This is a genomic window from Pseudomonas fragariae (ex Marin et al. 2024) (assembly GCF_059621105.1).
The window spans coordinates 1,311,545-1,426,247 of sequence record NZ_CM184369.1; the positions used below are offsets into that span (position 1 = coordinate 1,311,545).

At 59.3% G+C, this 114,703-nt stretch carries 105 protein-coding genes and 1 pseudogene (1 of these 106 only partly in view); 56 read left to right on the plus strand and 50 right to left on the minus strand.

Annotated features, from left to right (window positions below):
• Positions 1–407: 407 nt before the first annotated feature.
• Complete coding sequence (gene yaaA / locus AC54XV_RS05935; protein ID WP_011266801.1) at positions 408–1,187, minus strand: peroxide stress protein YaaA; 780 nt, start codon at positions 1,185–1,187, stop codon at positions 408–410.
• A 202-nt stretch (positions 1,188–1,389) separates the two neighbouring features.
• Here yaaA and AC54XV_RS05940 point away from each other — a divergent pair, with 202 nt between their 5' ends.
• From AC54XV_RS05940 to moaE, 5 genes are all read left to right on the plus strand, one after another.
• Entirely contained in the window at positions 1,390–2,568 is a 1,179-nt protein-coding gene (locus tag AC54XV_RS05940) for a polysaccharide deacetylase family protein (protein ID WP_496718126.1), read from the plus strand.
• A gap of 294 nt (positions 2,569–2,862) precedes the next feature.
• Positions 2,863–4,257 (plus strand): PhoH family protein, encoded by a 1,395-nt coding sequence (locus AC54XV_RS05945; protein WP_003365383.1) that lies wholly within the window; start codon positions 2,863–2,865, stop codon positions 4,255–4,257.
• A 175-nt stretch (positions 4,258–4,432) separates the two neighbouring features.
• On the plus strand, positions 4,433–4,918 hold the full coding sequence (gene moaC / locus AC54XV_RS05950; RefSeq protein ID WP_003341741.1) for a cyclic pyranopterin monophosphate synthase MoaC: 486 nt from the start codon (positions 4,433–4,435) through the stop codon (positions 4,916–4,918).
• Positions 4,915–5,160, plus strand: a complete 246-nt coding sequence (gene moaD, locus AC54XV_RS05955) for a molybdopterin converting factor subunit 1 (RefSeq protein WP_004406746.1) — start codon at positions 4,915–4,917, stop codon at positions 5,158–5,160. Before moaC ends, moaD begins: the two co-directional genes overlap by 4 nt.
• A gap of 2 nt (positions 5,161–5,162) precedes the next feature.
• Positions 5,163–5,612, plus strand: a complete 450-nt coding sequence (gene moaE, locus AC54XV_RS05960) for a molybdopterin synthase catalytic subunit MoaE (protein ID WP_004406744.1) — start codon at positions 5,163–5,165, stop codon at positions 5,610–5,612.
• A 3-nt stretch (positions 5,613–5,615) separates the two neighbouring features.
• On the opposite strand, the gene rhlB is transcribed toward moaE, so the two are convergent.
• The gene (gene rhlB, locus AC54XV_RS05965; RefSeq protein ID WP_496718129.1) at positions 5,616–7,073 is read right to left on the minus strand and encodes an ATP-dependent RNA helicase RhlB; all 1,458 of its coding nucleotides are present in this window, start codon (positions 7,071–7,073) and stop codon (positions 5,616–5,618) included.
• Between the two features lie 115 nt (positions 7,074–7,188).
• Positions 7,189–7,848 (minus strand): alpha/beta hydrolase, encoded by a 660-nt coding sequence (locus AC54XV_RS05970; protein ID WP_011266805.1) that lies wholly within the window; start codon positions 7,846–7,848, stop codon positions 7,189–7,191.
• A 485-nt stretch (positions 7,849–8,333) separates the two neighbouring features.
• Between AC54XV_RS05970 and AC54XV_RS05975 the strand changes: the two genes are divergently transcribed.
• The 5 genes from AC54XV_RS05975 (at position 8,334) to AC54XV_RS05995 (ending at position 13,894) form a co-directional block, all read left to right on the plus strand.
• The gene (locus AC54XV_RS05975; RefSeq protein ID WP_024639989.1) at positions 8,334–9,362 is read left to right on the plus strand and encodes an amino acid ABC transporter substrate-binding protein; all 1,029 of its coding nucleotides are present in this window, start codon (positions 8,334–8,336) and stop codon (positions 9,360–9,362) included.
• 70 nt (positions 9,363–9,432) lie between these two features.
• Positions 9,433–10,614, plus strand: a complete 1,182-nt coding sequence (locus AC54XV_RS05980) for an amino acid ABC transporter permease (RefSeq protein WP_011266807.1) — start codon at positions 9,433–9,435, stop codon at positions 10,612–10,614.
• Between the two features lie 10 nt (positions 10,615–10,624).
• Positions 10,625–11,722: an amino acid ABC transporter permease gene (locus AC54XV_RS05985; protein WP_011266808.1), complete on the plus strand. Its 1,098-nt coding sequence runs from the start codon at positions 10,625–10,627 to the stop codon at positions 11,720–11,722.
• A 10-nt stretch (positions 11,723–11,732) separates the two neighbouring features.
• Positions 11,733–12,497, plus strand: coding sequence for an amino acid ABC transporter ATP-binding protein (locus AC54XV_RS05990; RefSeq protein ID WP_003408905.1), 765 nt, complete (start codon positions 11,733–11,735; stop codon positions 12,495–12,497).
• Positions 12,498–12,664: 167 nt separating this feature from the next.
• Positions 12,665–13,894, plus strand: coding sequence for a CynX/NimT family MFS transporter (locus tag AC54XV_RS05995; protein WP_024652199.1), 1,230 nt, complete (start codon positions 12,665–12,667; stop codon positions 13,892–13,894).
• A gap of 42 nt (positions 13,895–13,936) precedes the next feature.
• Here the strand turns inward: AC54XV_RS05995 and AC54XV_RS06000 are convergent, their stop codons facing one another.
• A complete protein-coding gene (locus tag AC54XV_RS06000; RefSeq protein WP_032656271.1) occupies positions 13,937–14,875 on the minus strand; it encodes an aromatic alcohol reductase in 939 nt (312 codons plus the stop codon).
• A 48-nt stretch (positions 14,876–14,923) separates the two neighbouring features.
• Between AC54XV_RS06000 and AC54XV_RS06005 the strand changes: the two genes are divergently transcribed.
• From AC54XV_RS06005 to AC54XV_RS06020, 4 genes are all read left to right on the plus strand, one after another.
• Positions 14,924–15,367, plus strand: a complete 444-nt coding sequence (locus tag AC54XV_RS06005) for a winged helix-turn-helix transcriptional regulator (RefSeq protein WP_011266811.1) — start codon at positions 14,924–14,926, stop codon at positions 15,365–15,367.
• An 88-nt stretch (positions 15,368–15,455) separates the two neighbouring features.
• Positions 15,456–15,947 (plus strand): nuclear transport factor 2 family protein, encoded by a 492-nt coding sequence (locus AC54XV_RS06010; protein WP_004406721.1) that lies wholly within the window; start codon positions 15,456–15,458, stop codon positions 15,945–15,947.
• Complete coding sequence (locus tag AC54XV_RS06015; protein ID WP_024652202.1) at positions 15,940–16,281, plus strand: GIY-YIG nuclease family protein; 342 nt, start codon at positions 15,940–15,942, stop codon at positions 16,279–16,281. The genes AC54XV_RS06010 and AC54XV_RS06015 overlap by 8 nt, the downstream gene beginning before the upstream one ends.
• Positions 16,282–16,345: 64 nt before the next feature.
• Entirely contained in the window at positions 16,346–17,278 is a 933-nt protein-coding gene (locus AC54XV_RS06020) for a glutathione S-transferase family protein (protein ID WP_024652203.1), read from the plus strand.
• 61 nt (positions 17,279–17,339) lie between these two features.
• On the opposite strand, the gene AC54XV_RS06025 is transcribed toward AC54XV_RS06020, so the two are convergent.
• Positions 17,340–17,690, minus strand: coding sequence for a glutaredoxin family protein (locus AC54XV_RS06025; protein ID WP_004406715.1), 351 nt, complete (start codon positions 17,688–17,690; stop codon positions 17,340–17,342).
• A gap of 5 nt (positions 17,691–17,695) precedes the next feature.
• Positions 17,696–18,697 carry a nucleoid-associated protein YejK gene (gene yejK / locus AC54XV_RS06030; RefSeq protein WP_011266815.1) on the minus strand — a complete coding sequence of 334 codons (1,002 nt, stop codon included), beginning with the start codon at positions 18,695–18,697 and terminating at the stop codon, positions 17,696–17,698.
• 393 nt (positions 18,698–19,090) lie between these two features.
• Between yejK and AC54XV_RS06035 the strand changes: the two genes are divergently transcribed.
• Positions 19,091–19,372: an HU family DNA-binding protein gene (locus AC54XV_RS06035; RefSeq protein ID WP_004406710.1), complete on the plus strand. Its 282-nt coding sequence runs from the start codon at positions 19,091–19,093 to the stop codon at positions 19,370–19,372.
• Positions 19,373–19,915: 543 nt separating this feature from the next.
• Here the strand turns inward: AC54XV_RS06035 and rlmF are convergent.
• Both rlmF and AC54XV_RS06045 read right to left on the minus strand, forming a co-directional pair.
• Entirely contained in the window at positions 19,916–20,902 is a 987-nt protein-coding gene (rlmF, locus tag AC54XV_RS06040) for a 23S rRNA (adenine(1618)-N(6))-methyltransferase RlmF (protein ID WP_011266817.1), read from the minus strand.
• 156 nt (positions 20,903–21,058) lie between these two features.
• Entirely contained in the window at positions 21,059–23,905 is a 2,847-nt protein-coding gene (locus AC54XV_RS06045; RefSeq protein WP_496718133.1) for a valine--tRNA ligase, read from the minus strand.
• Positions 23,906–24,092: 187 nt separating this feature from the next.
• On the opposite strand from AC54XV_RS06045, the pseudogene AC54XV_RS06050 reads away from it, so the two are divergent.
• Positions 24,093–25,036: pseudogene (locus tag AC54XV_RS06050) on the plus strand (RHS repeat-associated core domain-containing protein).
• A 43-nt stretch (positions 25,037–25,079) separates the two neighbouring features.
• On the opposite strand, the gene AC54XV_RS06055 reads toward AC54XV_RS06050, so the two are convergent.
• From AC54XV_RS06055 to AC54XV_RS06065, 3 genes are read right to left on the minus strand one after another with little or no spacing between them, the layout of a single operon-like run.
• Positions 25,080–25,514 (minus strand): hypothetical protein, encoded by a 435-nt coding sequence (locus AC54XV_RS06055; protein WP_024660495.1) that lies wholly within the window; start codon positions 25,512–25,514, stop codon positions 25,080–25,082.
• Positions 25,515–25,521: 7 nt separating this feature from the next.
• Entirely contained in the window at positions 25,522–25,950 is a 429-nt protein-coding gene (locus tag AC54XV_RS06060) for a DNA polymerase III subunit chi (RefSeq protein ID WP_002552284.1), read from the minus strand.
• 58 nt (positions 25,951–26,008) lie between these two features.
• Positions 26,009–27,499, minus strand: a complete 1,491-nt coding sequence (locus tag AC54XV_RS06065; RefSeq protein ID WP_032656277.1) for a leucyl aminopeptidase — start codon at positions 27,497–27,499, stop codon at positions 26,009–26,011.
• Between the two features lie 319 nt (positions 27,500–27,818).
• On the opposite strand from AC54XV_RS06065, the gene lptF reads away from it, so the two are divergent.
• Together lptF and lptG are read left to right on the plus strand one after the other, a co-directional pair.
• The gene (lptF, locus tag AC54XV_RS06070) at positions 27,819–28,946 is read left to right on the plus strand and encodes an LPS export ABC transporter permease LptF (RefSeq protein ID WP_003316899.1); all 1,128 of its coding nucleotides are present in this window, start codon (positions 27,819–27,821) and stop codon (positions 28,944–28,946) included.
• Positions 28,933–29,994, plus strand: a complete 1,062-nt coding sequence (lptG, locus tag AC54XV_RS06075; RefSeq protein WP_004406700.1) for an LPS export ABC transporter permease LptG — start codon at positions 28,933–28,935, stop codon at positions 29,992–29,994. Before lptF ends, lptG begins: the two co-directional genes overlap by 14 nt.
• A 128-nt stretch (positions 29,995–30,122) precedes the next feature.
• Here the strand turns inward: lptG and AC54XV_RS06080 are convergent, their stop codons facing one another.
• From AC54XV_RS06080 to gap, 15 genes are all read right to left on the minus strand, one after another.
• Positions 30,123–30,335 (minus strand): cold-shock protein, encoded by a 213-nt coding sequence (locus tag AC54XV_RS06080; RefSeq protein WP_003365337.1) that lies wholly within the window; start codon positions 30,333–30,335, stop codon positions 30,123–30,125.
• Between the two features lie 411 nt (positions 30,336–30,746).
• Positions 30,747–31,871: a glycine cleavage system aminomethyltransferase GcvT gene (gene gcvT / locus AC54XV_RS06085; RefSeq protein WP_496718136.1), complete on the minus strand. Its 1,125-nt coding sequence runs from the start codon at positions 31,869–31,871 to the stop codon at positions 30,747–30,749.
• Between the two features lie 81 nt (positions 31,872–31,952).
• Positions 31,953–34,817: an aminomethyl-transferring glycine dehydrogenase gene (gcvP, locus tag AC54XV_RS06090; RefSeq protein ID WP_032656281.1), complete on the minus strand. Its 2,865-nt coding sequence runs from the start codon at positions 34,815–34,817 to the stop codon at positions 31,953–31,955.
• Positions 34,818–34,827: 10 nt separating this feature from the next.
• Positions 34,828–35,211 (minus strand): glycine cleavage system protein GcvH, encoded by a 384-nt coding sequence (gcvH, locus tag AC54XV_RS06095; RefSeq protein ID WP_044309187.1) that lies wholly within the window; start codon positions 35,209–35,211, stop codon positions 34,828–34,830.
• A 325-nt stretch (positions 35,212–35,536) separates the two neighbouring features.
• Positions 35,537–37,654 (minus strand): putative bifunctional diguanylate cyclase/phosphodiesterase, encoded by a 2,118-nt coding sequence (locus AC54XV_RS06100; protein ID WP_004406686.1) that lies wholly within the window; start codon positions 37,652–37,654, stop codon positions 35,537–35,539.
• Between the two features lie 9 nt (positions 37,655–37,663).
• Complete coding sequence (locus AC54XV_RS06105) at positions 37,664–38,053, minus strand: response regulator (protein ID WP_004406684.1); 390 nt, start codon at positions 38,051–38,053, stop codon at positions 37,664–37,666.
• Entirely contained in the window at positions 38,038–39,768 is a 1,731-nt protein-coding gene (locus tag AC54XV_RS06110) for a PAS domain-containing sensor histidine kinase (RefSeq protein WP_011266825.1), read from the minus strand. The genes AC54XV_RS06105 and AC54XV_RS06110 overlap by 16 nt, the downstream gene beginning before the upstream one ends.
• A 170-nt stretch (positions 39,769–39,938) precedes the next feature.
• The gene (gene gcsR / locus AC54XV_RS06115; protein ID WP_004406678.1) at positions 39,939–41,447 is read right to left on the minus strand and encodes a transcriptional regulator GcsR; all 1,509 of its coding nucleotides are present in this window, start codon (positions 41,445–41,447) and stop codon (positions 39,939–39,941) included.
• A gap of 318 nt (positions 41,448–41,765) precedes the next feature.
• Entirely contained in the window at positions 41,766–42,122 is a 357-nt protein-coding gene (locus tag AC54XV_RS06120) for a DUF5064 family protein (protein WP_002552307.1), read from the minus strand.
• Between the two features lie 98 nt (positions 42,123–42,220).
• Entirely contained in the window at positions 42,221–42,679 is a 459-nt protein-coding gene (locus AC54XV_RS06125; RefSeq protein ID WP_004406667.1) for a YbaN family protein, read from the minus strand.
• Positions 42,676–43,290: a biliverdin-producing heme oxygenase gene (locus AC54XV_RS06130; protein ID WP_058398975.1), complete on the minus strand. Its 615-nt coding sequence runs from the start codon at positions 43,288–43,290 to the stop codon at positions 42,676–42,678. Before AC54XV_RS06130 ends, AC54XV_RS06125 begins: the two co-directional genes overlap by 4 nt.
• Positions 43,291–43,404: 114 nt before the next feature.
• Complete coding sequence (locus AC54XV_RS06135) at positions 43,405–45,984, minus strand: TonB-dependent receptor (protein ID WP_496718140.1); 2,580 nt, start codon at positions 45,982–45,984, stop codon at positions 43,405–43,407.
• Positions 45,985–46,105: 121 nt separating this feature from the next.
• Complete coding sequence (locus AC54XV_RS06140; protein WP_496718141.1) at positions 46,106–47,071, minus strand: FecR family protein; 966 nt, start codon at positions 47,069–47,071, stop codon at positions 46,106–46,108.
• A gap of 59 nt (positions 47,072–47,130) precedes the next feature.
• Positions 47,131–47,649, minus strand: coding sequence for an RNA polymerase sigma factor (locus AC54XV_RS06145; protein WP_003415260.1), 519 nt, complete (start codon positions 47,647–47,649; stop codon positions 47,131–47,133).
• A 182-nt stretch (positions 47,650–47,831) separates the two neighbouring features.
• Positions 47,832–48,833 (minus strand): type I glyceraldehyde-3-phosphate dehydrogenase, encoded by a 1,002-nt coding sequence (gap, locus tag AC54XV_RS06150; RefSeq protein WP_004406661.1) that lies wholly within the window; start codon positions 48,831–48,833, stop codon positions 47,832–47,834.
• Between the two features lie 219 nt (positions 48,834–49,052).
• Between gap and edd the strand changes: the two genes are divergently transcribed.
• The 10 genes from edd to AC54XV_RS06200 all read left to right on the plus strand — a co-directional run bounded on the left by edd (position 49,053) and on the right by AC54XV_RS06200 (position 61,048).
• Positions 49,053–50,879 carry a phosphogluconate dehydratase gene (gene edd, locus AC54XV_RS06155; protein WP_004406660.1) on the plus strand — a complete coding sequence of 609 codons (1,827 nt, stop codon included), beginning with the start codon at positions 49,053–49,055 and terminating at the stop codon, positions 50,877–50,879.
• A complete protein-coding gene (locus AC54XV_RS06160; RefSeq protein ID WP_011266830.1) occupies positions 50,876–51,841 on the plus strand; it encodes a glucokinase in 966 nt (321 codons plus the stop codon). Before edd ends, AC54XV_RS06160 begins: the two co-directional genes overlap by 4 nt.
• A 50-nt stretch (positions 51,842–51,891) precedes the next feature.
• On the plus strand, positions 51,892–52,629 hold the full coding sequence (locus AC54XV_RS06165) for a response regulator (protein WP_496718143.1): 738 nt from the start codon (positions 51,892–51,894) through the stop codon (positions 52,627–52,629).
• Positions 52,630–52,690: 61 nt separating this feature from the next.
• The gene (locus AC54XV_RS06170; RefSeq protein WP_116828978.1) at positions 52,691–54,097 is read left to right on the plus strand and encodes an ATP-binding protein; all 1,407 of its coding nucleotides are present in this window, start codon (positions 52,691–52,693) and stop codon (positions 54,095–54,097) included.
• 169 nt (positions 54,098–54,266) lie between these two features.
• A complete protein-coding gene (locus AC54XV_RS06175) occupies positions 54,267–55,553 on the plus strand; it encodes an ABC transporter substrate-binding protein (RefSeq protein ID WP_024652783.1) in 1,287 nt (428 codons plus the stop codon).
• 104 nt (positions 55,554–55,657) lie between these two features.
• Positions 55,658–56,566 carry a carbohydrate ABC transporter permease gene (locus AC54XV_RS06180; RefSeq protein ID WP_024640391.1) on the plus strand — a complete coding sequence of 303 codons (909 nt, stop codon included), beginning with the start codon at positions 55,658–55,660 and terminating at the stop codon, positions 56,564–56,566.
• Entirely contained in the window at positions 56,559–57,404 is an 846-nt protein-coding gene (locus tag AC54XV_RS06185; RefSeq protein WP_024640392.1) for a carbohydrate ABC transporter permease, read from the plus strand. Before AC54XV_RS06180 ends, AC54XV_RS06185 begins: the two co-directional genes overlap by 8 nt.
• Before the next feature lie 2 nt (positions 57,405–57,406).
• Positions 57,407–58,576: an ABC transporter ATP-binding protein gene (locus tag AC54XV_RS06190; RefSeq protein WP_024652784.1), complete on the plus strand. Its 1,170-nt coding sequence runs from the start codon at positions 57,407–57,409 to the stop codon at positions 58,574–58,576.
• 125 nt (positions 58,577–58,701) lie between these two features.
• A complete protein-coding gene (locus AC54XV_RS06195) occupies positions 58,702–60,063 on the plus strand; it encodes a carbohydrate porin (RefSeq protein WP_011266835.1) in 1,362 nt (453 codons plus the stop codon).
• 109 nt (positions 60,064–60,172) lie between these two features.
• Positions 60,173–61,048 carry a D-hexose-6-phosphate mutarotase gene (locus tag AC54XV_RS06200; protein ID WP_004406647.1) on the plus strand — a complete coding sequence of 292 codons (876 nt, stop codon included), beginning with the start codon at positions 60,173–60,175 and terminating at the stop codon, positions 61,046–61,048.
• A gap of 143 nt (positions 61,049–61,191) precedes the next feature.
• On the opposite strand, the gene AC54XV_RS06205 is transcribed toward AC54XV_RS06200, so the two are convergent.
• Entirely contained in the window at positions 61,192–62,058 is an 867-nt protein-coding gene (locus tag AC54XV_RS06205; protein ID WP_002552324.1) for a MurR/RpiR family transcriptional regulator, read from the minus strand.
• A 218-nt stretch (positions 62,059–62,276) separates the two neighbouring features.
• On the opposite strand from AC54XV_RS06205, the gene zwf reads away from it, so the two are divergent.
• Genes zwf through AC54XV_RS06220 form a run of 3 tightly spaced genes read left to right on the plus strand, consistent with a single transcriptional unit; the run spans position 62,277 to position 65,157 of the window.
• Positions 62,277–63,746, plus strand: a complete 1,470-nt coding sequence (gene zwf / locus AC54XV_RS06210) for a glucose-6-phosphate dehydrogenase (protein WP_011266836.1) — start codon at positions 62,277–62,279, stop codon at positions 63,744–63,746.
• The gene (gene pgl, locus AC54XV_RS06215; RefSeq protein WP_496718147.1) at positions 63,733–64,446 is read left to right on the plus strand and encodes a 6-phosphogluconolactonase; all 714 of its coding nucleotides are present in this window, start codon (positions 63,733–63,735) and stop codon (positions 64,444–64,446) included. Before zwf ends, pgl begins: the two co-directional genes overlap by 14 nt.
• A gap of 36 nt (positions 64,447–64,482) precedes the next feature.
• Positions 64,483–65,157 carry a bifunctional 4-hydroxy-2-oxoglutarate aldolase/2-dehydro-3-deoxy-phosphogluconate aldolase gene (locus tag AC54XV_RS06220; protein WP_011266838.1) on the plus strand — a complete coding sequence of 225 codons (675 nt, stop codon included), beginning with the start codon at positions 64,483–64,485 and terminating at the stop codon, positions 65,155–65,157.
• Positions 65,158–65,284: 127 nt separating this feature from the next.
• Here the strand turns inward: AC54XV_RS06220 and AC54XV_RS06225 are convergent, their stop codons facing one another.
• Positions 65,285–65,524 (minus strand): DUF3820 family protein, encoded by a 240-nt coding sequence (locus AC54XV_RS06225; RefSeq protein WP_003341842.1) that lies wholly within the window; start codon positions 65,522–65,524, stop codon positions 65,285–65,287.
• A gap of 218 nt (positions 65,525–65,742) precedes the next feature.
• On the opposite strand from AC54XV_RS06225, the gene AC54XV_RS06230 reads away from it, so the two are divergent.
• Entirely contained in the window at positions 65,743–66,213 is a 471-nt protein-coding gene (locus AC54XV_RS06230; RefSeq protein ID WP_003314059.1) for a PA2169 family four-helix-bundle protein, read from the plus strand.
• A gap of 69 nt (positions 66,214–66,282) precedes the next feature.
• On the opposite strand, the gene AC54XV_RS06235 is transcribed toward AC54XV_RS06230, so the two are convergent.
• The 5 genes from AC54XV_RS06235 to AC54XV_RS06255 form a co-directional block, all read right to left on the minus strand.
• The gene (locus AC54XV_RS06235) at positions 66,283–67,812 is read right to left on the minus strand and encodes a sensor domain-containing diguanylate cyclase (protein WP_004406640.1); all 1,530 of its coding nucleotides are present in this window, start codon (positions 67,810–67,812) and stop codon (positions 66,283–66,285) included.
• 206 nt (positions 67,813–68,018) lie between these two features.
• Complete coding sequence (locus AC54XV_RS06240) at positions 68,019–69,383, minus strand: heavy metal sensor histidine kinase (RefSeq protein WP_024651217.1); 1,365 nt, start codon at positions 69,381–69,383, stop codon at positions 68,019–68,021.
• Positions 69,373–70,050 carry a heavy metal response regulator transcription factor gene (locus AC54XV_RS06245; protein WP_003314062.1) on the minus strand — a complete coding sequence of 226 codons (678 nt, stop codon included), beginning with the start codon at positions 70,048–70,050 and terminating at the stop codon, positions 69,373–69,375. The genes AC54XV_RS06240 and AC54XV_RS06245 overlap by 11 nt, the downstream gene beginning before the upstream one ends.
• A gap of 10 nt (positions 70,051–70,060) precedes the next feature.
• The gene (locus AC54XV_RS06250) at positions 70,061–73,165 is read right to left on the minus strand and encodes a multidrug efflux RND transporter permease subunit (RefSeq protein WP_103754055.1); all 3,105 of its coding nucleotides are present in this window, start codon (positions 73,163–73,165) and stop codon (positions 70,061–70,063) included.
• Positions 73,162–74,328, minus strand: a complete 1,167-nt coding sequence (locus AC54XV_RS06255) for an efflux RND transporter periplasmic adaptor subunit (RefSeq protein ID WP_004406632.1) — start codon at positions 74,326–74,328, stop codon at positions 73,162–73,164. The genes AC54XV_RS06250 and AC54XV_RS06255 overlap by 4 nt, the downstream gene beginning before the upstream one ends.
• Positions 74,329–74,620: 292 nt before the next feature.
• On the opposite strand from AC54XV_RS06255, the gene AC54XV_RS06260 reads away from it, so the two are divergent.
• From AC54XV_RS06260 to AC54XV_RS06290, 7 genes are all read left to right on the plus strand, one after another.
• Positions 74,621–75,001, plus strand: coding sequence for a hypothetical protein (locus tag AC54XV_RS06260; RefSeq protein WP_011266842.1), 381 nt, complete (start codon positions 74,621–74,623; stop codon positions 74,999–75,001).
• 330 nt (positions 75,002–75,331) lie between these two features.
• Positions 75,332–75,916, plus strand: a complete 585-nt coding sequence (locus AC54XV_RS06265) for a fimbrial protein (protein WP_011266843.1) — start codon at positions 75,332–75,334, stop codon at positions 75,914–75,916.
• 63 nt (positions 75,917–75,979) lie between these two features.
• A complete protein-coding gene (locus tag AC54XV_RS06270) occupies positions 75,980–76,732 on the plus strand; it encodes a fimbrial biogenesis chaperone (protein WP_024642498.1) in 753 nt (250 codons plus the stop codon).
• Between the two features lie 131 nt (positions 76,733–76,863).
• Positions 76,864–79,398, plus strand: coding sequence for a fimbria/pilus outer membrane usher protein (locus AC54XV_RS06275; protein WP_080396048.1), 2,535 nt, complete (start codon positions 76,864–76,866; stop codon positions 79,396–79,398).
• The gene (locus AC54XV_RS06280) at positions 79,395–80,180 is read left to right on the plus strand and encodes a fimbrial biogenesis chaperone (RefSeq protein WP_058399015.1); all 786 of its coding nucleotides are present in this window, start codon (positions 79,395–79,397) and stop codon (positions 80,178–80,180) included. Before AC54XV_RS06275 ends, AC54XV_RS06280 begins: the two co-directional genes overlap by 4 nt.
• A 1-nt stretch (position 80,181) precedes the next feature.
• Positions 80,182–81,180 (plus strand): fimbrial protein, encoded by a 999-nt coding sequence (locus AC54XV_RS06285; protein WP_496718152.1) that lies wholly within the window; start codon positions 80,182–80,184, stop codon positions 81,178–81,180.
• Between the two features lie 93 nt (positions 81,181–81,273).
• Positions 81,274–81,498 (plus strand): hypothetical protein, encoded by a 225-nt coding sequence (locus AC54XV_RS06290; protein ID WP_058398984.1) that lies wholly within the window; start codon positions 81,274–81,276, stop codon positions 81,496–81,498.
• 17 nt (positions 81,499–81,515) lie between these two features.
• Here AC54XV_RS06290 and AC54XV_RS06295 read toward each other — a convergent pair whose 3' ends face one another.
• From AC54XV_RS06295 to AC54XV_RS06305, 3 genes are all read right to left on the minus strand, one after another.
• The gene (locus AC54XV_RS06295) at positions 81,516–82,271 is read right to left on the minus strand and encodes a YkgJ family cysteine cluster protein (protein ID WP_058398985.1); all 756 of its coding nucleotides are present in this window, start codon (positions 82,269–82,271) and stop codon (positions 81,516–81,518) included.
• Between the two features lie 116 nt (positions 82,272–82,387).
• A complete protein-coding gene (locus AC54XV_RS06300) occupies positions 82,388–82,849 on the minus strand; it encodes a GNAT family N-acetyltransferase (protein ID WP_032656317.1) in 462 nt (153 codons plus the stop codon).
• A gap of 65 nt (positions 82,850–82,914) precedes the next feature.
• The gene (locus tag AC54XV_RS06305; RefSeq protein WP_003408993.1) at positions 82,915–83,811 is read right to left on the minus strand and encodes a chemotaxis protein; all 897 of its coding nucleotides are present in this window, start codon (positions 83,809–83,811) and stop codon (positions 82,915–82,917) included.
• Positions 83,812–84,417: 606 nt separating this feature from the next.
• On the opposite strand from AC54XV_RS06305, the gene AC54XV_RS06310 reads away from it, so the two are divergent.
• From AC54XV_RS06310 to AC54XV_RS06355, 10 genes are all read left to right on the plus strand, one after another.
• Positions 84,418–84,927 carry a disulfide bond formation protein B gene (locus AC54XV_RS06310; RefSeq protein WP_024642500.1) on the plus strand — a complete coding sequence of 170 codons (510 nt, stop codon included), beginning with the start codon at positions 84,418–84,420 and terminating at the stop codon, positions 84,925–84,927.
• Positions 84,928–85,179: 252 nt separating this feature from the next.
• The gene (locus tag AC54XV_RS06315; protein ID WP_003314077.1) at positions 85,180–85,380 is read left to right on the plus strand and encodes a hypothetical protein; all 201 of its coding nucleotides are present in this window, start codon (positions 85,180–85,182) and stop codon (positions 85,378–85,380) included.
• A 10-nt stretch (positions 85,381–85,390) separates the two neighbouring features.
• Positions 85,391–86,332, plus strand: coding sequence for a ubiquinol oxidase subunit II (cyoA, locus tag AC54XV_RS06320; protein WP_011266850.1), 942 nt, complete (start codon positions 85,391–85,393; stop codon positions 86,330–86,332).
• Between the two features lie 3 nt (positions 86,333–86,335).
• The gene (gene cyoB, locus AC54XV_RS06325) at positions 86,336–88,348 is read left to right on the plus strand and encodes a cytochrome o ubiquinol oxidase subunit I (protein WP_011266851.1); all 2,013 of its coding nucleotides are present in this window, start codon (positions 86,336–86,338) and stop codon (positions 88,346–88,348) included.
• Positions 88,349–88,351: 3 nt separating this feature from the next.
• On the plus strand, positions 88,352–88,984 hold the full coding sequence (locus AC54XV_RS06330; RefSeq protein WP_011266852.1) for a cytochrome o ubiquinol oxidase subunit III: 633 nt from the start codon (positions 88,352–88,354) through the stop codon (positions 88,982–88,984).
• Positions 88,984–89,316 (plus strand): cytochrome o ubiquinol oxidase subunit IV, encoded by a 333-nt coding sequence (cyoD, locus tag AC54XV_RS06335; RefSeq protein ID WP_003409003.1) that lies wholly within the window; start codon positions 88,984–88,986, stop codon positions 89,314–89,316. The genes AC54XV_RS06330 and cyoD overlap by 1 nt, the downstream gene beginning before the upstream one ends.
• A 10-nt stretch (positions 89,317–89,326) precedes the next feature.
• Complete coding sequence (gene cyoE, locus AC54XV_RS06340) at positions 89,327–90,214, plus strand: heme o synthase (protein WP_003314082.1); 888 nt, start codon at positions 89,327–89,329, stop codon at positions 90,212–90,214.
• Positions 90,215–90,469: 255 nt separating this feature from the next.
• Positions 90,470–91,354, plus strand: a complete 885-nt coding sequence (locus AC54XV_RS06345; protein ID WP_024642501.1) for a glycosyltransferase family 2 protein — start codon at positions 90,470–90,472, stop codon at positions 91,352–91,354.
• Positions 91,355–91,391: 37 nt separating this feature from the next.
• Positions 91,392–92,033, plus strand: a complete 642-nt coding sequence (locus AC54XV_RS06350; RefSeq protein ID WP_004406614.1) for a CatB-related O-acetyltransferase — start codon at positions 91,392–91,394, stop codon at positions 92,031–92,033.
• Positions 92,034–92,184: 151 nt separating this feature from the next.
• On the plus strand, positions 92,185–93,204 hold the full coding sequence (locus AC54XV_RS06355) for a branched-chain amino acid aminotransferase (RefSeq protein ID WP_003314085.1): 1,020 nt from the start codon (positions 92,185–92,187) through the stop codon (positions 93,202–93,204).
• 56 nt (positions 93,205–93,260) lie between these two features.
• On the opposite strand, the gene AC54XV_RS06360 is transcribed toward AC54XV_RS06355, so the two are convergent.
• The 3 genes from AC54XV_RS06360 to AC54XV_RS06370 all read right to left on the minus strand — a co-directional run bounded on the left by AC54XV_RS06360 (position 93,261) and on the right by AC54XV_RS06370 (position 96,974).
• Positions 93,261–94,253 (minus strand): hypothetical protein, encoded by a 993-nt coding sequence (locus tag AC54XV_RS06360; protein ID WP_011266855.1) that lies wholly within the window; start codon positions 94,251–94,253, stop codon positions 93,261–93,263.
• Between the two features lie 166 nt (positions 94,254–94,419).
• The gene (locus AC54XV_RS06365) at positions 94,420–96,075 is read right to left on the minus strand and encodes a methyl-accepting chemotaxis protein (RefSeq protein ID WP_080377097.1); all 1,656 of its coding nucleotides are present in this window, start codon (positions 96,073–96,075) and stop codon (positions 94,420–94,422) included.
• 107 nt (positions 96,076–96,182) lie between these two features.
• Complete coding sequence (locus tag AC54XV_RS06370) at positions 96,183–96,974, minus strand: transporter substrate-binding domain-containing protein (RefSeq protein WP_011266856.1); 792 nt, start codon at positions 96,972–96,974, stop codon at positions 96,183–96,185.
• Positions 96,975–97,119: 145 nt separating this feature from the next.
• Between AC54XV_RS06370 and AC54XV_RS06375 the strand changes: the two genes are divergently transcribed.
• From AC54XV_RS06375 to sodC, 3 genes are all read left to right on the plus strand, one after another.
• Complete coding sequence (locus tag AC54XV_RS06375) at positions 97,120–97,428, plus strand: ArsR/SmtB family transcription factor (protein WP_004406609.1); 309 nt, start codon at positions 97,120–97,122, stop codon at positions 97,426–97,428.
• Between the two features lie 63 nt (positions 97,429–97,491).
• Complete coding sequence (locus tag AC54XV_RS06380) at positions 97,492–98,502, plus strand: zinc-dependent alcohol dehydrogenase family protein (protein WP_003365244.1); 1,011 nt, start codon at positions 97,492–97,494, stop codon at positions 98,500–98,502.
• A gap of 243 nt (positions 98,503–98,745) precedes the next feature.
• The gene (gene sodC, locus AC54XV_RS06385) at positions 98,746–99,264 is read left to right on the plus strand and encodes a superoxide dismutase family protein (protein ID WP_011266857.1); all 519 of its coding nucleotides are present in this window, start codon (positions 98,746–98,748) and stop codon (positions 99,262–99,264) included.
• A gap of 113 nt (positions 99,265–99,377) precedes the next feature.
• Here the strand turns inward: sodC and AC54XV_RS06390 are convergent, their stop codons facing one another.
• Positions 99,378–99,587, minus strand: coding sequence for a hypervirulence associated TUDOR domain-containing protein (locus tag AC54XV_RS06390; RefSeq protein WP_011266858.1), 210 nt, complete (start codon positions 99,585–99,587; stop codon positions 99,378–99,380).
• Between the two features lie 358 nt (positions 99,588–99,945).
• On the opposite strand from AC54XV_RS06390, the gene AC54XV_RS06395 reads away from it, so the two are divergent.
• Positions 99,946–101,685 carry a dipeptidase gene (locus AC54XV_RS06395; protein ID WP_011266859.1) on the plus strand — a complete coding sequence of 580 codons (1,740 nt, stop codon included), beginning with the start codon at positions 99,946–99,948 and terminating at the stop codon, positions 101,683–101,685.
• An 86-nt stretch (positions 101,686–101,771) separates the two neighbouring features.
• Here AC54XV_RS06395 and AC54XV_RS06400 read toward each other — a convergent pair whose 3' ends face one another.
• Positions 101,772–103,028, minus strand: a complete 1,257-nt coding sequence (locus AC54XV_RS06400) for a sensor domain-containing diguanylate cyclase (protein WP_024642478.1) — start codon at positions 103,026–103,028, stop codon at positions 101,772–101,774.
• Between the two features lie 319 nt (positions 103,029–103,347).
• Here AC54XV_RS06400 and AC54XV_RS06405 point away from each other — a divergent pair, with 319 nt between their 5' ends.
• Positions 103,348–104,718 (plus strand): GntT/GntP/DsdX family permease, encoded by a 1,371-nt coding sequence (locus AC54XV_RS06405; RefSeq protein ID WP_004406603.1) that lies wholly within the window; start codon positions 103,348–103,350, stop codon positions 104,716–104,718.
• Between the two features lie 51 nt (positions 104,719–104,769).
• On the opposite strand, the gene AC54XV_RS06410 is transcribed toward AC54XV_RS06405, so the two are convergent.
• Positions 104,770–107,016 (minus strand): putative bifunctional diguanylate cyclase/phosphodiesterase, encoded by a 2,247-nt coding sequence (locus AC54XV_RS06410; RefSeq protein WP_011266860.1) that lies wholly within the window; start codon positions 107,014–107,016, stop codon positions 104,770–104,772.
• Positions 107,017–107,568: 552 nt separating this feature from the next.
• On the opposite strand from AC54XV_RS06410, the gene AC54XV_RS06415 reads away from it, so the two are divergent.
• Both AC54XV_RS06415 and AC54XV_RS06420 read left to right on the plus strand, forming a co-directional pair.
• Positions 107,569–107,838, plus strand: coding sequence for a hypothetical protein (locus AC54XV_RS06415; protein WP_004406599.1), 270 nt, complete (start codon positions 107,569–107,571; stop codon positions 107,836–107,838).
• The gene (locus tag AC54XV_RS06420) at positions 107,825–108,571 is read left to right on the plus strand and encodes an ATPase (protein WP_058398986.1); all 747 of its coding nucleotides are present in this window, start codon (positions 107,825–107,827) and stop codon (positions 108,569–108,571) included. Before AC54XV_RS06415 ends, AC54XV_RS06420 begins: the two co-directional genes overlap by 14 nt.
• A 107-nt stretch (positions 108,572–108,678) precedes the next feature.
• On the opposite strand, the gene AC54XV_RS06425 is transcribed toward AC54XV_RS06420, so the two are convergent.
• The 8 genes in view from AC54XV_RS06425 to AC54XV_RS06460 are tightly spaced (at most 27 nt apart) and all read right to left on the minus strand, a layout consistent with a single transcriptional unit that may run on beyond the window.
• The gene (locus AC54XV_RS06425) at positions 108,679–109,365 is read right to left on the minus strand and encodes a GntR family transcriptional regulator (protein ID WP_054091527.1); all 687 of its coding nucleotides are present in this window, start codon (positions 109,363–109,365) and stop codon (positions 108,679–108,681) included.
• Positions 109,362–109,757: an oxalurate catabolism protein HpxZ gene (hpxZ, locus tag AC54XV_RS06430; protein WP_004406596.1), complete on the minus strand. Its 396-nt coding sequence runs from the start codon at positions 109,755–109,757 to the stop codon at positions 109,362–109,364. Before hpxZ ends, AC54XV_RS06425 begins: the two co-directional genes overlap by 4 nt.
• The gene (locus AC54XV_RS06435; RefSeq protein ID WP_004406595.1) at positions 109,757–110,434 is read right to left on the minus strand and encodes a cysteine hydrolase family protein; all 678 of its coding nucleotides are present in this window, start codon (positions 110,432–110,434) and stop codon (positions 109,757–109,759) included. The genes hpxZ and AC54XV_RS06435 overlap by 1 nt, the downstream gene beginning before the upstream one ends.
• Positions 110,431–111,972, minus strand: coding sequence for an ABC transporter ATP-binding protein (locus tag AC54XV_RS06440; protein ID WP_240845548.1), 1,542 nt, complete (start codon positions 111,970–111,972; stop codon positions 110,431–110,433). Before AC54XV_RS06440 ends, AC54XV_RS06435 begins: the two co-directional genes overlap by 4 nt.
• On the minus strand, positions 111,969–112,655 hold the full coding sequence (gene biuH / locus AC54XV_RS06445) for a biuret amidohydrolase (RefSeq protein ID WP_024639185.1): 687 nt from the start codon (positions 112,653–112,655) through the stop codon (positions 111,969–111,971). The genes AC54XV_RS06440 and biuH overlap by 4 nt, the downstream gene beginning before the upstream one ends.
• 4 nt (positions 112,656–112,659) lie before the next feature.
• Entirely contained in the window at positions 112,660–113,676 is a 1,017-nt protein-coding gene (locus AC54XV_RS06450) for a formamidase (protein WP_032656334.1), read from the minus strand.
• 27 nt (positions 113,677–113,703) lie between these two features.
• On the minus strand, positions 113,704–114,624 hold the full coding sequence (locus AC54XV_RS06455) for an ABC transporter permease (protein WP_496718159.1): 921 nt from the start codon (positions 114,622–114,624) through the stop codon (positions 113,704–113,706).
• Positions 114,617–114,703, minus strand: partial view of an ABC transporter permease gene (locus AC54XV_RS06460; protein ID WP_011266864.1) — the 3' portion only. The gene runs 1,023 nt beyond the window's last position; only the last 87 of its 1,110 coding nucleotides appear in the window; its start codon lies beyond the right edge, outside the window; it ends in the stop codon at positions 114,617–114,619. Before AC54XV_RS06460 ends, AC54XV_RS06455 begins: the two co-directional genes overlap by 8 nt.

A 114,703-nucleotide genomic window follows, 5' to 3' on the forward strand; every position in this document is an offset into this window, starting at 1 on the left:
CGGTAACTTCCCGTTTCCCAAGGCGACCTGTAAGTGATCTCTTACACGTCAGCCCAGAATTGTTACGGGATGTAGGAGCGTACGAATTCGCATTTAGTTCCTGGCCGCTCGTCCTGATTTGCGAATTTTGGTGTATCCGTTCTGTGACACACGCAGTATCGAGGTGATGGCTTTTTTCTTAAAAGCCTCGAATTATAAGGGGTTTGGAGGGGTGGTAGTTGAAGTGCCACTACTGCAAAAATCTGAAATGCCACTACTTAAAAAAGTGGAATTTTTTTTTGGAAAAAATTGCACGCCAGTTAAGAGTCGAAAACTTGACGTTTGTCTGGCGTCATGAAGTTGGCATTTGGTGTTGGATCGTAGGACAGGTCGTGTAACAGCGCTCCGTTACACGACGGTTACAGCCTCTAGTCTTCTGCGATGTTGCGCAAAAACACCAACTTGTCGGGGGTCGACTGTTCGCGGTTGTAACGGTAGCCCTGTACATCGAACGCTTGTAATGCTTCGGGATCGTTGATGCGCTCTTCTATAACGAAGCGGCTCATCATGCCGCGAGCCTTTTTCGCATAGAAGCTGATGATCTTGTACTGCCCGTTCTTGAAGTCCTTGAACTCGGTGTCGATGATTCGCGCCTTGAGCGACGAACGTTTGACGGCAGAGAAGTATTCGGTAGAGGCCAGGTTGAGCAGCAGGTCGTCGCCCTGGTCAGCCAGCGCCTCATTCAGCCATTCGCTGATTCGCGTGCCCCAGAAGGCGTAGAGGTCCTTGCCCCGAGCGTTGGCCAGTCGGGTGCCCATTTCCAGGCGGTAGGGCTGCATCAGGTCCAGCGGGCGCAACAGGCCGTACAGACCCGACAGCATGCGCAAGTGCCCCTGCGCGTAGTCGAGCTGCGCTTCGCTCAGCGTTTCCGCTTCCAGGCCCGTGTAGACATCACCCTTGAAGGCCAGCAGTGCCTGCTTGGCGTTGTCGAGGGTGAAGTCCGGGTTCCAGCTGCCAAAGCGCGCCGCGTTCAATCCGGCCAGCTTGTCGGACAGGTGCATCAGTTCGCTGATCTGCGCCGGCGTCAGTTCACGCAGCTGGTCGATCAGCTCTTGGGAATGGTCCAGGTACTGCGGCTGAGTGAAGCGGCCGGTCGTGGGCGGTGTCTCGAAATCGAGGGTTTTTGCCGGGGAAATCACCATCAGCATGAAGTCGTCTCCTTTTATCGTCCGTGGATTCTAGGGGCTGACAGCCTGCGACTCCAGCTATGGTGGCGATAGAGGTCGCTCCGCCGGAGATGGCAGCAGGACCTGCAGCTTTGTATGCGCGCCGACATAAGAAGCCAGGCACATATCAGCTATAGTGGCGCGCTGGTCATGACGTTAATGGTTGATCGAGAGGGCATCGGGTTTGCGTATCGTTTTAGCAGTGTGTGCAGGTCTGTTCTGGCTTCAGGCGCAGGCGGCAGCGCCGGTCATTGCCACCATTGACCGCAGCGTCTGGCCTGAGCGGCTCGAGACGCCGGGGTTGTTCGACGTCGCATCGCGTGCGGAGATCCTCGCCTTTGCCCACGAGCTGTACCTCAGCGAAAAGCTCGACGAGGAAGGCCTCAGGCAGCGCCTCGGCCTGCGCTTCGTCAACGTGCCGTCGTTGAACGTGGTTCGTCATCGGCTGTGGCTGCGTTTGCTGGAGAACTACCAGAACGCGCAAAAGAGCTGCGAGCAGGACGCCAATTTCTGTGTGCTGGTCGAGGACATGGACCAGTTGCGACAGCGCGCCGAGGAATATCAGGTATCCAACGATTCGTTCTATGCCAATTGGGCCAGACCCGGCGCCGCATTCCACCAGCGTTATCTGAACGAGCTGCTGTTCATGGCGGCCCTGTTTCCGCAGACCAGCAGCGAGATCGAGCGTTACAACTCCGATGAGATGAGTGGCGACGAGATGCCGGATCGCACGTTCATGCTCAACTTCGAAAGCGGCCCAAGCCCGGCCGACGGTGGCACCGACTGGCTGGCCGACTTCATGCGCCAGCAGAAAATGACCGCCACTTTCTTTGTGCTGGGCAAGAGCCTTCAGGAGCGTCTCGACAGCACGTCGGTTGCAGGTGTGCAGGCGCTGTATCGCCAGCAGTGTGTGGGCATTCAGGGCTGGGAGTACCGCTCGCACAGCCAGTGGCTGGACTGGCAGGACTCGGTGCGACGCAGCGCGGCATTGGTTCAGCAAGTGTTGCCGGACAACTTCGTGCCGCTGTTTCGCCCACCTTATGGCCATCGACGTGCCGACAGCGGCGACTTCTTCCGCACCGAGCATTTGCGCGTGTCATTGTGGAATATCGATGCTGAAGACGACACCGGACGGCTTTCTGCAGAGCAGGTGGGCGACCGTGTACTGACCCTCATGCTGCTCTGGCGCAAAGGGACGGTGGTATTCCACGACGTGGCCAACAAGGCGCAGTCGGCGCTGCCATTGCTGCTGGCCAATACCGCGCAAAGCGAGTTGATCTGGGACGATTGCCGGAATATCTCTGAAGCGCCCGAGGAACAAGGGCTGCAGAGCAGTGAAGAGGCTGCGCCGGAAGGGGAATGAAGGCAGATTCGGCGTGGGCGGACTTCCGACTTTAAACGTGCCGGGTACGTCCGCCAAGCCCTATTCGTCAGGCTGTGAAATAAACTTCAAAAAACTGTCAAAGAGCTTTTTTCTGTCATCCCTTTTGCTGTATTACGAATACAGACCGCCGAAACCTGCAACACAGGTGGCGTCTTCCAAGACCCACCTTGAGCGACATTTCTGCCCTGCCTGAAGGGGAGAATCCGGCGGCCTTTTCGTGGCGCAGTACTGTCGTGGTTCTGCGTCGCCCGGCTTCTACAAAGGTGAGCGAGTATGGATGACCACGGACGCACCCCTTCCACCAACCAGCCAATCCTTTACGTGCTCGATACCAACGTATTGATTCATGATCCAAACGCATTGCTGAACTTCGAAGAACACCACGTCGCCATCCCCATGACGGTTCTGGAGGAACTGGACAAACTCAAGGCCGGTAAACATTCGGTTGCTGCCGAATGCCGCCAGGCCATCCGCCTGATCGACAAGACCCTGGGCGAAGCTTCGCCGGAGGAAGTCGAGAAGGGCGTGCCCATCGACCGTGGTACAGGCGTGCTCAAGGGCTACCTGTCGATTTTGATGAGCAAACGCGAGGAACCCAACAGCCTGCTGCCCGAGCACCTGAACGACAACATCATCATCAACCAATTGATTGACCTGCACGCGCGCAACAAGGACTTGAGCGTCGTGCTGGTGACCAAAGACATCAACATGCGCCTCAAGGCGCGCGCTTGCGGCATTGCTGCCGAGGATTACAGCACCGACCAATTGGTCGATGACGTTTCACTGTTGTCGCGTGGCTACCATGACATGACCGGTTCGTTCTGGGACCGCGTCAGCAAGGTCGACACCCGTCAGGAGCGCGGCCGTACCTGGCACCGCGTGCAGCTCACTGAAATGCTGCCGGCGGTTCATATCAACGAGTTTATTGTCGATGAGCAGGGCTTCGTAGGCTGGATCAAGGGCGTCAAGAACGACGAACTGCTGATTCTCGACATGCACCAGGAGCCTTTGCTGCATCAGGAGGCCTGGGGGCTGAAGCCACGCGACATCTATCAGGGGCTGGCGCTGTTCGCGCTGCTCGACCCGGATATTCATCTGGTCAACCTGTCAGGCGCTGCTGGCTCGGGTAAAACCATTCTGGCCCTGGCCGCTGCCATCGAGCAGACCATGGTCACCAAGCGCTATCGGCGCATCATCGCCACCCGCAGCGTTCAGGGTCTGGATCAGGAAATCGGTTTCCTGCCCGGCACCGAGGCGGAGAAGATGGAGCCATGGCTTGGCGCGATCACCGATAACCTCGAAGCGTTGCACATGGATGACGAAAACACCCATGGCAGTGTCGACTACATCCTCAGCAAGGTGCCGTTGCAGTTCAAATCCCTCAACTACATTCGAGGTCGCAGCTTCCAGCAAAGCCTGATTCTGATCGATGAATGCCAGAACCTGACCCCGCACCAGATGAAAACCATCATCACCCGTGCCGGCGCCGGTTCCAAAGTGGTCTGCCTGGGCAACCTGGCGCAGATCGACACCCCTTACCTGTCGGCCACCAGTTCCGGGCTGACCTACCTGACGGAGCGCTTCAAGGACTTCCCGAACGGCGTGCACATCACCCTGCAAGGCGTGCCACGCTCGATACTGGCCGAATACGCGGAGAGTCATCTTTAGCTGAAAAGCAGCTTTAAGTGGCAAGCTGCAAGCTGCAAGTGGGGAACTACGGTGTAAGTGGGTCCCTCGCGTGTAGCTTGTAGCTTGTAGCTTGCAGCTTGCAGCTTGCAGCTTGCAGCTTGCAGCTTGCAGCTTGCAGCTGCCACACTTCTTGCTTCTGCCAAGGAGTAACGTTGTGCTCACTCATCTCGATTCCCAGGGTCGCGCCAATATGGTCGATGTCACGGATAAAGCCGTGACGTCCCGAGAGGCGGTGGCCGAAGCTTTCGTACGCATGCTGCCGACGACGCTGCAAATGATCGTCAGCGGTGGTCATCCCAAGGGTGACGTGTTTGCCGTCGCGCGAATCGCCGGCATTCAGGCGGCGAAGAAAACCAGCGATCTGATCCCGCTTTGCCATCCGTTGATGCTCACCAGCATCAAGGTGCACCTCGCCGCTGAGGGTGATGATGCCGTGCGCATCACTGCGAGCTGCAAGCTGGCCGGGCAGACCGGTGTGGAAATGGAAGCCCTGACGGCTGCCAGTGTTGCCGCGCTGACCATTTACGACATGTGCAAGGCGGTGGACCGCGGCATGGTCATCGAGTCGGTTCGGCTGCTGGAAAAGCTGGGCGGCAAGAGCGGTCACTTCATTGCCGACCAGGCACAGGTTTCCTCATGAAGGTTCAGGTTCAGTATTTTGCCCGTTACCGTGAAGTCCTGGGCCTGGACAGCGAGTCCGTTGAAGGCGAGTTCGCCACGCTGGACGCATTGCGCCAGACGCTGCTGCAGCGCGGCGAGGTCTGGCAAGTGCTTGCCGAACAGAACCTGATGTGTGCTCGCAACCAGGAGCTGTGCAAGCCGACCGAACCATTGGCCGATGGCGATGAAGTCGCGTTCTTTCCGCCCGTGACCGGAGGTTGATGATGAGCGTTCGTGTCCAGGCAGAGGCTTTCGACCCCGGCACTGAAGTCAACGCGCTGCATGCCGCGAATCTGGGCATCGGCGCGGTGGTCAGTTTTGTCGGCTATGTTCGGGATTTCAATGAAGGGCGTGAAGTGTGCGGCATGTTTCTCGAGCACTATCCGGGGATGACCGAAAAGGCACTGGCAAAAATCGTTACCGAGGCCGAACAGCGCTGGCCGTTGCTGCGCGTTGACGTACTGCATCGGGTTGGCGCGCTGGAGCCCGGCGAGCCGATCGTATTCGTCGGCGTTGCCAGCGCGCACCGTCAGGCGGCGTTCGAAGCCTGTGATTTCGTCATGGATTACCTCAAGACCCGCGCGCCGTTCTGGAAGCGTGAAAACACGTCAGAAGGCACGCGCTGGGTCGAAGGTCGTCACAGCGATCACCAAGCGGCTGATCGCTGGAAGTAAGCATCAGGCGTTGCTGCGCACCACAGCCCTGAGCAGATGAGTCGGCGGTGTCTCGCAACTGATCTTGCGGCCCAGTTTTTCCTCGATGGCGGGCAACTGGTAAGAGTCATCCTCACCGGCAAAGCTGATCGACACGCCATCGGCGCCAGCGCGACCGGTACGGCCGATGCGGTGCACGTAATCGTCCGGCACTTCGGGCAGGGTGAAGTTGATCACGTGACTGATGCCGTCGATGTGAATGCCGCGACCGGCCACATCGGTGGCGACCAGCACGCGGATCTTGCCTTCGCGGAAGCCTTCAAGGGTTTTGATGCGCTTGTGCTGAGGCACATCGCCTGACAGCTGCGCCGCGTTCACGCCATCGCGCACCAGGCGCTCTTCGATGCGTCGGACTTCGTCCTTGCGGTTGGCGAAGACCATGACCCGTTCCCAACCGTTGTCGGTCACCAGGTTGTAGAGCAGCTTGTACTTGTCGGCACCGGCGACGGCATAGATATGCTGTTCGACGTTGTCGCTGGCAACATTCAACGATTCGATCTCGACGATGGAAGGGTCCGTCGTCCACTGCTTGGCGAGGTTCATCACGTCTTCGGTGAAGGTCGCGGAGAACAGCAGGGTCTGGCGCTCACCCTTGTGCGGCGTCTGACGAATGATCTGGCGTACCTGCGGGATAAAGCCCATGTCCAGCATGCGATCGGCTTCGTCGAGGACCATCACTTCGACCATATCCAGATGCACTTCGCCGCGCTGGTTGAAGTCCAGCAGGCGGCCTGGCGTGGCGACCAGGATGTCGCAGTGGCGCGCTTCGAGTTGTTTGAGCTGCTTGTCGAAGTCCATGCCACCGACGAAGGTCATGACGTTCAGGTTGGTGTACTTGGTCAGGTCGGCGGCGTCTTTGGCGATCTGTACCACCAGCTCGCGGGTCGGAGCGATGATCAGCGCGCGCGGCTCACCCATGTAGCGTTCTGCAGGCGGCGGCGTCTGGGTCAGTTGCTCGATGATCGAGATCAGAAACGCCGCGGTCTTGCCGGTGCCGGTCTGGGCGCGTCCGATCGCATCCTTGCCCTTGAGGGTGAAGCCCAGTACGCCCGCCTGGATCGGTGTGCAGTACGGGAAGCCCAGGTCCTGAATCGCGTGCATCAGTTCAGGCGCGAGGTTGAAGTCATGGAAGCGGGTCTTGCCTTCCTGGGGTTCGACGACGAAATCCTCGAGTTTCCATTCCGGGACGGGCGGTTTGGCTACGCGTTCGCGGCGCGGGCGCTCGGCCCTTCGCTTGTCGGTGCGCGGCGCTCTGGCTTTGGAGGGCTCGCTGGTCGTGTCCAGAGCCTGAGTCTGGACAGCATGATCCGGTGTGTCGCCTGTGGCAGCGGGAGAGGCGGGAATAGAGGTTATCGGAGTAGGCGCAGGCTGCTCAGCCTCGCTCTTACCGAACATCTTTTTAAGTGCTTTGAGCACGGTCATCTCATCAATTGGTTAAGGAATGTACGCCGAGCAGTGTAAAGCAAGAACCGTGCTCGGCGTAGTGCCATCCATGGCGAGCTACAAAAGCGGTCCGTCGCAAGGGGTTCAGAGCGCTTCAGCGAAGCCTTTCAGCCAGCCAGACGCCGATGTCGCGAATTTCCTCCGGTAACACTTGATGCTCCATTGGGTATTCCTGCCATTCAACGGTTACACCCTGGGCGGTGAGATGGTCGTAGACGGCGCGACCCATCGGATAAGGCACCACCGCGTCGTGCTTGCCGTGCAGGCAGTAGGCCGGGATGCGTTGCTGACTCGCTGACAGGGTCATCTCGTTGCTGAATGTAGGGGCATAAGTGGACAGCGCGAGTACGCCGCCCAACGGACCCTGCCAGCGGCGGTAGCCGGCATGCAAGACCACCGCGCCACCCTGGGAAAAGCCGGCCAGGAAGATTCGTGCCGGGTCGATGCCGCTGTCGCGCTGCTGCTCGATCAGGTCCAGCACCTTCTGCGCCGAGGCTTCCATCTGATCATGGTCAATGGCCCTGGCCTCTGAACTCATGGACTTGATGTCATACCAGCTGGGTATTGCATAACCGCCATTGACGGTCACAGCACGTGTCGGTGCCTGAGGCAGTACGAAGCGGGTGGTGCGCAACGACTCCTGCAGCGCTTCGGCGACCGGCAGAAAATCATAGCGGTCGGCGCCCAATCCATGCAGCCAGATAACGCAGGCGTCGGCGGGGCTGGAAGGTTCAATGATCAAGGAATCGCTCATGACTGCTCCATTTGTGTGCGCGGGCTCTTTTTGAGCGCATTAATAAGGTGCGCAGGTAGATTAAAAATGAAAGAAGATGTCGCAAGGTTACAAGTTTTTGTCTTGACCTGTCGCTAATTCGACTTAGCCAGCATGCTGGTACGGGCTTTGCTACAGCAGCATTGGCGTCGAGTCGCTCACATCGTTCGGTAACACTATAAGGCTATTACTTATAGCGATCGAAAAGCAGCTCGGGAGTCCATGCGTCAGGATTCGCGGCACGATTCAACCTGTACCGCTCAGGTCCGGGAAAATCATGGGGTTTCAGTCCACGGGGCCGATTCTGAATCATGAAGACGAATGACGGGATGATCCTGCAGGCAATTCATGATTCAGGCCCAGCGTCGCATGACCCAAAAATAAGCCAGCACGGGTTATTAGCGCCTCACAAAGGTGCGACGCGACTGAAACACCTACACAACAAAGAGCAAACTGGAGGTTTTTGAATGAAGATGTTGAAATCCACCCTGGCTGTCGTCACTGCCTTGGCCGCATTTGGTGTGATCGGGGCTGCAAACGCCGGTACCACCCTTGACGCTATCAAGAAGAAAGGTTTTATCCAGTGCGGCGTCAGCGATGGCCTGCCAGGGTTTTCCGTTCCGGACTCTACCGGCAAGATCACCGGTATCGATGCTGACGTCTGCCGCGCAGTAGCCGCCGCAGTATTCGGCGACGCCACCAAGGTCAAGTTCAGCCAGTTGAACGCCAAGGAGCGCTTCACCGCACTGCAATCGGGCGAGATCGACATCCTTTCGCGTAACACCACCTGGACCAGCTCCCGCGACGCGGGCATGGGCCTGGTGTTCACCGGCGTGACTTACTACGACGGTATCGGCTTCCTGGTAAACAACAAGCTGGGCGTCAAGAGCGCCAAGGAACTGGACGGTGCAACCATCTGCATCCAGGCCGGTACCACTACCGAGCTGAACGTCTCCGACTACTTCCGCTCGAACGGCCTGAAATACACCCCGATCACCTTCGACACCTCCGACGAAAGCGCCAAGTCGCTGGAAGGCGGCCGTTGCGACGTGCTGACTTCCGACCAGTCGCAACTTTACGCGCAGCGCAGCAAGCTGGCCAAGCCGGACGATTACATCGTGCTGCCTGAAGTGATCTCCAAGGAGCCTCTGGGCCCTGTCGTGCGTAAAGGCGACGAAGACTGGTTCTCGATCGTGCGCTGGACCCTGTTCGCCATGCTCAATGCCGAGGAAGCCAAAATCACTTCCAAGAACGTTGAAGCTGAAGCCAAGTCGACCAAGAACCCTGACGTAGCCCGTATGCTCGGCGCAGACGGCACTTACGGCAAAGACCTGAAGCTCGAGAAAGACTGGGTCGTGCAGATCGTCAAGCAGGTCGGCAACTACGGCGAAGTGTTCGAACGCAACCTGGGCGAAGGCACCCCGCTGAAAATCAAGCGTGGCCAGAACGCTCTGTGGAATGCCGGTGGCATCCAGTACGCTCCACCTATTCGTTGATTGACCCGGCGCCCGACAGGCTTCCCAGCCTGTCGGGCGTTGTTCTGTTGGATTTTTCCTGGGGCATTTCATGGAAAAGCAAATCGTCGCACCCAAGCAAAAGCTCTCTCTGAGCGATCCGAAAGTGCGCGCGTGGTTATTTCAGATCATCACTGTCGTGGCGGTGATCGCGTTGGGCTGGTTCATTTTCGACAACACCCAGACCAACCTGCAACACCGTGGTATTACCTCGGGTTTCGGTTTTCTTGAGAACAGTGCCGGTTTCGGTATCGCTCAGCACCTGATCGACTACAGCGAAGCGGACAGCTATGCCCGTGTGTTCGTCATCGGCCTGCTGAATACCTTGCTGGTGTCGGTTATCGGTATTGTCCTGGCGACCTTGCTGGGCTTTGTCATTGGTGTCGCTCGCCTGTCTCCGAACTGGATGATCAGCAAGCTGGCCACCGTGTATGTCGAAGTCTTCCGCAACATTCCGCCATTGCTGCAGATCCTTTTCTGGTATACCGCCGTATTCCTCACGCTGCCTGGTCCGCGTCAGGCGCATGGCTATCTGGACATGTTCTTCGTCAGCAGCCGCGGGCTCAACATGCCCAGAGCATTGCCTGCCGAAGGCGCCTGGGCATTCCTGATCAGTCTGGTGGTTGCCGTGATCGCCATCGTGATGATGGTGCGCTGGGCCAACAAGCGCTTCGAAGCCACCGGCCAGCCGTTTCACAAGTTCTGGGTCGGCCTGGCGTTGTTGCTGGTTATCCCCGGTCTGAGCATGCTGATCTTCGGCAGCCCGGTGCATTGGGAGCTGCCGCAGCTGAAGGGCTTCAATTTCTCGGGCGGCTGGGTGCTGATCCCTGAACTGATCTCCCTGACCCTGGCACTGACTATCTATACGGCGGCGTTCATCGCTGAAATCGTGCGTTCCGGCATCAAGTCGGTCAGCCATGGCCAGACCGAAGCTGCTCGCTCATTGGGCCTGCGCCCTGGGCCGACGCTGCGCAAGGTGATCATCCCGCAGGCGCTGCGCGTGATCATTCCGCCGCTGACCAGTCAGTTCCTGAACCTGGCGAAGAACTCTTCGCTGGCAGCCGCCATCGGCTACCCGGAAATGGTTTCCCTGTTCGCCGGTACGGTGCTCAACCAGACCGGGCAGGCCATTGAAGTCATTGCCATCACCATGAGCGTGTACCTGGCGATCAGTATCAGCATTTCCCTGCTGATGAACTGGTACAACAAGCGCATTGCGCTGATCGAGCGGTGAGGAAAAGCGCATGACAACTCATACTTTCAAACCTGATATGCCACCACCGGGCAAAGTGTTCGGCCCGATGGCGTGGATGCGGCAGAACCTGTTCTCCAGCTGGATCAACACCCTGCTGACCCTGTTCTCGCTGTATCTGATCTATCTGGTCGTACCACCGATCATCAGTTGGGCCCTGCTGGACGCCAACTGGATCGGCACGACCAAGGCAGACTGCACCAAGGCGGGCGCCTGCTGGGTGTTCATCGAGCAGCGCTTCGGTCAGTTCATGTATGGCTACTTCCCCAATGAACTGCGCTGGAGGGTCGACCTGACCGCCATCCTGGCGATCGTCGGCGCTGCGCCGCTGTTCATCTCGAAGTTTCCGCGCAAGGCTGTCTACGGTATTGCCTTCCTGGTGATCTACCCGGTTGTCGCGTTCTACCTGCTGCATGGCGGCGCGTTCGGTCTGACCAACGTACCGACCAGCCAGTGGGGCGGTCTGATGCTGACCCTGGTGATCGCCACCGTGGGTATCGTCGGTGCCTTGCCGCTGGGTATCCTGCTGGCGCTCGGTCGTCGTTCCAACATGCCGGCCGTGCGTGTGGTGTGCGTGACCTTCATCGAGTTCTGGCGCGGCGTGCCGCTGATCACCGTGCTGTTCATGTCGTCGGTGATGCTGCCGCTGTTCATGCCAGAGGGCATGAACTTCGACAAGCTGCTGCGTGCGCTGATCGGCGTCATCCTGTTCCAGTCGGCGTACATCGCTGAAGTGGTGCGTGGCGGCATGCAGGCCATTCCCAAGGGCCAGTACGAAGCTGCCTCGGCGATGGGCCTGGGTTACTGGCGCAGCATGGGTCTGGTGATCCTGCCGCAGGCGTTGAAGATGGTCATTCCCGGCATCGTCAACACCTTCATTGCCTTGTTCAAGGACACCAGTCTGGTGATCATTATCGGTCTGTTCGACCTGCTCAACAGCGTCAAGCAGGCTACCGCCGACCCGGCATGGCTGGGTATGGCCACTGAAGGCTACGTCTTCGCGGCCCTGGTGTTCTGGATCTTCTGTTTCGGTATGTCCCGCTATTCCATGCATTTGGAACGTAAGCTGGACACAGGCCACAAGCGTTAGGAGTTTTGTGATGAGTGAAGTTATCAATAAGCCTCTGGGCGCTGAAGGCATGATCCGCATGGAGGGCGTACACAAGTGGTACGGCCAGTTCCATGTACTCAAGGACATCAACCTGAATGTGCGCCAGGGTGAACGTATCGTGCTGTGCGGCCCGTCGGGCTCGGGCAAGTCGACCACCATTCGCTGCCTCAACCGTCTGGAAGAGCACCAGCAGGGTCGCATCATTGTCGATGGCACCGAACTGACCTCGGACCTCAAGCAGATCGAGACCATCCGCCGCGAAGTGGGCATGGTGTTTCAGCACTTCAACCTGTTCCCGCACCTGACCATCCTGCAGAACTGCACCTTGGCACCGATGTGGGTGCGCAAGATGCCGAAGAAGAAAGCCGAAGAAATCGCCATGCACTATCTGGAGCGTGTGCGGATTCCGGAGCAGGCCCACAAGTTTCCGGGTCAGCTTTCCGGTGGTCAGCAGCAGCGTGTGGCGATTGCCCGTGCCTTGTGCATGAAGCCGAAAATCATGCTGTTCGATGAACCGACGTCGGCCCTTGACCCGGAAATGGTCAAGGAAGTGCTCGACACCATGGTCGGTCTGGCTGAAGAAGGCATGACCATGCTGTGCGTGACCCACGAAATGGGCTTTGCCCGTACCGTGGCAAACCGGGTGATCTTCATGGACAAGGGCGAAATCGTCGAACAGGCCGCGCCGAACGACTTCTTCGATAACCCGCAGAGCGACCGTACCAAGCTGTTCCTCAGTCAGATCATCCACTGAGTGGACTTCTGCTGAACAAGGAAACCGGGCCCTGTGCCCGGTTTTTTTATGCCTGTCGTTGCTGTGTGGGTTGTATGCAATTGATCTGAACCTTGTATTCGCGATGATTCTCCAACAGGATACCGCCCCCCTGAAAAGGGTCGACATACTTGATGACCGAGAAACTGATGACTGCCAAGGCTCAACTCAGCCCCCAACCGACTGCCGATCAACCTCATTCTGCCTTGAAGCGCCCCTGGCTGTTGCTGCTGGGTCTGGTGCTGGTCGCCCTCAACCTGCGCCCGGCGTTGTCCAGCATTGCGCCGCTGCTTGACACGGTGTCCGACAGCCTGGGCATGTCCGCTGCCGAGGCCGGACTGCTGACCACCTTGCCGGTTTTGTGCCTGGGCCTGTTCGCGCCGCTCGCACCGATCCTCGCCCGCCGGTTTGGCAGTGAGCGGGTGGTCATGGTGGTGCTTCTGACACTGGCTGCAGGCTTGGCAGTGCGCAGTCTGTTTGGTCAGGTCGGGCTGTTTGGCGGCAGCCTGCTGGCGGGTGCGAGCATCGGAATCATCGGCGTGTTGCTGCCGGGTATCGTCAAACGTGATTTTCCGCACAAGGCCGGAGCCATGACCGGTGTCTACACCATGGCCTTGTGCCTGGGCGCGGCCATTGCAGCCGGTTCGACGGTACCGCTCAGTCAGTACGTGGGTGGCAGTTGGCAGATTGGCCTGGGTTTCTGGCTGGTTCCGGCACTGATTGCCGCCGCATTATGGTTTCCGCAGGCGCGTGAAGTGCATGGCACGCATCGCGATGTTTACCGGGTCCGTGGTTTGTTGCGTGACCCGCTGGCCTGGCAGGTCACGCTGTACATGGGCCTGCAATCGTCGCTGTCGTACATCGTCTTCGGCTGGTTGCCGTCGATCCTCATCGGTCGCGGCCTGACGCCCACCCAGGCCGGCCTGCTGCTGTCCGGCTCGATCATTGCGCAGGTCATCAGCGCGCTGGCGGTGCCTTATCTGGCCACACGCGGCAAGGATCAGCGTCTGGCGATCATGCTGGTCATGTCGCTGACCCTGATCGGTCTGTTCGGCTGCCTGTATGCGCCGCTTGGCGGGCTGTGGGGCTGGGCGATCCTGCTGGGGATCGGGCAGGGCGGCACGTTCAGTCTGGCGCTGGCCTTGATCGTCCTGCGCTCGCGCGACTCACATGTCGCCGCCAACCTGTCGAGCATGGCGCAAGGCGTCGGCTACACCATCGCCTCGACCGGCCCGTTTGCCGTGGGCGTGGTGCATGACATGACCGGCAGCTGGAGCGCGATTGGCTGGATCTTCGCGGTACTCGGGCTGGGCGCCATCATCGCGGGCATGGGCGCCGGTCGGGCGCTGCAGGTGCAGGTCAGTAGCGAGAAGGTTTGATGTTCGATGATTGATGATCGTGCGACCCGGGCTTGAGTTGCTTCAGGTCTGGGTCAGATTGGCCCGTGCCCATTGTTCGGCACGGGTGACGCTCAGCCCTGATTTCGCGTTGTAGGTACTGGCGACGTCCCATGCCACGCCTCGGCCCATGGCAAAGACTGCCCGGTATTTGCGCAGATTGTCATCCGGCATTTCCGTCAGATCAGCTTGCAACTGCGCAACACTCCATACGTGCCGCTCGATGTCGCGCCCCGTGACACGCTCCACCAGATCGGCCAGCCCGGCGTACGTCAATGTGTCGCCAGCGGTGTACACCACCTGATTCACGATGCGCGGCTCGTGCATCACGATGGCAGCAGTCAGCCTGCCAATGTCCTCTGCGGTCGTGACTGTCACGGCAGTATCGAGGCTGCCCAGCGCATTGATCCGCCCGCCTTGCAGATCGACGACACCGAACGCGGGATCGAACAGGAAGCTTGTAAACATGCCGGTCGAAACGATCACCCATTCGGTGCGCTGCTGGGCGCGCAGCTTTTCTCGCACATCGAGTTGTTCATCGAACAGATCCTGAGGGCTGCCCCGGCCGATAAGGTCGTAGTCAACGCCGAACTGCCAGGGCAGGTAGCGTTTTATGCCGGCCTTGAGCGCTGCATCGGTCAGTTTGCGTTGAGTGCCCCGGCCAGCGGCAAACCCCGCACAGCTGATTACCGTGTCGTAGCGCGTCATGACAGTGGCAAGTTCGTCCACGCTGGCAACGGCCAGATCGGCTGTTTCGATGGCAATGTCCAGCGCGCGGATTTCTTCGATTTCCACACGCTTGGCAGGCGCCTGAGTGCTCAAGCTGCTCTGGCGTAGCAGCACGGCAATGCTCAAGCCATGTGCCCCGGCTTTCTCGACCAGCCCTCGCAACACCGCGAGCCCAAGCTCTCCTGCACCTATTACCAGAATGCGTTGTTTGACGTTTGCGTTATCGGCTTGCATGGTGATCCCTTTGGACAGCCTTTCAATTCAGGCGGGAGAGATGCTGGCATGCCTGTCGACATACAAAAAGTAGGCACATCGGTGATACCGGGCGGGCTGGACGCGCAGGAAGTGGTCAGACGCTCCGAAGCGGCCTGTGCTGCGCTCAGCGATGATGAGGATGGTCTCAAGCGTGACATTCTCGGCCACGCCGGTAATCGCTGGTCATTGGGCGTGGTCCATGCCCTTGGCGTCAGCAGCCCTTTGCGCCACGCCCAATTGCGCCGAAAACTGCACGGTGTCACCCAGCGCATGCTCACTCATACCTTGCGCCAGCTCGAACAGGACGGGTTGATCACCCGCCACGACTACCGCGAGAAGCCGCTCAGGGTGGAATATTCGTTGACCGACCTGGGCATGGGGCTGCTGGTACAGATGATTCCGCTGTGGACTTGGGTGATTGAAAATTCGGAGGCGTTCAGTGCGGCGCGAAATCGTTATCTGGACAGGTAAACGTGATGGCTGATGCGCCATCAACCCCTCGCCATTTTCTTCGGCGCCGCTTATCGTGCACGAATAATTCGCCAAGGGATGTGCACGCATGAACTACGAAGAACAAAGTCAGGCCAACAGCGCACTGATCACCCGGTTTTATGAGGCGTTTGCGCAGCTGGATGCCGAGGCGATGAGTGCCTGCTATACCGATGACGTGTTGTTCAGCGACCCTGCCTTTGGTGAATTGCGCGGTGCTCAGGTCGGTGACATGTGGCGCATGCTGACTTCCCGGGCAAAGAATTTTTCGGTGGTCTTCGATCAGGTGCGAGCCGATGACCAGACTGGCAGTGCGCACTGGGTGGCGACGTACCTGTTCAGTCAGACCGGGCGCACGGTGGTCAACGATATTCAGGCCCGTTTCGTGTTTCGTGATGGCAGGATCTGCGAGCATCGCGATCATTTCGATATGTGGCGCTGGTCGCGCCAGGCCCTGGGTTTGAAGGGCCTGTTGCTTGGCTGGACGCCTTTGGTGCGCAACGCCGTCAGGGCTCAGGCGCTCAAGGGCCTGAAGACCTTTTCAGAGAGCCGCCGTGCCTGAGGTCGCCTGCACCGCCAGTGCGTCGACTGCCGAACAGGCGGTCGGCAAACCCTGGTTTGTCTATCTGGTGCGCGCTGCCAACGGCTCGCTGTACTGTGGCATCAGCGATGATCCGCAGCGGCGGTTCGCTGCGCACCAGAGCGGCAAGGGCGCGCGCTTTTTCTCTTCGAGTCCGGCGATGGCGCTGGTCTACGTTGAACAATGGCCCAGCAAGGGCGAGGCGTTACGCCATGAGCGGCTGATCAAGAAGCTCAAAAAAAGCGCCAAAGAGGCGTTGGCTGCCAGCTACGTAATGTCACCGATCCATGCGCGTGATGGTGTCCCATCAGTTTGAGGTCGTGGGCGGCCAGGGTACTGCGGGTTAAGCTGTGTTTTTCCCATGTGCACAGAGGCTGAACATGTCCGAGTTGATCCTTCACCACTACCCCACCTCGCTGTTCGCCGAAAAAGCCCGTCTGATGCTGGGTTTCAAAGGCCTCACATGGCGTTCGGTGACTATCCCTTCGATCATGCCCAAGCCTGACCTGACTGCATTGACCGGCGGTTATCGCAGGACCCCGGTATTGCAGGCCGGAGCGGACATCTACTGTGATACGGCGCTGATGGCGCGGCGTCTGGAGCAGGAAAAAGCTTCGCCAGCGTTTTACCCGAAAGGGCAGGAGTTCACGGTTGCCGGCCTGGCCGCCTGGGCCGACTCGGTGCTGTTCATGCATGCCGTGAGTCTGGTATTTCAGCCTGAATCAATGGCTGTGCGCTTCGCCAAGGTGCCGCCAGACGCCGCCAAGGCCTTCGTCGCCGACCGTTCGACGCTGTTCAACGGCGGCACTGCGTCGCGCCCGCCTGTGGAGCAGGTCAAGCACCAATGGCCCACTCTGATGTCACGCCTGGAGCTGCAACTCTCGCACGGCGGTGACTTCCTGTTCGGCGTAGCGTCGATTGCCGATTTCTCGGTTGCCCATACGTTGTGGTTTCTCAAGCAGACGCCGGTGACCGCACCCTTTGTCGATGAGTATCCGAGTGTCAGGGCCTGGCTCGATCGTGTGCTGGGTTTTGGTCATGGCACGTTCAGCGACCTGAGCTCGGCAGATGCCATCGAAATCGCCAGAAACGCCACGCCTGCGCCATTGCCCGATGAAACTCTCGTCGATCCAAATGGCTTCAAGGCAGGTGAAAAGGTTGCGGTTTCTGCGGTCGACTATGGCGTCGAAGCGGTTGAGGGCGAGCTGGTATTTAACGGCCGCGAAGAGCTCATCCTGCGCCGCGAGGACGAGCGTGCCGGTGTCGTGCACGTACACTTCCCGAGAATGGGCTATCGGATCGAGAAGCGCTGAGGTTCAACGATGCTCTGCGTCGCAAAGAGGACGCGGAGCGTTGGCACGCTAGCCAGGCGGGTTACTTCAACGCCGCCAGTATCTGATCCGGGTCAAACCCCCGGATCAGTGTGCCGTTGACGTCGATCAGCGGGATGCCTCTGCCACCCAGCGCTTCATAGGCCTTGCGGCCTTCTTCCGACTTCTCGATGTCGAACTCCTGATACGCAATCCCCTTGCTGTCCAGAAAACGCCGGGTCTGCTTGCAGTAGCCGCACCAGTCAGTGGCGTACATCACCACTTTGGCCTGGCTGTAGCTCTGTGCGACGTCTGCCGGGGGCGGGTTGACGAAGTGCTCGATCCTGCCCCAGTTCTGGTAAATCACGACCACCAGCATGATCAGGGCAAACTTCTTGAGGGTACGCAGCAGCATCTCGGTTACCGTCGCTTCAACTGGTCGGTCAGTTGCGTCGGCAGCCCTTTGATGATCAGGGTACCGGCGCTTTCGTCGTATTCGATCTTGTCGCCCAGCAGGTGGGCTTCAAAACTGATCGACAGGCCCTCGGCGCGGCCGGTGAAGCGGCGGAACTGGTTGAGGGTGCGCTTATCCGCCGGTATTTCCGGGGACAGGCCGTAATCCTTGTTGCGAATGTGATCGTAGAAGGCACGCGGACGCTCTTCGTCGATCAGCTCTGACAGTTCCTCCAGGCCCATCGGTTCGCCCATCTTGCTCTGACTGCTGGCGTAGTCGACCAGAGTCTTGGTCTTCTCGCGGGCCGATTCTTCCGGCAGGTCTTCGCTTTCGACGAAATCGCTGAACGCCTTGAGCAGCGTGCGGGTTTCGCCGGGGCCATCCACGCCTTCCTGGCAACCGATGAAGTCGCGGAAGTACTCGGAAACCTTCTTGCCGTTCTTGCCCTTGATGAACGAAATGTATTGCTTGGACTGCTTGTTGTTCTGCCACTCGGAAATATTGATTCGGGCGGCGAGGTGCAACTGACCAAGGTCCAGGTGCCGGGACGGGGTCACGTCCAGTTCGGCATTCACTGCCACGCCTTCGCTGTGGTGCAGCAGGGCGATGGCCAGGTAGTCGGTCATGCCTTGCTGATAATGGGCGAACAGCACGTGGCCACCCACTGACAGATTGGATTCTTCCATGAGCTTTTGCAGATGCTCGACTGCCATTCGGGAGAACGCCGTGAAGTCGCTGCCGCCGTCGATGTATTCCTTCAGCCAGCCACTGAATGGATGTGCGCCGGACTCGGGATGGAACAGGCCCCATGCCTTGCCCTGTTTGGCGTTATAGCTTTCGTTGAGGTCGGCCAGCATGTTCTCGATGGCCTGGGACTCAGCGAGTTCGGAGTCGCGTGCATGGAGAACAGCGGGCGTACCGTCGGGTTTCTTCTCGATCAGGTGGACGATGCAGTGACGGATCGGCATGGGCTTCTCGGCTGAAAAAGGTGAAGAGCGTGCAGCTCGTTGCAAGATGCCCAGTGTAACGCACGCATGCGCCTGATGGCCCCGGACGGGCTGGTTTTCGCCAGCAGCGAGTGTTTGCTGGGTATTTTTTGTGCAATTAACATTAAAACCTGACCAAAAGGATAGGTAGAGGCGGATATTTGCCCGGCTCTGTGCTAGTTTTGCGCGGTCTTGCGCACTTAGCGCGTCAAGCGTGCAGTTAGCGCACACGTAGGTCGAACCATTACCCGGTTTCAGTATCTACACTTTCGCGATTAATCGTGGCTGCTAGCGGGTGGCCAGGTTCGTTGCCTGGCCACGGGCCGACGTTGCGCTCTGCAATCCAAATGAATTTGATAGGGAAGGAACACCACCATGGCTCTTACTAAAGACCAATTGATCGCCGATATCGCTGAATCTATCGAAGCGCCAAAAACCACCGCGCGTAATGCTCTTGAGCAATTGGGCCAAATTGTTGCCGACCAATTGGAAAACGGCGTGGAAATCACTTTGCCAGGTATCGGCAAACTGAAAGTTGCAGAGCGTCCAGCTCGCACTGGCCGCAACCCTTCGACTGGCGCTGCCATCGAAATCGCTGCCAAGAAAGTTATCAAGTTCGTACCAGCCAAAGTGCTGACCGACTCGATCAACAAGTAAGCAACCGCTTGCTGTGAAAAAGCCGTGCACCGGTTAACCGGGCACGGCTTTTTTGTGGGCGCCTGATTGGACACCTCCCGCAAAGTCGGACGCAGAGCGTCCAGAACGGTCCTCCAGACGCCTATCGTTCCTCACGCTCCACAGCGTGGGAATGCCTTGCGTGACGCTCCGCGTCACAGATCTGTGCCGCACTGCATACTCAAGAGAGGACGCAGAGCGTCCAGAACGGCATGCCGACGCGGAGCGTCGCACGATAGTCGAGATTACGGCCTGCCGACGCGGCGTCGCACGATAGTTGAGATTATCGTTCCTCACGCTCCAGCGTGGGAATGCCTTGCGTGACGCTCTGCGTCACAGATCTGTGCCGCACTGCATATTCAAGAGAGGACGCAGAGCGTCCAGAACGGCATGCCGACGCGGAGCGTCGCACGATAGTCGAGGTTAAGGCATGTCGCTGTGGAGTCGCACGATAGTCGAGATTACGGCCTGCCGACGCGGCGTCGCACGATAGTCGAGATTAGGCGCTTGTTCACGATAGTCGAGTCAGCCTGGTGCGCGCTGTGCCTTGTCGAGGAAGGTCCAGGCCACAAAACGGCTTTGCTTCTGGCCCTGGCCCATTTCCACGACCTTCACTTCCAGCGCGCCGGCTTTTTTCAGGGCGCTGTGGATCGGCGGCAGGTTGGAGGCCTTGGACACCAGTGTGCTGAACCACGCCACCTGGCTCGGCAGCAAGGCGCTTTCCTGGATCAACTGCGTTATGAAGCCGATCTCGCCGCCGTCGCACCACAACTCCTGCGACTGTCCACCGAAATTGAGCACCGGCAGCTTGCGCTTGGGATCAGCCTTGCCCAGCGCCCGCCACTTGCGCTGGCTGCCACGCTGCGCTTCTTCCAGCGAGGCATGGAAGGGCGGGTTGCAGAGGCTGACGTGGAAGCGTTCGCTGCTGTCGAGCAGCCCCAGCAGGATCTGCCTGCGATTGGCCTGCTGGCGCACGCTGATGGCCTTGCTGAGGCCGTTGGCCTTCACAATCGTGGTGGCTGCGGCGATGGCGGTGCTGTCGATGTCCGAACCCACGAACTGCCAGCCATAGTCGCTATGCCCCAGCAACGGGTAGATGCAATTGGCGCCGGTGCCGATGTCCAGCGCCTTGATGGATGCGCCGCGTGGTATCACGCCTTCATTGTCTTCGGCCAGCAGGTCGGCGAGGAAGTGCAGGTAGTCCGCACGTCCCGGAATCGGCGGGCACAGGTAATCCGCCGGAATGTCCCAATGGGCGATGCCATAGAACGCCTTGAGCAGCGCGCGGTTGAACACCCGTACCGCCTGCGGATTGGCGAAGTCGATGCTTTCCTTGCCGTAAGGATTGAGGATCACGAACGCTGCCAGTTCGGGGCTGGATTTGATCAGCTTCGCAAAGTCGTACTGGCCCTGATGCCGATTGCGCGGGTGCAAGGTGGCCTTTTCACGCGGCGCAGCAGGTTTGGCTGGCCGCTGAGGCTTCTTGCGCGGTGGTTTGCGGGTATCGGTCATGGATTCGATGTCAGCCGTGAGGTTGAGTTGCCTGGCTTATTCGCGAGCAAGCGCAGCGTCGCCTTTGGCGTAGTACGCGTTGCTCGCGAATAAGTCAGTACAGAAGTTCAGATAACAAAAAGCCAGCCCATGATCGGGCTGGCTTTTCTGGCCACCTTACAGGCTGGCGATGCGTGCGTGTTGCTCGGCCAGCTTGCCCAGCGCCTGTTCGGCTTCGGTCAGCTTGGCGCGTTCCTTGGCGATGACTTCAGGCGGTGCCTTGTCGACGAAGGCGGCGTTGGACAGCTTGCCGCCGACGCGTTGCACTTCGCCTTGCAGGCGCTGGATTTCCTTGTCCAGGCGCGCCAGCTCGGCCCCTTTGTCGATCAACCCGGCCATCGGCACCAGCACTTCCATGTCACCGACCAGGGCGGTGGCGGACAGCGGTGCTTCTGCGCCTTCGGTCAGTACGGTCATGGATTCGAGCTTGGCGAGCTTCTTGAGCAGGTAATCGTTTTCGCTCAAACGACGCTGATCTTCGGCGCTGACGTTCTTGAGGAACAGTTGCAGCGGCTTGCCCGGACCGATGTTCATCTCGCCACGGATGTTACGCACGGCGAGCATCAGGCCCTTGAGCCATTCGATGTCGTCTTCGGCCGCCTGATCGATGCGTGCTTCATTGGCCACCGGCCAGGGTTGCAGCATGATGGTCTTGCCTTGCGCACCGGCCAGCGGCGCGAGGCGCTGCCAGATTTCTTCGGTGATGAACGGCATGAACGGGTGCGCAAGACGCAACGCCACTTCCAGAACGCGAACCAGTGTTCGGCGTGTGCCGCGCTGACGCTCGACCGGCGCTGTCTCGTCCCACAGTACCGGCTTGGACAGTTCCAGATACCAGTCGCAATACTGGTTCCAGATGAACTCGTACAACGCCTGGGCGGCGAGGTCGAAGCGGAACTGATCCAGCTGGCGGGTCACTTCGGCTTCGGTGCGCTGCAACTGCGAGATGATCCAGCGATCAGCCAGCGACAGTTCGACCGCTTCGCCGTTCTGGCCGCAGTCTTCGCCCTTGTCCAGTACGTAGCGCGCCGCGTTCCAGATCTTGTTGCAGAAGTTGCGGTAGCCTTCGACGCGGCCCATGTCGAACTTGATGTCGCGACCGGTGGACGCCAGCGAGCAGAAGGTAAAGCGCAGGGCATCGGTGCCATAGCTGGCGATGCCGTCGGCGAATTCCTGGCGGGTCTGCTTCTCGATCTTTTTCGCCAGTTGCGGCTGCATCAGGCCACTGGTGCGTTTCTCTACCAGCGTTTCGAGGTCGATACCGTCGACGATGTCCAGCGGGTCAAGCACGTTGCCCTTGGACTTGGACATCTTCTGGCCCTGGCCATCGCGCACCAGACCATGCACATAGACAGTCTTGAACGGGACTTGCGGCGTGCCGTCCTCGTTCTTCACCAAGTGCATGGTGAGCATGATCATCCGGGCGACCCAGAAGAAAATGATATCGAAGCCGGTGACCAGCACGTCGGTGGAGTGGAAAGTTTCCAGTGCCTTGGTCTTTTCCGGCCAGCCGAGCGTGGAGAAGGTCCACAGGCCCGAGCTGAACCAGGTGTCGAGTACGTCGTTGTCCTGCTGCAGCGCGACTTCCGGCCCAAGGTTGTTCTTGGCACGGACTTCGGCTTCGTCGCGGCCGACGTAGACCTTGCCGGACTCGTCGTACCACGCCGGAATGCGGTGGCCCCACCAGAGCTGACGGCTGATGCACCAGTCCTGGATGTCGCGCATCCACGAGAAGTACATGTTTTCGTATTGCTTGGGCACGAACGCGATGCGGCCGTCTTCGACAGCGGCAATCGCAGGTTCGGCCAGCGGCTTGGTGGAGACGTACCACTGATCGGTCAGCCATGGCTCGATGATGGTGCCGGAGCGGTCGCCTTTCGGCACTTTCAGCGCGTGATCATCAACGCTGACCAGCAACCCGGCGGCGTCGAACGCGGCAACGATCTGTTTGCGCGCTTCGAAGCGATCCAGCCCGGCATAGGCTGCAGGCAGCCTGCCGTCGACGCTTTCGTTCAATGTGCCATCAAGGTTGAACACCTGAGCGGCGGGCAATACGTTGGCATTCTTGTCGAAAATGTTCAGCAGCGGCAGGTTGTGGCGCTTGCCGACTTCATAGTCGTTGAAATCGTGGGCCGGGGTGATTTTCACGCAGCCGGTGCCGAACTCGGGATCGCAGTAATCATCCGCGATGATCGGGATGCGGCGGCCTACCAGAGGCAATTCGACGAACTTGCCGATCAGCGCCTTGTAGCGCTCGTCCTGCGGGTTCACCGCAACGGCGGCATCACCGAGCATGGTTTCCGGGCGCGTGGTGGCCACGATCAGGTAATCCAGACCTTCGGCGGTCTTTGCGCCGTCAGCCAGTGGATAACGCAGGTTCCACAGATGACCTTTCTCGTCGTGGTTCTCCACTTCGAGGTCGGAAATGGCGGTGTGCAGCTTGGTGTCCCAGTTGACCAGGCGCTTGCCACGGTAGATCAGGCCGTCTTCATGCAGACGCACGAAAGCTTCCTTCACCGCTTCGGACAGGCCGTCGTCCATGGTGAAGCGCTCGCGGCTCCAGTCGACGGACGAGCCCAGGCGGCGGATCTGGCGGCTGATGTTGCCGCCGGACTCGGCTTTCCATTCCCAGATCTTGTCCAGAAACTTCTCGCGGCCAAGTTCATGACGGCTTACGCCTTGTGCTTCGAGACGACGCTCGACCAGCATCTGCGTGGCGATACCCGCATGGTCGGTGCCCGGTTGCCACAGCGTATTGCGGCCCTGCATGCGACGGAAACGGATCAGTGCATCCATGATCGCGTTATTGAAACCGTGGCCCATGTGCAGGCTGCCGGTGACGTTCGGCGGCGGAATCATGATGGTGTACGAGTCACCCACGCCTTGCGGAGCGAAGTAGTTCTCGGACTCCCAGGTCTGGTACCAGGAAGTTTCGATGGCGTGCGGCTGGTAAGTCTTGTCCATGCGCGGCGGGAACCTGTGGCATTGATTCGGAAACCGGTAAGTATAGACCTGACGGCCAGCGACAAGCCACAGCAGCAGCTGTGAGCTTCAAGCTTCAAGCTGCAAGCTGGTAGTTCTGTCAGTAGGCGGCGTGTCTTCCAGACGGCATGATCGGTATTCAGACTTTACTTGCAGGGCGGATGCTGCCATGGACGATACGCCTGAAGGCAGACGCGTGCTGTGTCGATATCGCTATGACGCGCTGGACCGGGTTGCGGTTGTCGATCCCGATGCACAGGAAGCAGTGTCGCGGTTCTATCAAAAGAAACGTTTGACGGTCGAGATACAGGGTGCAATGCGCCGTCGTGTGTTTCTCGGTGAAGACCGTTTTCCGGCTTCAACGGCGAGCGCGCGGACCCTGTGACCGGGCATTACCTGCTGGGTAACGGCTACCGCGCGTTCAACCCGGTGCTGATGCGTTTCAACCGACCAGACTCGCTGAGTCCATTTGGACGGGGAGGCCTGAATGCGTATGCCTACTGTCAGGGGGATCCGGTTAATCGGAGTGATCCGGGTGGGCACGTCGGGGTCCACATACTCTTTCTCGACAAGTTACCGGACCTGGCGCTTGGCAGAATATTCAGGCACTTGTCTTTCAAGGATATGGCCGCAGTGAGTGGAGCGTCTAATACATTGAATGAGAGAGGAGCCGGGCTGATAGCCTTGCAGTTAAATAAGCGTTTTGTAGACGCCAGTGACCCAGGCGTACTGTCGAACCTTCGCAGCGCTATAAAAAGCGAAACGGGTGTTTTGCCCAGTGTATTCAAGAGTGAAGACTTCAAAACACGATTTGATGAGGTCGTGGCGAACGCCAGCCAAAAAATGAGTGATCGAATCAAGGAGGCCAAGCATGCCGAGCAATCATTCTCTGATAAATTCACGGGTAAACCCAATACCAGTTACGACGATTTCAAGAAAGCATTGGTTAGTAAGCGCAAGGAGCACGAAGGGTCTCTCGAAATGCTGCTAAATATTAATAGAGATGTGGCTAGACGCACGACGCTCATGGGAGCCTGGTACACCCAAATTGGTCTCAAGGGGAAAATGGAGCGGCGCGTAGCAGATATCCGCTCCCTATTGAATACTCCCTGACAGCGTCTCTATGTGCGTGTATTCCAGACTCCTGATCACACGCTCACTTCTGCTGCTGCGCCAATAACCGCTCCAGCCTTGCCTCCAGCCGACGTTTGATTTCGTTTTCGATATGCGGGGCGAAGTCGTCGATGACGTCCTGCATGATCAATCGCGCGGCTGCGCGCAACTCGTTGTCCAGGTGCAGCAACGCATCAGGGTTGGGCAGCGCTTGCGGCTGGGCTGCCTGCTGCGCCTGCGGGGCGGGTGCTGTGTGCGCATCAGGTGTCAGCGTCGGGATGTCGTCTTCGTCGAAGTCCTGTTGATACGCCGCGTCGGGGCGAGCGCCGACAACATCGAACAACAGGGGAATCTGACCTTCGGGACGAGCTGTGTCGTTCGACTGGGGGGAATGTGCGGGGTCATCGCCGAGCAGTTGGCGGATCGACTCGAGGTCGTTCAGCAAGTGCGCGGATTCAGCTTTTTTTGAAGTATCCATCGTGTCCTCAAAGGCGCTGCAGTCGGTGATCTTGCGGAGGATAGCCCTGTTCGCGGTAGGAACGGAAACTCTCGCGTGCGGCAAGACGTATGGCCGGGTCTTCGACAACGACTTCGGCCACGCGGGCGAAACGTTTGAAGAAGGCCGGAATGCTCAGGTCGAGATTGACCAGCAGGTCGCTGTGTTCGCCCGAGTCGTCGCCCAGACCCAGTACCACGGCCGCATCGTGATCGCTCTCGGCGTCGCCATGGGGCAGGAACACTTCGCCTCTGAAACGCCAGAGCCGGGCATCGAGGTCCTCACGCTGCGCAGCATCGCTGCAATGCAGATAGACCTTGTGACCCAGGCGCCAGGCCTTTTCCGTCAGCTTGCAGGCAAAATCCAGGCGGGCCGCAGGATCGGCGCTGGGCAGGATGTAGAAGTCGACTTGAGTCATGTGGGTTCCAGAACCGGAGGCGTATCGACTGTGCAGCCGATACGCCAGGGTCTCTTTCTTATACGCCGGCGCGGTCGAGCAGGTATTGGGTCAGCAGCGGAACCGGACGCCCGGTGGCGCCTTTTTCCTTGCCGCCGCTCAGCCATGCAGTGCCGGCGATGTCCAGGTGAGCCCAGTGGTAGGCCTTGGTGAAGCGCGACAGGAAGCAGGCCGCGGTGATGGTGCCGCCTTTCGGGCCACCGATGTTGGCAATGTCGGCGAACGGGCTGTCGAGCTGCTCCTGGTACTCATCGAACAACGGCAGCTGCCAGGCACGGTCATCGGCCTGTCTGCCCGCGTCGAGCAACTGATTAATCAGCGCGTCGTTATTGCCCAGCAGGCCGGAGGTATGGCCACCCAGTGCAACGACGCAGGCGCCGGTCAGGGTTGCGATATCGATCACCGCCTGCGGCTTGAAACGCTCGGCGTAGGTCAGTGCATCGCACAGCACCAGACGGCCTTCGGCGTCGGTGTTGAGGATTTCGACGGTCTGGCCGCTCATGGTCGTGACGATGTCGCCCGGACGTGTCGCAGTGCCGCTCGGCATGTTTTCGGCACAGGCCAGAATGCACACCAGATTGATCGGCAGCTTCAATTCGAGCACCGCACGCAGGGTGCCGAACACGCTGGCTGCGCCGCACATGTCGAACTTCATCTCGTCCATGCCCGAAGCAGGCTTGATGCTGATACCGCCGGTATCGAAGGTGATGCCTTTACCGACCAGCACGAACGGCTGGTCGCCTTTTTTGCCACCCTGGTAGTTCATGACGATGAGGCGCGGCGGCTGGGCGCTGCCCTGTGCTACCGCGAGGAACGAACCCATGCCCAGATCGGCCAGTTTCTTCTCGTCGTGGACTTCCACTTTCAGGTTCTTGTGTGCCTTGCCCAGTGCCTTGGCTTCTTCGCCCAGGTAGGTCGGGTGGCAGATGTTCGGCGGCAGATTACCCAGGTCGCGGGTCAGCGCCATGCCAGTGGCGATTGCCTGAGCGTGAGTCGAAGCGCGTTCGACGTCGGCCGCCTTGACCTTGTCGGTCAACAGGGTGATTTTCTTCAGGGCACGAACTTCGGCTTTCTGGGTCTTGAAGCGGTCGAAGACGTATTCGCCGTCGGCCAGGGCTTCGACCAGCAGGCGAGCCATGCCATAGGTGTCGCGGTTTTTCACCGACAGGTCATCGAGCGCAATCGCTGCATCGGTGCCGCCCAGGCCCTTGAGGCAGGTGAGCGCTGCGCCGACGATCTTTTTCAACTGACGGTCCGACAGCTCGTCTTCCTTGCCGGTGCCGACCAGCAGAACGCGCTCGGCCTTGATGTTGGGCAGATTGTGCAACAGCAGGCTCTGGCCGACCTTGCCGGCCAGATCGCCGCGCTTGAGGATCAGCGAAACGGCTCCGCCGCTGAGAATATCCACAGTTCTGGCAGCACCGGCCAGTACACGGCTTTCACCGACGGTGACCACCAGCGTTGCGGTTTTCAAGGTTTCTGGGCTTACGCTTTTAACAACCAATTCCATGTGGGGTCCCCGAATAGACGATGAGAGTCGCAATATGAATGTCGTACGCAGCATGGCCCGAGTGTTTTCAGGGGCGATGCCTGCGCTAAGCCTTGCAGTTTGACCCCGCTGCACGACTGCTGACAACCCCGCAGAGCTGCCTGTCTGGCGTCTATGTGCGAACTATCCCCGGTGCGCAGTGACAGAAACACACAATCACAGGATAATGCCGCATATTTTTTGAGGCCCACGCTTTTTGTCGGCGTGAAGCTCTGGTTGCCGTGGCTCACAAATTTTCCCTGTTTGGCTGCCTGAGCCTGACAACTCTGGAGTGTCTGGTTTGATTGTCTTCCGTTATCTGTCCCGAGAAGTGCTGCTTACCTTGAGTGCGGTCAGCGCCGTACTGCTGGTGTTCATCATGAGCGGGCGCTTCATCAAGTACCTGGCGCAGGCCGCGTCCGGTGCGCTCGATCCTGGCGTACTGTTCCTGATCATGGGCTTCCGCCTGCCGGGCTTTCTGCAGGTCATCCTGCCGCTGGGCCTGTTCCTCGGCATCCTCATGGCGTACGGACGCCTGTATCTGGAAAGCGAGATGACCGTGCTGGCCGCAACCGGCATGAGTCAGCAGCGCCTGCTGGCTATCACCATGGGGCCGGCCACGCTGGTGGGTCTGCTGGTCGCCTGGCTGAGCTTCAGCCTGGCTCCGCAGGGTGCGACGCAATTTTCGTTGCTGATCAATCAGCAGGACGCCATGACCGAGTTCGACACGCTGGTGCCGGGCCGTTTTCAGGCGCTGCGTGACGGTACGCGTATCACCTACACCAAGGAGCTGTCGGAAGACCGCTCGCAACTGGCCGGCGTGTTCATCTCGGAAAAGCGCATGTCCAGCGACAAGAGCAAGGACAACGGCATCACCGTGCTGGTCGCGGAGAAGGGCCACCAGGAGGTACGGCCCAATGGCAGTCGCTTCCTGATCCTCGAGAACGGCTATCGCTATGACGGCAATCCGGGGGCTGCCGACTACCGCGTGATCAAGTACGACACCTACGGGGCGATGCTGCCCAAGCCGGAAATCAGTGAGGAAATCACCGACCGTGAAGCCATTCCGACCAGCGAGCTGATCGGCAACCCGGCACCGCGTTCCGTGGCCGAGCTGCAGTGGCGTATTTCGCTGCCGCTGTCGGTGTTCATCGTGACCTTGATGGCCATCCCGCTGTCACGGGTCAATCCGCGTCAAGGCCGTTACCTGAAACTGCTGCCGGCGATCCTTCTGTATATGTCTTACCTGGCCATTCTGATTTCGGTGCGCAGTTCGCTGGAGAAAGGCAAGCTGCCGCTCAGCCTGGGGATGTGGTGGGTGCATGCCATCTACCTGTCCATCGGACTGCTGTTGTTCTATTGGGAGCCTCTGCGCCTGAAGATGGCGAGTCGTCGCAGCGTCACGGAGGTGACTCGTGGTCAAGCTTGATCGATACATTGGCAAAAGCGTCCTGCTGGCGATTCTCGCGGTTCTGGGCATCATTCTGGGGCTGGTCTCGCTGTTCGCGTTCATCGACGAGATGGGCGATATCAGCGACACCTACACACTGGCGGATGCGCTCAGCTACGTCATGCTGACGGCGCCACGTCGCGTCTACGACACCTTGCCGATGGCCGCCCTGATCGGTTGCCTGATCGGTCTGGGTACGCTGGCCAGCAGCAGTGAGCTGACCATCATGCGTGCGGCGGGCGTGTCCATCGGGCGCATCGTCTGGGCGGTCATGAAGCCCATGCTGGTGCTGATGATCGCAGGCGTGCTGGTCGGCGAGTACGTGGCTCCCTATGCCGAGAACCAGGCTCAGGCCGCGCGCTCGCTGGCCCAGGGCTCAGGTGATGCGCAGAGCGCCCGCCATGGTCTGTGGCACCGCCAGGGTGACGAGTTCATCCATATCAACACGGTACAGCCCAATGGCCTGATGCTCGGTGTGACACGTTATCGTTTCGATGACCAGCGCCACATGCAGACCTCCAGCTTTGCCAAAGAAGCCAACTTCAAGACCGATTACTGGGAATTGAAGGACGTCACCACCACGCACTTCAATGACGGCCGCACCGAGGTCATCAACACCCCGGTCGAGCGTTGGGACGTGGCGTTGAGCCCGCAACTGCTGAGCACGGTAATCATGCCGCCCGAGTCGCTGTCCATCAGCGGCCTCTGGAGCTACGCGCATTACCTGGCTGATCAGGGTTTGAGCAATGGCCGCTACTGGCTGGCGTTCTGGACCAAGGTCCTGCAACCGGCGGTGACCGTCGCGCTGGTGTTGATGGCGATCTCGTTCATCTTCGGCCCGCTGCGCTCGGTTACCCTGGGGCAGCGCGTATTTACGGGTGTAGTGGTGGGCTTTACCTTCCGCATCATTCAGGACCTGCTCGGTCCATCGAGCCTGCTGTTCGGTTTCCCGCCGTTGCTGGCGGTGCTGCTGCCAGCTGCCGCCTGTGCGCTGGCCGGAGTACTTCTGTTACGCCGGGCCGGGTAATGCATCAGCCGGACTGAAAAAGCCGACCCCCGGGTCGGCTTTTTCATGGGCGCTTGCTAATCCCGCATGCAAAAAAGCCTCTGGCATCGCTGCCAGAGGCTTTCTTGTAAATGCGTGGTGCGTCGTTCTCAGCCTTCGGCTTGAACTTCGTCAGCCTGCATGCCTTTCTGGCCCTGAACTGCAACGAAGGTAACTTTCTGGCCTTCTTTCAGGCTCTTGAAGCCGTTACCCTGAATAGCGCGGAAGTGTACGAACAGATCCGGCCCGCTCTCAGGAGTGATAAAACCAAAACCTTTTTCGTCGTTGAACCACTTGACGGTACCGCTCTGACGTTCAGCCATTTTCTTATTTCCTTGACGCTTGACTTGAATTGGTTACAGCCTCTTTCGCATGAAAGAGCACTGGGGCTGGTTGCAGGAAGTAAGAAACGTAGAACGGGTTGTAGCAAACCTAGAGCTACTGCCCAGGTCCAGATTCGGCGACCCATGCAAACACAGTCCGGAAACTCTACGCCAACTCTCGTTGCAAATACAATCCCCTTGCCTGGCTCCCTGTTTTCGGGGCTTTGGCCTTATACCTGCAGTGTTTGCATGGTGTGCACGGTGTTTGATCCGTCATAACATTTTGCACTTTATAGGTGCATTTTTTGCATATATGACAGGCTGTTCACGCGGCTGAAATACTCACGAAACACTGCAGGGGAACAGTGCCCCAGCAACACCGAAGTGTTGCTGTTTTTTTGACGCCGCTATTTAACCGCGGAAGTAACGTTGCGCAACGAAAGGCATTTTTGCAACGAGCATGGGGACTTTCTTGCCGCGCACCATTGCCCACACCGGTGTATTCAGCGCCGTGTAATCGTTATGCAGATAACCCATGGCCAGTGGGCCAGCCAGCGAAGGGCCAAAGCCGCCGCTGCATACCGTGCCGATGACCGCGCCCTGTTCATCGACGATCTCGGTACCTTCGCGCACGGGCGTGCGCTCCTGCGGAAGCAGGCCGACTCGCTTCTTGCTGACACCGCTCTGTTGCTGGGCAAAGATGCGCTCGGCTCCCGGGAAGCCGCCTGCACGCGCACCGTCGGCGCGACGCACTTTGGAAATCGCCCATAGCAGACTGGCCTCGATCGGCGAGGTCTGCGTGTCCATGTCATGGCCGTACAGGCACAGACCGGCTTCCAGCCGCAGCGAATCACGTGCACCCAGACCGATCGGGGCCACTTCCGGCTCATCCAGCAAGCGACGTGCCAGGGCTTCAGCCTGTTCGGCAGGCACCGAAATTTCATAGCCGTCTTCGCAGGTATAGCCCGAGCGACTGACATAGCATTTGACGCCCAGCAGCGTGACGCTGTTGAACTGCATGAAGGTCATTTTGGCGACTTCCGGGGCGAGGCGTGCCAGTACGGTTACAGCGGCAGGCCCTTGCAGCGCGAGCAGGGCGCGTTCTTCAAACAGTGGTTCGATTTTGCAATGCCCGGCCAGGTGCCTGCACAAGTGCGCCAGGTCCTGATCCTTGCAGGCCGCATTGACCACCAGCATCAACTGGTCGTTACCGAGATTGGCAACCATCAGGTCATCGAGAATGCCGCCGTTCTCGTCGGTGAACATCGCGTAACGCTGCATGCCGACCGGCAGGTCAATGATGTCTACCGGCACCAGGGCTTCCAGCGCCTTGGCGGCGTCTGCACCGGTGAGGCGAATCTGGCCCATGTGCGAGACATCGAACAGACCGGCCTGAGCGCGGGTGTGCAGGTGCTCTTTCATTACGCCCGCCGGGTATTGAACAGGCATGTCGTAACCGGCGAAGGGCACCATCTTCGCGCCGAGTTCGCGGTGCAGGGCGTGCAGGGGAGTGGTCAGCAGTGATTCTGTGGACATGTTCGATTCCTTGTTGAGCGGGTCATACCGGTGGCACTGCCTGTGCGTGCAGCGCAATCAGGCAGTGCCAGGCAGCGGCTGTCACGCTTCCTGATAGTTCTCGATGGACGGGCAGGCGCAGACCAGGTTGCGGTCGCCGAAGACGTTGTCGACACGACCGACCGGAGGCCAGTACTTGTTCTCGATCAGTGAATCGACCGGGTACACCGCCTGTTCGCGGCTGTAAGGATGGCTCCACTGGCCGACGATTTCGGCAGCGGTGTGCGGCGCGTTTTTCAGCGGGTTGTCATCCTTGTCCAGGGTGCCGTTTTCAACTGCGCGGATTTCTTCGCGGATCTTGATCATGGCATCGCAGAAGCGGTCCAGTTCTTCTCGGGATTCACTCTCGGTCGGCTCGATCATCAGTGTTCCGGCGACCGGGAACGACATGGTCGGGGCATGGAAGCCGAAGTCGATCAGGCGCTTGGCCACGTCGTCGACGCTGATGCCGCTGCTGTCCTTGATCGGGCGCAGGTCGAGAATGCACTCGTGCGCGACCAGGCCGTTGCTGCCGGTGTAGAGCACCGGGTAATGCTCCTCCAGACGGCGCGAGATGTAGTTGGCGTTGAGAATCGCCAGTTGCGAAGCGCGCTTGAGGCCTTCACCGCCCATCATGCGGATGTACATCCAGGTAATGGGCAGAATGCTGGCGCTGCCGAACGGTGCCGCGCAGACCGCGCCTTCCTTGCGCTCCATGCGGGCATGACCGGGCATGAACGGGGCGAGATGGGATTTCACGCCGATCGGGCCAACGCCCGGGCCGCCACCGCCGTGGGGGATGCAGAAAGTCTTGTGCAGGTTGAGGTGCGACACGTCGCCGCCGAACTTGCCCGGTGCGCACAGGCCAACCATGGCGTTCATGTTTGCGCCATCGATATAGACCTGGCCACCGTTGTCATGAACGATGCCGCAGATTTCGCGAATGCCTTCTTCGAACACGCCGTGGGTCGACGGGTAGGTGATCATGATCGCCGCAAGCTGGTCGCGATGCTGAACGGCCTTGGCGCGCAGGTCTTCGATGTCGACGTTGCCACGTGCATCACAGGCGGTCACCACGACGCGCATACCGGCCATGTTGGCAGTCGCCGGGTTGGTACCGTGCGCCGAGGAAGGGATCAGGCAGATGTCGCGATGTTCGTCGCCACGGCTCTGGTGATAGGCGCGGATCGCCAGCAGCCCGGCGTATTCGCCCTGCGAGCCGGCGTTCGGTTGCAGCGAGATCGCGTCGTAACCGGTTGCGGCACAGAGCATGGCCTCCAGCTCATCGGTCAGTTGCTGGTAGCCGGCGCTTTGCTCGGCCGGAGCAAACGGGTGCAGGTTGCCGAATTCGGCCCAGGTCACCGGGATCATTTCGCTGGCGGCGTTGAGCTTCATGGTGCACGAGCCCAGCGGAATCATGGTGCGATCCAGCGCCAGGTCCTTGTCGGCCAGCTTGCGCAGGTAGCGCATCAGCTCGGTTTCCGAGTGATAGCGGTTGAACACCGGGTGGCTGAGGATCGCTGACTGACGCAACAGCCCGGCCGGCAGGCGTGACTGCACGCTGTCTGCCAGCGCGGCGAAGTCCGGCAGGCTCTGGCCGTCGCTGGCAAAGATTGCCCACAGCGTTTCGACGGCCGACTGCGAGGTGGTCTCGTCCAGTGACAGACCCAGACGCTGGTCATCGATTTCGCGCAGATTGATGTGCCTGGCGCGTGCGGCGGCATGCAGTGCAGCGGTTCTGTCGCCGGTGTGCAGGGTCAGGCTGTCGAAGAAAAATGCCTGCTCGGCCTTCAGGCCCAGCGCGCTCAAGCCTTCGGCAAGAATCGCGGTCAGCTGGTGAACACGATTGGCGATCTGTGTCAGTCCGCGTGGACCATGGTAGACGGCGTACATGCTGGCGATGTTGGCCAGCAGCACCTGCGCGGTGCAGATGTTGCTGGTGGCCTTTTCGCGACGAATATGCTGTTCGCGGGTCTGCATGGCCAGGCGCAAGGCCTGCTTGCCGTGACGGTCCACCGACACGCCGACCAGACGGCCCGGCATGTCACGTTTGAACGCATCGCGGGTCGAGAAGTAGGCCGCATGCGGGCCACCGAAGCCCAGTGGCACACCGAAGCGTTGCGCGCTACCAATCGCCACGTCAGCGCCGAATTCGCCTGGCGGGGTCAGCAGGGTGAGGGCCAGCAGGTCGGCAGCCACGGCGACCAGTGCGTTGGCCGCGTGGAAGCGTTCGACCAGTTCGCGGTAATCGAACACGTCGCCATTGCTGGCCGGATATTGCAGCAGTGCGCCGAAGTAATCGCCGACATCGCCCAGCTCGTGCTCATCGGCCACGACCACGGTAATGCCCAACGGCTCGGCGCGGGTACGCAATACATCCAGGGTCTGCGGGTGGCAGTGGCTGGACGCGAAAAACTGTTGGCTGGCCTTGTTTTTGCTCAAGCGTTTGCAAAAGGTCATTGCCTCGGCGGCGGCGGTGGCTTCGTCGAGCAGAGAGGCGTTGGCAATCGGCAGGCCGGTGAGGTCGCTGATCAGTGTCTGGAAATTGAGCAATGACTCCAGGCGGCCCTGGGAAATCTCTGGCTGGTAAGGCGTGTAAGCGGTGTACCAGGCCGGGTTTTCCAACAGGTTGCGCAGAATCGGTGCTGGCGTGTGGGTGTTGTAGTAACCCTGGCCGATGTAGGTCTTGAACAGCTGATTCTTGCTGGCGATGGCCTTGATCGACGCCAGCGCATCGGCTTCGCTCTGCCCGGCAGGCAGGTTCAGAACGCTGGTGCCCTTGATGCTTTCCGGGATAACGCTTTCGCTCAGCGCTTCGATGGAATCGAAACCCAGTGTTTGCAGCATGGCCAGCTCGTCAGCCGCGCGCGGGCCAATGTGACGGGCAATGAATTCGTTGGCAGTGGTCAGTTCGATACGGTCAGTCATGGCGTGCTCCTCAGGCTTCGGCGTTGGCTTTGATCAGGCGGTCGTAGGCGTCCTGATCCAGCAGGCCGTGAATGGCGTTGGCGTCTTGTGGAACGAAGCGAAAGAACCAGCCCGCACCGAGGGCATCTTCATTGACCAGCTCCGGCGTGGCATCGAGGGCGGAATTGACCTCGACGACTTCACCGTCCAGCGGCATGTTGATGCTGCTGGCGGCCTTCACCGATTCCACCACCGACACTTCAGCGTGTTGAGTGTAGGCCTGTAATTCCGGGAGCTGCACGAAGACCACATCGCCCAGCGATTCCTGTGCGTAGGGCGTAATGCCGACCGTCACGCTGCCGTCGGTTTCGGCACGCAGCCATTCATGGTCAACGGTGAATCGCAAATCGCTCATACAAACTCCTCGGAGAACAGGGCTCGCGCAGGACGCGAACAATATGAGCCATGACCTAGCAATTTAGCGGCCATGTTTCATTTTTCTTTTTAAATCAATGGCTTGTATGTTTTTTGGATGCGCTTGACGATATCGGGTGTAGCGAAAACGCTACAGTCGTCAGGTATTTGAAAATACCTGACTGATCAAGGCCTTGATGCATGGGGAGTGAGCTGTTTTGGAGCGAAATCGTTACGGTGGAGCGTTTTCGTTACGATCGGGCCGGCATGATTGCACCCGGCTACCAATGGCTATCACCCGGAACCCGTCGCTAGCGCGTCGGCAGTTACCCGACGCGGCTTGCCGGTGAGCACAAAAACGTCTCGAGCTCTTCAAGCGGTAATGGCTTGCTGATCAGATAGCCCTGAATTTGATCGCAATGGTTTTCGCGCAGGAACGCCAGTTGCTCTGGGGTTTCAACCCCTTCGGCGATCACCTGCAGGTCGAGGCTGTGAGCCAGCTCGATGATGGCTCTGGCGATGGCCGCGTCCTGTGGGTTGCTGGTCACCTCGCGAATGAATGCGATGTCGATTTTCAGCTTGTCGATAGGAAAGCGGCGCAGGTACGCCAGGCTTGAATAGCCGGTGCCGAAGTCGTCGATGGAAATACTCACGCGGTTGGCTCGCAGTGCTCCCAGGGTGGCGATGGTGTGTGCGGTATTTTCCATCAACGAACTTTCTGTCAGCTCGACCTCAAGCCACTGCGGCGCAACATTGTGTTTTTCGAGGGCCTGACGGATGTCGGCAACCAGGCTGCTGCTGGAAATCTGTTGCCCGGAGATGTTGACCGCGACCTGAAACGAGCCCAATCCGGAGCGTTGCCAGCGCGCAATCTGGGCGCAGACGCTGTCGACCACCCAGTTGCCGACTTCACCGATCAGGCCGAGGCTTTCCAGTACGGGGACAAATACGGCAGGCGAAACGCCTGGATGACCAGGGCGTGGCCAGCGCAACAGCGCCTCAAGTCCGCAGATACGGTCGTTGTTCAGGTCCAGCTTGGGTTGGTAGACGATTTCGAAGGCCTGGTTGCGCACCGCTTCGCGCAGCGCGGCCTCAAGGTCCAGACGGGCCGAAACGTCGGCGTTCATCTGCGGCGTATAGAACCGGTAGTTGTCCGGGCCGATCTTTCGAGCGCTGTTCATGGCGGTGTAGGCATGTCTGATCAGCTCGCGCGAGTCTTCGCCATCCTCCGGGTACAGGGCAATGCCGATGCTGGCGGTCATGACCAGGCTCTGGCCTTCTATGCGGAAGGGCGCTCGCAATGCGTTGCGGATGCGTTCGAGCGTTTGCCGGGTATCCGCCTGGCCGGGACGAAGCATCAGAATCAGGGCGAACTGATCGCCGTCCACGCGGCCGAGGGTGTCGCTGGCATTCAGGCAGTTCGACAGTCGGCGGCTGACTTCCAGCAGCACCTCATCGCCCAGCACATGCCCCCAGGTTTCGTTGATGTTCTTGAAACCGTCGATATTGACCGTCAATGCCGCCAGCTTCCAGCGACTGATGGCCGCCTGGGTCATGCCCATTTGCAGGCTGGTAAAAAACAGATCCCGGTTGGGCAGGCCGGTCAGCGTGTCGTAGTGGGCCATGGTCAGCAGGCGCTGGTCGCTTTCCTTGCGCCGGGTGATGTCGCGCACGATGCCGACGATGACCCAGTCCTCGCCGGTTCGGTAGGCCTGGCGATGGATTTCGACCTCGACATCCCGGCCGCTCTTGTCGCGAATCTGGGTTTCCAGCGGTTCGCTGGGGCCTTTGCCGGCGATGATCTGGTCATACACGACCTCAAGCTGCTCCATGGACGTCTCGCCCAGTTCCGCAGGTGTCTTGTGCGACAGCTCCTCGGCGGTGTAGCCCAGCAACTGGCAGGCCCGGCGGTTGAATTCGATCAGGCTCATGGTGTTGCGGTTGATCAGGAAGATCGCGTCTTCGGAGGCGTCCATTACCGTGCGAAAACGCTCGAGATCGATGGTGCGCTGCTGCAACTGATCTTCGAGGATCAGGCTGTGGCTCTTCAGGTAGTCGCCGAACGCCTTGAGACGCAGCAGGTTACGCACGCGCAGCCACAGTTCGGCGCTGTCCACAGGCTTGTTGAGGTATTCCTCGGCCCCCGCTTCCAGCCCTGAAAGACGGGAACTCTGGTCGTCGAGTGCCGAGAGCATGATGATCGGTATATTGGCGGTGCCCTTTTCGGCCTTGAGCTGGCTGGCGACTTCATAGCCGTCCATGCCCGGCATCATGATGTCCAGCAGAATCAGGTCGGGTGCCTGTCGTTTGATCATGGCCAGCGCCAGCTCGCCTGATTCCGCCGTCAGTGTCCGGTAACCCTGGTTCTGCAAGAGAACCTCCAGCAGGTCCCGGACATGGACGTCGTCATCGATAATCAGGATGGTCGCGGCGCTCTGGGTCATATCGAATGCTCAGGTAATGGGCTGTTGAGGCAGATTTTTTTCCAGCAGGGTGTCGATGACCCGGTACAGCTCCTTGTAGCGCAACGGCTTGATGACATAAGCGTTGCAGCCCGCCAGGCGGATCTTCTCCTTGTCTTCCTTCATGGCCATCGCGGTCAGTGCGACCACCGGGATCGCGGCGGTGCCGGCGTCTTTCTTCAACAGCGCTGTGGCGGTCAGGCCGTCCATTTCCGGCAGATGGATGTCCATCAGGATCAGGTCGGGCTGACGCTCGCGAGCCAGTTTCAGGCCGGTTTCGGCATCGACGGCCGACAGCACAGTGTGCCCGGCGCTGGTCAGCAATAGCTCTGCCAGACGCATGTTCGCCGCATTGTCTTCAATGATCAGGATCTGGGCCATCGCGCCTCCGCTGATTCAGGTGAGCGGATGGGCAGCCAGACCACGAAGCGTGCGCCGAGGTCCTTCACGCTGGCGACCGCGACGCAGCCGCCGTGAAGTTCGGTCAGTTGCTTGACCATCGCAAGACCCAGTCCGGTGCCCTCGAATTTGCGTGCCAGGCCGCTGTCGATCTGGCTGAACGCCTTGAACAGCTTGTTCATGTCGCTTTGGGCGATGCCGATTCCGGTGTCGCTGACACTCAGTTCCAGAAACTGCTCACAGTCACCGGACGCAAGCGCAAACCCGTAGGTCGGCCAGTCGCCATCGATAAGACCCGCCTGGGAAGCCGGCACCAATCGCACCGCCAGCGTCACCCAGCCACCGGGCTCGCTGAATTTCACGGCGTTGGCCAGCAGGTTGTAGACGATCTGCTTGGTCTTGCGTCGATCGAGCTCAAGCTCACCGAATTCGGCCTCTGTTTCCAGTTTCAGCTGAATGTGTTGCAGGGCGGCTTGCTCACGCACGATCAGCAGGCTGTTGCTCAGCAGTTCGTCCAGATCGACCGACTCGAGCTCCAGCGTCATCATGCCGGCCTCGACCTTGGACAGGTCGAGGATGTCATTGATCAGCGACAGCAGGTGCTGGCCGCTGTTGAAGATATCGCCTATGTAGCGTCGCTGGGCATCGGTCATGTCGCCGACCATGCCGTCCCTGAGTGCCTCGGAGAAACCGATCACGGCGTTGAGCGGGGTGCGCAGCTCGTGCGACATGGTGGCAAGAAACTCGGACTTCATGTGGCTGGCGTGTTCCAGCTCGATATTCTTTTCTTCCAGCGTTCGCTCGAAACGCTTGCGCTCGGTCACGTCGCGGGCCGCGGCGAAGACACCCTTGAGCTTGCGGTCACGGTCATGAAAGGTCGCGGCGTTGTAGGACACCACGGTTTCAGTGCCGTCGTAGGCGCGCACGGTGAGTTCGTAGTCACTGACCTTGTGCTCGCTGAGCACGCGCTTGATGGCGGCATCGGCACTCGCCGGGTCGGTGAAGAAGTTCTTGCAGGGCGCGCCGATCAATTCGTCGCGGGTGCGCCCGGTCAGCGCCATCATCTGCTTGTTGACGTCGGAAATGATGCCTTGCGGGTCGGTCATCATCAGCGCATCGATGTTCGATTCGATCAGCGAACGGGTATAGAACTGTTGGTCCCGCAAGCGCTGATCGAGCAAGGCCTGAGCTTCTTCCTCCTGCTTGCGCGCGGTGTTGTCGGTGCCGATCAGCAGATAACCGATGATGGTTTCGGCGCTGTCGCGCAGTGACGTGACCGAGACCATGGCCGACAGGCGGCTGCCATCCTTGCGGATGTAGGTCAGTTCGTAGATGTCTTCGATGCCGCGCGAAGCCTTGAATACCAGGGCTTCGAAACCCGGCGTGATGGGCGTGTTGAGTTCATGGCTGAGGGCCGCCGCGCGGATGATGAGCTCGGCGGGGTCGGAGATGTCCGCAGGTGTGATCTTGTCGACCACGTCTTCGGAGTGATAGCCGAGCATCCGTTCGGCGCCGACATTGAATATCTGGATAACGCCGTGCTCATCGGTTGCGATGCTGGAGAAGTAGGCGCTGTTGAAAATTGCGTCCTGCAGCGCGCCGGTCTTGAGAAGGATTTTCTGACGGCGAGATTCGACGATTTTTTCAGCGCGAGACTGAGCGTCGACAAGCGGGCGGTCCACTGGCGAGGTTGGCATATGACTTCCCGGTACTACCTGACCTTTTTGCCATTACGGCCGTAATCACACTACGGACATCCATTCAAATGGATGATAAGAGGTTCATGGACGATACCAGATCGTTATCGGCAAACTAGTTATTAAATGAATCCTTTCGGAATATATTTTCGATGAGCGACTTCAATCGACTAACGCTTGCCAGGAATTCCATATTTTCGCAGGCGATGAGCGATGGCGGTGTGCGAAGTATGCAGGCGATTGGCCAGTTGGCGGGTGGAAGGGTAATCCGCGTAAAGCTTTTCCAGCAGATTCCGCTCGAAGGCTTCGACGGCATTTTCGAGGCTGTCGATCGGGCTGTCGTTCTGGCGCGCCACTGCGGTGCCGGCGATATCCAGGTCGCCTATATCCACTTGAGTGTGTTCGCAGATGGCAGCTGCGCGAAAAATCACATTCTGTAATTGCCGCACATTGCCTGGCCAGCGGTTGCCGAGCAGTGCAGGGTAGGTGCCGGGTGCAAGTCTGCAGACCGGGCGCTGAATCTGTGCGCATGCCTGCTCCATGAAGTATCGGGCCAGCAGCAGAATGTCCTGACCGCGCTCGCGCAACGGTGGAACCTCAAGATTGAGGACATTAAGGCGGTAGAACAGGTCTTCACGGAAGGTGCCTTCGCTGACCATCTTTTCCAGATCGCGGTGGGTGGCGCTGAGAATGCGCACATTGACCCGTACTTCGCGATCGCCACCGACGCGCCGGAAGCTGCCATCGTTGAGAAAACGCAGCAGTTTGGCCTGCAGATAGGGTGACATTTCGCCGATTTCATCGAGAAATACGCTGCCCTGGTTGGCCAGCTCCATCAATCCCGGTTTGCCGCCACGCTGTGCCCCGGTAAACGCTCCCGGGGCGTAGCCGAACAGTTCGCTTTCGGCGAGGTTCTCCGGCAACGCCGCGCAGTTGAGGGCCAGAAACGGTTCGCCGTGGCGTGCGCTGCTGGCGTGACAGGCCCGGGCGACCAACTCTTTGCCGGTGCCGGTTTCGCCCTGAATCAGCAGCGGTGCGTCCAGCGCCGCCACCCGTTGCGCGCGTGCCTTGAGAGTGCGGATGGCGGCCGAGTCGCCGAGCAGAGCGTCGAAACCTTCGGCGTGATCATGGTGCAATGCCGACAGGCGTTCGCCGATTCGGCTGGGCAGGTACAGGGTAATCAGCGCACCGGCCTCGGTGATCGGCGTGGCATCCAGCAGCAGTGCTTCACCATTGAGGGTGATCTCGCGCAGCGGCAGGCGAAAGCCGTTTTCCAGCAACGCGACGTGCAGACTGGGGTCGCTGAACAGCTCACCGATCGATTCGCCCGCCGGCTCCCTGCCGATCAGTGCAATGAGTGCCGGGTTGGCCAGCAGCACGTGCCCGGCGCTGTCCAGAGCCAGCACCGGATCGGTCATGGCGGCGAGCAACGCGTCCAGCTGCAAGTGGCGACGCTGACCCGGAAGGATGTCGACCACGGTGATCGCTTCCACACCACGGACCCGAAACAGCGCGTCCTTGAGCTCTTCGAGCATTTGATGGCTGAGCGTCGGCGCATCGATGTACACGTTGGGCGGTACCATCTCCACCGCGTCCAGATTCAGATTGCGTCCACCCAGAATCGCCAGCACTTCCTGGGTGATACCGACGCGGTCGATGAAGCTGACATGGATGCGCATGAGGCGTTGACGGTTCGCGAATGAGAAGGCGGCAAGTATGCCTTGTGGCGGCCGGTTTGGTGAAATCTGCTGGTGTCCTTGCAGACACCTGTCACTCCTCACGCTCCTGCAGGCGCCTATCGTTCCTCACGCTCCAGCGTGGGAATGCCCTTCGTGACGCTCCGCGTCATGGATTTATGCCATGTCGCCTATTCAGGCGAGGACGCAGAGCGTCCAGAACGGCATACCCACGCGGAGCATGGGCACGATGGTGTTTTCCGATGCCTGATTCCTCCCGCTACTGCCCGCTGGTGTTCTCCAGGCCTCGGCTGCGCTGGCTTACTCCAGATGCTCCGGTTTAACCGGGTCGCCTGACTTGGCGTGGAGTTTGTCGCGAATGTCCGCGAACATTCGGTCATAGTCCTTGTGCTGGGCGATGGGCAGTGCGGCCGAGTTGGGCAAGCCGTGCCTTATCGCGATGCGACTCGCGTCATGGGCGAAGTTGAAGGCAAGGTCACGGGGCAACTGGAATTGCTCCTCGAACGGCTTGCCGTTGATTTCGCCCTGCATGGTGAAGTGCATGGACGTGCCTTGCTTGGGATCTTCCTCCACGTTGTAGCGCAAGTGGATGTCATAGCTGATATCCGACGGTTGAAGCGCCACGTGGGTGAGGTGCAGATGGCCTGGCTCGTACATGAAGTGACTCCATCAAGGGGTGAGTGTGCTCAGTCTGACACTGACCGAGACAGGACGGTTCAGCCTTGCGCAGGGTGCCACGCGCATCATGCCTGCGCTCAACGCTCTATCTTGTCCGGCTCCGGCCTCGACCAGATCCATAGATTGCCCAGCGCCATCCCCGTGAGTGCCAGGTACAGCCACCAGGCATGGCCGATCAGGCTCAGCATCACCACGGCACAGACAAGCATGCTGATGGTAGCGCTGATCTTGGCCTTGCGCGCGACCAGTCGGCCGTTACGCCAGTTGTACAGTATCGGTCCGAACACCCGGTGATTTTCCAGCCAGGCGTTCAGTCGCGGCGAACTGCGTGTTGCCGCCCAGGCGGCCAGCAGAATGAACTCGGTGGTTGGCAGGCCGGGAACGAAGATCGCAACGATGCCTATGCCCAGCGCGGTGTAGGCGAGGATGCCGTATAAAAGGCGTGAAAGTCTTGAGCCGGGTGGTTTGTACGTCATGGTCTCTACAGGCAGGTTCGGGGAGCCCGGCCAGCTTAACAGCACCGGGCGCTTTTTCATGCCTGTGCCATGTCTGCAACGGGAGCATCGGCGTAGGCGCACTGCAGCAACACGTTGAAACGCTCGAATGCGGCGATGGCGCCGCGATCGAGTTCTGCTTCCTGTTCGGCAGTCAGTGGCAGTTCATCAAGCGTTCGGACAAAGGCTTTCCAGCCTGCAGCCCGGCCTCCGGCAGGCTCGCCCAGGTGCCGCGCGCCGAAGCTGTCGCTCAGGTTCAGGGCCTGGGCACGTTTGATCAGGAATGCTGCACCGAGCTTGGAGCCCTCGGAGACGAACAGCCAGCCGAGCGCTTCAGCGCTGCTCGGCTTTTGTACCGCGCCCGCCACCGGCAGGGGAAGGTCCATGTTCAGGTCGGCAAGGTCTGCTCTGGCCTGTTCGGCCCGGCAGCGGGCCGGCAGGTCGCTGATGATCGTTTGAAGCGCGGGGTCGCTGTACAGGGGTTGCAGCTCTTTCTGGAACAGGTACTGGGCAACCACGAAGCGCGAATAGCTGGCCAGGGTGTCAAACGGCGCATGTGCCTTGACCGCCTTGTCGAGCTGTTCATGCAGCGCGTGGGTGATCTGGCTCAGGCGTTGCGAACGCAGGGTCGGTCGGTTCTGATCAAGGGGCATCGTAGTCTTCCTTGCTGAAAAAGGGCTTGTTGAATAGACGAACAGTCAGGCCCGAAAGCGTAAAAAAAGGCTGCCGCTCGATCATCCAGCGGCGGCCTTCAGAGACGTTCGGGCTCAGATGTCCCACACCACATTGACGCTGAAATTGCGTCCCGGCTGGGTCAGGCGATCGAGGTTGGCGGGTGCGGTTACGCCGGCTTCTCCCACGCCGTCGTAGCCGCGCACATCGTCCCAGCGCCAGTATTTTTTATCGGTCAGGTTGTACAGGCCTGCGTTGACGGTCACGTCATCACTGACCTTGTAGTAGCCGGTCAGGTCCAGAATGCCGAAGCCCGGTGTCCTGAACTGGCTGGAGGTGCCGTCCGGCGTGTGGAAGTTGCTGTCATCCACGCGGTTCTTGCGCTTGACCAGAGTCCAGCTCAACAGACCGCCGTAGTGATCGCGGTCATAACCGAGCCCCATGACACCGGTCAGCGGGTTGACGCTGTTGAGCGGCTCGCCCGTGTCGTCGTTGCGGCCGTGCAGATAGGCGACCGAGGCCTGGCTGTAGAGACCGTTCGGCGCACCCAGGCTGTCGAGGTTCAGACGGCCTTTGAGTTCGGCGCCTTTGAGGGTGGCGTGGCGTATGTTGTTGGACTGGAAGGTGAGTTCGCTGTAGCCGGGAGTGATGGCGTCTTCGTTGATGAAGTCGCGGTACTTGTTGTAGAACACCGCGATGTCGAACGAGCCGGACTCGAAGCGACCGCGCAGCCCGGTTTCGTAACTTTTACTCGTTTCGGGCTTCAGGTTCGGATTGGGCTCGACCACGTACCCGGCGGTCGGGTTTGCGAAGCGTCCGTACAGTGACTTGGCTGAAGGCGTGCGGAAGCCCTCGGCATACTGGCCGTACCACGTGTAGGCATCGCTGAGTGCGTACGTCACGCCCAGCTTGGGTGACAGGCGATGCCAGGTTCGCGTTTCATCGTTCGCTTGGTCTGGGTCGGTCAGGCTGACCGATCTGAGGAATTGCGAGGTGAATGTCGGATCGAGCCGGGTATGGTCGTAGCGCACGCCGGGCAGGAAGGTCCAGTCATTCCAGCTGATCTGGTCCTGCGCAAACAACGCGTAGCTGGTGATGGTCGGGTCGGGGAAATCACTCGTTGCGGCCAGTCGGTCACTCGGGCTGTCTGCACCGACAGCGCGGCAGGAGCCGAAGACTCGCGCACAAGTGCCGCTGCCGCTGCGCAATCCGGTCACTTTCTGGCGCTTGATCGTTGTGCCGTAGGTCAGCACGTGGTCGGTGCTGGCAACGGAGAATGCCTTGTCCAGCTGGGCATCGAACACCCACTGCTTTTCCTGATACTGCGTGTCGCGTTCACGAATGACATCGCGGGAGAACGGAAAGTAACGTTCCCGGGTGCTCTGATCGGTTTTCGCGATCTGATAGTTCAAGCTCCACTTGACGTTGTCGACCAGCAGGTTGTCGAGGGCGAAGCTGTTTTCGATCCCAAAGCGCTCGCGGGTGATGGTGTCGTTACCTTCGCGCGCCTGATACATCCCCAGACCGCTGCCGTTGGCGAATGGCCCGCCGACTGCGCTTTTCAGATTGCTGTCGCGGTCGTCCTTGTACTTTTCATAGGCCAGCGCCAGACGCGAACCGTCGCCGTAATTCCAGCCCAGTTTGCCCAGCACATTGGTACTGCGCGCATCCTCAGGGTTGGCTTGCGTGCGGCTCAATCCGCTACCGCCGGTGCTGCCATAGGATTCGGTTTCATGGCCATTGCGCTGGCTGAGGTGCAGCAAGCCGTCGAACTCGCCCTGACGGCCTGCGACGGTGGCCGAGTTGAGCCAGCTTTGGTCTGCCGAGCTGTAGCCGGTTTTCAACCGTGCGCCGACATCCTTGCCGGGCTTGATGATGTCGTCCGGGTCCAGTGTGTAGTAGCTGACCACACCACCAATGGCGCTGCTGCCGTAGAGGGCCGAAGCGGGACCGCGGAGGATTTCCACGCGCTTGACGATCTCCGGGTCGACATAGTTGCGGTGAGTCTGTGCATAGGGACCGGTGAAAAAGCTGTCGGGCACCTCGACGCCGTCGACCTGGGTCAGGATCCGGTTGCCGTCGATGCCGCGAATGTTATAGCCGGTCGTGCCCGCACGCTGGCCTGCGCCACCCACCGAAACCCCAGGCTCGTAACGCACCAGGTCGCGGAGCGTGTTGACGTTGTCGCGGTCCAGTTCCTCACGGGAATGTACGCTGACAGTGCTCGGCACCGTGGCGACATCCTGGGCCTGGCGTGTGGCGCTGACAGTGATCTGATCCAGCGCCATGACGCCAGCGGTGGGGGCGCGTTTTTCCAGCACGACGCTGTTGTTGCCCAGATTGCGGTAGCTCAGCAAGCTTCCGGAAAGCATGCTGTCCAGCGCCTGGGCAGCGCTCAGTTCCCCGCTGGCCCCAGGGGAGATGACGTTTTGGGCCAGGCCCGCCGACATGCCTGCCTGCCAGCCGGTCACGCGGCTGAACTCGTTCAGCGCCGATACCAGGGGTTGCTGACTGATCGAGAAGGGGTAGGTGGCCGCCGGGCGGGTCGCATGAGTACTTTCACTGGCAGCACTGGCGTTTGTCAGCTGCAGACTGGCGCCCAGTACCGCAATCGTCAGCAGAGAAAGCGTAAGCCTTGCGCGTTGTCGGGCGACAGGCGTGAACGTGGATGACATCGGTAGCGCTCCCTGGGGTGTTGCTCGTCATAGTGTTTACAAGCTGTTTCACAATGAGAATCAGTTGCATTGGCTATGACTAGACGAACGGCCAGTCGCTATCGAGTAAAAAAACTTTTCTTCAGTTGAGAATCACCAGCGCGGGCATTTCGTGAATGCTTGCCGACGTGATCTGCGCCAGCGAACGCACCACGTCGAGCGGGTTGTCCAGGCGGTAGTTGCCGGTTACGGCAACACGGTCCAGTTGCGCATTGGTGCTGACGATCCAGCCTGGATAGTAACGGCGCAGCTCAGCCAGTATGTCGCCCAGCGGGGAGTTGTCGAATATCAGTCGGCCCTGCACCCAGGCCAGGTCCCGGGCCGGGTCAAGCTTTTCACGCTGCCCAAACCCGTCAGGCCCCACGCGAACGCTGTCTCCAGCGCCCAGACTGAGGCTGGAGTCGCCATGGCTGGCGTGCACGTCGACAGCGCCGCGTTGCACGTGTACCTGCGCGACGCCGTTCAGGTAGCGCACCGAAAACGCGGTGCTGTTGGCGCTCATGCGCACCGGGCCTGCTTCGATTTCCAAGGGCAGCCCGGGCCTGGGCGTGACATCGAAGAAGGCTTCACCCTGGTACAAGCGGGCAGAGCGCTGTTTTTCTCCGACCTGACTGGAGAAAGCCGAATCAGTATTGAGCAGCACCTTCGAGCCGTCCGCCAGTTCCAGGCGCTGGCGTTCACCGACGACCGTCAGATGATCGGCCTGCAGGCGCAAGGGCAGATTGCTGAAGCTGAACAACCCCAACAGCAGCACCGCAGCAGTGGCCAGAGGTTTCCAGTGGGAACGGGCACGCTGCCATGCCGAGCGCTTGCGCGGTGGTGCGATATTTTCGGCTGCGCACCGAACCGGCTGCGAGCTCCAGAGCGTCCGGGCCTTCTCGAATGCGCGAGCGTGGTCGGGATCGGCATTCAGCCATTCCTGAAAACGCGCCTGATGCGCATCGTCTGCGCCTTCCAGCTCGATCAGCCAGGTCAGGGCCTGATCCATTGCAGCGTTGCTCAACACGTCCTGCGCGATCGCGTGCGGACGTTCTGTTTTCGGGGCCACGGTGTTCCTCGGCAATCCTGAAACTGTATCGATATGAGTGTGGCAGCGTGCGGCAGGGTTCAGGGCGGGTCAAGCCTGGAAAGGACGCCTATGCAGATCGCCATGATCAGTTTCAATTCTTTTTGTACGGTACTGGCAGAGACCTGCAACTGCTCGGCAATTTCCAGATAGCTGCGGCCATCGAGGCGGCTGAGGGTAAAGATTTTCTGCTGGCGCGGGCTCAGCGTGCTCAGACTGGCGCTCAGGTTCTCCAGCAGGCGCTTGGCGTGTGCAGCATCTTCGGGCGAGCCCAGCTGGGCCACGACATTTTCGAGCCGTGCAGGCGACACGTCTTCGAGCATGGTGCGGCCGTGGATGCGCCGCGCACGCAAATGATCCAGCGCCAGGTTGCGAGCGGTCTGGAAAACGAAGGGTTCAAGATGAGCGACCGGGTGTTCGGTCAATGCACGGCTGACGCGCAGCCAGGTTTCCTGAAGCAGGTCTTCAGCAGCGCTTTGATTGCCAACCATGCGTTGCAGAGTACGTAACAGGACCGGGCGCTGGGCCAGAAACACGTTGTTGAAGTCTGAGTGCGACACGAAGGAGCCCGACCGGAGATTCGAGCAAATGATAATGCTTCTCATCTTCTGGGCGGGTCAAGCCTGGATCTGTAAATATTTGTCCGCCAGAGGCGCGCTCAAGACCGCGCGAGGACGCCCGAAGCCGCATGCCCACGCAGTGCATGGGCATGAGAGCAGGCGCTTGTCTGGACGTCTGTCCTTTACTGCGCGTTATGCAGTGCCAGGCAGTTGTCGAGCATGCGATTGGAAAACGCCCATTCGTTGTCGTACCACGACAGTACCTTGAGCAGCTTGCCGCTGACCTTGGTGTGGTTGGCGTCGAAGATCGACGACAGCGGGTTGTGGTTGAAGTCGTGGGAGACCAGCGGCAATGAGTTGTAACCGAGCACTTTGGAGTGCTGACTGGCTTCTTTCATCAGCGCGTTGACTTCATCGGCGGTGGTTTCGCGCTTCAGGGTCACGGTCAGGTCGACCAGCGAAACGTTGATGACCGGTACGCGCACAGCCATGCCGGTGAGTTTGCCTGCCAGCTCCGGCAGTACCAGACCTACCGCTTCGGCAGCGCCGGTCTTGCTCGGGATCATCGACTGCGTGGCCGAGCGGGCGCGGTACGGATCGGTGTGATAGACATCGATCAGGTTCTGGTCGTTGGTGTAGGCATGAATGGTGGTCATCAGACCGTTTTCGATACCCAGCTCGCGATGCAGTATTTGAGCGACCGGTGCCAGGCAGTTGGTGGTGCACGAGGCGCTGGAGATGATCTGGTGCGACTGGCGCAGCGTGTCGTGGTTGACACCATAGACGATGGTGGCATCGGCACCGCTGGCTGGCGCGGAGATAATCACCTTGCGGGCGCCGGCGGTGAGGTGCGCGGCAGCCTTGTCACGGCTGGTGAACAGACCGGTGCATTCGAACACCACGTCGATGTCCTGCGCTTTCCACGGCAGCTCGGCCGGATTGCGAATGGCACTGACCGAAATACGGTCACCATTGACGGTCAGGCTGTCCTTGTCGCACTCGACCGTGCCGCTGAAAGGGCCGTGTACGGTGTCGAAGCGCAGCAGGTGTGCGTTCATTTCGCTGTCGCCAAGATCGTTGATGGCGACGACCTGCAGGTCCTGGCGGTAGCCTTGGGTATACAGTGCGCGTAGGACGTTGCGGCCGATGCGGCCAAAACCGTTGATTGCGATACGAAGAGTCATACAGCCGTCCTTCTGAATTTGTTGTTGGAATTACAAGATTATTCTCATAGAAATAGAAAACAAGCCTTTTTAGTGGCAATATTTTGTTTTATCTACAACTACAAGCCTGAAAGGCCCTCCCAGTTGATCGAGATCAGGGTTTTGCTCCCTGACAGTCACTGCTCGAAAACCGGAGCCGTCTTTACGGGTGACCTTAGACGTTAGCCTGGAGTTCATCACATGCATCCCCGCGTCCTTGAAGTAACCGAGCGTCTCATCGCCCGCAGTCGCGATACCCGTCAGCGCTACCTTCAATTGATTCGCGGCGCAGCGAGCGATGGCCCGATGCGCGGCAAGCTCCAATGCGCCAACTTTGCCCATGGCGTCGCCGCCTGCGGACCGGAAGACAAGCAAAGTCTGCGTCTGATGAACGCCGCCAACGTGGCCATCGTCTCTTCCTACAACGAGATGCTCTCGGCGCATCAGCCCTACGAACACTTTCCAGCCCAGATCAAACAGGCTTTACGTGACATTGGTTCGGTCGGTCAGTTTGCCGGCGGTGTGCCGGCCATGTGCGATGGCGTGACCCAGGGTGAGCCGGGCATGGAGCTGGCCATTGCCAGCCGTGAAGTGATTGCCATGTCCACGGCGATTGCCTTGTCACACAATATGTTCGACGCCGCCATGATGCTGGGCATCTGCGACAAGATCGTGCCCGGCCTGATGATGGGCGCCTTGCGGTTCGGTCATCTGCCGACCATTTTCGTGCCCGGCGGGCCGATGGTTTCAGGCCTCTCCAACAAGGAAAAAGCCGACGTACGGCAGCGTTATGCGGAAGGCAAGGCCACCCGCGAAGAGTTGCTCGACTCGGAAATGAAGTCGTATCACGGTCCGGGAACCTGCACCTTCTACGGCACCGCCAACACCAACCAGCTGGTGATGGAAGTCATGGGCATGCACCTTCCCGGTGCCTCGTTCGTCAATCCCTATACACCCTTGCGTGATGCGCTGACGGCCGAGGCGGCCCGCCAGGTAACGCGTATGACCAAGCAAAGTGGCAGCTTCATGCCGATCGGCGAGATCGTCGACGAGCGCTCGCTGGTCAATTCCATCGTTGCGCTGCACGCGACTGGCGGCTCGACCAACCACACGCTGCACATGCCGGCCATTGCCCAGGCCGCCGGCATTCAGCTGACCTGGCAGGACATGGCCGATCTGTCGGAAGTGGTACCGACCCTCAGTCACGTCTACCCCAACGGCAAGGCCGATATCAACCACTTCCAGGCGGCAGGCGGCATGTCGTTCCTGATTCGCGAGCTGCTGGCTGCCGGCCTGCTGCACGAAAACGTCAACACCGTGGCCGGTTACGGCCTGAGCCGTTACACCAAGGAGCCGTTCCTGGAAGACGGCAAACTGGTCTGGCGTGAAGGGCCGCTCGAAAGCCTCGATGAAAATATCCTGCGGCCGGTTGCCCGTCCGTTCTCGCCGGAAGGTGGCCTGCGGGTCATGGAAGGCAACCTGGGGCGCGGCGTGATGAAAGTGTCCGCCGTGGCTCCGGAACATCAGATCGTCGAAGCGCCGGCCAAGGTGTTCCAGGATCAGAAGGAACTGGCCGATGCCTTCAAGGCGGGTGAGCTGGAGTGCGATTTCGTCGCTGTGATGCGCTTTCAGGGCCCGCGCTGCAATGGCATGCCCGAGCTGCACAAGATGACGCCGTTTCTGGGGGTCCTTCAGGATCGCGGGTTCAAGGTTGCGCTGGTCACCGATGGACGCATGTCGGGCGCCTCGGGCAAGATCCCGGCGGCGATTCATGTCTGCCCGGAAGCGTTCGATGGTGGCCCATTGGCTCTCGTGCGTGATGGCGATGTGATTCGTGTGGATGGTGTAAAAGGCACGTTACAAGTTCTGGTCGAAGCGTCAGAATTGGCCGCCAGAGAACCGGCCATCAACCAGATCGACAACAGTGTCGGCTGCGGTCGCGAGCTTTTTGGATTCATGCGCATGGCCTTCAGCTCCGCAGAGCAAGGCGCCAGCGCCTTTACCTCTAGTCTGGAGACGCTTAAGTGAAGTTGGCCCTGGTCGGTGATATAGGCGGTACCAATGCACGTTTTGCCATTTGGGAAAACAGCACGCTGCATTCTGTCCGGGTATTCCCGACCATTGACTACGCGGGTCCGGAGAAGGCCATCGAAGTCTATCTGCAAGACCTGGAGCTGCAGCGCGGCGATATCGGTCATGTATGCCTGGCGGTCGCCGGACCGGTCGACGGTGATTTTTTTCAGTTCACCAACAGCCACTGGCAATTGAGCCGCGAGGCGTTTTGCGCCGACCTGCAGGTCGATGAACTGCTGTTGATCAACGACTTCACCGCCATGGCGCTGGGCATGACCCGGCTCAAGGACGATGAATACCTGACGGTCTGCCACGGTGTCGGCAAGCCTGACCGGCCGCGCGTGGTGGTGGGGCCGGGGACCGGGCTGGGCGTCGGTACGCTGATCAAACTCGAAGGCAGTCGCTGGATGGCGTTGCCGGGCGAGGGCGGGCATGCCGATCTGCCCATCGGGACTGCGCGCGAGGCGCTGCTGTGGACACGGCTGATGGCCGAACACGAGCATGTCAGCGCCGAGGTCGTGCTCAGCGGTGCCGGCTTGCTGTTGCTGTATCAGGTCAGTTGCGCGCTGGACGATATCGAGCCGGTGCTCAAATCGCCTGCGGCGATCACCACCGCCGCGCTCTCGGGCGACCCGGTAGCCGCGGCAGTGCTGGAGCAATTCTGCGTGTTTCTCGGCAGAGTGGTCGGCAACCATGTGCTGGCCCTGGGCAGCCTCGGCGGGGTTTATATCGTCGGTGGCGTGGTGCCGCGCTTTACTGAGTTCTTCATCAACAGCGGGTTCAAGCGCGCCATGGCCGAGAAGGGCGTCATGAGCGACTATTTCAAAGGTCTGCCGGTGTGGCTGGTAACGGCCGAATACCCTGGCCTCATGGGGTCGGGTGTGGCCCTGCAACAGGCGTTTGGTGCGCAGATCTGAGCGATATGGCATAACAACAAGAATTCACAGCCAGACAAGGACGCTTCAACTTGAGCCCAGTCAGTAAATCGATCCTGTTGGTGGATGACGATCAGGAAATTCGCGAGTTGCTGGACACCTACCTGAGCCGCGCCGGTTTCCAGGTGCGCACGGTGGGTGATGGCGCGGATTTCCGCCGGGCGTTCAATGAGCAGCCAAGCGACCTGCTGATCCTTGACGTCATGCTGCCCGATGAAGACGGTTTCAGTCTGTGTCGCTGGATCCGCCAGCATCCGCGCCAGCCGCATGTGCCGATCATCATGTTGACTGCCAGTTCTGACGAGGCCGACCGGGTCATCGGCCTGGAGCTGGGAGCCGATGATTATCTGGGCAAGCCGTTCAGTCCGCGCGAGCTTCAGGCGCGCATCAAGGCGCTGTTGCGACGTGCCCAGTTCGGTCAGGAGCGTCCGGGTGGCGATGTGATCCTGTTTGATGAGTGGCGACTGGACATGGTCAGCCACCGGCTGTTTCACAATGACGGCGAAGAGGTGATTCTGTCCGGCGCCGACTTCGCACTGCTCAAACTGTTTCTCGACAACCCCCAGCAGATTCTCGACCGCGACACCATCGGCAACGCCACGCGTGGGCGAGAGCTGATGCCGCTGGAGCGGATCGTCGACATGGCGGTCAGCCGCCTGCGTCAGCGTCTGCGCGACACCGGCAAGTCGCCGCGTCTGATCCGTACCATTCGTGGCAGTGGTTATCTGTTGGCCGCGAACGTCAACTCGCAGACGGGCAACGGCTATTAAACCGACAGGGGCAGGCGCGAAGAGAACCGGCCTGCCGCTGCCGCGCTCGTTGTTGGGCCGCATGTTGCTGCTGACCTTGCTGGCGGTTCTGCTGGCTCAGGCGCTGTCCAGCGTGATCTGGCTGTCACAGCTACGTGCCACGCAGATGGAGGGCCTGGTAACCAGTGCGCGCAGTCTGGCGTACTCGATGGCGGCCAGTGTCAGCTACTTTCGCTCATTGCCGCTGGCTTACCGGCCGATGGTGCTCGACCAGTTACGCAGTATGGGCGGCACACGCTTCGTGGTGTCACTCAACGATCATCCGCTGGACATGCAGATCATGCAGCCCACTCCTCGCAAGCAGGCGGTGCTGGACGTGGTGGGCGAAGTGCTGCGCCAGCGTCTGGGCAATGGTCCGGACATCACCGTATGGTTTGCGCGGCCCGAAGATCTGCGGATTTTCAACAGCGGCCTGAAGCTCGACGAGTTGCCGCGTTCCTGGGCCCATTACGCGCTGACGCTTGAGCCGGTGAACCCGCCGGTGCTGGTCACGCAAATCGAAATGGCGCCCGGCGAGTGGTTCTACATCGCCTCGCTACTGCCTGAACCCTACACCTCGCTGGAGGAGCAGGAACTGCCCCTTCAGCAAGTGTCGTTCATTGTCCTGACCAGCGCATTTCTGCTGTTGTTCATCGGGTTGCTGGTGCATTGGCAGAGCCGTCCGCTCAAGCGCCTGGCGCGGGCCGCACGGGACATGTCGCTGGGCGCGGATGTCGAGCCTGTGGTCGACGGCGGCGGCAGCGAAGTCATCGAGGTCAGCCGGGCATTCAACGCCATGCGCACGCGGATCAGCCGCTACCTGACCGAGCGAGGCCAGCTGTTCAGTGCCATCTCCCATGATCTGCGTACGCCCATCACGCGTTTGCGCCTGCGGGTCGAGTTGCTCGAGGATGAGCAACTGCAACGCAAATTCAGTCGCGATCTGGACGAACTGGAATTGCTGGTCAAAGGCGCGCTGCAGTGCGTCAAGGACACCGATATCCATGAAAACATCGAGCCGGTGGACCTCAATGCGCTGCTTGAATGTCTGGTCGAACCCTGGCTGCTCGCTGATGGCAATGGACGTGTCACGCAGCAGGGTGAGGCACAGGCTGCCTATTCAGGCAAACCGCTGGCGCTCAAGCGCTGCATTGGCAACCTGATCGACAACGCGCTCAAATACGGTGACCGCGCGCACCTGAAGGTCGAAGACGATGCCCGCGCGTTCGTGCTGCATGTCGACGACGAAGGCCCTGGCGTTCCCGAGCAGCGCCTTGAGCACGTTTTCGAACCGCATTTCCGCCTGGCAGGCAATCAGCAGCAGGGCTACGGCCTTGGCCTGGGCATCGCTCGCAACATTGCCCACAGTCATGGCGGCGAAGTCAGCCTGCAGAACCTGCGTGACGGAGGGCTGCGGGTAACGTTGTACCTGCCGAGAACTGCGGAATGACTGGTTGGGAAGTGGCTTTTGGCTAGTGGTTGCAATCGGATTTAAATTGTCACCATCCTGTGACAATTGCGCGTCCCTTCGTTACTGTCGGCGCGTCAGGCTTGGTTAGACTCCCACGAAGCGCAAGCACCAGACTTGCTCATGCATAACAACAAGAAAGGTCAATTCGATGAATTCCATGTCACGTCTCGCTGTTGTCATCTCTCTCGCTTCGTTGTTCCCTCTGAGCGCTAACGCCGCTGACTCCAAAGGCACTGTTGAAGTGGTGCACTGGTGGACGTCGGGTGGCGAAAAGGCTGCAGTCGATGTTCTGAAAGCTCAGGTTGAAAAGGACGGCTTCGCCTGGAAGGACGGCGCCGTTGCAGGCGGCGGCGGCTCCACGGCCATGACCGTGCTCAAGAGTCGCGCGGTTGCCGGCAATCCTCCTGGTGTGGCCCAGATCAAAGGCCCGGACATTCAGGAGTGGGCCTCTACCGGTCTGCTCGATACCGAGGCGCTGAAAGAGGTCGCCAAGTCCGAGAAGTGGGACTCCCTGCTGGACAAGAAAGTCTCCGACACCGTGAAGTACGAGGGCGATTACGTAGCCGTGCCGGTGAACATTCACCGCGTCAACTGGTTGTGGATCAACCCTGAAGTCTTCAAGAAAGCCGGTATCGACAAGGCACCCACTACGCTCGAAGAATTCTACGCCGCGGGCGACAAGCTGAAAAAAGCCGGCTTCATCCCGCTGGCGCATGGCGGTCAGCCTTGGCAGGACAGCACCGTGTTCGAAGCCGTTGTGCTCTCGGTCATGGGCGCTGACGGTTACAAGAAAGCCCTGGTCGATCTGGACAAGGATGCGCTGACCGGTGAAGGCATGGTCAAGTCGCTTACCGAACTCAAGAAAGTCGCGACTTACATGGATGCCGACGGCAAGGGCCAGGACTGGAACCTGGAAGCTGCCAAGGTCATCAATGGCAAGGCCGGCATGCAGATCATGGGTGACTGGGCCAAGAGTGAATGGACCGCCGCCAAGAAGGTCGCCGGCAAGGACTACCAGTGCGTAGCCTTCCCGGGCACCGACAAGGCGTTTACCTATAACATCGACTCGCTGGCCGTGTTCAAGCAGAAAGACGAGGGCACGACTGCCGCACAGCAGGATCTGGCCAAGGTCGCCATGGGTGAGGACTTCCAGAAGGTCTTCAGCATCAACAAGGGGTCGATCCCGGTTCGTGAGGACATGCTGTCCGACATGAGCAAGTACGGTTTCGATTCGTGTGCGCAAACTGCTGCGAAGGACTTCCTGGCTGATTCCAAGACCGGCGGTCTGCAGCCAAGCATGGCGCACAACATGGCAACTACGCTGGCAGTGCAGGGCGCGTTCTTCGATGTGGTGACCAACTACATCAACGACCCGTCAGCCGATCCGGCAGCAACCGCCAAAAAGCTGGCTACTGCGATCAAATCTGCCCAGTAATTCGTTTTTAATCGCCTTTAACCGTCGTCCGCAGTGTTGAAATCCCTGGTTGATTTCACCTGCGGCTGCGGCCTGGATTCGATATACCGCATGGGATACTCCCGATGAGCTCTGTCGCTGCGAACAGCAAAGCCTCGCCAATGGATGCGCTGCAACGCTGGCTACCAAAACTGGTGCTGGCCCCCAGCATGTTCATCGTACTGGTGGGGTTCTACGGCTACATCCTCTGGACATTCGCACTGTCGTTCACCAACTCGACGTTCCTGCCTTCCTATAAATGGGTCGGCCTGGCGCAATACGCGCGTCTGATGGACAACGATCGCTGGTGGGTGGCAAGCAAGAACCTCGCGGTCTTTGGCGGGATGTTCATTGCAATCAGCCTGGTGATCGGGGTCCTGCTGGCCGTCCTGCTGGACCAGCGGATTCGTCGCGAGGGCATGATTCGTACTATCTACCTGTACCCGATGGCGCTGTCGATGATCGTCACCGGTACTGCCTGGAAATGGTTGCTCAACCCTGGCCTGGGCCTGGACAAGATGTTGCGCGACTGGGGCTGGGAAGGTTTCCGTTTCGACTGGCTGATTGATCAGGACCGCGTTGTGTACTGCCTGGTCATCGCAGCGGTATGGCAGTCCTCGGGCTTCGTCATGGCGTTGTTTCTGGCGGGGCTGCGTGGCGTCGATCAGTCGATCATTCGCGCGGCGCAGATGGATGGCGCAAGTCTGCCGATGATCTACTGGCGCGTCGTGCTGCCAAGCCTGCGTCCGGTATTCTTCAGTGCCGTGATGATTCTCGCGCACATTGCGATCAAGAGTTTCGACCTGGTAGCCGCGATGACCGCCGGTGGCCCCGGTTACTCATCCGACCTGCCGGCGATGTTCATGTATTCCTTCACCTTCAGCCGCGGCCAGATGGGCATGGGCTCTGCGAGTGCCATTCTGATGCTCGGCGCGATCCTGGCGATTCTGGTGCCGTATCTGTATTCCGAGCTGAGGACCAAACGCCATGAGTAGTCATGTTGGCAAACCGGGCATCAGCTTCAGTCGTGTTCTGATTTACGCCGTGCTGATGCTGGCCTGTCTGATTTATCTGGTGCCGTTGGTGGTCATGCTGTTCACCAGCTTCAAGACCCCCGAGGACATCGGCACCGGCAACCTGTTGAGCTGGCCGAGCGTAGTGACTGCAATCGGCTGGATAAAAGCCTGGGATCTGGTCGATGGCTACTTCTGGAACTCGATAAAAATCACCGTTCCGGCCGTGATCATCTCCACCGCAATCGGCGCGCTCAATGGCTATGTGCTGTCGATGTGGCGTTTCAAGGGCTCGCAGCTGTTCTTCGGTCTGTTGCTGTTCGGTTGCTTTCTGCCGTTTCAGACCGTCCTGCTGCCGGCATCCTTTACGCTGGGCAAGATGGGCCTGGCCAACACGACCACCGGGCTGGTGTTTGTTCACGTGGTCTACGGGCTGGCATTTACCACGCTATTCTTCCGTAACTACTACGTCAGCATTCCCGACGCGCTGGTCAAGGCTGCACGACTGGACGGTGCCGGTTTCTTCACCATCTTCGGGCGCATCATTCTGCCGATGTCCACGCCCATCGTGATGGTCTGCCTGATCTGGCAGTTCACCCAGATCTGGAACGATTTCCTGTTCGGCGTTGTGTTCTCCAGCGGCGAGTCTCAGCCGATCACCGTGGCCCTGAACAATCTGGTCAACACCAGCACAGGTGCCAAGGAATACAACGTTGACATGGCGGCGGCGATGATTGCCGGCCTGCCGACACTGCTGGTCTACGTACTGGCTGGCAAGTATTTCCTGCGTGGGCTCACGGCCGGCGCGGTCAAGGGGTAATCATGGCGACTCTCGAATTACGCAACGTCAACAAGACCTACGGCAGCAACCTGCCGGACACACTCAAGAACATCGACCTGTCGATCAAGGATGGCGAGTTTCTGATTCTGGTCGGTCCATCGGGCTGCGGTAAATCCACCCTGATGAACTGCATTGCCGGTCTGGAAAGCATCAGTGGCGGCGAGATTCTGATCGACGGCCAGGATGTCAGCGGCACCAGCCCCAAGGACCGCGACATTGCCATGGTCTTTCAGTCCTACGCCCTGTACCCGACCATGAGCGTGCGTGAAAACATCGCCTTCGGGCTGAAGATCCGCAAGATGCCGCAAGCCGACATCGACGCTGAAGTGGCGCGCGTTGCCAAGCTGTTGCAGATCGAGCACCTGCTCAATCGCAAGCCGGGCCAGATGTCCGGTGGCCAGCAACAGCGTGTCGCGATGGGTCGTGCCCTGGCACGTCGACCCAAGATCTACCTGTTCGATGAGCCTCTTTCGAACCTCGATGCCAAGTTGCGCGTCGAGATGCGTACCGAAATGAAGTTGATGCATCAACGCCTCAAAACCACCACTGTGTATGTGACCCACGATCAGATCGAGGCCATGACGCTGGGTGACAAGGTGGCGGTGATGAAGGACGGTATCGTCCAGCAGTTCGGCACGCCCAAGCAGATCTACACCGATCCGGCCAACCTGTTCGTCGCCAGTTTCATCGGTTCGCCGCCGATGAACTTCATCCCGCTGCGCCTGCAACGCAAGGATGGCCAGTTGATCGCTGCGCTCGACAGTGGCCAGGCACGTTGCGAACTGCCGGTGGGCGTGTCCGATGCAGGCCTTGAAGATCGAGAAATCATTCTCGGTATTCGCCCTGAACAGATTATGCTGGCCGGCGCTGAATCGACCGGGCTGCCGACCATTCGTGCCGAGGTCCAGGTGACCGAGCCGACCGGTCCGGATACGCTGGTGTTCGTCACGCTCAACCAGAGCAAGGTCTGCTGTCGCCTTGCCCCGGATGTCGCACCACAGGTGGGCGAGAGCCTTACCTTGCAGTTCGATCCTGCCAGGGTGCTGATTTTCGATGCTCAGAGCGGCGAGCGTCTTGGGGTGTTGGGAGCGCGGCAGGCGGCTGAACGGGAAAACAATGTGTCACCGGTCCAGCCGCAAGTGATAAATTGATTCAGCAATGAGCACCGCTGGCTGGCCGTTGGCTGCCAAAACGCACGGCCGATCAGCGAATACAAGGCAGTGAATGAAGCAACATGTCTACCAAAGCTAATAACAATAAAACGAGGATTGATGGGATGAAGAAGATCAACAAAGGTAAATCGCTTTCCCGGCTCCAGTTGGTATGCAAGCTGTCGGCGTTGGGTGCGATGGGTCTGGCAGGCAGCGTTCACGCCGCCGAGCCATTTGCCGCAGATTCACCCTGGATGACGGGTGACTGGGGTGGCAAGCGCACCGAGTTGCTGGACAAGGGTTATGACTTCTCGCTGGAATACGTTTCCGAGATGGCCAGCAACCTGAAGGGCGGCTACAACGATGACACCACCGGTCGTTACAGCGACCAGTTCGCGCTGGGCATGAAAGTCGATTTGCAGAAGGTGCTGGGCTGGCAAGACGCGGAGTTCAAGCTGGCAATCACCGAACGTAGCGGTCGCAATATCTCCAATGACCGTATCGGCGATCCTCGCGCCGGTACACTCAGCTCCTCCCAGGAAGTCTGGGGCCGTGGTCAGACCTGGCGCCTGACGCAGATGTGGATCAAGCAGAAGTACTTCGACGGCGCACTGGACGTCAAGGCCGGTCGCTTTGGTCCGGGCGAAGACTTCAACAGCTTCCCGTGCGACTTCCAGAACCTGTCGTTCTGCGGCTCGCAGGTCGGTAACTACGTTAATACCTGGTACAACTGGCCTATCAGCCAGTGGGCGTTGCGCATCAAGTACAACATCACGCCTGAAGTCTATGCCCAGGTCGGCGTGTACGAGCAGAACCCGTCCAACCTGGAAACAGGCAACGGCTTCAAGCTCAGTGGCAGTGGCACCGAAGGCATGATTCTGCCGGTCGAACTGGTCTGGACTCCGTCCTTCAACTCGTTGCCTGGTGAGTACCGTGTCGGTTACTACAAGAGCACGCCAAACGCCAACGATGTCTATGAAGACGTGAACGGTCAGCCGCAGGCCTTGACTGGCGCAGCGTTCAAGTCGCACAGCAGCAAGCATGGCTGGTGGGTCGTGGCTCAGCAACAACTGACCACTCATGACGGCGATGCATCGCGCGGCCTGAGCATCTTTGCCAACGCCACCGTGCATGACAAGGCGACCAACTTCGTCGACAACTACCAGCAGATCGGTTTCACGTACAAAGGTCCGTTCAACTCGCGTCCGAAAGATGACATCGGTATCGGTTTTGCCCGTATCCACGTCAACGACGATGTGCAGGATCGCGTGCGTCTGGCCAACCAGATCAGCGGTATCAACGACTACGACAACCCTGGCTTCCTGCCGGTTCAGAGCACTGAGTACAACTCTGAAATCTACTACGGCTTCCATGTCACCAACTGGCTGACCGTGCGTCCCAACCTGCAGTACATCAAGCATCCTGGTGGCGTAGATCAGGTTGATGATGCGCTGGTAGCGGGCATCAAGATCCAGTCGAAGTTCTGAGTATTGACTGACGCGTAACGCGATCAAGGGTCGTGTGTGCTTTGCGGGCAGCCTGGCTGCCCGTTTTTTTATGGCTTGATCCTTTTATTTTTCAGGGACGCGATTGGCGATGACCACTCACGACGCGCAACTGCCTGAACATCCATTGCAACGCTTCTTCCGATCCCGACGGGCCAGACCTACTTTCGAGTGGGAGCGCCATCAGCTGCGCGAGGTACTGGTCATCGACCACCCGCAATGTCAGGCCGTATTCAGTCGTCAGGGTGCGCAATTGCTGCACTTCCAGCCGCAGGGCCAGAAACCCTGGCTCTGGTGTGCCGCGCAGTGGCCCCAGGTGGGCGCCATTCGTGGAGGCGTGCCGGTCTGCTGGCCATGGTATGGCCGACATCCTGGCGAGAGCGGCTGGCCGGCGCACGGCTGGGGACGTTTGCTGGACTGGAAACTGATCGACAGCAGTGAGAGTGAGGAGGGTGTGAGCCTGCACTGGCGCTTGCAATTGTGGGACTGGCAGGTCGATCTGCATGCCGAGCTGGGGCAGAGCATGGAGCTGCGTTTGAGCACGTGTCACGAGGACAGCGAGCCGTGTCACTTCAGCCATGCGCTGCATGTTTATTGGCGGATCGGTGATGTGGCTGAGGTCGCGCTGGAGGGGCTCGACGGCGCACAGGGTTATGACCAACTCAGCCGCCAGGCCTGTCAGCAACAGGGCGAACTGCGCGTGGCGGGCGCCTGCCAACGCGTATTCGAACACGCCGGCGCCGTACAGCTCCAGGACCCGATCTGGCAGCGCAGGCTCAACATCGACACCGGCGACAGCACCAACACCGTCGTCTGGCACCCCGGCAGCCGACCGCTCCTCGGCGTATGCGGCAGCGAAACCACAGGCTTTGTCCGCGTCGAAGCGGCCTCAGGCTCCGGCGACACCTTCAGCCTGCGGCCCGGAGAACACGTGCAGCTCAAACTGCAAGCCAGCCTGGCGGGGTGAGTTGCATGTGACGCAGAGCGTCACGAACTGCATGCCGACGCGGAGCGTCGGCACGATAGTCAAAGAAAAACCGCCGTGTGACGCAGAGCATCACGAACTGCATGCCGACGCGGAGCGTGGGAACGATAGTCAACGACACCCAGTCAGCCCTGATCCTCAATCGGATAACGGCTGTCATTCAGACTTTCCTTGATCTTGCGCAGATGCGGCTGGAAATCGACGCCGCGGCGCAGCGTCATACCCGTGGCCAGCACATCGAGCACAGTCAACTGAATGATCCGCGACGTCATCGGCATATAAATATCCGTATCTTCCGGCAGAGGAATGTTCAGACTCACCGTACTGGCCTGGGCCAGCGGCGAACCGGCTGCCGTCAGCCCCAGCACCGACGCGCCGTTGGCCCGCGCGATACGCGCCACCTCCACCAACTCACGGGTACGGCCCGTATACGAAATGATCACGAACAACTCGCCGGTATGAGCCACCGACGCAATCATCCGCTGCATCAGCACATCGGCATGCGCCGTCACCGCCAGATTGAAGCGGAAGAATTTATGCTGCGCGTCCAGGGCTACCGGCGCGGAGGCACCCAGCCCGAAAAAATGGATCTGCCGCGCCTGGATGAGCATGTCCACAGACTTGCTGATCAAGGCCGGGTCCAATTGCTGGCACGCGCTGTCCAGTGACGCGATGGCGCTGCCGAAAATCTTCTGGGTATAGGCCTCCGGATTATCATCGGCTTCCACCGCACGGCTGACATAGGCCGCGCCGCTGGCCAGGCTCTGGGCCAGTTGCAGCTTCAATTCCGGATAGCCACTGACACTGAACGAACGGCAGAAGCGATTGACCGTCGGCTCGCTGACCTTGGCGGCCTGGGCAAGCGCTGCAATGCTCAGCCGCGTGGCCATCTGCGGGTTGAGCAGGATGACCTCGGCCACTTTGCGTTCGGCCTTGTTCAGCTCGTCGAGTCGGCCCTGGATTTGCTCCAGGAGGTTTCTTACGCGGTCCATTCAAAGTCCTTGTCGGGGCTGATTTACCAACGGTTTTGCCTTGGGCTTTTATTAGCCCTTTAGCCTGTAGCAAAGGTGGCCTATCGTACTGAGGGCCTGTGTTGATCACCACTGGAATATGCTTTCAGGCAGAATGTTGTGGTTATTACTACATATGGCCTTGAGTAACGCCTTTAAAAAAGGTATTTGTAGCCTAACTTGATAAAAGAACCAACATTATGCCCTTGATTACGGTTGAACCGTGCACATTTGCCCTGTTTGGTGCCCTGGGGGACCTTGCGGTACGCAAGCTGTTCCCGGCTCTTTATCAGCTTGATCGCGCTGGACTGCTGCATGAAGACACAAAAATTCTTGCCCTGGCGCGTGAACCAGGCGACGAAGAGTCGCATCTGGCGTACATCGAAAAATCCATGCGCCGCTTCATTCCCGAGACGGAGCTGGAGCCGGACAACCTGAGCCGCTTTCTGGCGCGTCTCAGCTATCTGCATGTCGACTTTCTCAAGGCCGAGGATTACGTTGCGCTCGCCGAGCGGGTTGGCAATGCCGAAACCCTGATCGCCTATTTCGCCACACCGGCCTCGGTCTATGGCGCCATCTGCGAGAACCTCGCGTCGGTCAACCTGGCCGAGCGCACGCGTGCCGTACTGGAAAAACCCATCGGCCACGACCTGGCCTCTTCGCGCCGTGTCAATGACGCCGTCGCGCAGTTTTTCCCGGAAAACCGCGTTTATCGTATCGACCACTATCTGGGCAAGGACACGGTACAGAACCTCATCGCTCTGCGCTTCGCCAACAGCCTGTTCGAAACCCAGTGGAACCAGAACCATATTTCGCACGTAGAGATCACGGTGGCCGAGAAGGTCGGCATCGAAGGCCGTTGGGGCTACTTCGATCAGGCCGGCCAGCTGCGTGACATGATTCAGAACCACCTGCTGCAGCTGCTCTGCCTGATTGCCATGGACCCGCCAAGCGACCTGTCGGCCGACAGTATCCGTGACGAGAAGGTCAAGGTGCTCAAGGCACTCGCACCCTTCACCCCGGAGCGTCTGGCGACCCAGGTGGTGCGTGGCCAGTACACCTCTGGCTACAGCGAAGGCAAGGCGGTGCCTGGCTATCTGGAAGAGGAAAACTCCAATACCCAGAGCGATACCGAAACCTTCGTCGCGTTGCGTGCCGATATCCGCAACTGGCGCTGGTCGGGTACGCCGTTCTATTTGCGCACCGGCAAACGCATGCCGCAGAAGCTGTCGCAGATCGTGATCCATTTCAAAGAGCCGCCGCACTACATCTTCGCGCCTGAACAGCGTTTGCAGATCAGCAACCGCCTGATCATCCGCCTGCAGCCTGACGAAGGCATCTCCTTGCAGGTGATGACCAAGGATCAGGGCCTGGACAAGGGCATGCAGCTGCGCAGCGGTCCCTTGCAACTGAATTTTTCCGACACCTACCGCAGCGCTCGTGTCCCCGACGCCTATGAGCGGTTGTTGCTGGAAGTCATGCGTGGCAATCAGAACCTGTTTGTCCGCAAAGATGAGATCGAGTACGCCTGGCAATGGTGCGATCAATTGATCGCTGGCTGGAAGAAGGCGGGCGATGCGCCCAAGCCTTACCCGGCCGGAACCTGGGGGCCGATGAGCTCCATTGCCCTGATTACTCGCGACGGGAGATCCTGGTATGGCGACATGTGACCTCAAGCTGCCGGCAGGGCTGGTAGCACACGATTTCGACACGGCGCAGCAACTGGCCGATGCACTGGCTGAAAATGTCGCCGAGCGCCTGAAGCAGGCGATCAGCGAGAACGGTCTGGCGACGCTGGTGGTGTCCGGTGGACGCAGCCCGGTCGCCTTCTTCCAGCGTCTGGCGACACAACCGCTGGAGTGGTCGAAGGTGGTCATCAGTCTGGCGGACGAGCGCTTCGTGCCGACCGAGCACGCCGACAGCAATGCCGGCCTGTTGCAGCGCCACTTGTTGCAGGGGCCCGTGGCGAAGGCGAAGTTTCTCGGCCTGTACAGCGTGGCGAGCAGTGTCGAGGAAGCCGCGCAGGCTGCCGATCAGGCCTTGGCCGAGCTGCCACCCATAGATGTACTGATTCTGGGCATGGGCGACGACGGGCATACCGCATCGCTATTCCCCAACAGCCCGAATCTGAGCGAAGCCCTTGATCTGCAAGGCGAGCGCCGCTGCCTGCCCATGCTCGCACCGAGCGTGCCGCACCAGCGCCTGACCCTGACCCGCCGCCTGCTGGCGTCGGCGCGCTCACCGATTCTGTCGGTGTCCGGTCAGGCCAAACTCGACACCCTGCGCACCGCGCTGGCAGGCGATGACCTCGCCGAAATGCCGGTACGTGCCTTTCTCAACCCGTCTCTCGAGATTTACTGGTGCCCATAAGCCCCGATAAGCCCCACAAACAAAGGAACCGTCGCCATGACACAGAACGAAAATAATCAGCCGCTGACCAGCATGGCGAACAAGATTGCCCAGATCGACGAACTCTGCGCCAAGGCGAAGATTCTGCCGGTGATCACCATCGCCCGTGACCAGGACGTACTGCCGCTGGCCGATGCACTGGCCGCTGGCGGCATGACTGCGCTGGAAGTGACCCTGCGCTCGGCGTTCGGCCTGAGCGCCATTCGTATCCTGCGTGAACAGCGCCCCGAGTTGTGTGTGGGCGCGGGGACGATCCTGGACCGCAAGATGCTGGCCGACGCCGAAGCGGCCGGTTCGCAGTTCATCGTGACGCCCGGCAGCACGCAGGAACTCTTGCAGGCGGCGCTCGACAGCCCGCTGCCTTTGCTACCCGGCATCAGCAGTGCCTCGGAAATCATGATCGGCTACGCCATGGGCTATCGCCGTTTCAAGCTGTTTCCGGCCGAGATCAGCGGCGGTGTGGCAGCGATCAAAGCCCTTGGCGGGCCGTTCAACGAGGTGCGTTTCTGCCCCACTGGCGGCGTTAATGAGCAGAACCTCAAGAGCTACATGGCCCTGCCCAACGTCATGTGCGTGGGCGGCACCTGGATGATCGATAACGCCTGGGTCAAGAATGGCGACTGGGGGCGTATCCAAGAAGCGACTGCGCAGGCCATGGCGCTGTTTGACTGATTTTCAGGATTTCGGCGTCAGCCCCTTGCGGCTGATTCCGACAAGGAAGTTGTTGTTGGTTGTATGGCTTTTCGGTGCTCCCTGGTCCGGAGCACCGTTTTTTTCTCCCCGGACCTTCTCTTCGTTTTTACCCCTTGTCCTTGAACGACTGACGTGGACGCGTGCGCAACGGGTCCAATAGCGCGCCAAGGCCGTTGTGATCGATTTCCTGCATCAGCGCCAACAAGCCGCCCAACTCTCCTTTGGGAAAGCCTTCGCGGGCGAACCAGTTCAGGTAATGCCCTGGTAAATCAGCGATCAGCCGGCCCTTGTATTTGCCGAACGGCATTTCCTGTGTCACCAGCAACTTGAGTTTTTCCGGGTTCATTCGCGATAAGCCTGCGTTTCTGTCTCAGCTTGTACGATACGTGCATTCTGCATGCAGGCCAAACCGCAGATCATGCAGAAGTCACGAACGGGCAAATGTGAAAATTTCGTAAGTCATTGATATTAAATAATTATTTTCATTTCAAAAACTGGCACGGTGTCTGCAATTACCTATACATCGAACACTTTCGTATCAACCTGCCATTAGGAAATTATCAAATGACTGATATCAACAAAGAAACGATCTCTATCCTGAATGACCTGATCGAAACCAGCAAAGACGGTGAAGAAGGTTTCCGTACCAGCGCAGAACACGCAAAAAGCGCCCAGGTAAAATCGTTCCTTGCAAACCGTTCTACTGAAGTCGCTGCAGCCGTTCGTGAACTGCAAGCTGAAGTGACCGCACTGGGTGGCAAGCCTGAAGATTCTTCCAGCGTATCTGGCGCACTGCACCGCGCATGGGTCAACCTGAAGTCGATGGTTACTTCGGACGACGACAAGGCAGTTCTTGAAGAAGTTGAAAAAGGCGAAGACGTTGCCAAGAAGGCTTATCGCGAAGCGCTGGAAAAAGCCCGCGCCAAGAACGTTTCCCCTAACGTTATCGCGCTGATTGAAAAGCAGCAGGCTGGCGTTCTGGCCAACCACGACAAGGTAAAAGCGCTGCGTGACGCAGCCCGCGCCGCATCGTAATTCGATGCCTCAGCGGTAACCGAAAAACGCCAGCCAGTCTGGCGTTTTTTTATGCCCGAAGGCAGCCGGTCAAACCTGGTCTGTCACCTTTCTGGCGACCGAACTGCGGTACTCGACCCGGTTACGCCCATTGTCCTTGGCCTGATACAGCGCCTTGTCGGCTACCCCGAAAAATGCCTCCAGTTTGTCGCCCTGGCGAACGACCTCCGAAGCGACCCCGATGCTCACGGTGATGGGATGCTCGGCATTCCTGAACAGCGGCAGTGACTCTGCGGCCTTGCGAATTTTTTCCGCGATCAGCATGGCGCCCGGCAAATCTGTTTCCGGCAGCACCACCACGAACTCTTCGCCGCCATAGCGCGCCACCCGGTCGCCCGGACGGCGGATGCAGTATGAGATGGTCTGCGCAATCAGACGCAGCGCCTCGTCCCCGCCCTGATGGCCGTGACGCTCATTGAATGCCTTGAAATGGTCTACGTCGATCATCAGCAATGACAGCGGCTTGCCAGAGCGTTGCGCTCGGGCCCATTCGGTCTCCATGGCCTCGTCGAGCTGGCGGCGGTTATCGAGCCCGGTCAGACCATCTGTCGCGGCCAGGCTGGCCAGCGCATCTTCGGCACGGTGGCGTCTTCGCAGTTCGCGACACAGCAGCCAGGTCAGCCACAGAATGCCCAGACACAAAACGCTGGTGGCCGAGCCGACCAGCCAGGCATTGCGCCGCCAGACGGCATACACCTCATCCTCGGACTGCCCGATGACGACGATCAGCGGCAGGTTGCCGACTCGGGAAAAGGTATACAGCCGACGAGCGTTCAACTGCGTCGACATCGCGGCGAAGCTGCCATCGCCTTCCTGAAGGATGCGCTGAAAGTTGGGGCTGTGGCTGTAATCCTTGCCGATCAGATCCTGGCCTTCCATTTCCGGGTAGCGAACGATCAGAATGCCCGAGGTATTGATCAGGTTGATGCTGCTTTCACTGCCCAGGTTCTGGCTCATGAACAGGTGCTTGAAATACACCAGGCGCATCGCCGCACTCACGATGCCCATGAACTCACCGTTGGGTCCTGATATACGACGGCTGAAACTGATGCACCAGTCCTTGTAGCCCCAGCGCGTCTTGTACGGCGCGCTGACATGTAGCGTCAAAGAGCGGTCGGTTGCATGGTCCTTGAAATAGGCGCGGTCAGAAAAGTTGTCCTGTCGAGGAATGACAGATAAAGAATCAGCCAATATCTCGCCGCGGTTATCGAGCAATACCAGATCGCCCTTGTAAGAGGCGGCAGTGGCGCGATCAAACAGTACAAGTTGGCGCAGTTCAGGCGACAGTTGCTGAAGGTCCGGACGCTGCCACGCACTGATCATACCCTGCAGGGAAGAGTCGTAAAGTTCTGCGTTACGCATGACGTCGGCATCAATCAAACGCACGATATTGGATGCTGCACGTGCTGCTGTCTGTGCTGCGTCGTCGCGCTCCCGGGCCAGTAGAGACGCCACGATCGCCAGAATGGCGAGCATTGAAACCGAGCTGCCGAAAATCAATATCAGCTCCGGACGGGTCCATCTGAGCCGGGCTTGCCGAGAAAACGCAAACACCATCATCGGTTGTTCTACCTGCAGACGAATGATTCTTGATAATCGGTTAATAAAATTATCAGTTATTTGGGGAACTTAATGATGCGTGTATAACACGCTCCTTATAGCCTCATATGAAGGGAATGTGAATAAAGCAAGTGTATTTAAAATGCTGCGAACAGGCGCACACTGAGGACCGTGAAAACCGTCAGTGCAGTCAGTATTTTCAGGTGTCAGCGGGGCAACTGGATGCCGAAAGTATTGGCGCCCTTGTCGCTGTTCACGAACACGGTGCCGCCATGCATCAAGGCAATCGCCTTGACGATGGCCAGCCCCAGGCCGTGATTGGCGCCGCTGTTGCTGCGTGAGGCATCCACCCGATAAAAGCGCTCGAACAGTCTGGGTAAATGTTCCTGAGCGATGTGTACGCCCGGATTGGTCACGCTGACAGTGACATGGGCATCGCGCGATTCGATGTTGACTTCAATGACCTCGCCAGCGCCGGTGTGCTGGACGGCGTTATGCAACAGGTTGATCAGCGCTCGGCGCAAGTGGGATTTTTCAATCGGCGCGCTGGCGTCGCCGTTGACACGGACTTGCACGTGCGCGTCTTCCAGAATGAAGTCCAGATAATCCAGCGTCGTAGCGACTTCTTCAGCCAGTGAGGTGCAGGTTTGTGCCTTGACCCTGGTGCCCTGATCGGCGCTGGCCAGAAACAGCATGTCGTTGATGATCGAGCGCAGGCGCTCCAGCTCTTCGAGATTCGACTGCAACACCTCGAAATAATGCTCGGCAGAGCGGCCACGGGTCAGCGCTACCTGGGTCTGACCGATCAGATTGGTCAGCGGCGAACGAAGCTCGTGTGCCACATCGGCATTGAACGACTCCAGCCTCGAGTAGGCTTGCTCGACGCGCTCAAGCGTGGAGTTGAACGAGGCGACGAATTGCTCGAGTTCCGGTGGCAGCGGCGACAGCTGCAAGCGTCCGGACAGCCGTGGCGGGGCGAGCTTCTGGACTTCCTGCGAGAGGCTGGTCAGCGGTCGCAGGCCAATTCGCGCGACCCAGTAGCCCAGCGCCGACGCGAGCAGAATGCCCAGCGTGGCCAGGCTGATCAGGGCGACCAGCAGCGAGTGTTGCGTGTGCCAGAACGTCTCGGTGTCGATGGCGGTCAGAAAGCGCAGTGCCGGACGCTGTTCCTTGGCGGGAAACTCGCTGACCAGCACTTTGAACGAAAACGGATGATCTGCCAGTCTCAGGTCGTGCATGCCCAGCGGCCCGTGCGCAAAACGACGAATGTCCGCACCGGGATTGCCGAACTCGTAGAGTGGATTGTCACTCACCACCCAGAAGCGCAGGCGCTTGTCCTCTTCGCTGAGCAAACTGAGCTTGTTCTTGATCTTGCCCCAGTGCTCCGGGTTGCCGAAACGATTGACCGCCGATTCCAGCACGCTGTAGCGCGCATCCACTTCCGCGCGGGGCAGCAGGTCGAGGCTCTTGTCGACCTGCAGGTACAAGGCCCAGCCGATCAGCAGGAACACCACCAGTGCCACCAGCGCGAACAGCCCGCTCAGGCGCAGGGCAATCGAATCAACCCGCACTGCGGTTCTCCAGCACATAACCCATGCCGCGAATGGTGTGCAGCAGCTTGTGCTCGTGAGGGCCATCAAGCTTGGCCCGCAAGCGTTTGATCGCGACTTCGACCACATTGGTATCGCTGTCGAAGTTGATGTCCCAGACCATCTCGGCGATGGATGTCTTGGAGAGAATGTCGCCCTGACGTCGGGCCAGCACGCTGAGCAGCGAAAACTCCTTGGCGGTCAGGTCCAGGCGCAGGCCGGCACGGGTCGCCTTGCGGCTGATCAGGTCTATCCACAGGTCGGCGATGGTGATCTGTACCGGTTCATGGCCACCGCTGCGCCGGGTCAGGGCCTGCAGACGGGCGACCAGTTCCAGAAAGGAAAACGGTTTGCCCAGGTAATCATCCGCGCCTTCGCGCAGGCCGCGAATGCGGTCGTCGACCTGCTCGCGCGCGGTCAGCATGATCACGGGTGTCTGTTTGCGCGCGCGCAACGCACGCAACACACCAAAACCATCCAGGCCCGGGAGCATCACATCGAGAATGACGATCGCATGGTCATTCTCCAGCGCCAGGTGCAGGCCTTCGATCCCGTCGCGCGCCACGTCCACGGCATAGCCCTGTTCGGTCAGGCCCCGCCGCAGGTAGTCGGCGGTTTTCTCTTCGTCTTCGATAATCAGCACGCGCATTGGGCGACTCTCACTTGTGCAGGGCCGGCGCCGGTGCGGCGGGCGCCGGGTGGCGTCGATGAAACAGCCGCTCCAGTTGCAGATAAATGACCGGCGTCGTGAACAACGTGAGCATCTGGCTCACCAGCAGGCCGCCGACCACGGCAATACCCAGCGGCTGACGCAACTCGGCACCGACGCCGAAACCGAGCATCAACGGCAGCGCGCCGAGCAGCGCGGCGAGGGTGGTCATGATAATCGGTCGGAAGCGGGTGATACAGGCCTCATAAATGGCCTCGTGCGACGTGAGACCCTGCTCGCGCTGGGCCTGCAGGGCAAAGTCCACCAGCAGAATACCGTTCTTTTTGACGATACCGATCAGCAACACCACGCCGATCAGGGCCATGATCGAGAAGTCCTGGCCCATCATCCACAACAGCAACAATGCGCCGATACCTGCCGAGGGCAGGGTGGAGATGATGGTCAGCGGGTGCACGAAGCTTTCATAGAGCACCCCCAGAATGATATACACCGCCACCAGCGCCGCTAGGATCAGCCACGGCTGGTTGGCCAGCGAGCTCTGGAACGCCTGTGCCGCACCCTGGAAGCTGCCGATGATCGAGGCGGGCATGCCGATCTCGTTCTTGGCCTGATCGAGCATGCGCACGGCATCGCCCAAGGCGACCCCGGGTGCCAGGTTGAACGACAGGTTCGCCGCCGGAAACATCCCGTCATGGCTGATCGATAACGGTCCCATGCGCGGCGCACTGACTTTGGCCAGCGCCGACAGCGGCACCATTTCGCTGGTCAGCGGTGAGCGCAGGTAGAAGTACGCCAGGCTTTCAGCCTTGCCGCGCTGCTGGGCGTCCAGTTCAAGGATCACCTTGTACTGGTTGACTTCCGTCTGATACTCGCTGATCTGCCGCTGGCCGAACGCGTCGTACAGCGCCTGGTCGACATCGGCCGTGGTCAGGCCGAATCGCGCGGCAGCGCTGCGGTCGATGTCGATGTGCGTGACGCTGCCGCCCAGTTGCAAGTCGTTGGACATGTCGCGAAACGCCGGGTTGCTGCGCAGCTTTTCAGTCAGCCGTTGCGTCCAGGTGTTGAGCAGTTCGCCGTCGTTGCTCTTGAGCACGTACTGGTACTGACTGCGGCTCGGGCCGGAGCTGAGGTTGATGTCCTGCCCGGCGCGCAGGTACAGAACGATGCCCGGGACCTTGGCCAGTTTGGGGCGCAGGCGGTCGATGAACTCACTGACCGACACATCGCGTTCGGAGCGTGGCTTGAGCGAGATCCAGAAGCGGCCGTTGGCGATGGTCTGGTTGCTGCCTGAAACACCGACCGAATGCGAGAACGCCAGCACCGCAGGGTCCGCGCCGACGATCTTTGCCAGTTCCAGGTGTTTTTCCACCATGTCCGGGTAGGAGATGTCGGCAGCTGCCTCGGTGGTCCCGAGTGCAAAAGCGGTGTCCTGGACCGGAAAGAAGCCTTTGGGGATGAGGATGTAACCGACCACTGCCAGCGCCAGGGTCAGGCCGAACACGCCAAGCATCAGCCGCTGATGGGCCAGGGCCTTGCGCAAGCCACGCTCGTAGGAGGCGAGCAGGCGTTCACCGAACCCCGGTTTCTGATGCGGGTGATGGGTGGGCGCGCGCATGAACAAGGCGGCCAGGGTCGGCGCGAGGGTCAGGGAGACGACCACCGAAATAAGGATGGTCGCGGTTGCGGTCAGTGCGAACTCCTTGAACAGTCGCCCGACCACGCCGCCCATGAACAACAGCGGAATGAACGCCGCCACCAGTGAGAAACTGATCGACACTACGGTAAAGCCGATTTCCCCTGAGCCCTTTATCGCGGCCTCGCGCATGCCCTGACCGGCTTCGAGATGACGGTGGATGTTCTCGACCACCACGATGGCGTCGTCCACCACGAAACCGACCGCGACCACGATGGCCACCAGTGTCAGGTTGTTCAGGCTGAAGCCGAACAGGTACATCATCGCAAAGCTGGCAATCAGCGAGACCCCGAGTACCGCACTGACGATCAGGGTGGCTGACAGTTGGCGCAGGAACAGCGCCATGACCGCCACCACCAGCAGCACCGCGATCATCAGGGTCATTTCCACTTCATGCAGCGAGGCACGGATGGTACGGGTGCGGTCGTTGAGTACCGAGACATCGACGCTGGCCGGGAGCATTTCCTGCAAGCGTGGCAGTTCACCCTGGATACGGTCCACGGTGTCGACAATGTTGGCACCCGGCTGGCGGAAGATGGCGATGTTGACGCCTTGCTGATCGCCGGACCAGGCCTTGACGTAGGCGTTTTCCGAGCCCGCGACAACCCGTGCCACATCCTTGAGCTGGACGGGTGCGCCGTTCTTGTAGGAAACAATCAGTTGCGCGTAGTCCTGCGGCTTGAACAACTGGTCGTTGGAAGACAGGGTCGAAATACTGTCCTTGCCGTACAGCGCACCCTTGGCCAGGTTAAGGCTGGTCTGCTGCACCGCCAGGCGAATATCGGCCAGGGTCAGCCCTAGCGCAGCCAGTTTCTCGGGAGCGGCCTGAACACGAATCGCCGGACGTTGCTGACCGGTGATGAAGACCTGGCCCACGCCTTCGATCTGGCTGAGCTGGCGCGCCAGAATGGTTTCGGTGACGTCGCTCAGTTCTGTGCCGGGGATCAGGCTGGAACTCACGCTGAGGATCAGCACCGGGCTGTCGGCCGGGTTGACCTTGCGCCAGGTCGGCAGACTGGGCAGGTCGGCAGGCAGGCGTCCGGCTGCGGTATTGATGGCGGCCTGGACTTCCTGGGCCGCAGTGTCGATGCTTTTGTTGAGCGTGAATTGCAGCGTCAGGTTGGTGGAGCCCAGTGCGCTGCTGGAGGTCATCTGGGTCATGCCCGGTATCGCACTGAACTGCACTTCCAGTGGCGTGGCAACCGAAGACGCCATGGTTTCGGGGCTGGCGCCGGGGAGCTGCGCGGTGACCTGGATGGTCGGGAATTCCGCTTCCGGCAACGGCGCGATCGGCAGCCGTGGAAAGGCAATGACCCCCAGCAGTACCAGTGCGAAGGTCAGCAACAAGGTGGCCACCGGGTGGTCGATGCACCACGCCGATACCGAGCCCCGGCCGTTCATCGTGCGGGCTCCACTTGCGCGCTCGCGACATCCGCAGCAGGCGCGGTGATCACTTCGACCGTTGCGCCGGGGCGTAGCCGCGACTGGCCGTCGCTGACCAGTACATCGCCAGCACGCGGCCCGCTGATCAATGTCTGTTCGCTGTCCTGATAGAGCACTTTGACGGGTACGACTTCTACCTTGTTATCGGCAGTGAGCCGATAGACGAAGTGCAGGTCAACGCCGCGCTGCACCACTTGTGGCGGCACTTTCAGCGAGTTGAGTTCGATACCGGTCTGGATCTTCACGGTCACCAGTTGCCCCGGCCAGAGTTGCTCGCCGGGGTTTTTGAATTGCGCCTTGGCGCGGATCGTACCGGTGCTTGCCGACACCTGATTGTCGATCAATGAAAGCGTGCCTTCACCCAGCAGCAGGCCGTTGGCCGCGCCGTCGCCCTGATACGCCTTGACGGTCGCAGCGTTACGTTCGGCAATCAGCCCCTGCAGGGTCGGCAACATTTGCTGTGGCAGGGAAAACTCCACGGCAATCGGGTCGATCTGGGTCACTGAAAACAGCCCTGCAGCATCGCTGACGCGCAGGAAGTTGCCTTCATCGACGTTGCGAATACCGACCCGTCCCGTCACCGGCGAGCGAATCTGGGTGTAGGACAGCTGCACCTGTGAGGCGTTGATGCTCGCTTCGTTGCCTTTCGCCGTGGCTTCGAGTTGCCTGACCATTGCCTGCTGTTGGTCGAATGTCTGCCGCGAGATGCCATTGTCCTGGGTGAGCTGGCGATAGCGCTTGAGGTCCAGTTGCGCGACGTCCAGCTGCGCCTTGCTTTGCGCCAACTGGGCACGCGCCTGCTCCAGCGCGGCCCGGATAGAGCGGTCATCCAGCGTTGCCAGCAGGTCCCCGGCCTTGACCTGCTGACCTTCCTTGACCAACACACGCGTCAGCACCCCATCCACCTGGGGGCGGATCACCACGCTTTGCAGCGACAGCACCGATCCGATCCCTGTGACGAAACGCGGTACGTCTTCAAGGCTGACCGTGATCACTTTGACGGGCACAGCGGCAGCGGCATTTTTGGGGAGTGCGGCCGGGCGTGTCAGTTTCCAGCCGGCAATCGCCGCACAGGCGATCACCAGGACGACGGCGGTGACGGTCAGGGTCTTTCTGCGCATATGAAGAAAACGCCAAATGTCGGTACGGGAGAGATGTTTTTTACAGCTTCCTTATAGCCTGCAAACCCGGTCAACAGAATGACTTTCAGCTGTCAGGTTTGTCAGAAAGCCTCCAGCGGGTGTGGCGTGCAGTCAAGAAAAGTCGGAATCGGACGATATCTATGTTGAAGAGATAGTTGTCCAGATGTTTATAAAGTCCTAGGAGTTTTCCTACATTTTCCTAAGTAGGTTTCTGGCAGGTCATTCTCTCATCAACTTAAATTATCGTATGAGTCTATGAATGGAGTACGCCATGAGCAGTCAGAAATCGAACGGAAAAGTGATGGTGAAGTTACGGTCCCTTGATAAACGTTTGTGGGTCGCAATCCTGTCGACGTTGCTGCTGGCTGCTCCCGGTTTGTCATGGGCAAAGGACGGTGCAATTACGTTGCGTGGCAGTATTGTCAACAGCAGTTGCATGATTTCCAGTACAGAGATGACGGCGCCCAGTGTTCATTCGCGAACGCTGGAAGTTGCACCCGGGGTCACTATTCATGTGAGCACCGAACGCAATGTCTGTGGTGAGCAGGCAATGCCCTTCGTTACGCAGTATCAGGTGCTGCCTGCCGCCGTGTTAATCGACGGAGAAGCCCTGCAGGCAAGTGCTGCAGTGGTCACGTTGAGCTATCAGTAACTACCGGTCTGTCGTGTTTTCTCGTCCGGACTGTCACGCTTTCAAGGGGCAGTCCAGTGCCTGTAAAGTTTGAACGATACATAACCTCGGCCACAGTGAAGGCGTCGGCAGTCTTTGCCTGAGTAAGGGCACGCTTCTGTATTGAAAAGGGTTTTTATCAGTGTGCAAGGCACCACTTATAATTATTCCTACAGACCTGTCCTGCGTGTTGTGTTGTGTTGTCTGCGGGGTGAAAGTTATCGAGCTGACAGCACTGAAATAGACCTGGCTCTATAGTGCTCACCGTCCGATAGCGGGCACACACGAAATAACACAAGGAAGGTCGTTAGCATGAAAAAGCTTTCTCTTACATTGGCAGTTCTGGGCGTAATGGGCGCTGGCATGGCAGGTACCGCCAGTGCTGCGAACAACGGCACAATGGTCTTCAACGGAACACTGACCAATATCTCCTGCGATGTGGGGCCGGGCACGGGTGTCAGTACGGGGACCAACCCTGGCGAAATCAATATCGACCTGGGCAACGTGTCCTTCTCCGATATCGGTGTATCGAGCGAAAGCCGATTCGAAACGGCTTCCCCCATCCAGTTGCTGGTCAACTGCAGTGCGGGTGCCGACCAATACAACATGGTGAAGATGCGCCTTATTGCCCGTAACGGCAGTGGCCTGGACAACAACGACGCGAAACTCCTGCGCACCACCGGTGCGGCAGATGGCGTCGGTATCGGCCTGCTCAATGCCTCCAGCGTGTTGATGGATCTGAGCGGTGACGAAACCGTCGACACCACACTCATCAAGGATGGCGCCAGCGGTGCCACCGCTGAAATCAATTTTGGCGCGGTGTATGTGCTTAACGGCACGCCCACCAATCCGGGTAATGCCGACGGCTTCCTGCCGTTCGTGATGGATTACGAGTAATCGTGTCGGACAGGGCGGGCCGTGCTCGCTCTGTCCTCTACCGAATTCAAGGCGAACGCCAGCATGTTTTCCGATTTTTTTCGCTACACGATGCTTGTTGCGTGGTTGTTCTGCGCATCCACCGTTCAGGCGGGCATCGTATTGAATACAACGCGAGTCATTTACCAGGGCAACGACAAAGAGGTCAGTCTGGGGGTGCACAACAGTGGCGGGGGGGAGATTCTCCTGCAGTCCTGGCTTGAATCTCCGACGACGGCGGCCAGCAATAACGAAGGGCTGCAGAACCTGCCGTTTATTGTCACACCCGCGCTTGCGCGTATGGCCGGTGGTGGCAGGCAACTATTGCGGATCATTCATTCCGGTACTGACATGCCCACCGATCGTGAGTCGGTGTTATGGCTCAATGTTCAGGAAATACCCCAGAGCGCAGCAGAAAACACGCTGCAGATCGCGGTACGTCAACGCATAAAAGTCTTCTTCCGGCCTGATGGTCTGCAGGGTGATCCACAGCAGGCGCCGGAAAAACTGAACTGGCAACGGGTCGATGACACCGGTGTGCAGGTCGAAAATCCCGGCCCCTACCATGTCTCCATGCTCCGGATTTCCATACGTCAACATGACACTGAACTTGCCCTTCTGGACAGTCAGATGCTGGCGCCACATCAGCGTCTGCGTATTCCGTTACAGCACACACCGGCAAGTGCGCCGTTGGTTCTGAGTTTCGTCAGTCTCAATGACTACGGCGGACAAGTGCCTTATCAGGCAACCCTTGGCAACAAACAACCGGTTAACGCCGGCAAGGCGTCGCCCCGATAAGCTGGCGCATCCACTGTCAGCGTTCACTATTCAAACCGTCGGGCCTCAGTGACAAGACAGCCCGGCAGACCTGCGTCTGTGTAAAAGGATTGCACGGCGCGCGCGACAGCCGAAGTAGAGTGAAGACCGCTATGGAATGGCGCAAAGAAGTTAATAAGGGAGTTATTGCCCAGTGCGCGCTCCCTCACCCCCGACGCGGTGCGCTGGGTATCGGTTTCGGATTGACGTTGATGTGTGCGGTCAGCGCGTCGGCCGCCTCGTCGGGTGGCGACGGGGCAGTCAGGTTCAATACGGCGTTTATCCAGGGAAGCGATCAGCCGGCTGACCTTCAGGAGTTTCTGCGCTCCAATAGTGTATTGCCGGGTATTTACCGGGTTGATATCTACGTCAATCGCAAGCTGAGCGGCAGGCGGGATATCCGCTTTTTGAAAAGTCCGCTATCAGGCCTGATCGAGCCCTGCCTGTCGCTTGAGATGCTGCAGAGTTTTGGTCTGGACTTGAGTCGTCTGCCGCCAGGTGAGGCATCTGCCCAGGCCTGTTTCGACCTGCCCGCGCGTGTCGCATTTGCCCGCGTCGACTATCAGCCCGGTGCGTTGCGACTGACGATCAGCGTGCCGCAAGCGGTGATGTCACGCGGTGCTCGCGGTTATGTGGCGCCGGAGCTTTGGGATCAGGGCGAGACCGCAGGCTTTATCAACTACAACTTCAATGGCAGCCGGCGGCGTAACAAGGGCCTGGAAACGGAGCAGTACTACGTGGGGCTGCGAAACGGGCTGAACGTCGGCGCCTGGCGTTTGCGCAACGAGTCCTCTCTGGTCGGCGGCAGTGACAGGCCTTGGCGTTATCGCAGCAATCGTACCTTCGCGCAGCGTGACATCACCACCCTGAAAAGCCAGCTCACGCTGGGCGAGACGTTCACCGATTCGCAGGTATTCGACAGTGTCCGCTTCAGGGGCGCGGCGCTGGCCTCTGACGATGGCATGCTGTCTGACAGCGAGCGGGCCTATGCCCCGGTCATCCGCGGGATTGCCGAAACCAATGCGGCCGTGGAAGTTCGCCAGAACGGCTTTCTGCTCTACAGCGGCAGTGTGTCGCCCGGGCCGTTCGAGATTGCCGATATCTATCCCAGTGGCTCCAATGGCGACTTGTCGGTGTCTGTCATCGAAGCCGACGGGCGTGTGCGGACCTTCACTCAGGCCTACGCGTCGCTGCCGATCATGGTTCCCGCAGGCTCGTTGCGCTACAGCCTGGCCGGCGGGCAGGTCGACAACAACGACGATCAGCAGGCCTCTCCGGCATTTGCCAGTGCGGCCCTGATCTACGGTCTTTCCGAACGGATTACCGGGTTTGCCGGGGTGCAACTGGCCGAGGATTACCAGGCCGCGAACATAGGCACCGGGATCAACACCGGGCTGGGCGCGGTGTCGATGGACCTTACCCGCTCGGTCAGCAAGGTGGCTCAGCGGGCGCGCAGTGGCCAGAGCCTGCGCGTGCGTTATGCCAATACGCTGGATGTCACCGACACCACGTTGGCAGTGGCCGGTTATCGATATTCGACCGAGCAATACCGGACCCTGAACCAGCACGTCAGCGACAGCGGCGCGCTGCGGCAATTGCGGGCCTCTGGGCTGGCGCGGGATCGGCTGGAACTCAGCATCACTCAGATAGTGCCTGGCCAGTCGGCGTCGCTGAGCCTGACGGCGTCCGAGCAGCGCTACTGGAACCTGTCCGGCAAGACCCGGCAGCTTTACCTGTCCTATAACGCGGCCTGGTATTCGCTCAATTACAGCCTGTCCATCGAACGCAACGAGGATTTCGGGCGAAGCGGTGACGCGAGCACCGACAATCGTGTTGCCTTGAGCGTGACCCTGCCGCTCGGCTCCAGCCCCGGCTCGTCGCGATTGTCTTTCAACGCGGTGCGCGACAGCCGAGGCGAGTACAACGCGCAGGCCGGGCTCAACGGTCAGGTGCCGGGCGACCGCGATACGTTCTATTCGGTACAGGCTGGACGTGACAGCAGCTCCGGCAGTTTCGGCGCAGGCAAGGTCAGCACCAGCACTGCGTTCGGCCGTTTCGAGGCCGGTTATAGCCAGGGCCAGGACTACGATGCATTCAGCCTGTCCGCCGCAGGTTCGCTGGTGGCGCATGCCGGTGGCGTGAACCTGGGGCAGACCTTGGGAGAAACCTTTGCTCTGGTTCAGGTGCCCGACGTCGGTGGCGCCCGCTTGAAGTCGTTCAGTAACGTCGAGACCGCCGGCAACGGCTATGCGGTTCTGCCCTATGCGCAGGCCTACCGCACCAACTGGGTCAGCCTGGATACCCGGCAACTGGGCGCTGATGTCGATCTGGAAAACGCTATTACCCAGATCGTGCCGCGCAGGGGCGCGATACCGGTGGTGCGCTTCAAGGCCAATGTGGGCCGCCGGGTCCAGTTCGAACTGGTACGCGTCGATGGCAGCAAAGTGCCGCTGGGTGCCAGTGTCGAAGATGAACAGGGCAGGGCGCTGGCAGTGGTCGATCCCGGCAGTCAGGCGCTGGTGCTCAGCGAGCAGGATGCCGGCAGCCTGTGGGTGCGCTGGTCCGATCAACGTTGTCAGGCAACATTCTCGCTACCGCCCAGAGATCCGTCGCGTGCCTACGAGCGGATCAGGGTGATATGCCGATGAGCGCTTTCGCTGGCTCATGCAAGGCGGTGTTGACGGCTGTGCTGTTGACGAGCGGCCTGGCGGCGCACGGGGCTGTTTCGCTGAGCGGAACGCGGCTGATTTTCGACGGGCAGTATCGCGAGGTCACGCTCGAGGTGCGCAATCGCGGCAAGTCCGAGGCACTTTTACAGGCCTGGCTCAGTGACGCAGTGGATGACGACGACGCCCCGGGTGAGCTTCGCAAGGCGCTGCCATTCGTGGTCACGCCACCGCTTTCACGCCTGCCGGTGGGCGGCAGGCAGACCTTGCGCGTGCTGTATCAGGGCGCAGGCATGCCGCAGAAACACGAGTCGCTGCTGCATCTTTACGTGCTTGAGATACCCCGACGCCAGGACGGTGCGGGGCAGTTGAACATCGCCGTGCGCCAACGCATCAACGTGTTCTACCGGCCCCCCGGCCTTGACGGTGATCCGGCCGACACTCCCGCGCGGCTGCTGTGGACACTGACTCATGACCCGTCTCACGCCTTGTTGCTGACGGTCAGTAACCCGACGCCCTATCACGCTGCCCTGCAAGCGCTGCGTATCGACGGGGTGCAGCTTGGCGATCATCTGTTGCTGGCGCCGGGCGCACAGGTCGCGATGGTTGTGCCGGCGAGTGTCGAGCGCTCTGCCACACATCGTTTTTCCTACCAGGCGCTGACCGACTACGGCGGCCGACGGATCCATTGCGCACAGCTCACCGGGCAGACGGCCACTACCGCCAGGCTGCCGAAAAATAATTCCATTCAGGACGAATGCTGATATGAAACATCTCTCTGCCAGAGGCTGGCTGCGATCCCTCGCCGTGTTGTTGTTACTGCATCCGGCTTCCACCTTCGCGCTGATCTGTACCACTCAAGGGACGGGCGAAACCGAAATTCACGATGACCTGAGCAGTACGGTGGCAATCCCGGAGTCGATTCCCGACGGGGAAGTGGTATGGCGTTCCGAACCTCTGAACGTTCAGGTCGAATGCGCCACAGAGGGCTGGCAGTCCGAAGCGCAGGAGATTTTTATCTACCTGAACCCGGACAATCGTCCTATCGGTCAGGGGATTCGTGCCGGAATGACGTTACAGGGTATCGATCACATCCAAGGCAGTGGACGGGTGAGTACCGGCAGCTACCTGCCGATGTGTCGCGAGGGTGAGAGCACGCTCGAAAACTGCCCGAAGGTGCGTTTCAGCCTGGCGTTTTCGGTATTCATCCAGAAGTTCGGCGCTACACCGCCCTCCGGTTTGGCCAGTGACCTGCTGGATTACCGGTTCTTTCAACTGGGCGGCGCGACAGACCCGAGTCGGCTGTCAGGGCGCAGCCTCAGTTATGTGATCAATCACCTGCGGGGGCTGAGGTTCGTGGCCTGCGATGCCGATCTGCAGGTGCTCCCGGAAACCGTGGAATTTGGCGACGTTGCGATACACCAGGTGGCGATTGGCAAAGTGACTGCCACCCAGACATTCTCCCTGCTGACCAGCCGCAGCTGTGATTCGCCGTTCAGCATTGATGCGCGTTTCAGGCCGGTGACAGGCACTCTGTCTGGCGAGCTGCTGATCCCCGTCGGTAATGATTCATTGGGGATACGCATTACCAGCGCAGTAAACGGTCAGCCGCTACGTTACAACGAGCCATTCCATCTGGCGGAATTGCTCGGCGAAACCAACACAGCCAGGGCGGACTTCAATGCCGAACTGCTGTGGAACACCAACATGCCAAGGCCCGGACCGTTCAATGCCGAGGTGATGGTCGATCTGTTCTACAAATGACGGCGACAGGAGGCTCGGGCGGTTGTGCGGCGATTAATGTATGCTGCGCGGCCGCGGGCATTTGCCCGGCCAATTCGACTTTCTGGTGACACCATGACCACGCCTGAACAACCTCCTGTTCAAGACGCCGCAGCCGACTCCGTCGCAGACACTGAAAAGAGGGCTGTCATTGCGCCTTTCAGCTTTCCGTTCAAGCCTTCGGAGTTTGCCCGGGCCAAAAAAGAGCCGGCGTGGCATCAGAAAAACAACAAGCACGGCCACCACAAGACCCCGGGCGTCGCGCCGGCTGGCACCCGCAGGTCGATGGGCAAGCGCTGATTGCCTGAGAGATCCTGTCAGGCCGCCTGCAAAGGAATGAACAGGTAGGAAACCGGCTGCCGGTCAGTCACCTCGGCACCTTCCTGTTGCAGGGTGTCCAGAACGTGCTGGCCGGCGACGTGAAATTCCCACTTCGAGCCTTGGGCTTGCCCCTCCTGCGCAGGGTTTTTGACCTCTTCGATGGCGGCAGCAAACGCGCCCATGTCCGGCAGGTAGGCGACGAAACCGTTGCCCTTGAGGGCGGTGGTGCGAATGCCCAGCTTCTGGCAAATCAGCTGTTTGGTGTCTATTTCATCCCGATCGGCCTGACGCGACCGTTCGATCAGGTCCATCAGTTGAGTATCGACCAGCCTGTCGTTAACGATAAGGTCCGGACCCTGCTCCCAGGACTCTGGCGGGCAGCCCTTGTTCTCCGGGCGCAACGGAATGTGTGGATTGATCTCCATCGGATAGATCCGGCACACCAGTGGCCGGCGCTCGTAGATGCGACACAGGTTCTTCTCGTCAAGATTCCGGCAGCGCCCGACGTTGTAGGCTGCGAAGGTGATCGCCACAAAGGCTGTCGTACTGCCACTGCTGACCTCGGTCGAGCGACGGCTGGCATGGGTGAGCTGCGCCTCGGAAACCCCATAACCATTGCTCAAAAATGCTTCGGTCAGCACGATGACGTTGCCGCCATCGGCCGCCCACTGCGCGGCTTCGTTGAGCGTCAACGGTACGTGATGGTCGGTGCAACAGCCGCCACAACCCACGCAGGAAAACTTGGTGTCCATTATCTCGATGACCCGTCCAACAGGTAGGCGGCAAGCGACAACAATTGGTCACTCACTCGCTTGATGTGTCTCGGGAAGCAAGTTGCGCGCCAGTCGCCGGGCCGTGAACAGCGGGTTCAGGCTGCAGGAATGTCGAAACGCTTGAGATAGGCCATTGCGGATTTTTCGTAAAGCCGCCGCGCCGCCAGGTTGTTTTCCATGACGTGAAGGTCGACCGCTGCTTCATTGCGCGTATGCAGGTGGGCGAACAAATGATTGAGCAGGGCGTGGCCGATCCCGCTGTGTCGCACATCAGGGTGCACAACCAGGTCCCTGATGAATGCGCTGGTCCAGCAGACGATCACACCGACTACCGTTTCGTCACGCATGGCCAGAAAGCACAGCGACGGATCGCATTCGGGAGCGTGTTCGAATGCAGCCAGCCAGTCCGGATAATCCGCCACGCAGCCTGCGGCGCTGCCATAACCCAGAGTCAGCAGGCGGTGAACCTCTGCGGCTCGCTCAAGCGTGAAGGGATGTGGCTGGATGCCAGGCGGCCAGGCCTGGATGGGCACTGGCACTGCAAGATCCCGACGCATCAGCCAGTAATGAGCGGCGGATGCATCGGTCAGGTTCGGACGTTGTGTCGCCGTGCGCTCAGGGATCAGAGCCCTTGGGCGACCACCGTACGTGCGGCCTCGATCAGGCATTTGGTCAACTCGGGTGACGAGAACTTGGTCAGCACGGCATTGGCCCCGGCGATCTGTGACTTCTCGCTGTTCATCGCGCTGTCGAGCGAGGTGTGCAGCAGAATGTACAGATCACTGAAGTCCGGCGTATCCCGGAGCGTGCGGGTGAGGGCATAGCCGTCCATCTCCGACATCTCGATATCGGACACCACCACGTTGATCTGTCGCGCAGTACCCTGCAGGTCGAGCAGAACGTCGATAGCCTCTTTGGCACTGCGCGCCGTGTGGCATTCGAGGCCGAGATTGCGCAAGGTAATGATCGACTGCTGCAGGGCAACCTGACTGTCATCGACGACCAGAATCCGCGCCTTGCTCAGCAGTTCCGCATCCTCTTTGGCCAGCTCCGTCGACTGCACGACGATCTGTGCAGGGGCGATGCCGTGGATCACTTTTTCGATGTCCAGTACTTGCACCAGCACGCCGTCGACCTGAGTAACCCCGGTGATGAACGATTTGCTGCTCGACCCGTAGGGCGGCGGACGGATATCGGTGGTCAGGCAATGCACAATCTTGCTGACGGCCTGAACGTGCAGGCCCTGTTTCGAGCGGCTGACATCCGTAACGATCAGGCAGCCACCGTCGGGATCGGCCAGCGGACGCTCGCCGATCGCACGACTCAGATCGATAACCGACAGTGACGAGCCACGTAGCGTCGCAATACCTTTGACGTGTGGGTGCGATTCGGGAAGATGGGTCAGAGGCGGGCAGGGAATGATCTCGCTGACCTTGAGCAGGTTGATCGCCATCAGCTTGCCGCTGCGCAACGTGAAGAGGAGCAGCGAAAGTGAATCTGCTCGGACGTTCTTGGACATATGAACCTTCTGGCTGTAGGTATTTCGTCGCCTGGTAGCGGCAAACAACTTTCTATGACAGGTTATCGACCTGCGGCCGGCAGGCTTGAGGATTTTTAACCGACAGCCGAGCGCGTCCGTTCGCTTGCCATTGAAAGCCGTCGCACCCCACCACGGCGGGCCCGACAAACTGGCTGCCCATGTGCCGATAGTGGCAGTCTGGCTTCGGTTGCGTCAAACCGGGAGAGGGCGGCACATTGTCGCTCTCTGCCTTCCGACGACCTGCGTCGCGGTTTCGCACGCCATAGTGCTTTGACAGAAAGGCACCCTGCGACAAAATACCGCAGCTATATATAGAAGAAGAGCTGCGACAAACTGACGCACCCTTCTATATATAGAAGGGCTTTGCACCCGGTTCCTGCAAAAGCGTCCTGCCGGTTGTGGATGTGCTGCCGCGCAGACCACCTGACCGGCAAATGCGTCCGTATGGCTGGCCAACGCTTGAGTTGCCGAATCAGACAGATGATCATCGCGCACGTCTTGGCGCAGTCGGGCCGTACCTCCGTTCAGGCTGCGAACGCTGCATGGCGTTGACCAACCCTTTCATCAGTTCAGTAAGGTATGTGAATGAGCGACAACACGTTGTACCTGAGACGCGAAAAGCGCTTTCTGGTTTTGCTGGGTATTATCTGCCTGGCCCTGATCGGGGGCGCCCTGTACATGCAGGTCGTCCTGGACGAAGCGCCTTGCCCGCTGTGCATCCTGCAGCGTTACGCACTGTTGTTCATCGCCATTTTTGCGTTCATTGGCGCCGCCATGCCCGGGCGTCGCAGCGTCACGGCGTTTGAAACCCTGGTGACCCTCAGCGCTCTTGGCGGCATTGCCGCTGCCGGCCGGCATGTCTGGATCCTTGCCCATCCGTCCGACAGTTGCGGTATCGACGTGTTGCAGCCGATTGTCGATGGCCTGCCATTGGCTACACTGTTTCCTACAGGGTTCCAGGTCGGCGGTTTCTGCACCACGCCATATCCGCCGGTTCTCGGATTATCACTCGCGCAATGGGCGCTGACGGCTTTTGTCCTGACCGCAGTTCTGGTACCGGCGTGCATCATTCGCAATCGCCGCAAACCTTACTAACTTCAGGGGCTTTCGCTAAAAACGCCCCGTGAATACGGGGCTTTTTTCGAGTACGATGAGGCGTTTGGAGGACGATTGTTACGCATATAGAGAATAACTGTTACAAAATTAGGCATAGTCATTAAAAATTTACGTATCTACAATCCCCGTCACTTGTCGTTCAGCTTGGCCGAACGATCAGCATTTTGAGGCTTGGAGCGTCCCCTGTGCACTCTGAACAGGCAGCGCAACGCTTGCCTCTGAGGGCGTATAATGGCCGCGTCGAAAGCGTCTGCCCGAAGTTTTGGGCAGTTCCAGCAACTCAAAAAACAAGAATCCATAGCTAAACCCGGACTTGTCGATACGCCGCTGTGCGTACTGGCGGCCCTTGTTCAATTCAAAAAAATTAGCCGGCACTGGCAGGGCGAAGTGTTGGCGGTCGAAACCCAACTGCACCGCGCAAGCTGCTTTTAGAGGTCGTGAAATGAGTAAAAAAAGGTACCCCAGGTTTTTTGGCTTCTTGGCCCTTTTCTGTATGCTTTTGCTCAGTGGATGCGATGGCGTACCTCTGCTCGATCCAAAAGGGCAGGTGGGTATCGAGCAGCGGAACCTGATCGTAATCGCAACGTTGCTGATGCTGATTGTCGTGATCCCGGTCATCCTGATGACCCTGATCTTCGCCTGGAAGTATCGCGCATCGAACAAGGCTGCCAAGTACACGCCGGACTGGTCTCACTCCACCAAGATCGAAATCGCAGTCTGGGGCGTACCCATGCTGTTGCTGGTCTTCCTGGGGTACATCACCTACGTCTCGACTCACTCGCTGGACCCTTACCGTCCGCTTGATTCGGACGTCAAGCCGGTCACCATCCAGGCGATCTCGGTTGACTGGAAATGGGTATTCATCTACCCGGACTACGGCATTGCCACAGTCAACAAGATCGTGTTCCCGGCCAAGACTCCGATCAACTTCCAGGTGACCTCGGACAGCGTGATGAACTCGTTCTTCATCCCGGGTCTGGGTGGTCAGATCTATGCGATGGCGGGCATGCACACCAAGCTGCACCTCATCGCCAACGAGAATCACGAATTCAACGGTATTTCGGCCAACTACAGTGGCGCAGGCTTTACCGGCATGAAGTTCAAGGCCATCGCTACCAGCCAGGCTGATTTCGACAGCTGGGTCAGCGAAGTCAAGAGCTCGCCCAAAAAGCTTGGCACTGCCGAATACGCCGAGTTGATCAAGCCAAGCGAACGCAACCCTGTCGAACTCTTTTCCTCGGTCACCCCGAACCTGTTCCAGATCGTCATCGACAAGTATGAAGGTATGAATCCGGGCAAGAAGGTTGTTGCTGGTGAGAAGGAAGTAGCCGGTGAGGCTGGTGCGGAAAAAGGCAAAAATTCAGCTGCTGGGGCAGAGGAGTAAACGATGTTTGGCAAATTAAGTCTGGAAGCGGTGCCGTTCCACGAGCCCATAGTCATGGTGACACTTGCCATGATCGCGCTCGGCGGCATTGCGGTTGTCGGGTTGATCACCTATTTCCGCAAGTGGACGTACTTGTGGTCTGAGTGGCTGACCTCTGTCGACCACAAGAAAATCGGCGTGATGTACATCGTCGTTGCCATGGTCATGCTGCTGCGCGGTTTTGCCGACGCGATCATGATGCGTACCCAACTGGCGATGGCCCAGAACGGTTCCGAAGGGTTCCTTCCGCCTGAACACTATGACCAGATCTTCACCGCTCACGGTGTGATCATGATCATCTTCATGGCGATGCCGTTCTTCACGGGTCTGATGAACATCGTTCTGCCTCTGCAGATCGGCGCTCGCGACGTGGCGTTCCCGTTCCTGAACTCCCTGAGCTTCTGGCTGCTGGTCGCAGGTATGCTGCTGATCAACATCTCCCTGGGTGTCGGTGAGTTCGCCAAGACCGGCTGGGTCGCGTATCCGCCTCTTTCCGGGTTGCAATACAGTCCTGGCGTAGGGGTTGACTACTACATCTGGGCGCTACAGTTATCCGGCTTGGGTACGACGCTGACGGGGGTCAACTTCCTCGTGACCGTGCTGAAGATGCGTACCCCTGGCATGAAACTGATGGACATGCCGATCTTCACCTGGACCTGCACCTGGGCAAACATCCTGATCGTGGCTTCGTTCCCGATCCTGACCGCTACCCTGGCGTTCCTGACCCTTGACCGCTACCTGGACTTCCACATTTTCACGAACGAAATGGGCGGTAACCCCATGATGTACGTGAACCTGTTCTGGGCGTGGGGTCACCCTGAGGTGTACATCCTGATCCTGCCGGCCTTCGGCGTGTTCTCGGAAGTCATCTCGACGTTCTCCGGCAAGCGTCTGTTCGGCCACAAGTCGATGATCTTCGCCTCCGGTGCGATCTGTATCCTGGGCTTCATGGTCTGGCTGCACCACTTCTTCACCATGGGGGCGGGTGCCAACGTCAACGCCTTCTTCGGTCTGGCGACGATGCTGATTGCGATCCCGACGGGTGTGAAGCTGTTCAACTGGCTGTTCACCATGTATCAGGGCCGTCTGCGCTTCACTGCACCGGTACTCTGGACCCTGGGCTTCATGGTCACCTTCTCGATCGGCGGCATGACCGGCGTTCTGTTGGCGATCCCGGGTGCTGACTTCGTGCTGCACAACAGCCTGTTCGTAATCGCTCACTTCCACAACGTCATCATCGGCGGTGCGGTATTCGGTTACATCGCCGGCTTCGCGTTCTGGTTCCCTAAAGCGTTCGGTTTCACCCTGAACGAGAAGTGGGGCAAGGCAGCGTTCTGGTTCTGGATCGTCGGCTTCTTCGTCGCATTCATGCCGCTTTACGCGCTGGGCTTCCTGGGCATGACCCGTCGTCTGAACGCTACCGACATGCCAGAGTGGAACATCTACCTGGACGTCGCGCTGTTCGGCGCCGTGCTGATTGCCATGGGTATCGCTTCGCAGCTGATCCAGCTGTTCGTGAGTATCCGTGACCGCGACAACAACCGCGATCTGACCGGTGACCCATGGAATGGCCATACCCTGGAATGGTCCACTTCTTCGCCTCCACCGTTCTACAACTTTGCCGAGCTGCCAAAAGCTGACGACATCGATCCGTTCACCGATGCGAAACGTGCCGGTACCGCTTACAAGGTTCCTGCCCGCTACTCGGCGATCCACATGCCTAACAACACGGCTACCGGCCTGTACATGGGTATGTTGCTGACGGTCTTCGGCTTCGCATTCATCTGGCACATCTGGTGGCTGGTAGGCGCAAGCCTGGTCGCGACCATTGCAGTCTTCGTTGCTCACGCTGTCCGTGACGACCAGGGCTACATGGTGCCTGCTGAAGATGTAGCGCGTATTGAAGGTGAGCATCACAAGGTCCTGGCGGCCAACGGTGCATACACTCCTGTCAAGTCCTCGCTGGAACAGGTTTAAACAATGTCAAATATTGCAATCAACTCCGGAGCCCACGATCACGGTCACGACCATGATCATGGGCATGACGATCACCACGACAGCGGTGGCATGACGGTCTACGGCTTCTGGCTGTACCTGATGACCGACTGCGTGTTGTTCGCCTCGTTCTTCGCGGTGTACGCCGTGATGGTCAACAGTGTCGCGGGCGGCCCGTCGGGCCAGGACATCTTCCTGCTGCCATTCGTGGCAGTGGAAACCGCGTTCCTGTTGGTCAGTAGTATCACTTACGGCTTTGCCATGCTGGCACTGTACAAGGGCAATAAGAGCCAGGTACTGGGCTGGCTGGCACTGACCTTCCTGTGCGGTGCTGCCTTTATCGGCATGGAAATCTATGAGTTCCATCACCTGATCGAAGAGGGCTACGGTCCGAGCCGCAGCGGCTTCCTGTCAGCGTTCTTCGCGCTGGTAGGTCTGCACGGCGCCCACGTGACCAGTGGTCTGATCTGGATGGCGATCATGATGTTCCAGGTCCAGAAGAAGGGCCTGACCAACACCAACAAGACGCGCCTGAGCTGCCTGAGCCTGTTCTGGCACTTCCTGGACGTTGTCTGGATCGGCGTGTTCACCGTTGTCTATCTGATGGGAGCTTTGTAATGTCAAATTCGCATCACTCCGCTGAAGACAATAGTCACGGCTCAGTGAAGTCGTACGTCATCGGTTTCGTACTGTCGATCATCCTGACCGCCATTCCGTTTGCCCTGGTGATGTCACCTTCACTGCCGAAGGACATGACGATCGCAATCGTTCTGGTCTTCGCGATCATCCAGATTCTGGTGCACCTGCATTACTTCCTGCATCTGGACTTCACGAGCGTGCAGCGTAACAACGTGATGGCCTTCGCCTTTACCACGATGGTTATCGTCCTGCTGGTCGGCTTGTCGCTGTGGATCATTTTCAGCGTCCACCGCGAAATGATGGCGCATTGAGGAATACCAGATGTCACTGAAGCACTTTATCCAAATCACCAAGCCGGGGATCATTTTCGGTAACGTGCTTTCGGTGGCAGGTGGCTTTTTTCTGGCTTCCAAGGGAAATATCGATTTCGGCGTGTTCCTCGCTGCAGTCATCGGTACTTCCCTGGTCGTTGCGTCCGGTTGTGTGTTCAATAACTGCATCGATCGCGATATCGATCAGCGAATGGAGAGAACCCGTAACCGGGTTCTGGTGCAGGGTCTGGTTTCACTGAAACTGGCGCTGCTCTACGCAACCCTGCTCGGTATTGCAGGCGTTGGCCTGCTGTACACCGAGGCCAATCCCTTGGCCGCACTGTTTGCAGTGATCGGGTTCGTGATCTACGTCGGCCTTTACAGCCTGTACCTGAAACGCAGATCCGTTCACGGCACGCTGGTGGGCAGTCTCTCGGGGGCAATGCCGCCGGTGATTGGCTACTGCGCAGTGAGCAACAGCTTCGACTTTGCGGCCCTGACGCTACTGGTGATGTTCAGCCTGTGGCAGATGCCGCATTCGTATGCGATCGCCATCTTCCGCTTCAATGATTATCGTGCTGCGAAGATCCCGGTTCTGCCTGTCAAGCGCGGCATTCTGGTCACCAAGCGCCACATCATGCTCTACATCCTGGCGTTCCTCGTGGCGACCCTGATGTTGACCGTCGGTGGCTATGCGGGCCTCAACTACCTGGCTGTCGCAGCGGGTATGGGCATGTACTGGCTGTACATGGCCTGGAAGGGCTACAAGGCCGTTGACGATACTGTCTGGGCTCGCAAGCTGTTCGTGTTTTCGATCTTCACCATTACTGCCTTGAGCGTGATGATGTCGGTCGACTTTCAGGTGACAAAAGAATTGCTGGTGACTTACGCCTTCTGATTCCACTTGATACGCGACCTGATAAACCCCGTTCTGCGAAGAACGGGGTTTTTTTTGAGTGTCGATCTACACTGGTTGAAGGAAATGGCATGCCGATAGTTTTTTGGCGGCTGTAAACGCCTGTTTGCAGGGCGTTTTTGACCTTTCATGGAAAAACAGGAGCGCTTGCCCCATGATGTGCCGTTTTCAAGCGACCCGTTACAGATATCCGGTTTCCGAGCCCGTCAGGGCTGATCATGATTATGGCTGCTATCCATGATGTCTTCAGAAAGTCAAAACCTCTCGCCCAGCCCTTTGGTTTCCATCGTAGCCCCTTGCTACAACGCCGAGCGATTTCTTGAGGTCGCGATTCAGAGCATCTTTGCTCAGGACTACAAGAATTTCGAGGTCATCGTCGTCGACGATGGTTCTACCGACAACAGCATCGCCATGCTCGAGTCCCTGCAGCAACGCTATCCGTTCCAGCTCTACCGCCAGGCCAATCAGGGCGTCAGTGCTGCCCTCAACCATGGTCTGCGTTACGCCAAAGGCGTTTACCTTTCCACGCCGGACCTGGATGACATCATGCTTCCCTCTTCGGTGCGTATCCGTGCCGAGTACCTCGATGAGCATCCCGCAGTAGGCTGTGTCGGCGCATTGGTCAGCTACATGGATGGTGACGGCAAGGAAATAAAACGTCAGTCGCGCGATTACATCGAGCGGCTGACGTTCGACGACATATTGCGCGACGCGGTGGTCGTCGGTGCGCCGGTTGCTCTGTACCGCATGAAGGCCATCAAGGATGCAAACGGTTATGACCCGCAGATAAAGGTTCAGGATTTTCAGGCGACACTGAAAATCGCTCATCTGGGCTATGAAATTCATGTGCTCCCCGAGATCGTCACGCGCTATCGACGTCACCCGAACAACCTTTCACGCAAGTACAAGGTGTTGCTTGAGGCTGACCTGAAAAGCATCGAGCCTTATCGGGATCATCGCGAATACCAGAGCGGTCGAACTCAGGCCATCAACAAAGCCTTGAAATACGCCGCGGTTGCGGACAAGCGATATGCCTGGAGTCTGTTGTTTTCCATCCCATGGAGGCAGATCAACAGAACGACCTTGCGGCGCTGCAAGCGTTTGCTGTTGAGCTATCGATAAGTGCGGCCTGGCTGTCCAAAAAAATGTGATTGAAGATATGAAATTCATCGAGCTGTTGAAAAATAGAAAAATACGCAAACAGTTGCGCAAGATGGACAAACTGGACAGGCACGCCGAAAAAATCAGATTGAAATACCCGCGTGCGGTAGTCGGCGTCGGGACTTATGGCATTCCGGATATTGTCGACTTCGGTGACGACTCAGTGTTCAGGGTTGGGGCTTACACCTCCATTGCCGAGGGCGTGAAAATTCTACTGGGCGGTGAGCATCGCACGGACTGGATTACGACGTACCCATTCCCGGCGATGGTCGGGCAAGTCGCAGATATTCAGGATTACGCGCCAAGCAAGGGCGATGTAGTGATCGGCAGCGACTGCTGGATTTGCGCCAATGCAACCATTGTGTCGGGTGTCACCATCGGCCATGGCGCCATTGTCGCGGCAGGTGCGATGGTCGTTCGGGACGTGGCTCCTTATTCGGTGGTGGGCGGCAACCCCTGCAAATTCATCCGTTGGCGATTCGACGAGGACATTCGCCAGTTGCTGCTCCAGGCAGCCTGGTGGGACTGGCCTGTCGAAGAGGTCAAGTCCGTCGCACGAACATTGTGCAGTTCGGATATGGACACATTTATCGACTATATCCGCCAGCGCCAGGCATCGCCGCCGCTACCGGTCGGGTGACCGCTGGACTCATGAGGCGTCTGCCCGCATGTCTGCTTCAGAAATGCCATGTCGGTTTGCATTTATTTCGAGCCTCATGGCCTGAATGATCTGGCAGAATAAGGCATTGGCCTGACTCGACCAGGCAGTCGCTAAAATGATAGAGGGCGTTATGAGTCAAGAAAGCATCAACTGGGACACTCTGGGTTTTGACTACATCAAGACCGACAAGCGCTACCTTTCTCATTGGCGCGACGGTGCCTGGGATCAGGGCTCACTGACCGAGGACAACACGCTGCATATCAGCGAAGGGTCGACCGCGCTGCATTATGGCCAGCAGTGCTTCGAGGGCCTCAAGGCCTACCGCTGCAAGGATGGCTCGATCAATCTGTTCCGTCCCGATCAGAACGCCCAGCGCATGCAGCGCAGCTGCTCCCGTCTGTTGATGCCCCACGTCCCGACCGATGTCTTCATTGAAGCCTGCAAGCAGGTGGTCAAGGCCAACGAACGCTTCATCCCGCCTTACGGTTCCGGCGGCGCGCTGTACCTGCGCCCGTTCGTCATCGGTGTGGGTGACAACATCGGCGTGCGCACGGCGCCGGAGTTCATCTTCTCGATTTTCTGCATTCCGGTGGGCGCTTATTTCAAAGGTGGCCTGAAGCCGAACAATTTCGTCATCTCCGGCTACGACCGCGCTGCGCCCAACGGTACAGGTGCAGCCAAGGTCGGCGGTAACTACGCCGCCAGCCTGATGCCCGGTTCCGAAGCCAAGAAGCACAGCTTTGCAGATTGCATCTATCTCGATCCGCAGACCCATTCCAAGATCGAGGAAGTGGGCTCGGCCAACTTCTTTGCCATCACCAAGGATGATGTGTTCCTGACGCCCAAGTCGCCATCGGTGCTGCCGGGTATCACCCGCCTGTCGTTGATCGAACTGGCGAAATCCCGTCTGGGCCTGACGGTCGAAGAGGGTGATGTGTTCATCGACCAGCTCGGCGAGTTCAAGGAAGCCGGCGCATGCGGTACGGCTGCGGTCATTACTCCGATCGGCGGGATTTCCTACAAGGACAACCTGCACGTGTTCTACAGCCAGACCGAAGTCGGTCCTGTGACTCAGCGTCTGTACAAGGAGCTGACCGGCGTTCAGTCCGGTGACATCGAGGCGCCAGCCGGCTGGATCGTCAAGGTGTGATGAGCTGACCCGGATCGTTCCAGCGTCGAACGCTGGAACGATCATTGACCACAGGTTCAGGCTTCAGGTGTTTTTTCTTCCTCAAGCGGCTCTTTCGCCGGCCCCAGCACAATCGCCAGATGCCGCAAGTCGTCGACCTCCAGGCTATAGCTCTTGCCTGAAGGGCTCAGGGTGACGGTTCCCAGCGCATACACCGTGAAGAACTTCACGTCCTCCGCATGGCTCAGCAGCTCACTGATGTAGCGGCTGGAGCGATAGGCCTGCATCTGCGCAGGCGACACGTAGAGCGTCACCAGTTTGCCGTCGAGACGGTCGAAGAACCTGAACTTGAAACCCAGCCCGTATCGCTGTTCGATCAGACCGCCGCCGAACAGCACCCGTCCGTTATCGCCTGATTGTGCGTATTTGATATGGCGAAAATACGAGCGCAGCGACACTTCGCCCTGGCCCGGAATTTTCAGTTTCAGCAGCTTGAAGTCTTCCAGTGACAGCTCAGCCTTGGCCTGCCGATAACTGTCCACCAACCGTTCCAGGTTATTGGTGCGGGTCTCGCTGTAACGGGGCACCTTCGGCGTAGCAGGCTCTATTGGCGGATTGGCAGCGGGTGGACGTTGCACCGGTGCGCCAGCCTTTTCCAGGCCGGACTTCTCCTTGGCCGGCTCCTTGATCGTCGGGTCGAAAACGTCGATGTAATCATCCAGTTTGCGCTTGGCCTTGCGCAGACGCGTCTGGACATCGGTTTCTTCAATCGGGTCTGCGGCCTTGTCGTCTTCGTCCTCGTCCACCCATTCACAGCCCGGCGAGTGGTCGTAATGCGGATTGGCACGGAAGTGCGCGGCGACAAAGGTCGGGTTGTCCTGAGGCTTCACGTCGTAGCGCACGCCCGTCACTTTGGCACCCAGCGCCCGGCAGGCTTCGTTCGAGCAGAGAAACTCGAAGCGCGTACGTGGTGGCTCCTGGGAAAAGTATTCGCGTCGGGCAGCGGCAATCGACAGCTCTTGCTGCAGTTCAACGCAGAATGCGCGGGTGATGGGCTTGCTGGGCTTCATGCGGATCGTCCTTGTACATTCAGGACAACACGCTATTTCAGGCGTAGAGCGCTTGCAACAAAATATGTGAAATGGCGTGAAAAACGGCGGGCAGGGCGGGATAAATCAAATACCCGGCTGCACCCTTTGCGCTATGACGCAAGGGGTGCAAAGGGTGCAAATTGAATCAGGACAGGCGGAAGCGTCCCACGATGTTGTTCAGGTCCAGCGCCAGCGTTGACAGCTCTCGACTTGCACTGGCGGTCTGTTGCGCGCCAGACGAAGATTGCGCCGAAAGGTCACGGATGTTCATGAGGTTGCGATCCACTTCCCGGGCGACATGGGCCTGCTGCTGGGCCGCACTGGCGATCACCAGATTGAGATCATTGATCTCGCTCACGGCAGCGCTGATGACGGTCAGAGACTCGTTCGCGCCCTCTGCAATGCCAAGCGTTTCGCTGGCCAGCTCGGTGTTGCCGCGCATGGAGCCTACTGCGCGTTCGGTGCCGTTCTGAATATTGGTCACCAGACGTTCGATTTCGCTGGTGGATTGCTGAGTGCGGTGAGCCAGAGCACGCACTTCATCCGCCACCACGGCAAACCCGCGTCCAGCCTCGCCCGCGCGAGCCGCTTCGATCGCCGCATTGAGCGCCAGCAGATTGGTCTGTTCCGCAAGGCCCCGAATAACATCCAGCACCTTGCCGATGTCGCGGGACTGACCTGCCAGCTCGCCAATCAGGGTCGCGGTTTTCTGCACATCCGTGCTCATGGTGTTGATTGAGGTCACGGTCTTTTTGACCAGCCCCAGACCGTCTTGCGCGGCGCTGGTCGCATTACTGGACGAGCGCGCCGTATGCTCGGCATTGCGCGCGACTTCTTCCACTGCGCTGGTCATTTCATTGACTGCGGTGGCGGCCTGGTCGATTTCGTTGTTCTGACGCTGGATGCCTTGCACACCGTCTTCGGTGATTGCAGTCATCTCTTCGGCAGCGGCGGCCAGTTGAGTTGCAGAACTGGAGATCTGCTGCAGGGTGTCGCGCAATTGAGTCTGCATCGCAACGACCGCAGCAGCAACGCTGGAAGTGTCATTGGCGCTGATGTTGATCGTGCTGCTCAAATCGCCTCGGGCGATGGTGCGTGTGATCGTCGCGACGGTGCTCGGTTCGCCCCCAATGGCTGACAGGATGCTGCGTATGGTCATGAGGGTCACGATCACGCCCAGTATCGCGATTGTCAGCGTGGCGGCGATGGACAGATTATTGGCTTGAGTGGCGCTTGATTCCTGCGCATCGAAACGCTCGCCCGCACGTTGCTTGCCTTGTTCGCGCAGCGTTTGCAGGGTCTTGAACACCTGCTCGGCAAAGGGTTTGACTTCGGTGCGGTTAATGTTGGTGGCGGCGGCGATATCACCGGTCTGGATCACGCTGGTCTGGTGCCGCATGCCGTCCCGCAACTTGACATAGCCACGCTGCAATTGTTGGGTCAAGGTCACATCAAGGGTTTCTGCGGTGTTCTTGCTCAACTGGGCGGTCAGCTCATCCAGCTTGCTGAAGGCCGCTTCGTTTTCATTCTTCCAGCCTGCCGTCTGCTCCGGGTTGCCGATGGCGATCATGCGTAAAATATTGATATCCACCCGCGTAAGCGCACCATCGATATTGTTGACCGCTTCCGTAGCCAGAAAATCTCTGTTGTAGAGGGCGTCGACATTCGCGGTGGATGTCTTGAGCGTCTGGATCATGAAAACCGACAGCACGATAAATGCAGCGATGATGGCAAATGTAGACGCCATCAGCCTGTTTTTTACGGTCATGCCGCTGGTAGCCGTCGTTTGAATCTGGGACATGGGATTTCCCTGTGAAAGCCTATTGATGGCCTCGTCAGTAATACCGAGGAACAAATAAGTATCGGCGTAGAAAATCCTGACTTTAGGTGATGGCTAAATAATGTCTATCAAGGGGTGGCGGGTACTGCCAGCCACTCGCTCAGCGCCTGCTGATACTCGCCAGTGGCCTTGCTCAGGTGCAGCCACTGATCCACATAGGCTTTCCAGGCGACATCGTCGCGTGGCAACAAATAGGCTTTTTCGCCGTATTGCATGTAGCGGGTCGGGTTGACGGCACACAGGCCCGGCATGCGTTTCTGCTGGTAGAGCGCTTCGGAAGCATCGGTGATCATCACGTCAGCTTTTTTGTCCAGCAGCTCCTGAAAGATGGTCTTGTTGTCATGAAAGGCCAGCGACGCCTTTGGCAGATGAGCGCGAGCGAAGGCTTCATTGGTGCCACCGGCAGGTTCGATCAAACGCACAGAGGGCTGGTTGATCTGCTCGACAGTCTGATACAGGGCCTGATCGGCGCAGCGGACCAGCGGGATTTTGCCATCGACGTCCAGCGTGTTGCTGAAAAACGCTTTTTTCTGGCGTTCCAGGCTCACCGAGATGCCACCCATACCGATGTCGCATTTACCGGCCACCATGTCCGGCATCAGGTTTTTCCACGTCGTGGGCACCCACTGCACGTTCACCCCCAGGCTCTTGGCCAGTGAGCGGGCCATGGTGATATCAATGCCTTCGTATTCGCCGTCTTCGCGCAGCAGGGAGTAGGGCTTGTAGTCGCCAGTGGTGCACACAGCCAGCTGGCCAGCCTGCAGCACCTTGTCCAGATGCGAGGTGTAGTCCTGAGCCTGAGCCATGCCTGTGATGCCCAGCAACAAGGCGGTCAGGGCGCTGTATTTAAGATTCATCATGAGTCTGGATACTCGCAGCGGTGCAGTCGGTTTTATTGAAGTCGACAGATTGCTTCATTTGTCAGGCCGATGTGAAGCTGTAATCAAAACATGCCGTTGACGGGGCAGCGTAAATCAGGGGTTGAACATTTCGTAAAAAAGCGTAATGTTGTCCTCCATGATTCTTGAGCAAATCAAAGCGGTCGGCAATGACACTCGCATGTTGATCATGGAGTGGCTGAAAAACCCGCAAGCCCATTTCCCTCCCCAGGACCACGGTGATCCGGCGATAGGCGTGTGCGTGTCGCACATTCAGGCCAAGGCCAACCTGTCGGCTTCTACCGCGTCTGCGCATCTGGCCATCCTGCAACGTGCCGGGCTGGTTCAGGCCACGAGGATTGGCAAGTGGACCTATTTTCGCCGTGACGAGCAGGCCATCGACCGGTTTGCCGACAGGCTCAAGAAAGAACTCTAGGCTTTGAGCGTTATTTATACATTTCGTCATTTTGCGTAATGTTGAATTGATAGGAGATTGACCATGAGCAATACAACCATCTATGTGCAGGCTGGCGGCGGCTACGATCAGGTCAGCGTGGGCGAAAGCGAAGTGCTTGCACCGAAAGCCGGTGAGATCACTGTGCGTCTGCACGCCAACTCGCTCAACTATCACGACTTTGCGGTCGTCACCGGCATGTGGGCACCAACGGAAAAACGCATTCCCATGGCCGATGGTGCAGGCGTAGTCACCGCAGTAGGCGAGGGCGTCAGCGAGTTCGCGGTTGGCGACTCCGTGGTCAGCACGTTCTTCCCGGAATGGATCAGCGGCGAGCCGCTGGTTGAAGGTTTTGTCACGGTGCCGGGTGATGGCGTCGACGGTTATGCCCGTGAGCAGGTGACTGCCCGTGCTACCTCGTTCACCCTGGCGCCAAAGGGCTACAGCCATGCCGAAGCGTCCACGCTGACCACCGCTGGCCTGACCGCATGGCGTGCGCTGATGGTCGATGACGCGTTGAAAGCCGGCGATACCGTTCTGGTACAGGGCACTGGCGGTGTATCGATTTTCGCGCTGCAATTCGCCAAGATGGTCGGTGCGACCGTTATCGCGACGTCGTCGAGTGATGAAAAGCTGGAGCGTCTGCAAGCCATGGGCGCCGACCACCTGATCAACTACCGCAAGGACAGCAACTGGGGCGAGACTGCCCGCAAGCTGACCGGCGGCCGTGGTGTTGATCACATCATCGACGTGGGCGGTCCATCGACCCTGCAGCATTCCATGAATGCGGCACGGGTCGCTGGGCACATCTCGGTCATCGGCATTCTGAGCGGTGTTGCCGGTCAACTGGAGTTCGTCCCGGCGCTGGTCAAACAGCTGCGCATGCAGGGCGTGCTGGTCGGCAGTCGCACCCAGCAACAGGACATGATCCGTGCCATTGATGCCAACGGCATGCGTCCGGTCATGGACCGTTCCTTCCCGATGACCGACATCGTCGAAGCGTTCCGTTATCAGGAAACCAATCAGCATTTCGGCAAGATCTGCCTGGATATCTGATCCGCAACACTGTGCTGTTAACTGAGCACAGGTGAACAGCGCTGGCCTGCCGACCCTGGTGTCGGCGGGCCAGTCGTGAAGTCTTGCATTACTTTCCTTGGCGATCCCCGCTCATTTCCTTGCATCAAGTTCGCAGGTCTGTGGTCACATCCTCTGTGGCATGAAAGACGTTCGTGCTGTGCAGCGTCAGCGCTGCCTGGCGCCACGTTCACTTCGATTATCAGATCAGGGACGCATTGAATTATGAAACCTCACCTTTTGCTGGGTCTGCTTGGCGTTTTCTCTTTCGGTGTTCAGGCTGCATCGCTGGACGTTCCGATCAATCTGGTCAGCGCTGACGGCGCCCCCAAACCTGTCGGCAGCGTTACGGTAAGCGAAACCCAATACGGCTTGCTGTTCACTCCGAATCTGAAAGAGCTGCCTGCGGGCATCCACGGTTTTCATGTGCATGAAAACGGCAGTTGCGAAGCGGGTACCAAGGACGGCAAGAAGGTCGCAGCCCTCGCGGCTGGCGGGCACTTCGACCCGGCCAAGACCGGCAAGCATCTGGGGCCTTACGCCGATGGCCATTTAGGCGATCTGCCTGCGCTGTACGTGGCTGCTGACGGCACCGCGAGTTATCCGGTGCTTGCCCCACGCCTGAAGAAGCTCTCGGAAATCAAAGGCCATGCGCTGATGGTTCACGCCGGCGGCGACAACCATTCCGACCACCCCGCACCCCTGGGCGGTGGTGGTGATCGTGCTGCCTGCGGCGTGATCTGATGCAGCGTGCCTGCATCCGTTTAGGGTGCAGGCGCGCCAATGGTTAAAGCTTTCTTTATCGCCTGAGTAAGTCGGGCGCTGCGCCGTGCTCCGTTTGTCTCGGCGCTGAGCAATCACGCGCGCTTGAGTGCACCCCCATGATGCATCGCCGAATGACCGGTCTTGTCGCTCTTCACTTCGTACTGCGGATCGTCCTTTGAAGCGGGCCGATGTTTGCCCATGAACTCCACGTCCTGCACATGTACTTTGGTGACTTTGCCATGCACCTGGCCTGCCTCGGAGTTCCAGTGTACGGCGTCGCCAACTTTGAATGCGGTGGTCATTCAGATGTCCTCGAGTGGGGAGCGACTGATCTGCAGCGTTCGCTCGGTACTGTTCGGAGTGTTCGGCGCGGCAAGAATTCACTGCGGTTGATCATGTGGTTGGCCTTTATCTTGCTCATGTATCTGCAGTCCGTTATCAAGGAAGTGATGACATGAGGAAGTGGCTTACAGGCGCACAGATTACCAATGATCAAACCCGGGCTGTTATTGACGGCGTCCTGCAACACGGCCGCGCATTGTCCGAGGCGAAAGAGGAAAACAGGGATTCTCGCATCATTGCTCTTGGTGTAAGTTGAAAAGCTTGCTGATCAAACGATCAGAACATTCGCGCTTTGCTTGCCAAGGAATGCCTTCAATAATGAATCTGTCACTCAAAAAACTGGCTGCCTCCACCTTGATCCTGGCCAGTCTCTCGTCGTTCGCCAGTCTGGCAAACGCCACTGTCACTGCACAACAGAGCGCCGTCATCCTCAAGACGTTCAGTGATACGTCGGTAAAGGATTTCAGGCAGTTTCTGAACAGTCTGGCCAACGCTGATGTGGTTAAAACTGCCGATTTTGGCCCGGCCATCAGTGCCTTTCTCGATAACAAACCACTTTCCGCAGCGCAACAAAACGATATTCATCGCCTGCTCGGTCTGTATACCCGCATGAAGTACGGCAGCGCGGCGACTGAAACCCTGCGTGAGCTGGTGGCGATTCCCACGGTTCGTGTCGACGGCGTTGCCCAGCACGAAAACCCGGCGTTCATAAAGATTGCCGACAAGATCAAGAGCCTTGCCGAAGGCTTCGATCTGAAGTTTCGTAACGTCGATAACCGTGTGTATGAAGTGTCGCTCGACGGGGCCAGTGATGAAGTGGTGGGCATTCATGTGCATGCCGATGTTGTACCGGTCACGCTGGACAACTGGGTCTTGCCTGACGGCACTCGTCTGGACCCGTTCAAGGTGACGTTGATCGGTGATCGCATGTACGGGCGCGGTACCGAAGACGACAAGAACGGTATTGTGGTGGCGCTCTATGCCATGAAAGTCATCAAGGAAGAAAAACTGCCGCTGGCCAGAAACTTCAAGCTGCTGATCGATACCACGGAAGAAACCGCCGGCGACGCCATCCCTTACTATTTTGAGCGTAACCCGACGCCCGCCTACAACCTGGCGCTGGATGGCGGTTATCCCGTTGTGATCGCAGAAAAAGGTTACGGCACGGTCATGGCCAGCTTTGCCCGACGCCAGGCAGAAGGCGAGGGTGCCGAGATCGTTTCAATGACCGGGGGTATGGCCACCAATCAGATTCCATCGAAGTCGGTCGCCACTCTGCTGACCGACAAACCTGCCGAGCTTGCTGCCAGTCTGCAACAGGCCGGAGCCGAGTACGTGAAAAGCAATGGCGGTGACTTCGAGGTCGATGCCAGGGTCGACGGCAAGGACGTCAAACTGACCGTGACCGGCGTATCCGCACACTCATCGGCGCCCCAGTCCGGGGTCAATCCGGTCGCGAGGATGCTGGATTTCATCAACAGCCTGCAGGGCAAGGTTGCGCTCAAACATAACCAGATCACCGACGCTGCTCGCTATGCCGCCGACAACTGGGGGCTCGATTACCTGGGCAGCAAGTTGGGCGTTGGGTTCTCCGACGACTTCATGGGGCCTCTGACCGCATCACTGACGTACGTCGCAATGGATGAAAAGGCATTCAAGCTTGCGGTCAATCTGCGCGTGCCGAAGGGCAAGTCCCCACAGGTGCTCAAATCCGAAATCGCCGAAAAGCTGGCGGCCTGGAGTACGAAAACCGCGATCAAGCCAGCGTTCGACTATTCCATTGCCGAGCCGATGTACCGCAATCCCGAGGGTGAGTGGGTCAAGGCGCTGCTCGCTGTCGCCAGTGAAAATCTCGGTATGGAACACACCTTTGGCACGTCGGCTGGCGCGACGTCGGTCCATTCATTACCCAACGGTGTGCAGTTCGGTCTGGCGAGACCCGAAGTCAAATACACCGGTCATACGGATAACGAGTTCAAGACCACCGGGCAGTTCTTGCTGGATCTGCAGATCGTCACCGAGATGATGGGGCGTATCGGACAACTGCCGAAGCTCTGACACGATTTCCGGGCCTGTTGCAATGACAGGCCCGGGTTCAATGCGCAGGCAAACGAGGCGGGCAACAAGTAAAACCAAGTCTTGGTCTAAGCGCATTCCACCCGGTTGCGGCCCAGGCGCTTGGCCTGATAAAGCGCCTTGTCTGCACGCTGAATGAGGCTGGCGGCCGTTTCCCCGGCGCTGAGTTCTGCAACGCCCAGAGAAATGGTCACCGATCCGGTTTCCGGAATCACCAGGCTTTCAACGCTTTTGCGAATGCGCTCCGCGAGTTCGGCAGCCTGTTTCAACGAGCTGTCGGGCACCAGGATCAGAAACTCTTCTCCTCCCCATCGAGCGGCGACATCCAGGAGGCGGATACGCTGTTTGAGGATGGCCGCAACGCTGGTGATTACGCTGTCCCCGGCAGGATGGCCGTAACGGTCATTGACCGCCTTGAAATGATCGATATCGCAGATGATCAGGCTGAACGGCTTGCCCGACATGCTCACCGCAGGTATCTGCCGCTCAAGCGTATGCTCGGCCGAGCGACGATTATCCAGCCCGGTCAGCGGATCGCTGTGCGCAATCTCCAGCAACTTTTGTTCACGGCCCAGGCGTGTGGTCACATCCTGGCTGATGCTGACGTAATGGGTGATTGCGCCCTCCAGATTACACAGTGGAGAAATGCTGTGCTCCGCATAGAACAGCGAGCCATCCTTGCGCTTGTTGATGAAGGTCGTGCGAAGCGGGGCGCCACTCTTCAGCGCTTCCTTGAATTGCGCATAGAACGCCTCATCGTGTTTTCCAGAGCTCAGCATTCGCGGGTTTTCGCCGAGGATTTCGCTGCTGCTGTAGCCAGTGATCTGCTGAAAGGCTTCATTGGCAAACACGATGGTGGAATTGCAGTCGGTGATGATAATCGGATCAAGCGCAGCGTTCAGCGCCTGCGCCAGCAGGTGTTGCTCACGCTCGGCCCGGATGCGCGGGCTGATGTTCTGCTGCACAGAGACAAAGTTGCATACCGTACCGGCATCGTCGCGCACGGGAGAAATTTTCCACTCGACGATGTAAGGACTTCCGTCCGCGCGGTAATTGACCGTCGACCCTTCGAAAAAAAGACTTTCGCTCAGGCATTCGCGCATCCGCTCGATCACTTGGGGATCGGTGTCCGGGCCTTGCAGGATCCGTGGCGAGGCTCCGATCAATGCCTCGGCCGTGTAGCCGGTCATGGCGCAGAATGCCGGATTGACGTACACAATGAAGGGGCCGCCATTGGCCAGATTGGCGTCGGTGATCAATACGGCATTGAATGACTGTTCAACAACTGCTTCAAGCAAGGCAAGACGCTGGCTGGATGAGGTCATCTGATTTCCTGTCGAGTGATCCGTTAATTGATCGCGGCTCTGATCAGATAATGTGTGACGCAATGCCGGTTGGACGATGGATGCCGTGGGTTGGACCGCAGGCACTGAGCACTGGTTGCACAGGCACTATACCTCCATGAATAAACGGGTGCATAACGCCCCCATGCAGCGCCCAAGTATCTGACCGGTTTGGCAAATATTAACTGCGACGCGATGTCGCATTCCGGTATCGTTCGGTCAATTGAAACTAATTGTTTCTGATTCTTTCGAGGAGTGCGCTGAAAAGCACCCTGAAAAAACGAACGCCAGGAGGTCCGCGTTGGATTTGTCGTCTGCTGCCTGGGTGTTTCACGACACCCGCCTGATTATCTGCTGCCTGATTGCCATCGCCACGATCATCGTGCTGATCAGCGCCACCAGGTTGCCCCCCTTTCTCTCCATTCTCGTCGGCACGTTCATCGCCGGCATCGGCGCAGGTTTGCCAGCCGAGGCTGTCGCAAAGGCCTTCAGCAAAGGCGCGGGCAGCATTCTCGGCGAGGCCGGAATCATCATCGCGCTGGGGGCAATGCTTGGCGCGCTGATGGCCGAGTCGGGGGCTGCGGATCGCATCGCTTCCACTTTGCTCAGGCTGGGCAAGGGCCGCACGTTGCCGTGGATAATGGCGCTGGTGGCGATGGTCATCGGCTTGCCGCTGTTCTTTGAGGTTGGTCTGGTGCTAATGGTGCCGATCATCTTCGTCATGGCGCGTCAGTCCGGTCAGCCGCTGCTGAAAATCGCGATTCCGGCACTGGCGGGCATGACCACCTTGCATGCCCTGATGCCCCCGCATCCCGGCCCGTTGATTGCGGTCAGCGCGTTGCATGCCGATCTGGGGCTGACCATGCTGCTGGGGCTGTGCATTGCCGTGCCGGCAGTGATTCTCGCCGGCCCGCTGTACGGCAACTGGCTGTCCGGGCGCATGCACGTTGAAGAGCCCGCCGAGCTGGGTGAGTTGTTCAGTGCCAAGCCTGAAACCAGCCGGCAGCCTGGGTTTGGCATCTCGCTGCTGATCATCCTTTTACCGGTGATCCTCATGCTCGGCAGCACCTTTGCCAAGATAGCGCTGGAACCTGAAAGCAACATCGCGCTGACCTTGAAGTTTCTAGGCGAGCCCCTGGTGGCGCTGGGCATCGCGGTGCTGGCGGCAACGGTTTGCCTGGGCTGGGCCAACGGGCTTTCCCGTGAGCACGTCGGCGGTACATTGCGCAAAAGCCTCGCGCCCATCGCTGTGCTGTTGCTGACCATCGGCGCGGGTGGTGGTCTGAAGCAGACGCTGCTGGATGCCGGTGTCAGCCAGACCATCAGCAAGGTGGCAGAAGGTGCGCACATGCCTTATCTGCTGCTCGCCTGGCTGATTGCCGTGGCACTGCGTCAGGCCACCGGGTCTGCGACCGTGGCGACCACGACGACGGCAGGTATCCTTGCGCCGATGATGGCCGGGCTGGCGCCGGTGCAGGCATCGCTGGTGGCGCTGGTGATCGGTGCCGGCTCGGTGTTCTTCTGCCACGTCAACGACGCAGGCTTCTGGATGGTCCGCGAATACTTCGGCCTGCAACTCAAGCAAACCATTTGGGTCTGGTCGGTGTTGCAGACCATCGTGTCGGTGGTCGGGCTGGTCGGGACATTGCTGTTGTGGCACTGGTTGACGTGAAGTGCTGCGTAATGGCCGGGAATCAGTCCGGCCCATCAACGTCGGCGTAAATCAGGCAGTGCATTCGGCTGCGGACTTGATGATATGCAGCAATGCCTCTGAGCGCATCGGCCTGTTCAGCAGATAACCCTGAAAGTAAGGGCAGCCCATTTTGCGCAGCAGGTTGTATTGTTCTGCTGTCTCCACACCTTCCGCCGTGATATCCAGGTTCAGCGCTCGTCCCAGCGACAGGATGCTGCTGACAATGGCTTCGCTGCGCTCATACGTCATCATTCGGGACACGAAGGACCGATCGATCTTCACGGCATCGATCGGGTAACGGTCGATGTAGCCGAGCGAGCTGTAACCCGTGCCGAAGTCATCCAGCGCCACTCTCACGCCAAGCTGCCTGATCTGCCGGAGAATCTCCGCGATCGCGTCAGGCTGATAGAGAAACACCGACTCGGTGACCTCGATCTGCAGTTGTGTAGCAGGCAGGCCGGTGGAGGCAATGATCCGTGTTACCCGATCGACGAATCCGGGATGGCTCAACTCTTTTCCGGACACGTTGACATTGAGCCTGAGGTCCAGATGAGAGAACTCCTTGCGCCAGGCCTGCACTTCGCTGCAGGCTTTGTGCATTACCCAGGCACCCAGCTCATGAATAATCCCCAGGTCTTCGGCAATCGGGATGAACGCATCGGGAGAAATGATGCCCATGGTGGCATGGTTCCATCTGACCAGGGCTTCGACCCCGACCAGGTGTTCACAGTTGCCGCTGTAGATCGGCTGATAAAAGACCAGGAAATCCTTGTCTTCCAGTGCCTGGCGCAACGCGTTCTGAATCATCAGCGTGTCGATCGCCGCCTCGCGCATTGAGGTGTTGAAGATGCTCCAGCGTCCTCGGCCCTGTTTTTTCGCGGAGTACATGGCCACATCGGCGTCACGCAGCAACTCTTCGGGCTTGGTATGACTTTCGCCTGCGCTGACGATGCCGATGCTGCAGGAGATGAAAATGTCCTGGCCTTCGATCTGGATTGCCGTGTTCAACTGGCTCACGATGCGTTCAGCCATTTTTACGGCAGTCTCCGGCTGATCCTTGCCCATCAGCAGGATCGCAAATTCGTCGCCGCCGATTCGCGCCAACACATCATTCGAGCGAACGCAGGTCTGCAATCGGTTCGCGACCCCCTTGAGCAACTGGTCACCGGCCAGGTGCCCCATGCTGTCGTTGACCACCTTGAAACCGTCCAGGTCCAGAAAGAGTACCGTTGCCCGTTCGTAACGAGACTTACGGGTTTCAAATGCCGTGGTCAATTCGTTCATCAGGTAAGCGCGGTTGAACAGTGAGGTCAGCTCATCGTGAAAAGCGATATAGGTCAGCTCTTCGGACATGCGCTCGCGTTCCTCCAGCCGGCTCTGTAACGCAAGCTTTTCCTCCCACTCCAGACGAGCTCGCTGAGCCAGTTGCTGAGATTCCTTGCGCTCGGTGATATCGCGCTGCACGGATACCCAATGGGTGAACCAGCCTTTTTCGTTGGCCACCGGCACAATGCTCAACTCGACCCAGAACTGGCTGCCATCCTTGCGGGTGTTGAGCAATTCGACTTCAACCGGTCGCCAGTGACTGAGAGCCTCGCGAATAATGTCCAGCGTTGCCCGACTGGTGTCCTCACACTGCAGGATCCGGGGCGTGCGGCCTATGACTTCCTCTTCCGTGAAGCCGGTAATTGCCAGAAACGCAGGGTTGCAATAGACGATACGCGGGCCGGGCAGATCGATGGGTTCCGCTTCGGTGATAAGAATCGCGTCATTGGCGTTGATGACCACCGATTCAAGCAAGCGCAGGCGTTCGAACGAGGTGACCAGCGGATTGTTGGCCTCGGGATCACGTCCCGGTTGCAGGTAGGTACGAATATGAACCGCCTGGGCCTGCAGCGCATAGCGTTGCGCAGCGCTCAGCACCATTGCGCCATCGCTGTTGCTCAACAGCATCGCGCCCAGCAACTCATGCCTGAAGCCACGGATAGCAACGTAGATCAGGGTAGTCCCCGGGCTGTTGGTCTGGATCGCATTCGCCGGACTGTCCTGACCGACCAGCACCACGTCGCCATACGACGAGACCATCCTCAACCATGCCTCATCCGCTTTGAGCAGGCTTTGGCCGCAGCTGACCAACTGTTCCCAGCCTGTAGCGCTGGATACCATCAGCAAAGCGGCGGTGCACGAGGCGGAGTGAGCAGCTGCCTGCAATACCTTGGCAACATCTTCAACATTCGTCGGTATGACGTGGTCGTGCTCATAGCCCTGTGGGTTCATCGATCGCTATTCCTGAATGGCTTGCATGTGTGGCCCGGATCATGTTCGGCAGCGCATAAGCCGTGGACCCGTTCCGTGGACCTCTTCCAGCTGCGCGGAGAGATGGTCTGATGGGTTCAGCTGATTTTTCAGCCAGGACCACGTACAGACTTGATATTGCTAAAAGACGTTTAGTCCAGGCGACGACTGACCCATTGCATAACGAGCCAGACTGTCAGTCACCGGCCGAATAAACAGTGGAGGTTCATGTATTAATACAGCAAATACAGGCTGATGCCTAAGTGCTATTACGCGCTAATGCTTACGACAGGGCAGGTTTCAAAAGGTTGCATGGGAGGCTGGATGTCCGGATGGGCTGATTGATGCGCCTCAATTCAGTGGGCTCTTGCTTGCGGTTTTGTCTAAGTACTTTCGCCCACATCATGATCCGTCAGACCGTGGCGCTTCTCATGATTGGTAACACTGACGAGTATCGGTTGGTGTCGAAAAAAGCGTTTTCGGTCTATGATCTGGCCATTGAGGTTACGCTGAACATGCTGACGAGGAGGATTAATGCCTAGATCTTCAGAAGATGTACTGTCCGAAGAAGCTATTCAGGAGCTGGAAGCTCAGATTCCGGCCAAAGCGTCCCTTGCCACCAGAATGGCCTATGAGAAGGCAAAATCCTCCGGGCAGACAGTGTTGCTGTCCAAAGGAGGATTTATCGTCGCCGAATGTGCGGACGGCACTGAAGAAGTCGTTTGTGCCTCCACGCCGAGACGCAAGGTAGCGACCGGCTCCTTCAGGATCGGCCCAAGGTCCGCTACCAGTGCCCGTACCTAGGCTACGCGTATTTGCCGGCCCTAACGGTTCAGGCAAGAGCACCATCAAGCGCATACTTGATCCTGACCTGATTTACATTTACGTCAATGCCGACGACCTTGAGCGTGAGGCGGGCGATAATGGGTTTATAGATCTTTCCCCTTTTTCGATTGAAGATGATCAGCAAGCTTTCCGGGCGTTTTTCTCCTCGCACCCCCTCATTGAAAGAGAACGGTTGGCTTGTCAGGCTGAGCATTTCTTCATCACCGCCCAATCGCTATTGATTGAAGGCATCACATTCACTTCTTACCACGCCTCGGTCGTTGCTGATTTCATCAGGCATCAATTGCTTGTTCAGTCCGCCAGCTTCACGTTTGAGACAGTCATGTCGGACCGTTCCAAAGTGGAGTTCATCAAAAAAGCCAAGGCGATGGGATACCGGACTTATTTATATTTCGTTGCCACTGAAAACCCGAGTATCAATATCAACCGGATCGCGATTCGTGTTGGCGAGGGCGGGCACAATGTCACCCCTGAGAAAGTGCATGCCCGTTATCACAGATGCCTGGCGTTACTGCCGGAGGCTATCCAGGCAACGAGTCGAGCATACTTGTTTGATAACTCTGGAGATACTGCAGAACTCGAAGCAGAAATCACAGACGCTTCGATTGTCGAATACAAAATTGACGAAGTCCCGGAGTGGTGCAAAGTGGCCATTGAAGGGCTTGAACGGCTTATCGATCCGGAATCTTAGAAGTGCGCTTTATCGCAGTACAAACTCTTGACTGCCCACCGCAGGGCGCACAGGCGCTCACGTATCAGACCTGCCCCCCAGAAGTTTTGATTTGAAGCGTAGAAACCTCACGCCTCATACCGCCGCCGCGCATCACTGAGCATGGAGATCGTCAGTTTGCGTACTTCCAGTTTGCTGATCTCTACATGGGAACGCAGCAGCAATAAGGCTTCGTCACGTTTGCGCGCCTGAAGGGCATTGAGGATCGCGGCGTGTTCGAGGTAGGTATGTTCGATACGCGCGCTTTTGAAGAAGTCCAGGCGGCGCACAATACGGATGCGCTCGGTCACTTCCTGGTGGATGCGGGCCATTTCCAGGTTGCCTGAAGCGGCCACCAGTTGGGTGTGGAACTGTTCATCGAGGTCGGCGACCACTTGCATGTCTATCTGCCAGCAGTCGCGATCGATCAACCAGTGCTGGCGCAGAATAGTGAGTTCCGGATGCACGTCGGCGCAGGCACAGATGCGCTCGACCGCCGCGCACTCCAGCACGATGCGCAGATCGTAGAGCTGGTCGATCTGGTTGAAATCCAGAGGCTTGACTGACCAGCCACGCCGGAACTCGACATCCAGATAGCCTTCGCGCTGCAGGCGGTACAGCGCATCACGCACCGGCGTTCGCGAGACCTGATAACGGTCGGCCAGTTGGGTTTCGGTGAAGCGGTCGTAGGGCAGCAGGTAGAAGTCGAAAATCTCCTGCTTGAGCCGCCGATAGACGTCTTCAGCCAGCGCGTTGGTGGTGTTCGGGGAATTCAAGGGCGTGGCTCCAGGCTGCTCAGGTCAATGCTGACATGTGCGGCAACGACTTTCCAGCCGCCATCCAGTCGCGCCCAGGTCTGCATCTGCCGGCCAAGGCGCTGGGTGACGCCATCATGAAACTCGGTACTGACCGTGGCGAAGTCTTCACCGAAGGTGCTCACCACGGTGCGCAGCAGCGTGCGGCCCGGTCCCACCGGCTGACACTGGCGTCGATAGCGCGCAATCGTCTCGGCGCCATGCAGGTTCTCGGCGACGCCGTAGCGGACGGTCTGTTCGGAATTCCAGAAATACGCATCCAGCGTGCTCAGTTCATTGGCCAGCAGGGCGCGTTCGTAGTCGTGAAAGGCGTGGGTCACTTCAGCGACCACGTGGGGGAGGTTGATGTCCATCAGTGTGTGCTCCTTGTCTGCAGCGCCTGCTCCAGGTCCGTCAACGAGGCAACCCGGCCGACGATCCCGCCTTGTGCGGTGATCATCTCCAGCGTGGCCTTTTTGAACGCAGGGAAGTAGCTTTCGGTCGCGTCCTCGATCAGCAGGCAGCGATAACCCCGGTCATTGGCTTCGCGCATGCTGGTCTGCACGCAGACTTCGGTGGTGACGCCGGCAAAGATCAAATGGGTGATCCCGGCTTGGCTCAGCCGCTGCTGCAGGTCGGTGGCGAAGAACATGCCTTTGCCGGGTTTGTCGATGACCCACTCGTCAGCGAGTGGTGCCAGGGCGTCGATAATCTGATTGCCGGGTTCGCCGCGAATCAGGATGCGCCCCATGGGGCCGGGATCGCCGATGCGCAGGCCCGGCGAGCCATGGTCACGTTTGGCTTGCGGGCAGTCGGCAAGGTCCGGGCGGTGTGATTCGCGGGTATGGATCACCGTCATGCCTTCATCGCGCGCCAGCGTCAGCAGGCGTTGCACGGACGGTACGATGGCCTGCAACGGTGCGACGTCGTTGCCCAGTGCGGCACCAAAGCCGCCGGGTTCGAGGAAATCGCGCTGCATGTCGATGATCACCACAGCGGTACGGGACGTGTCGAAGGCGAAGCGGTCAGGGCGCGCATTGACCTTGTTCATGCCGATTGCCCCGCGAGATGCTCGGCCCCGGCCATGTGTCGGCCCAGCTCGGTACGGTCGGCGTCCGCTGCACGGGTTTCAAACACCAGTTCGCCGTCGTGAATGACCACGATACGGTCTGCCAGGCTCAGCAGCTCGTCGAGGTCTTCACTGAGCAGCAGGACCGCTGTGCCGCTGTTGCGAGCGTCGATCAGGCGCTGGTGAATGAGCGCGACACTGGCGAAGTCCAGACCGAATACCGGGTTGGCGACGATCAGCACCGCGACGTCGTGGGTCAGTTCACGGGCCAGTACAGCGCGCTGCACGTTACCCCCGGACAAGGTGCCGATCGGCCGGTCAGGGTCGTTGGGCGACACCTGGAACTGCTCAATCAGGCTGCGTGCCTGCACACCTGCTGCGCGACGATCCAGACGCCAGCCCTGGCGGCAGAGAGGCGGCTGGTCGAAATTGCGCAGGGCCAGGTTGTCAGCCACGCTGAACGTGCCGATGCAGGCGTTGCGCAGGGGCTCTTCAGGTAGGCTGAACACGCGCAGGCGCTGCATCTGTTCACGCCGTGCGTGGTAAGGCTGACCGTCGACCGCTATCTGCCCGGCGCTGAAGGCGCGCTGGCCGAGCAGCGCTTCGGTGAGTTCGCGCTGACCGTTGCCGGAGATGCCTGCAACCCCGACGATTTCACCCGGGTGAACAGCCAGAGACAGGTTTTTCACCGCCAGCGTACCTTTGTCGCCAGGCACATCCAGGCCTGCCACCTGCAACTGCGGCGGGCGGGCCGCCATCGCCGGGCGCTCGCTGCTCACCCCGCGTACTTGGGCCTCGCCCATCATCCACGCCGCCATCTGTTGCGTGGTGGTGTCAGCCACTGCCGCGCTGCCCACCCAGCGACCCTTGCGCAACACAGTGACGTCATCGGCGTAGGTGCTGACTTCGCGAAACTTGTGGGTGATCATCAGGACGGTCAGTTCGCCACGATGCGCCATCGCCTGCATCAGCCCCAGCACCTCGTCGGCTTCCTGCGGCGTGAGCACCGAAGTCGGTTCGTCGAGAATGACCAGTCGACGTTCCAGATACAGCTGCTTGAGGATTTCCAGTTTCTGCTTTTCGCCGGCCGCCAGGCTGCTCACCGGACGATAGATGTCCAGACGAAAAGGCATTTTTGCCATGAACGCTTCCAGGCGTTGGTGCTCGCTGGCCCAGTCGATACGCCACGGCAGATCGCCGCGCGACAGCACCAGGTTTTCCGCCACGCTCAGGCCCGGCGCTACGGTGAAGTGCTGATACACCATACCGATCTGCAACTGATGGGAGTCGCGCGGGGTGCGAATCTCGTGTTCGCGGTTGTTGATCAGAATGCTGCCCGACTGCAGCGGGCTGTAGCCGATGATGCCTTTGACCAGCGTGCTCTTGCCGGCGCCGTTCTCGCCGAGCAGGGCGTGGACGGTGCCGGCGCGGACCTTGAAGGACACCTCGTCGAGCGCGCAAAAACTGCCGAAATATTTGCTCGCACCAATCGTCTCAAGGCTCGGGGCGCGCATGATCATGCTCCCAACAGGTCGCGAAGCATCGAGGAGTGGCCGACCGCACCGAACACGCCACCCTGCATTTTGACCATGCTCAGGGCCGCCGCATGGTTGCCAGGGTCGGTCGCCCCGCAGCAGTCTTCCAGCAGCAGGCACTCGAAGCCACGGTCATTGGCTTCGCGCAGGGTGGTGTGCACGCAGACGTCGGTGGTGATGCCGGTCAGGATCAGATTGTCGATGCCGCGAGTGCGCAGAATCAGTTCCAGATCGGTGGCGCAGAAGGAGCCTTTGCCGGGCTTGTCGAGCACGATTTCGCCGGGCAGCGGTGCCAGCTCGTCGATGATTTCCCAGCCCGGCTCGCCACGCACCAGAATCTTGCCGCACGGACCGGGGTCGCCGATCCCCGCGCCGATGCGCTGCGAGCGCCAGCGTTTGTTGGCGGGCAAGTCACTGAGGTCCGGGCGATGACCTTCGCGGGTATGGATGATGGTGAAGCCCAGCGGGCGCATTGTGGCGAGCAGCGCCTTGATCGGCTCGATGGGCGCACGGGTCAGCGCCAGATCGTAACCCATGCTGTCCACGTAGCCGCCGACGCCGCAGAAGTCGGTCTGCATGTCGATCACGATCAAGGCCGTGTTGTGCGCATGCAATTGCCCGTTCCAGGGCCAGGGGTAGGGCGCCGATGCAATATGACGTTCGCTCATGGCGTTACTCCTTCCAGCTGCCGGGGGTGGGTTTGAAGTCGCGCTCGGGGGCCGCAAAACCGCACGAGCTGCCATCGGTATGCACGACATCGTCTTCCCACGGCAGACGGTATCGGCCTGCGCTCAGATCGTGCATGTAGGTGTAAGGACAGTCGCGTGCGCCGCCCTTGACCGCCACATAGCCGCGATGCCCGAATTGATAGATGTTGTTTTCCACGCCCCAGTGCAGACGGGCTTCGCGGACCAGGTCGGGGCGCAGTTCGCAGCAGACGATTTCGTCGGGCCGGCCGCCCCCTTCGGCCATGATCGTGCCGTCGAAGTCGACAAACATCGCCTCGCCCATGGAGTCGAACGTGCCGTCGGAGCCGCACATGCAGACGCTTGCGGTCTGCATCAGGTTGGTGAAGGCGTTGCTCTGATTGGTGATTTTCCACGAGTGGCGGATCGGTGCGGTGTAACCCGCGGTGCGCAGCATGATGTCGGCGCCCTTGTAGGCGCACTCGCGGGCCATTTCCGGGAACATGCCGTCATGGCAGATGATCAGCGCCAGCTTGCTGCCGCGCGGTCCGTCGCAGACCGGAATACCCAGATCGCCCGGCTCCCACGGTTCGACCGGCACCCACGGGTGCAGCTTGCGGTAGTACAGGCGGATCTCTCCAAGGTCATCGACGATCAGGCCACTGTTGAACGGGTTGCCGTGCGGGTTGGCTTCCATGATCGAGAAGCAGCCCCATATCCGGTGCGTCTTGCACGCCTCGCGCAGTGCCATGACTTCCGGGCCGTCGAGGCTGCACATGATCTCCGGCGCCGTGCTCATCGACAGGCCGTGCAGCGAGTATTCGGGGAATACGATCAGATCCATGCCCGGATTGCTGCGCCGAGCCTTGGCAACCATGCCGACCACTTTCTGCGTCTGCATCCACAACGCCTCGCGCGTATGCGGATCGGGCAGCGCCAGTTGCGCCAGGCCGATCACCACGCCATTGGGCGACTTGTTCAAACCACCAAGACCACTGGCCATGCAATGTCTCCTCGAAAAAAGATCAGTTCATCGCGTCAGGCTGAGTTCGCCCGGCGCGCCGTTCAAAGTGCGACCACGGCGACAGGTGGCGTACATCACCACCAGCGTCAGCGCATAAGGTGCTGCGGCAAACAGGTAATAGCCGGTGCTGATACCGACCGCTTGCAGGGCCGGGCCGATGGCACCGGCAGCGCCGAACAGCAACGACGCCCACAGACACGCCAACGGGCGCCAGCGGGCAAAGATCACCAGCGCCACGGCTATCAGCCCCTGACCGCTGGACAGCCCTTCGTTCCAGCTGCCGGGGTAGTAGAGCGACAGATAGGCACCGCCGATACCGGCCAGCCCGCCGCCCACCGCAGTGGCCACGATGCGTACCTTGAGCGGTCGATAGCCCAGCGCCTGAGCGGTTTCGGCATGGTCGCCGACCAGACGCAGCATCAGCCCCCAGCGCGTGGTGCGCAGCCCCCAGTGCAGCACGAACGCCAGCGCTGCACCGACGAAGAACAGCACATTGATGTTCAGCGCCGAGCGCACGCGTTCTTCGCTGCTCCAGGCACCCAGCGCCAGTGAAGGCAGCATGGGCGCCTGTGGCTGGATAAAGGCTTTGCCGAGAAAGAACGCCAGGCCGGTGCCGAGCAGGATCAGTGCGATGCCGAACGCGATGTCGTTGACCCGTGGCAACGAGCACGCCAGCCCATGCAGCAGGCCCAGCAGAATGCCGACGCCTGCAGCCGCGCCGACGCCCAGCCACGCCGAGCCGCTCAGGCACGCGACGGCATATCCGGACATGGCACCCGCGACCAGAATGCCCTCCAGCCCCAGGTTGATCCGGCCGCTCTTCTCGGTCAGGCATTCGCCCAGGCTGACGAACAGAAAAGGCGTGCCGACGCGGATGGCGCCGGCCAGCAGGGCGAGCAGAAAGGTAGTCAGGTCGATATCAGCCATGTTGCAGTGCTCCCTTGTCGAGCGGCGCAGGCGCCGCCGTCAGCCTGATCTTCCAGGCGGCGATACGTCCACCCAGGGC

Coding starts and splice junctions, on each gene's coding strand:
- AC54XV_RS06035 (WP_004406710.1), top strand. CDS start 19,091: ATGGCTCTTACTAAAGACCAATTGATCGCCGATATCGCTGAATCTATC.
- AC54XV_RS06245 (WP_003314062.1), bottom strand. CDS start 70,050: ATGCGCGTGCTGATTATCGAAGACGAAGAGAAAACCGCCGACTACCTG.
- gcvT (WP_496718136.1), bottom strand. CDS start 31,871: ATGTCCACAGAATCACTGCTGACCACTCCCCTGCACGCCCTGCACCGC.
- cyoD (WP_003409003.1), top strand. CDS start 88,984: ATGTCAAATTCGCATCACTCCGCTGAAGACAATAGTCACGGCTCAGTG.
- cyoB (WP_011266851.1), top strand. CDS start 86,336: ATGTTTGGCAAATTAAGTCTGGAAGCGGTGCCGTTCCACGAGCCCATA.
- AC54XV_RS06005 (WP_011266811.1), top strand. CDS start 14,924: ATGCCTGTCGACATACAAAAAGTAGGCACATCGGTGATACCGGGCGGG.
- AC54XV_RS05980 (WP_011266807.1), top strand. CDS start 9,433: ATGGAAAAGCAAATCGTCGCACCCAAGCAAAAGCTCTCTCTGAGCGAT.
- AC54XV_RS06275 (WP_080396048.1), top strand. CDS start 76,864: ATGGAATGGCGCAAAGAAGTTAATAAGGGAGTTATTGCCCAGTGCGCG.
- AC54XV_RS06170 (WP_116828978.1), top strand. CDS start 52,691: ATGTTGCTGCTGACCTTGCTGGCGGTTCTGCTGGCTCAGGCGCTGTCC.
- sodC (WP_011266857.1), top strand. CDS start 98,746: ATGAAACCTCACCTTTTGCTGGGTCTGCTTGGCGTTTTCTCTTTCGGT.
- AC54XV_RS06400 (WP_024642478.1), bottom strand. CDS start 103,028: ATGACCTCATCCAGCCAGCGTCTTGCCTTGCTTGAAGCAGTTGTTGAA.
- gap (WP_004406661.1), bottom strand. CDS start 48,833: ATGACTCTTCGTATCGCAATCAACGGTTTTGGCCGCATCGGCCGCAAC.
- AC54XV_RS06205 (WP_002552324.1), bottom strand. CDS start 62,058: ATGGACCGCGTAAGAAACCTCCTGGAGCAAATCCAGGGCCGACTCGAC.
- hpxZ (WP_004406596.1), bottom strand. CDS start 109,757: ATGGACATCAACCTCCCCCACGTGGTCGCTGAAGTGACCCACGCCTTT.
- AC54XV_RS06450 (WP_032656334.1), bottom strand. CDS start 113,676: ATGGCCAGTGGTCTTGGTGGTTTGAACAAGTCGCCCAATGGCGTGGTG.
- AC54XV_RS06410 (WP_011266860.1), bottom strand. CDS start 107,016: ATGAACCCACAGGGCTATGAGCACGACCACGTCATACCGACGAATGTT.
- AC54XV_RS06020 (WP_024652203.1), top strand. CDS start 16,346: ATGTCCGAGTTGATCCTTCACCACTACCCCACCTCGCTGTTCGCCGAA.
- AC54XV_RS06000 (WP_032656271.1), bottom strand. CDS start 14,875: ATGCAAGCCGATAACGCAAACGTCAAACAACGCATTCTGGTAATAGGT.
- AC54XV_RS06185 (WP_024640392.1), top strand. CDS start 56,559: ATGAGTAGTCATGTTGGCAAACCGGGCATCAGCTTCAGTCGTGTTCTG.
- AC54XV_RS06370 (WP_011266856.1), bottom strand. CDS start 96,974: ATGATGAATCTTAAATACAGCGCCCTGACCGCCTTGTTGCTGGGCATC.
- AC54XV_RS06355 (WP_003314085.1), top strand. CDS start 92,185: ATGAGTCAAGAAAGCATCAACTGGGACACTCTGGGTTTTGACTACATC.
- AC54XV_RS06225 (WP_003341842.1), bottom strand. CDS start 65,524: ATGAACCCGGAAAAACTCAAGTTGCTGGTGACACAGGAAATGCCGTTC.
- edd (WP_004406660.1), top strand. CDS start 49,053: ATGCATCCCCGCGTCCTTGAAGTAACCGAGCGTCTCATCGCCCGCAGT.
- AC54XV_RS06375 (WP_004406609.1), top strand. CDS start 97,120: ATGTTGTCCTCCATGATTCTTGAGCAAATCAAAGCGGTCGGCAATGAC.
- AC54XV_RS06175 (WP_024652783.1), top strand. CDS start 54,267: ATGAATTCCATGTCACGTCTCGCTGTTGTCATCTCTCTCGCTTCGTTG.
- AC54XV_RS05995 (WP_024652199.1), top strand. CDS start 12,665: ATGACTGCCAAGGCTCAACTCAGCCCCCAACCGACTGCCGATCAACCT.
- AC54XV_RS06065 (WP_032656277.1), bottom strand. CDS start 27,499: ATGGAATTGGTTGTTAAAAGCGTAAGCCCAGAAACCTTGAAAACCGCA.
- AC54XV_RS06260 (WP_011266842.1), top strand. CDS start 74,621: ATGAGCAGTCAGAAATCGAACGGAAAAGTGATGGTGAAGTTACGGTCC.
- gcvP (WP_032656281.1), bottom strand. CDS start 34,817: ATGACTGACCGTATCGAACTGACCACTGCCAACGAATTCATTGCCCGT.
- AC54XV_RS06270 (WP_024642498.1), top strand. CDS start 75,980: ATGTTTTCCGATTTTTTTCGCTACACGATGCTTGTTGCGTGGTTGTTC.
- AC54XV_RS06360 (WP_011266855.1), bottom strand. CDS start 94,253: ATGAAGCCCAGCAAGCCCATCACCCGCGCATTCTGCGTTGAACTGCAG.
- AC54XV_RS06315 (WP_003314077.1), top strand. CDS start 85,180: ATGGCCGCGTCGAAAGCGTCTGCCCGAAGTTTTGGGCAGTTCCAGCAA.
- AC54XV_RS05985 (WP_011266808.1), top strand. CDS start 10,625: ATGACAACTCATACTTTCAAACCTGATATGCCACCACCGGGCAAAGTG.
- AC54XV_RS06060 (WP_002552284.1), bottom strand. CDS start 25,950: ATGACTCAAGTCGACTTCTACATCCTGCCCAGCGCCGATCCTGCGGCC.
- AC54XV_RS06415 (WP_004406599.1), top strand. CDS start 107,569: ATGCCTAGATCTTCAGAAGATGTACTGTCCGAAGAAGCTATTCAGGAG.
- gcsR (WP_004406678.1), bottom strand. CDS start 41,447: ATGCGCATCCATGTCAGCTTCATCGACCGCGTCGGTATCACCCAGGAA.
- AC54XV_RS06345 (WP_024642501.1), top strand. CDS start 90,470: ATGATGTCTTCAGAAAGTCAAAACCTCTCGCCCAGCCCTTTGGTTTCC.
- AC54XV_RS06220 (WP_011266838.1), top strand. CDS start 64,483: ATGACACAGAACGAAAATAATCAGCCGCTGACCAGCATGGCGAACAAG.
- AC54XV_RS06250 (WP_103754055.1), bottom strand. CDS start 73,165: ATGAACGGCCGGGGCTCGGTATCGGCGTGGTGCATCGACCACCCGGTG.
- AC54XV_RS06290 (WP_058398984.1), top strand. CDS start 81,274: ATGACCACGCCTGAACAACCTCCTGTTCAAGACGCCGCAGCCGACTCC.
- cyoA (WP_011266850.1), top strand. CDS start 85,391: ATGAGTAAAAAAAGGTACCCCAGGTTTTTTGGCTTCTTGGCCCTTTTC.
- AC54XV_RS06330 (WP_011266852.1), top strand. CDS start 88,352: ATGTCAAATATTGCAATCAACTCCGGAGCCCACGATCACGGTCACGAC.
- yejK (WP_011266815.1), bottom strand. CDS start 18,697: ATGCCGATCCGTCACTGCATCGTCCACCTGATCGAGAAGAAACCCGAC.
- AC54XV_RS06025 (WP_004406715.1), bottom strand. CDS start 17,690: ATGCTGCTGCGTACCCTCAAGAAGTTTGCCCTGATCATGCTGGTGGTC.
- AC54XV_RS06120 (WP_002552307.1), bottom strand. CDS start 42,122: ATGTACGAGCCAGGCCATCTGCACCTCACCCACGTGGCGCTTCAACCG.
- AC54XV_RS06395 (WP_011266859.1), top strand. CDS start 99,946: ATGAATCTGTCACTCAAAAAACTGGCTGCCTCCACCTTGATCCTGGCC.
- AC54XV_RS06080 (WP_003365337.1), bottom strand. CDS start 30,335: ATGGCTGAACGTCAGAGCGGTACCGTCAAGTGGTTCAACGACGAAAAA.
- AC54XV_RS06195 (WP_011266835.1), top strand. CDS start 58,702: ATGAAGAAGATCAACAAAGGTAAATCGCTTTCCCGGCTCCAGTTGGTA.
- AC54XV_RS06135 (WP_496718140.1), bottom strand. CDS start 45,984: ATGTCATCCACGTTCACGCCTGTCGCCCGACAACGCGCAAGGCTTACG.
- rhlB (WP_496718129.1), bottom strand. CDS start 7,073: ATGACCGTGCTCAAAGCACTTAAAAAGATGTTCGGTAAGAGCGAGGCT.
- AC54XV_RS06300 (WP_032656317.1), bottom strand. CDS start 82,849: ATGCGTCGGGATCTTGCAGTGCCAGTGCCCATCCAGGCCTGGCCGCCT.
- AC54XV_RS06180 (WP_024640391.1), top strand. CDS start 55,658: ATGAGCTCTGTCGCTGCGAACAGCAAAGCCTCGCCAATGGATGCGCTG.
- AC54XV_RS06100 (WP_004406686.1), bottom strand. CDS start 37,654: ATGACCCAGAGCGCCGCGACCATCCTGATTATCGATGACGACGTCCAT.
- moaE (WP_004406744.1), top strand. CDS start 5,163: ATGAGCGTTCGTGTCCAGGCAGAGGCTTTCGACCCCGGCACTGAAGTC.
- AC54XV_RS06230 (WP_003314059.1), top strand. CDS start 65,743: ATGACTGATATCAACAAAGAAACGATCTCTATCCTGAATGACCTGATC.
- AC54XV_RS06380 (WP_003365244.1), top strand. CDS start 97,492: ATGAGCAATACAACCATCTATGTGCAGGCTGGCGGCGGCTACGATCAG.
- AC54XV_RS05975 (WP_024639989.1), top strand. CDS start 8,334: ATGAAGATGTTGAAATCCACCCTGGCTGTCGTCACTGCCTTGGCCGCA.
- AC54XV_RS06110 (WP_011266825.1), bottom strand. CDS start 39,768: ATGCCAACCTCGCCAGTGGACCGCCCGCTTGTCGACGCTCAGTCTCGC.
- biuH (WP_024639185.1), bottom strand. CDS start 112,655: ATGAGCGAACGTCATATTGCATCGGCGCCCTACCCCTGGCCCTGGAAC.
- pgl (WP_496718147.1), top strand. CDS start 63,733: ATGGCGACATGTGACCTCAAGCTGCCGGCAGGGCTGGTAGCACACGAT.
- AC54XV_RS06440 (WP_240845548.1), bottom strand. CDS start 111,972: ATGATCATGCGCGCCCCGAGCCTTGAGACGATTGGTGCGAGCAAATAT.
- AC54XV_RS06390 (WP_011266858.1), bottom strand. CDS start 99,587: ATGACCACCGCATTCAAAGTTGGCGACGCCGTACACTGGAACTCCGAG.
- AC54XV_RS06280 (WP_058399015.1), top strand. CDS start 79,395: ATGAGCGCTTTCGCTGGCTCATGCAAGGCGGTGTTGACGGCTGTGCTG.
- AC54XV_RS06310 (WP_024642500.1), top strand. CDS start 84,418: ATGAGCGACAACACGTTGTACCTGAGACGCGAAAAGCGCTTTCTGGTT.
- AC54XV_RS06105 (WP_004406684.1), bottom strand. CDS start 38,053: ATGGCCCAGATCCTGATCATTGAAGACAATGCGGCGAACATGCGTCTG.
- AC54XV_RS06010 (WP_004406721.1), top strand. CDS start 15,456: ATGAACTACGAAGAACAAAGTCAGGCCAACAGCGCACTGATCACCCGG.
- AC54XV_RS06045 (WP_496718133.1), bottom strand. CDS start 23,905: ATGGACAAGACTTACCAGCCGCACGCCATCGAAACTTCCTGGTACCAG.
- AC54XV_RS05945 (WP_003365383.1), top strand. CDS start 2,863: ATGGATGACCACGGACGCACCCCTTCCACCAACCAGCCAATCCTTTAC.
- yaaA (WP_011266801.1), bottom strand. CDS start 1,187: ATGCTGATGGTGATTTCCCCGGCAAAAACCCTCGATTTCGAGACACCG.
- cyoE (WP_003314082.1), top strand. CDS start 89,327: ATGTCACTGAAGCACTTTATCCAAATCACCAAGCCGGGGATCATTTTC.
- AC54XV_RS05990 (WP_003408905.1), top strand. CDS start 11,733: ATGAGTGAAGTTATCAATAAGCCTCTGGGCGCTGAAGGCATGATCCGC.
- rlmF (WP_011266817.1), bottom strand. CDS start 20,902: ATGACCGATACCCGCAAACCACCGCGCAAGAAGCCTCAGCGGCCAGCC.
- moaD (WP_004406746.1), top strand. CDS start 4,915: ATGAAGGTTCAGGTTCAGTATTTTGCCCGTTACCGTGAAGTCCTGGGC.
- AC54XV_RS06130 (WP_058398975.1), bottom strand. CDS start 43,290: ATGCCCCTTGATCAGAACCGACCGACCCTGCGTTCGCAACGCCTGAGC.
- gcvH (WP_044309187.1), bottom strand. CDS start 35,211: ATGAGCGATTTGCGATTCACCGTTGACCATGAATGGCTGCGTGCCGAA.
- AC54XV_RS06295 (WP_058398985.1), bottom strand. CDS start 82,271: ATGGACACCAAGTTTTCCTGCGTGGGTTGTGGCGGCTGTTGCACCGAC.
- AC54XV_RS06435 (WP_004406595.1), bottom strand. CDS start 110,434: ATGAACAAGGTCAATGCGCGCCCTGACCGCTTCGCCTTCGACACGTCC.
- AC54XV_RS05970 (WP_011266805.1), bottom strand. CDS start 7,848: ATGAGCGATTCCTTGATCATTGAACCTTCCAGCCCCGCCGACGCCTGC.
- AC54XV_RS06055 (WP_024660495.1), bottom strand. CDS start 25,514: ATGGATACTTCAAAAAAAGCTGAATCCGCGCACTTGCTGAACGACCTC.
- zwf (WP_011266836.1), top strand. CDS start 62,277: ATGCCCTTGATTACGGTTGAACCGTGCACATTTGCCCTGTTTGGTGCC.
- AC54XV_RS06265 (WP_011266843.1), top strand. CDS start 75,332: ATGAAAAAGCTTTCTCTTACATTGGCAGTTCTGGGCGTAATGGGCGCT.
- AC54XV_RS06285 (WP_496718152.1), top strand. CDS start 80,182: ATGAAACATCTCTCTGCCAGAGGCTGGCTGCGATCCCTCGCCGTGTTG.
- AC54XV_RS06235 (WP_004406640.1), bottom strand. CDS start 67,812: ATGATGGTGTTTGCGTTTTCTCGGCAAGCCCGGCTCAGATGGACCCGT.
- AC54XV_RS06190 (WP_024652784.1), top strand. CDS start 57,407: ATGGCGACTCTCGAATTACGCAACGTCAACAAGACCTACGGCAGCAAC.
- AC54XV_RS06255 (WP_004406632.1), bottom strand. CDS start 74,328: ATGCGCAGAAAGACCCTGACCGTCACCGCCGTCGTCCTGGTGATCGCC.
- AC54XV_RS06350 (WP_004406614.1), top strand. CDS start 91,392: ATGAAATTCATCGAGCTGTTGAAAAATAGAAAAATACGCAAACAGTTG.
- AC54XV_RS06305 (WP_003408993.1), bottom strand. CDS start 83,811: ATGTCCAAGAACGTCCGAGCAGATTCACTTTCGCTGCTCCTCTTCACG.
- AC54XV_RS06200 (WP_004406647.1), top strand. CDS start 60,173: ATGACCACTCACGACGCGCAACTGCCTGAACATCCATTGCAACGCTTC.
- AC54XV_RS06365 (WP_080377097.1), bottom strand. CDS start 96,075: ATGTCCCAGATTCAAACGACGGCTACCAGCGGCATGACCGTAAAAAAC.
- AC54XV_RS06455 (WP_496718159.1), bottom strand. CDS start 114,624: ATGGCTGATATCGACCTGACTACCTTTCTGCTCGCCCTGCTGGCCGGC.
- AC54XV_RS06125 (WP_004406667.1), bottom strand. CDS start 42,679: ATGAAAAAGCGCCCGGTGCTGTTAAGCTGGCCGGGCTCCCCGAACCTG.